The following is a 111,317-nucleotide window of genomic DNA, read 5'->3' as shown; positions in this document are numbered from 1 at the left end:
GGACCCGCGCGGCTGGGTGCCCGACGTCGAGCCCGCCGGCTCCGGTCCCGGGCCCGACCTCGACGGCCTCGACGAGCCGGAGGTGGCGGACGAGCCGGGCGGGTGGGGGAGGGAGGCCGAGCTCCCCGGCGGCATCGGCCGGCACCGCGCGCCGGGCAGTGCGGTCCGGCTCGACCCGGGACGGCGCGGGGTGTGGGCGCTGTGGGTGGCCGGGCTGCTCGCGGCGGCGCTGGTCGCGGTGGGCACCTGGTTCGACCGGCCCGAGGTGCAGCCGGCCCCTGCCGAGCCGGCCGGCACGGAGGAACCGGCCGGGGAGACCCCCGCCGCGTCGGCACCCGGGGCCCCGGGCACGCCGCCGGCCGCACCCGCGACGCCTTCCGTCGGTGTCGCGGCGGACAGCTCCGCCACCGCCGTCGTCGCCGTGGTCGGCCTCGTGGCCCGGCCGGGCCTCGTCGTCGTCTCGGAGGGCGCCCGCGTCGCCGACGCCGTGGCGGCCGCCGGTGGCCTGCTGCCGGAGGCCGACCCGGCCTCGATCAACCTCGCGGCGGTGGTCGCCGACGGCCAGCAGATCGCGGTCGGTGTGCCGGGCGCGGTCTCGGGCGGAGCCGCTGCACCCGGGGTCGCGCCGGCTGCCGGTCAGGTCGACCTGAACACGGCCACCGCCGCCGATCTGGACGCCCTGCCGGGCATCGGCCCCGTGCTGGCCCAGCGGATCGTCGACCACCGGGCGCAGCAGGGCCGGTTCACCAGCGTCGAGCAGCTCGACGACGTGCCCGGGATCGGGCCGGCCACGTACGCCGAGCTCGCCGAGCTGGTGACCGTGTGAGCGCACCGCGCGGGCGCTGGGCCTGGGTGGACCTCCGCCTGGCACCCGCGGCGGCGGCCGTGTGGACCACGACCCTCGTGTCCTCGCTGCCGTCGCCGGGCGCACTGGCCGCCTCCGCCCTGGTCGCGACGGCCGTGGCGGTGCCGGTCGCTCGCCATCGGCGCTCGGCGGCGGCCGTGGTGCTGCTCGGCGTGCTGGCCGCAGTGGCGGTCACGGCGGGCACCGCGGCGGTGCGGGCCGCGGCCCGGGAGTCCTCCCCGTTGGCCACGGTCGCCGAGGCGCGCCGGACGGTGCTGCTGGACCTCGAGGTGGACGGCGACCCGCGGCCCGTGGGCGGCGTGGGCCCGGCCCGGGTCGTCGTGGAGGCCACGGTCACCGGCCTGGACGACGGCACGGTGCGGACCCGGCTGGCCGATGACGTCGTCGTCTTCGCACCCGCCGAGGAGTGGACGGGGCTCCTGCCGGGCCAGCCGCTGCGCGTCCGGGGCACCGTCACCCCGGCCGATCCGGGGGACGGGCTGGCGGCCCGGGTGTCGGCGCGTGCGCCGCCGGTCCTCCTCGGCGATCCGCCGTGGAGCCAGCGGGTGGCCGGCGCGATCCGGGACGGGTTCTCCGAGGCGGCCGTGCGCGTGCTGGGGCCGCGGGCGGGCGGCCTGCTGCCCGGCCTCGTGGTCGGGGACACGCGGGCGATGGACCCCGTGCTCGAGGAGGACTTCCGGCGGGCCGGGCTCGCGCACCTCACCGCCGTCAGCGGGGCCAACGTCGCGATCGTCCTCACCGGCGTGCTCGTCCCGCTGCGGCGGCGGGCGGTCGACCGGCGCGTGCAGGCGCTGGTCGCCGCGGTCGCCCTGGTCGGGTTCGTGCTGCTCGCCCGGCCCAGTGCCAGCGTCGTGCGGGCCGCGGCGATGGGGGCGGTCACCCTGCTGGCGCTGGCCGGCGGCCGGTCGAGGGTGGCCGTGCCCGCGCTGGGGGCATCCGTCGGCGTGCTGCTGCTGGTCGACCCCCGGCTGGCGCAGGATGCCGGCTTCGCGCTGTCCGTGGCGGCCACCGCCGCCATCGTGCTGCTCGCGCCCGGCTGGTCGCGGCGCCTGCGGATACGCGGCTGGCCGCAGATCCTCGCCGACGCCGTGGCGGTCGCCGCGGCCGCCGGTGTCGCCACCGCGCCGCTGGTGGCCGGACTCTCGGGCCTGGTCAGTCCCGTCTCGCTGCCGGCGAACCTGCTGGCCGCGCCCGTCGTACCCGCCGCCACCGTGCTCGGGCTGGCCGCCGCGCTGGTCGGGACGGTCCTGCCGCCGCTCGGCGACGCCGGCGTGTGGCTGGCCGGCTGGCCGGTCCGCTGGCTGGTCGTCGTCGCCGAACGGGCGGCGGCGCTCCCGGACGGCGCGGCCGCCTGGCCGGCCGGCACGCGGGGCGCGGTGCTGCTGACCGTCCTCCTGCTCGCCCTCGGCTGGGTGCTGTGGCGGTACCCGCGGTCACGGGCCCTCGCGCTGGCCGCCCTCGTCGGCGTGGTCGTCCTGGGCTGGCCGATCCGCCAGGTGACCCGTGGGTGGCCGCCGGCCGACACGGTGGTGGTCGCCTGCGACGTCGGACAGGGCGACGCGCTCGTCGTGCCGACCGGGCCGGGGGAGGGGGTCCTCGTGGACGCCGGCCCGGACGTCGGCGCGGTCGACCGCTGCCTGGACCGCCTGGGCATCGACCGGCTGCCGCTGGTCCTCGTCACGCACCTGGACGCCGACCACGCCGGAGGGCTCGCGGGAGCGCTGTCCGGGCGGGACGTCGGGACCGTCGCCACCGGCACCCTCTCACCCGCCGACGACCGGTCCGGCCGGCTGGACACGCTCACGCGCAGAGCCGGTGCGGAACGGACGGTCCTGGTCCCCGGCGACCACCGGGCGGTCGGGGACGCCACCGTGGACGTCCTCGCACCGCCCCCGCGAGCGGCCACGAGGGCCGCCGAGGCCAACGACCTCTCGCTCGTCGTCCGGGTCACCCGCAACGGCGTCCGGGTCCTGCTGACCGGCGACCTCGGCGGCGAGGCGCAGGCGCGGATCGTCGCCCGCGGCGTCGACCTGCGCGCCGACGTGCTCAAGGTGCCGCACCACGGCAGCGCCGACGCCGACCGCGGGTTCCTGGCCGCCACCGGTGCCCGGGTGGCCCTGGTGTCGGTGGGCGCGGGCAACCCGTACGGCCACCCGACGGCGCGGGTCCTCGCCTGGCTCGGGCGGGAGGGGATGCGGGTGCACCGCACCGACCGCGAGGGCGACCTCGCCGTGGCCGGGGACGCGGAGGGGTGGGGTGTGGCCGGCCGGGGCGCCGGTCCCAGCGACGCCGCGGCAGCCCCTCGAGGTGGCGACCGGCCGGAGGCGGTCCTCGTGCTCGCGGCGCTGTTCCGAGGAGCCGGAGCCACCGGCGCGGGCCGGCGGTCCCGTCTCCGGCGCGTGGCACCATGCCGGTGTGGCAGCAGCACCTCCCGCACCGACCTCACGTCTGCGCGCCGTGGTCGGCGAGGAGGAGCTCCTGCGGGCCCGCGCCGTCTCCGCCGTCCGCGCCGCCGTCCTCGAGCGCCACCCCGATGCGGAGCTGCACGAGATGGCAGCCCTGGGCCTGCCGGTCGGCCAGCTCGCCGACGTCCTGGCGCCCTCGCTGTTCGGCGGGCACCGGCTGGTCGTGGTCACCGGCGTGCACGAGGCGGCGAGCGCGCTCGTCGACGCCCTCACCAGCTACGCGAAGGACCCGGATCCCGACCTCACGCTGGTGGTGGTGCACCACGGGGGCAAGCGCAACGAGGCCCTGGTCAAGGCGTTCGCCGCGGCCGGTGCGGCCGTCGACGACTGCCCGAAGGTCAGCTCGGTGGGGGACCGGATCGCCTTCGTGCGCAACGAGGTCCGGTCGGCCGGCGGGCGGATCGCCCCCGATGCGGCCAGCGCCCTGGTCGAGGCGATCGGGGCCGACCTGCGCCAGCTGTCGTCCGCGGCCGGGCAACTGGTGTCGGACTTCGGCGGCACCATCGACGCCGACGCCGTGGCCCGGTTCCACCGCGGGCAGGCCGAGGTCACCGGGTTCACCGTCGCGGAGCGGGTCCTGGTCGGGGACCGGCAGGGTTCGCTGGAGATGCTCCGCTGGGCGCTGCAGCGCGGCGTCGCGCACGTCCTCATCGCCGACGCCATCGCCGACGGGGTGCGCACCGCGGCGCGGGTCACGTCACTGCGCAGCACCAACCCCGGCGAGCTGGCCCGCACGCTGAAGCTGCCGCCGTGGAAGGTGAAGAAGGCGCAGAGCCAGGCGCGCGGCTGGAGCATCGAGGGGCTGCAGCAGGCGGTCGGTGTGGCCGCGGAGCTCAACGCCGACGTCAAGGGCGCCGCGGCCAGCGCCGACTACGCGCTGGAGCGGGCGGTGCGCCGCATCGTCGCCATCCGCGCCGCCACCGGTCGCGGCGTCCGCGGCTGACCGAGCGCTCCTGACACGGGGCGGCAGCACGCCCGACCGCGTCCCACACGGCTCGACGGCGCCCCACACCGCTCGACGGCGCCGCCGCACGGCGGCGCCTGGCGGCGCCCCCCACGGCTCGGCGGCGCCCCGCCGCTGGCGCCCCGCAACGCGAAGAGCCCCCGTCCCGTGCGGGAGGGGGGCTCTCTGCGGAGGAGAACGAGCGTCAGGCGCCGATCTTGGCGGCCTGCTTGGCCATGCCCGACTTGCGGTTGGCGGCCTGGTTCTTGTGGATGACGCCCTTGCTGGCGGCCTTGTCCAGCGCCTTGCTGGCCACCTGGAGAGCGGCGGTCGCAGCCGCGGCGTCCCCGGCGTCAGCGGCGGTACGGAAACGCCGGACGGCCGTCTTCAGGGCGGACTTGACGGCAACGTTGCGCTGACGCGCCTTCTCGTTGGTCTTGATCCGCTTCATCTGGGACTTGATGTTCGCCACGCGTGAGCCTCGGGTGTCTCTCGGGAGGGAGTACTTCTGACAGTGCGTCCGGACGGCAGGCGCCAGCGGACCGGCCTGTAAAGATACCAGCGTCGCCCGCCCGACCCCAACTCGCGGGTACACCGGCCCAGGTCTGGGCAATGGCTGGACGAGCCGCCCACCCGTGGGACGATGGGAGCACTGTGACGACTCCCGCCTACACCGACCCGGCCCGCATCCGGAACTTCTGCATCATCGCCCACATCGACCACGGCAAGTCGACGCTGGCCGACCGGATGCTCGAGGTCACCGGGATCATCGAGGCGCGGCAGATGCGTGCTCAGTACCTCGACCGCATGGACATCGAGCGCGAGCGCGGCATCACCATCAAGGCGCAGAACGTGCGCCTGCCGTGGACGCCGAAGACCGGCGAGCACGCCGGCACCGACTTCGTGCTCGACATGATCGACACGCCCGGCCACGTCGACTTCACCTACGAGGTCTCGCGGTCGCTGGCCGCGTGCGAGGGCGCCGTCCTCCTCGTCGACGCCGCGCAGGGCATCGAGGCGCAGACCCTGGCCAACCTCTACCTGGCCATGGAGAACGACCTCACGATCATCCCGGTGCTCAACAAGATCGACCTGCCGGCCGCCCAGCCGGAGAAGTACGCCGCCGAGATCGCGCACATCATCGGCTGCGAGCCCGAGGACGTCCTGCGGGTCAGCGGCAAGACCGGTGAGGGCGTGCCCGAGCTGCTCGACGCGATCGTCGCGCAGATCCCCGCGCCCGAGGGGGAGGCCGACGCCCCCGCCCGCGCGATGATCTTCGACTCGGTCTACGACATCTACCGCGGCGTCATCACCTACGTCCGGGTCGTCGACGGCCGGATCTCCGCCCGCGACCGGATCAAGATGATGTCGACCGGCGCGACCCACGAGCTGCTCGAGATCGGCGTGATCTCGCCAGAGCCCAAGCCGGTCGACAGCCTCGGCGTCGGCGAGGTCGGCTACTTCATCACCGGGGTGAAGGACGTCCGCCAGTCCCGCGTGGGCGACACCGTCACGCTCCAGCACAAGCCCGCCGCGGAGCCGATCGGCGGCTACAGCGACCCGAAGCCGATGGTCTACTCCGGCCTCTACCCGATCGACGGCAGCGAGTACCCGCTGCTGCGTGAGGCGCTGGACAAGCTGCTGCTCAACGACGCCGCGCTCACCTACGAGCCGGAGACCTCCGCGGCCCTCGGCTTCGGCTTCCGCGTCGGCTTCCTCGGCCTGCTGCACCTGGAGATCGTCCGGGAGCGGCTGGAGCGCGAGGCCGGCATCAGCCTCATCTCCACCGCGCCGAACGTCGTCTACCGGGTGGTCATGGAGGACCGGTCCGAGATCACCGTGACCAACCCCAGCGACTGGCCCGAGGGCAAGATCGACACGGTCTTCGAGCCGGTCGTCAGCGCCACGATCATCGCGCCCAGCGACTACACGGGCGCGATCATGGAGCTCTGCCAGAGCCGGCGGGGTCAGCTGGGCGGCATGGACTACCTGAGCGAGTCCCGGGTCGAGCTGCGCTACACGCTGCCGCTCGGTGAGATCATCTTCGACTTCTTCGACGCGCTGAAGTCGCGCACCCGCGGCTACGCGTCGCTGGACTACGCCGAGGCCGGCGAGCAGGAGTCCTCGCTGGTCAAGGTGGACATCCTGCTGCAGGGGGAGGCGGTCGACGCGTTCAGCGCGATCGTGCACAAGGACAAGGCCTACAGCTACGGCGTGATGATGGCCGGCAAGCTGCGCGAGCTCATCCCGCGCCAGCAGTTCGAGGTGCCCATCCAGGCCGCCGTCGGCTCCCGGGTGATCGCCCGGGAGACCGTGCGCGCCATCCGCAAGGACGTCCTCGCCAAGTGCTACGGCGGTGACATCACCCGCAAGCGGAAGCTGCTGGAGAAGCAGAAGGAGGGCAAGAAGCGGATGAAGATGGTGGGCCGCGTCGAGGTCCCCCAGGAGGCGTTCGTCGCCGCGCTGTCCACCAACGAGTCCACCGCATCCAAGAAGTGAGCGGGCGGCTCGACGCCGTCTGCGTGTCCGGCAGTGACCTGCTCCCGCTGCCCGACCGGCGGCCGAACCGCAGCGGGATCGACAAGCGGCCGGTCGCCGGCCGGGTCGCGGTCGGTGAGCTGGGCCTGGACGGCGACGTCCAGGTCAACCGCCGGTACCACGGCGGCGAGGGGCAGGCGGTCTACGCCTACGCCCAGGAGGACGCCGACTGGTGGTCCGCCGAGCTGGACCGCGAGCTGCCGGCGGGCCGGTTCGGCGAGAACCTGCGGACGACGGGCCTCGACCTCACCGGCGCCGTCCTCGGCGAACGCTGGCGGGTCGGGACGGCGCTGCTCGAGGTGACCGACTGCCGCATCCCGTGCGCCAACTTCGAGCGGTTCTGGGGCGTGCCGCGGCTGGTCGAGCGGTTCACCGCGTACGGCGCCAGCGGGGTCTACCTGCGGGTCCTGGAGACCGGGGACGTCGGCGCCGGGGACCACATCGACGTCGTCCACCGCCCCGACCACGGCGTCACCGTCGGGACGGTGTTCCGGGCCTACACCACCCAGAAACACCGGCTGCCCGAGATCGCCCCCGCCGTGCCGTACCTGCCGATGCGCACCCGCGCCAAGGTCGCCGCGAAGATCGCCAGAAGGACCGGCGCTCCCGTCTGATCGGCGATGCCGCGGACGCCGGTCAGGCGGCCCGTTCCGCGGTGAGCTCGCGGCGCAGGCCGGCGAGGTCGACCCCACGGTGGTGCAGCACCTGCACCGCCAGCCCCTCGCCCTCGCGGAGCAGGCCCAGCGCGATGTGGGTCTCGGTGATGCTCCTGGACTGCAGGGCCAGGGCCTCGCGCAGCGACAGCTCGAGCACCTTCTTGGCCCGCGGGCTGAACGGGATGTGCCCGGAGGGCACCCCGCGGCCCCGCCGGCGGCTGAGTGCACCCGGCCCGAAGGTGGCCTCGACCTTGCTGCGGACGGCGTCGAGGTCGATACCCAGCGCGGTGAGCGCCTCGGCGTCGAGGTCGTCGCCCCCGACCAGGGCGGTCACGGCGCCGGCGACGGTCGCGTGCGTGATCCCGTGGCGGGCCAAGACCTGCGCGGTCGGCGTCCCGGGGCGGGCGACCAGGGCGAGCAGCAGGTGCTCGGTGTCGATCGTGCCGTGCCCCAGCTCGCGCGCCTCGGACTGGGCGCGGACCACGACCTCCCGGGCGGTGGAGGTGAACCGTTCGAACATCGTCAGTCCTTCCGCCGGAGCGGCCCGCGGCCGCGCGCGTGCTTCTTGTGCACCGCCTGCCGGGTGACGCCGAGGAGCACGGCGATCTGCTCCCACGTCCACCCCTGGTCGCGGGCGTTGTCCACCTGGAGGGCCTCCAGGCGCTCCACCAGCACCCGCAGCGCCCGCACCGCCTTCAGCCCGACGGCGGGGTCCCGGCTGCTGGCGGCGGAGGCCACCTGCGTCGTGTCCGTCATGCCGTCAACTGTGGTTGACGCTCCGTCCGCGTGTCAACCGACTTTGACGAAACGGTGCGGGGTCAGGCGCCGCCGTGCACGTCGAAGTGGGTGACGGTGACCTCGCGGTCGACCAGGTACCGGTCGTCCTCGGTGTAGAAGACGGCGACCGAGACGTCCTCGCCGGCGAACGCGCGGACGGCGTCGTAGGAGGTCCAGAAGCTGAGCGTGACGACCTCGGTCCGGCCGTCGTCCAGGTCGCGCAGCAGCATGTGCGCGCCCTGGTTGCCCGGCGTCCGGCGGTAGTGGGCGATGCCGGTGGCCTCGATGTAGTCGGCGTAGGCGGCGCGGTCCTCGGTGCGGACCCAGCCCCGCCAGATGCGGGCGATCACGGCGCTCCCTCCGTCACGCGACGGCTGCCTCCTGGCCGCCGGTCAGCCGCAGCAGGCCGGCGTAGGTCACGGAGAACATCGTGTGGTGGTCGCCGCCGCCGGCCCAGAGCAACGGGTACGCCGCGAGGTCGACGTCCACCACGGTGCGCAGCGGCGCCGGGTGGCCGGTCGGGGCCACCCCGCCGACCTCCTGCCCGGTGGCCGCGGTGACGAACCCGCTGCTCGCCCGGCGCACCCGCGCCGCGCCCACCAGCGCCGCCAGCTTGCCGGTGTCCACGCGGTGCGCGCCGCTGGCCAGCACCAGCAGCGGGGCGCCGTCGGCGTCGAAGACCAGGCTGTTGGCGATGGCCCCCACCGCGCAGCCGAGCGCCTCCGCCGCAGCGGCCGCCGTCGGCACCGGGACGTCGAGGCGGCGCACCTCCGCCTCGACCCCCGCGGCCTGCAGTGCGGCGATCACGCGGTCGACGGGCGAGCTCACAGGGTGAAGACGATCTTCCCGGCGGTCCGGCCCTGCTCCATCCGCTCGAAGCCCTCGCGCGCCTCACCCAGCGGCAGCTCGACGTCGATGACCGGGCGGACGCCGGTCACCGCACACATCCGCACCAGCGACTCCAGCTCGTCACGGGTGCCCATCGTGGAGCCGATCACCGACAGCTGGGTGAAGAAGACCCGGTTCAGCTCGGCGCCGGGGTTGAAGCCGGTCGTCGCGCCGCAGGTGACGATGACGCCACCGGGGCGCAGCGACTTGACGCTGTGGCTCCAGGTCGCCTCGCCGACGCTCTCCATGACGCCGTCCACGCGCTCGGGCAGCCGCGCGCCGGTCTCGAACGCCTGCTCCGCGCCCAGGGCGAGCGCCGCCTGGCGCTTGTCCTCACTGCGGGCGGTGACCCACATGCGGTAGCCGGCCGCGCGCCCCAGCGCGACCAGGGCCGTGGCCACGCCGCCGCTGGCGCCCTGCACGAGCACCGTCGACCCCGGCCGCAGCCCGGACTTCACGAACAGCATCCGGTAGGCCGTCAGCCAGGCGGTGGGCAGGCACGCGGCCTCGGCGAAGGACAGCTCGGCCGGCTTGGGCACCAGGTTGCGCCGCGGGACGGCCACCCGCTCGGCCATCGTGCCCTGGTGCAGCTCGGAGAACAGCGAGCGCTTGGGGTCCAGCGTCTCGTCGCCGGTCCAGCCCGGGCTCGCGACGACGCCGTGCACGATGACCTCGTTGCCGTCCTCGTCGAGGCCGGCTGCGTCGGTGCCCAGGATCATCGGCATCCGCTCCTCGGGCAGGCCGACCCCGCGCAGGCTGAACAGGTCGTGGTGGTTCAGCGACGCCGCCTTCACCTGCACCGTCGTCCAGCCGTCGGGCGCCTCGGGTTCGGGGCGCTCACCGATCTCCAGCACGGAGAGCGGGTCCTTCGGGGCGGGCTTGGAGACGAAGGCAGCGAGCATGCCCGGACCGTAACGGAGGTCACCGACCGGCTGCGACGCGGTCGCCCGACCGCCGGTTCACCGGATGATCACACCGGTCCGCTTCCGCGCCTCGATCCGCTCCTCGCTCGCTGGCGCTGGCTGCGATGCTCCCGAGGCTGTCAGCGGACGATGACGACGTGCTCCCCGCGCGGCACGAACTCGCCGATCACCGGTGCGCCTGGGACCTCACCACCCAGCAGCAGCCCGCCGGAGGTCTGCGCGTCGGCCAGCAGCAGCGCCTCGTCCTCGGGAACCGCTGACAGGTCGGCGTGCGGGCGCACCCAGTCCAGGTTGCGGCGGGTGCCGCCGGAGACGTGCCCGTCGGCCAGCGCCTGACGGGCGCCGGCCAGGTAGGGGACCGCGGCGGCGTCGACGACCGCGGTCACCCCGCTGGCCCGCGCCATCTTGTAGAGGTGGCCGAGCAGGCCGAAGCCGGTGACGTCGGTGCCGGCCCGGATGCCGGCGGCGACCGCGGCGCGGCCGGCGTCCCGGTTAAGCGCCGTCATCGAGGCGACCGCCTCCTCCGACACCTCCCCGGTCGCCTTCATCCGGCTGTTGAGCACGCCCACGCCCAGCGGCTTGGTCAGCGACAGCGGGGTGCCGGCGACGGCCGCGGAGTTGGTGATGAGCCGGTCGACGTCGACCACGCCGGTCACCGCCATCCCGTACTTGGGCTCGGGGTCGTCGATGGAGTGCCCGCCACCGACGTGGCACCCGGCCTCCTGGGCGACCTCCAGGCCGCCGCGCAGCACCTCGGCGGCGAGCTCGGCCGGCAGCACGTCCCGCGGCCAGCCCAGCAGGTTGACCGCGACGACGGGGGTGCCGCCCATCGCGTAGACGTCGGAGAGCGCGTTGGCCGCCGCGATCCGGCCGAAGGTGTACGCGTCGTCGACGACGGGGGTGAAGAAGTCCGTGGTGAGCACGAGCCCCTGGCCGCCGGCGATGCGCACCACGGCGGCGTCGTCGCCGTCGTCCAGACCGACGACGAGCTCGGCGGCCGGGTCGCGGGGGCCGGCGGCGGTCAGCCCGGCGACGACCTGCTCGAGCTCGCCGGGCGGGATCTTGCAGGCGCAGCCGCCGCCGTGCGCGTACTGGGTGAGCCGGACGCGGGTCGAGGTCGTGGTCACGCCCCGAATCTAGGCCCGGCCGCCGGGCAGCACCCGCAGCCGGGGCGGCGCCGTCGGCGCGGGCGACCCGCCGAGCCGCCGGCCCGCCGGGTGCCCCTCGGCCGGAGGCCCGCCGAGGTCGGTCAGGTCGCGCCGCGGGGCGGCCTCCTCGGTGGCCCGGACCGCTTTGATGCGATCCTCCCGGAACCAGCGCAGCGCCTCCCGCTCCCGGCACCAGCCCACGAGGAACCAGTGCCGGCCGCTCCGGGCGAGCAGCTGGGCCTCCACCGCCCGCCGCGAGACGACACCATCCCGGTCGCGGTAGCGGAGCACGACGACCCGGCGGCGGGTCACCGCCTCCTCGACGGCCGACCGGACGACGGCGGCGCGGCGCGAGTCGGCGCTGACCCACCGCGCCGAGGCGGCCAGCCCAGCGCGTCGGCGCGGGTCGGGCTCGAGGACGTCGAGGACCTTCTGCAGCGCCGTCGCGCCCGCGGCGGCGTACGGGCCGTCGGGCCGGGCGGCGAGCGCGGTGACGACCGCCGCCGCCTCCTCCGGGGTGAGGGCGAGCGGCGGCAGCGTGGGTGAGCGGGGCTCGGTGCGCGTCACGCGACGGATGCTGGCAGGGACCTCCGACGGTTCCGGGTCCCGGCACGTAGGCTGCCCGGCGGAGGCGTCAGGGCGCCTGGTGGCCCCCGCGGCCTCTAAAGCCGACGTGGCCGAGCAGCTCGGTCAGGCGGGTTCGATTCCCGTCCGCCTCCGCCATCCACCCGTGCGCGGGTCGGCGCCTACGCTCCGCAGTCGATGAGCGCCGACCCGCGGCGGCAGGTGCCCCGCACCGACACGCTGCTCGCCGACCCCGACCTGGCTCCCGCCGTCGACCGCCTCGGCCGTGAGCTGGTGAAGTCCGTCGTCCAGCAGGTGCAGCAGCGGATCCGGGACGGCGCGGTCGCACCCGGGAACGCCGTGGCCGCCGTCCTGGCCCGCCTCCCCGCGACGGCGAGCAGCCTGCAGCCGGTGCTCAACGCCACCGGGGTGCTGGTGCACACCAACCTCGGCCGGTCCCCGCTGTCGCCGGCCGCCGTCGCGGCGATCGCCGCGGCCGCCGGCACCACCGACGTCGAGCTCGACCTCGGCACCGGGCGCCGCGGCCCCCGCGGCGAGGCGGCGATCGCCGCGCTGCTGGCCGCGGTCCCCGCGGCGGAGGCGGCGATCGTGGTCAACAACTGCGCCGCCGCCCTCGCACTGCTGGCCACCGCGCTCGGCGGGGAGCTGGTCATCGCGCGGGGCGAGCTGGTCGAGATCGGCGACGGGTTCCGCATCCCCGAGCTGCTGGTGGCCACCGGCACCCGGCTGCGCGAGGTGGGGACGACGAACCGGGTGACCCTCGACGACTACCGCGACGCCCTGCACGAGGAGACCGGCGCGGTGCTCAAGGTGCACCCGTCGAACTTCGTCGTCCGCGGGTTCACCCGGGCGGTGCCGGTCGCCGAGCTCGCCGCCGCGCTGTCGGGCAGCGGCGTCCCGCTGGTCGCCGACGTCGGCTCGGGGCTGCTGCGTCCGCACCCGGCGCTGCCCGACGAGCCGGACCTGCAGACCACCCTCGCCGACGGCGCCGACCTCGTGCTCGCCAGTGGCGACAAGCTGCTGGGCGGGCCGCAGGCCGGGCTGGTCCTCGGCCGGGCGCCCCTCGTCGAGCGGCTGCGCCGGCACCCGCTCTACCGCGCCCTGCGGGTCGACAAGACGACCCTGGCCGGGCTGGAGGCGACGCTGCGCGGCCCGCTGCCGCCGGTGCAGGAGATGCTCGCCGCGGACGTCGCCACGCTGCGCCGCCGGGCCGAGACCCTCGCCGGCCGGCTGGCCGCCGCCGGGCTGGACGCGCGGGCCGTGGACTCCGAGGCCCGCGTCGGCGGGGGCGGGGCGCCGGAGCACCCGCTGCCGAGCGCCGCGGTCTCCCTGCCCGCCGACCTGGCCGAGCCCCTGCGCGCCGGGACGCCTCCGGTGGTCGGCCACGTGGCCGGCGAGCGCACCCTGCTGGACCTGCGCAGCCTGCCGCCCGCGGCGGACGAGACCGTGGCCGGCGCGGTGCTGGCGGCCGCGCGGTGCGGCCGGTGACCGGCATGGACGTCATCGCCACCGCCGGCCACGTCGACCACGGCAAGTCGACACTGGTCCGCGCGCTCACCGGCATGGAGCCCGACCGGTGGGAGGAGGAGCGCCGCCGCGGGCTGACCATCGACCTCGGCTTCGCCTGGACGACGCTGCCCTCGGGCCGCCGCCTCGCGGTCGTCGACGTCCCCGGTCACGAGCGGTTCATCGGGAACATGCTGGCCGGCGTCGGGTCGGTGCCCGCGGCCCTCGTCGTGGTGGCCGCCGACGACGGCTGGTCGGCGCAGACCGCCGAGCACGTCGCCGTCCTGGACGCGCTCGGCGTCCGGCACGGGCTGCTCGCCGTCACCAAGGCCGACCTCGCCGACCCCGCGCCGGTGCTGGCCGACGTCCGGGAGCGGCTGGCCGGGACGTCGCTGAGCCGGGTACCCGGGGTGGCGGTCAGCGCCGCCACCGGCGCCGGCGTGCCCGAGGTCGCCGCCGCGCTGGAGGCCCTCCTCGCGGGCCTGCCCGCGCCGGACCGCAGCGCGCCCGTGCGGCTGTGGATCGACCGCGCGTTCCCGATCAAGGGCGCGGGCACCGTGGTCACCGGCACCCTGGCCGCCGGGACGATCGCGCCGGGGGACCGCCTGCAGCTGGGCGACCGGGAGGTCGGCATCCGGGGCGTGCAGTCCCTCGGGCAGCCCGTGGAGCGGGCCGAGGCCACCGCGCGGGTCGCGCTGAACCTGCGCGGCGTCGCGGTGGAGGAGCTGGCGCGGGGGGACGCGCTGCTCACCCCGGGCGCGTTCCGCTCCACCGTCGACGTGGACGTCACCCTCGACGCCGTTCCGGACGACCGGCTGCCGGCGGAGGCGGTCGTGCACGTGGGCTCCGCGGCCGTCGGCGCCCGCGTGCGCCCGCTGGAGGGGACGGCGGTGCGGCTGCGGCTGGCCACCCCGCTGCCGCTGCGGATCGGCGACCGGCTGCTCCTGCGCGACCCCGGGGCCCGCCGGGTGCTCGGCGCCGACGTCCGCGACGTCGACCCGCCGGAGCTGCGCCGCCGGGGTGCGGCCCGGCAGCGCGCCGCCGAGCTGGCCGCCCAGCCGTCGGGCGCGGCCGGTGCGGCCGCGGACCTCGCCCGCCGCCGCATCGTGCGCGCGGCCGACTTCACGGCGATGGGCTGGCCGGTGCCCGAGGGCGCCACCGCGGTCGGCCCGTGGCTGCTCGCGCCGGGCCTGGTCGACGAGCTCGCCGCCGCGCTGCCCGGGGTGGTCGGCCGCTACCGGCAGCTGCGTCCGCTGGAGGCCGGACCCCCGGTCGCCGTCGTCCGCCGGGCCCTGGAGCTGCCGGACGACGAGCTCGTGCCCGCGCTCGTGCGCCCGCCGCTGACCCTGCGCGAGGGCCGGGTCGCCGTCGCCACCGCCGGGCTGCCCCCGCGGGTGCAGCAGGCCGTCGACGCCGTCCGGACCCGGCTGGCCGCCGATCCCTTCGCCGCGCCGGAGGCCCCCGACCTCGCCGCCGCCGGGCTGGGACCGCGGGAGCTGGCCGCGGCCGTCCGGGACGGCCAGCTGGTCCGGATCGCCGACGGCGTCTACCTCGCGCCCGGCGTGGAGCGGGTGGCGCGGGAGCGGCTGGTGGGGGTGCCGGCGCCGTTCACCCTCAGCCAGGCCCGCTCGGCGTGGGGCACCACCCGCCGGGTCGCCGTCCCGCTCATGGAGTGGCTCGACGCCCGCGGGATCACCGAGCGGCTGCCGGACAACACCCGCCGGCTCCGGTAGGTCAGCCGCCGGCCTCGCGGAGGAAGCGCTCGCGCTCGTCGCTCGCATCGGGCGCAGGGTCCGGTGAGGAGTCGACGGTCTCGACGGTGTCCTCGAGCCGCACCGGCTCCGGCAGCCGCCGGTAGCGCTCCCGCTCGTCGGGGTCGGTCATGCGGGCAGGGTGCCCGCGCCCGGTGCCGCCGGGCAAGGGGGCGCGATGACGTGCTCCGAGCCCCGGGTCGACCCTCACCTCGGGGCAGCTCGTGCTCTGCCCACCGTCGTGGGCAGAGCACGAGCTCCCGTCAACCGGGAGCTCGCCCCCGCTCAGTCGGCGGCGGGCACCCAGCGGGCGGGCCGCTTCTCGCGGAAGGCGGCGATCCCCTCCTGGCCCTCCTCGCTCGCGAAGAACCGGGCGGAGAGCTCGAGCAGGTCGTCGAAGGAGCCGCGCAGTCCGCCGCTGCGCAGCAGCCGCTTGGTCTCGGCCAGGGCGGCCGGCGCCCCGGCGGCCAGCGCGGTGACCTGGGCGGCCACCGCGGCGTCCACCTCGTCGTCGGGCACCGCGAGGTCGACCAGCCCGCCGGCGGCCGCGGTCGCGGCGTCGAAGACCTCCCCGGTGAGCATCAGCCGGTGCGCCACGTGCGGCAGCACCCGCGGCAGGACGACGGCGGAGATGACCGCCGGCACGATGCCGAGGCGCACCTCGGAGAAGGCGAACGTGCCCGAGGACCCCGCGACGACCACGTCGCAGGCGGCCAGCAGACCGACGCCGCCGGCCCGCGCCGGTCCGCGCACCACCGCGACGACCGGCTTGGGGGAGTGCCAGAGCGTGGTGAGGATCTCCGGGAACTCCCGCACGCCCTGGTCCTCCGACGCCCCGCCGGCGGCCTCGGAGAGGTCCATGCCCGAGCAGAAGACGCGGCCGGTGTGGTCGAGCACCACCACTCGCACCGCGTCGTCGGCGAGTGCCCCGGCCAGCGCCGACCGCAGCTGGGCCCGCATCGCCCGCGACAGCGCGTTGCGGTTGGCGGGGGAGTCCAGCACGAGGGTGGCGACCCCGCGCGACACCGACACCTGCAGCACCCGGTCCGACGTCACGTGCCGCATCCTGCCGGGCGGTGGCGGCCGCGCGGCACACTGGGAGCAGATGAACACCGTCCTGCCCCTGCCGGCGTCGCCCCCCCGCTCCTGGCACCTGCCCGACAGCGCCCGCGAGGGCCTGGCCACCACGCCGTTCGGGCTCTACGTGCACGTGCCGTTCTGCGCGACCCGGTGCGGCTACTGCGACTTCAACACCTACACCGCCGACGAGCTGGGCCCCGGCGCCAGCCGCGCCGAGTACGCCGGCACCGCGATCGCCGAGCTGCGGCTGGCCGCCGCCACCCTGCGCTCCGACCTGCCGACGGTCTCCACGGTCTTCGTCGGTGGGGGCACGCCCACGCTGCTGGCCGCCGACGACCTCGCCGCCGTCCTGGCCGCCGTCCGGGAGCTCTTCCCGGTGGCCGACGACGTCGAGGTGACCACCGAGGCCAACCCGGAGACCGTGTCGCCGGAGAGCCTGGCCCGCCTGCGGGAGGCCGGCTTCACCCGCGTGAGCCTCGGCATGCAGTCCGCTGCCGAGCACGTGCTCGCCGTCCTCGACCGCCGGCACACCCCCGGCCGGGCCGTGGAGGCGGCGCGCGAGGCCCGGGCCGCCGGCTTCGAGCACGTCAACCTCGACCTCATCTACGGCACGCCGGGCGAGACCGACGCCGACTGGGCCGCCTCGCTCGACGCCGTCCTCGCGGCCCCGGTCGACCACGTCAGCGCCTACGCCCTCATCGTCGAGGAGGGCACCCGGCTGGCCCGCCGGATCAGCCGCGGCGAGCTGCCCATGCCCGACGACGACGTCTTGGCCGACCGCTACGAGCAGGCCGACGCCACCCTCCGCGGCGCCGGGTTCGACTGGTACGAGGTGTCCAACTGGGCCACCGGCGACGCCGCCCGGTGCCGGCACAACGAGCTGTACTGGGCCAACGCCAACTGGTGGGGCGTGGGCCCGGGCGCGCACAGCCACGTCGGCGGGTTGCGCTGGTGGAACGTCAAACATCCGGCCGCGTACGCCGGGCGGCTGCTGCAGGGCGACAGCCCGGCGCAGGACTCCGAGCTCCTGGACGACGACGACCGGGCGCTGGAGACGATCATGCTCGGCCTGCGGCTGCGGGAGGGGCTGACGCTCACCGCGCTGTCCGACGCCGGCCGGGACCGCGCCGCCGGCGCCGTCGCCCGGGGGCTGCTCGACGCGGCCGCGCACGCCGGTGGCCGCGCCGTCCTCACCGACTGCGGGCGGCTGCTCGCCGACGCCGTCGTCCGGGAGCTGACGGACTAGTTCCGCTTGGTCCCCCTCGCGGGCTATGGTGCCCGTTCCGGCAACGGCGCCGGATCGGTCCAGGGGGTGGTCAGCAGTGGTCACACGCACGTCCCCGCACGCCCTCGGACGCCTCCGATCCGCCGTCCCGCCGATGCAGCTCTCCGGCGGCATGCTGCTGGCCTTGGCGATGAACCGCCGCGCCCGCGGGTTGCGAGGTCTCGACGTCCTCCGCCGCAGCCAGGACAGGGCTCCGCCGCGCTCCTCCTGACTCCGTCCGTGGAGTCGCAACGGCCCGTCCTGACGCGCACCGCACCGGTGACCGCGTCTCCCCGTGTTGCCCGAGGAGTTCCCATGACCAGCACCGCCCCCGCCCCCGTGCCCGCCACCGGCGACCCGCGGTGGGAGCACTTCCGGGTGCGCCTGGAATCGCAGCGCGCCGAGTGCGTCAAGGAGCGCGAGCTCGCGCTGGCCGACACCGTGCAGTCGCTGCCCGACGACGTCGCGGTCTCCCGCGCCGCGAGCCTGCAGCGCACCATCGAGGACATCGACGCCGCCCTCGGTCGCATCGCGGCCGGCACCTACGGCCGGTGCGTGCACTGCGGCACCGCCATCCCCGAGGAGCGGCTGGAGCTGCGGCCCTTCGCCACCGGGTGCGTGGCCTGCTCGCAGCGCCGCTGACGCCGTCCGACCCGCTGTCCTGACGGGCGCGACCCCGGTCTGACATCTGTCAGGCCGGGGTCCCGACGTCCCGCACTACTGCCCGGACGCCGACCCCAGCAGCCTGGTCGGGTGCCTGGAGAGACCGCCCTCGACATCCGCGACCTGACCGTCCGCTACGGCGGCACGGCCGCCGTCTCCGGCCTGGACCTGCAGCTGCGCGCCGGGGAGACCGTCGCGTTGCTCGGGCCCAACGGCGCGGGGAAGTCCACCGTCGTCAACGCCGTCCTGGGGCTGGTGCCCTCGACCGGGACCGTCCGCGTGCTCGGCCGGCCGCCGGCCGCCGCGATCCGGGCCGGCTGCGTCGGCGCGATGCTGCAGCACGGCGGGCTGCCGGGCGAGACCCGCGTCGGCGAGGTGCTCGGACTGGTCCGCAACAGCTACCCGCGCCCCTGGCCGCTGGCCGACCTCGCGGTCACCGCGGGCATCGACGGACTGCTCGACCGGCCCGTCGAGGCGCTCTCCGGGGGGCAGCGCCAGCGGGTGCTGCTGGCCCTCGCGCTGGCCGGGCAGCCGCCGCTGCTGCTGCTCGACGAGCCCACCTCCGCCATGGACGTCGAGGGCCGCCGCGCCTTCTGGACGACGATGCGCGGGCTGGCAGACCGCGGCACCACCGTCGTCTTCGCCACCCACCACCTCGAGGAGGCCGACGCCGTCGCCGACCGCGTGGTCGTGGTCGCGGGCGGGCGGGTCGTCGCCGACGGCACCGCAGCGGAGGTCAAGGCCGGGATCACCGGCCGCACGATCACCTTCACCCCACCGGAGGGCGCCCGCCTCGACGGCCTGCCCGGCGTCACCGCCGCGACCCGGCAGGGCGACCGGGTCAGCCTCAGCACCGACGACGCCGAGGCCACCCTGCTGGCCCTGCTGGCCGGCGGCGGGCGGCTGCCGGACCTGGAGGTCCGCGGCGCGAGCCTCGAGGAGGCCGTCCTCTCCCTCACCGGCGCCCAGCCCGCCGCGACCCCGATCGGAGCCGACCGATGAGCACCCTGCTCGCCTTCCAGCTGCGCCGCGTCGGCCGCAACCGGCAGTTCCTCTTCTTCACCGTGCTGCTGCCGGCGCTGTTCACCGTCTTCTTCACGAAGATCTTCGGCGCCCAGGCCGGCAGCGGGGCGGAGTACCAGGCGTACGCCACCACGTCGATGGTCTCGATGATGGCCTACGGGGCCCTGGGCGCCGCGCTCGGCGCGACCATCCGGATCTCCTTCGACCGGGCGTCGGGGTGGCTGCGGCAGCTGCGGGTGACGCCCGTGCCGACGTCGTCGGTCGTCACCGTCGACGTGGTCGTCGGGATGCTGCTGACGCTGCCGAGCCTGCTCGTCGTCGCGCTGGTCGGTGGCCTGGTCAACGGCGTCGAGCTGGCCCCGCTGACCTGGGTCGGGCTGGTGGCCGTGCTCTGGCTGGGCTCCGGGGCGTTCGTCGCGCTGGGCCTGCTGGTCGGCCACGCCCTCGACGAGAAGGCCGCCGGCGGCGCGATCGGCATCCTCGGCGTGGTGCTGGCCGCGCTCGGCGGGCTGTGGGTGCCGGTGCAGGTGTTCCCCGAGTCCCTCCGCGCGCTGGCCTCCACGCTGCCCTCGTACTGGTACGCGCAGCTGGGCCGCGACGTCGTCGCCCTCGGTGCGCCGTCGCCGACCACGGTGCTGGCGGTGGCCGGGTTCACCGCCGGGTTCGCCGTCCTGGCCACGACGGTCGCACGGCGTCGTCCGCTGCACGCCGTCGCCGGCTGAGCGGGTTAGCGTCCACGGTCGTGGACCCCCGCACCCCGTGGCAGCGGATGGGCTGGGCGGTGCCCTGGCTGCTGTTCCAGGTGTTCCCGCTCGCCGACCTGTTCACCACCCACCACCCGGTCGGCGTCCGGGTGGTGGCGGTGGCGGGGCTGCTGGCGTTCACCGCCGCCTACCTCGTCGTGTTCAGCCGGACGTTCGGCCGCGGGGACCGCCCCTGGCCGTGGCGGGAGCTGCTCGTCGTCGCCGTCCTCGGGGTGGCCCTGGCGGTCTGGCTGGGGCCGTCCTGGGCGGGGCTGATGATCTACGTGTCGGCGGCCTCGGCCGCGGCGCTGCCCGAGCGGTTCGTGTGGCCGGCGATCGGCGGGGCGGCAGCGGTGTGCGCCTCGGTGCTCGCCGCCCACGACATGCTCGGCGAGCTGTTGATCCTGCCGGTGATCTGCGTGCTCACCGCCTTCGCGCTGCGGGGCACCCGGTACCTGGTCTCGGTCAACGCCGAGCTGGTCGAGGCCCGCGACGAGCTGGCGCGCTCGGCCGTCGCCGAGGAGCGGCTGCGCTTCGCCCGCGACCTGCACGACCTCCTCGGCCACAGCCTGTCGCTGATCGCGCTCAAGAGCGAGCTCGCCGGCCGGCTGGCCGAGCGGGACCCGGCGCGGGCGCGCGCGGAGATGGCCGACGTGGAGACCGCGGCCCGGCGGGCGCTGGCCGAGGTGCGGGAGGCGGTCAGCGGGTACCGCCAGGTCGGCCTGTCCCTCGCCCTCGCCGAGGCCCGGGCCGCGCTGTCGGCCGCGGGCATCACCCTGAGGACGCCGTCCGGGACGCCCCCGCTGCCCGGGCCTGTGGACGCCGTCCTCGGCTGGGTGGTCCGGGAGGCGACCACGAACGTGCTGCGGCACAGCGGCGCGCGCACGGTGACCGTCGGCGTCGCCGTCACCGACGGGGAGGTCGCGCTGACGGTCGCCGACGACGGTCGCGGTCCGGCCGGGGAGGCCGCCGGGAGCGGTGCCGGCCTGGCCGGCCTGGAGGAGCGGCTGGCGCAGCTCGGTGGCCGGCTGGAGGCCGGCCCCGTCCCCGCGGGCGGCTTCCGGCTGTGCGCGCGGGTGTCGGCCGCGGCGCGGGTGGGCGCGGCGTGATCCGGGTGCTCGTCGCCGAGGACCAGACGATGGTCCGCGGGGCGCTGCGGGCGCTGCTGGACCTGGAGGAGGACATCGAGGTCGTGGCCGAGGTCGGCCGCGGCGACCTGGTGGTCGACGCCGCCCGCGAGCACCGGCCGGACGTCGCGCTGCTCGACATCGAGATGCCCGGGTGCGACGGCATCGAGGCGGCCCGCGCGCTGGCGGACGCGGTGCCCGACTGCCGGGCCGTCGTCCTCACCACCTTCGGCCGACCCGGGTTCCTGCGCCGGGCCATGGAGGTCGGCGCCGCCGGGTTCCTCGTCAAGGACGCCCCCGTCGCCGAGCTGGCCCGCGCCATCCGGGCGGTGGTGGCGGGCGAGCGGGTCATCGACCGCGACCTCGCCGCGGCCGCGCTGGCGCTGGGCGCGACGCCGCTGTCGGGCCGGGAGGCCGACGTCCTGCGTGCGGCCGCCGACGGCGCGACGGTCGCCGACATCGCCCGCCGGCTGTTCCTCTCCGAGGGGACGGTCCGCAACTACCTGTCCTCGGCGATCGGCAAGACCGGCGCCCGCACCCGGGTGGAGGCCGCCCGGGTCGCGGAGGAGAAGGGCTGGCTGTAGAAGGACCCCGTCCTCCTCACCCCTCGCAGGCTCGGGGCGAGCCTCTGGACGGGGCCCGAGGGGAGCAGGAGAGGCCGTGTTACTCCCGGGGGCGCTCGGGGACCGGCGGCTGGACCTGGATCGCGGCGGTGGTGGGGCCGGCGACCTGTGACGGCATCAGCGCGTCGAGGTCGAGGACGCGCACGTGGATGACGTTGCGCTGCTGCAGCGCCGCCCGCAGCGCCCGGTGCAGGCCGTCCTCGAGGTAGAGCTCGCCCTGCCACTGGACGGCGTGCGGGAACAGGTCGCCGTAGAACGTGGAGTCGTCGGCCAGCAGCGTGTCCAGCGCCAGCTCGCTCTTGGTGGTCACGAGGGTGTCGAGCCGGATCTGCCGCGGCGGGATCATCGCCCAGTCCCGCGTCGACAGACCGTGGTCGGGATAGGGCCGGCCGTTCCGGACCGCTTTGAAGATCAGGGCACCGACCTCCGCTCTGCGCGTGCCGGCGCGGACGCCGGCCCGTCGAGCCTATCGACCCCCGCGTCGCGACCCGGCGGCCCCGTCCAGAAGCTCGCCGCGAGCTTGCGAGCGGTGAGGAGGACGGGGTCCTTGAAGTATGCTCGTCTGGCACTCTGTCCGCGCGAGTGCCAGCCGTCCGAGTGTCAGGTGCCGGCAGCGCCCGAGGTGCCTCCGCGAGGGTGTCGTACGACGCGTCGACCGGTACGGGGAGGTGTCACCGTGGCGCACGACGAACGCCGCCTGCAGGTGCTGCGGGCCATCGTCCAGGACTTCGTCTCGACCAACGACCCGGTGGGCAGCAAGGCGCTCGCCGAGCGGCACGACCTGGGCGTCTCGCCGGCCACCATCCGCAACGACATGGCCGTGCTCGAGGAGCAGGGCTACATCACCCAGCCGCACACCAGCGCCGGCCGGGTGCCCACCGACAAGGGCTACCGGCTGTTCGTCGACCGGCTGTCGGCGGTCAAGCCGCTGTCGATGGCCGAGCGCCGGGCGATCGAGCGCTTCCTCGACGGGGCCCTCGACCTGCACGACGTCCTCAATCGGACGGTGCGGCTGCTCGCGCAGCTGACCCACCAGGTCGCCGTCGTCCAGTACCCGACGCTGGCGCGCAGCGCGGTGCGCCACCTGGAGGTGGTGCAGGTGGCCAGCTCCCGGCTGCTGCTGGTGCTGATCACCGACACCGGCCGGGTCGAGCAGCGGCTGATCGAGTGCCCGGTCGACGTCGCCCACGACGACGTCGCCGAGCTGCGGGCGCTGCTGAACTCCGCCTTCAGCGGGGCGAAGCTGGCCGACGCCGGCGGCAAGGTGCCCGACCTGCTCGACACCGCGCCGCCGCACCTGCGCCCGCTGGTCGCGTCGGTCAGCGCGGCCCTGGTCGAGACGCTGGTCGAGCCGGGGGAGGACCGCCTGGTGATCGGCGGGACGGCGAACCTGGCACGCGCCGCGGTCGACTTCCCGGGCAGCCTGCGCCCGCTGCTGGAGGCCCTGGAAGAACAGGTGGTCGTCCTGCGGTTGATCAGTGAGGTGGACACCGGCGGCGCGGTGCTCGTGCGCATCGGCGAGGAGAACGCGCACGAGGCCCTCACCGGGGCGTCGGTGGTCTCCGTGGGCTACGGCTCGGCCGACCGCGCGCTCGGCGGCCTGGGCATCGTCGGCCCCACCCGGATGGACTACCCAACGAACATGGCCGCGGTTCGCGCCGTGGCCCGCTACGTCGGCCAGATCCTGGCCGAGAGCTGAGGCTGAGACTTCTCGATGGCAACCGACTACTACGGCGTCCTGGGGCTGACCCGCGGGGCCTCCGACAACGAGATCAAGAAGGCCTACCGCCGGCTGGCCCGTGACCTCCACCCCGACGTCAACCCCGACCCGGGGGCCAAGGAGCGTTTCCAGGAGGTCAGCCGCGCCTACCAGGCGCTGACCGACCCGGAGAAGCGCCGGATCGTCGACCTCGGCGGTGACCCCTTCGACAACGGCGCGGGCGCCGGTGCGGGCAACCCCTTCGGCGGGGCCGGCTTCGGTGGCCTCGGCGACATCATGGACGCCTTCTTCGGTGGCGGCGGGTCGTCGCGGGGCCCGCGCAGCCGGGTGCGCGCCGGGGGCGACGCCCTCATCCGGGTCGAGCTGGACCTCGACGAGACGGTGTTCGGCACCACCCGGGACATCACCGTCGACACCGCCGTCCTCTGTGACTCCTGCACCGGGGCCGGCACCGCGCCCGGCACCCACCCGACCACCTGCACCACCTGCTCGGGCCGCGGCGAGGTGCAGAGCGTGCAGCGCTCCTTCCTCGGCCAGGTCGTCTCCACCCGCACCTGCCCGACCTGCGCCGGCACCGGCCAGGTCATCCCCGAGCCGTGCCCCAAGTGCGGCGGCGACGGTCGGGTCCGCGCGCGGCGCACCATCCCGGTGAAGGTCCCGGCCGGCGTCGAGGACGGCATGCGGATCCGGCTCACCGGCCACGGCGAGGTCGGCCCCGGCGGCGGTCCGGCCGGCGACCTGTACGTGGAGATCGTCGAGCGCCCGCACGCGGTGTTCACCCGCGACGGGGAGGACCTGCACTGCCGGGTCACCCTGCCGATGACCGCCGCGGCCCTGGGCACCACCCTCACGCTGGAGACCCTCGACGGCGAGGAGGAGGTCGACATCCGGCCCGGCACGCAGTCCGGCAGCGTGCTCACCCTCCGCGCCAAGGGTGCCCCGCGGCTGCGGGCCACCGGGCGCGGCAACCTCATGGTGCACGTCGAGGTCGAGACGCCGACCCGCCTGGACGCCGAGCAGGAGAAGCTGCTGCGTGAGCTGGCGGCGCTGCGCGGGGAGGACCGGCCGGCGTCGTCGTCCGAGGGGCAGGGTGGGCTGTTCTCCAAACTGCGGGACGCGCTGAAGTGAGCGAGCTCGCGAGCTCACGAGTGGGCACAGCACGTCCCGGAACGAGATCGACGAGCGCCAGCGAGGAGGTCTCGTGACGGTCGCGACCGACGACCGCGTGCCCGAGCTCGACGGCAGCCCGCTGTTCCTGCTCGACGAGCTGCCCGACGCCGCGGAGGTGCTGGTCGACGGCGCCGAGGGCCGGCACGCCGTCGACGTCCTGCGGTTGACGCCGGGTGAGTCGGTGCGGGTCGGGGACGGCCGCGGCACCGTCGTCGACGGCGAGGTCACCGCCGCCGGGCCCGAGGGCCTGCGGGTGCGGGTGTCGGCGCGGCACGAGGTGCCCCCGCCGGCGCTGCAGTTGGTGCTCGTGCAGGCGCTGCCCAAGGGCGAGCGCGGGACGCTGGCCGTGGAGCTGGCCACCGAGCTCGGCGTCGACCGGATCGTCCCCTGGGCGGCCGCCCGCTGCGTGACCCGCTGGCGGGCGGACCGCGCGGCCAAGGGCGTGGCGAAGTGGCGGGCTGCGGCGCGGGCGGCGAGCAAGCAGTCCCGGCGTCCGCGGGTCCCCGAGGTCACCGACGTCATGACGACCCGGCAGGTGTGCGGCGCCCTGGCCGACGCCGACCTCTCGCTGGTGCTGCACGAGCAGGCCCGGCACCCGCTGTCGCGGGTCGACCTGCCCGCCGAGGGCACGATCGCGGTCATCGTCGGCCCGGAGGGCGGGCTCACCGACGGCGAGGTCGTCGCGCTCAGCGCCGCCGGCGCCCGGCCGGTGCGGCTCGGCCCCGAGGTGCTGCGCACCTCCACCGCGGGCGCGGCCACGCTCGCGGCGCTGTCGGTCCGCACCCGCTGGGCCTGAGCTCCGCGGGGCGCCTCCCGCACCATGTGGTCGCCCACCGCGCGCTACACCGTGGGGCAGGAGACCACGAGGTGTCCTCCGTGGCAGCCGACGGGACGGCGGTCAGCGCAGCGCGTGCCGGGCGCGGTCGCTCACCAGGTCGACCAGGAAGGTCAGGACGACGACCGCGGCGAGCACGGTGGTGACCGCGGCCCAGTCGAACGTGGCCACCTCCGAGGCCAGCAGCGCACCCAGCCCGCCGGCACCCAGCAGGCCGACCAGCACGGTGTCGCGGATGACGACCTCCCACCGGTACAGGGCATAGGCCAGCACCGGGCCCGCCGCGCCGGGCAGCACCCCGTACAGCCACGCCTCGACCGGCCGCGCACCGAGCGCCGCCAGGGCCGCCCGCGGCCGCGGGTCGAGCTCCTCGGTGGCCTCCGCGGCGAGCCGGCCCAGGACGCCGAGGGTGTAGACGCCCAGCGCCAGCGCACCCGGCAGCACCCCGGGGAGCAGCACGAACAGCAGCACCAGTGCCCAGACCGGCGGTGGCACGGCCCGCAGGAGCAGCAGCCCGATCCGGACGGCGGCGCCGGCGGCCCACCGCACCGGGGACGGCCGGCGGCGCGGGCGGGCCGCCACCCCCGCCAGCAGCACCGCCCCGAGCGTCGCGACGGCGATGGCGATCACCGACATCTGCACCGTGTCCACGGCGAGCGCCGCGACCGTCTGCAGCAGCGCGCTGTCGGTCGTCGGCGGCCAGGCCGCGCCGAGGACGTACGCCAGCTGCTCGCCGGTGCGCGCCGACACCAGCGTCGCCGGCGACACGGCCAGGTACCACCACGACCAGGTGACCAGCAGGAGCGTGCCGGCGACCGCGCCGGTCAGCAGCGGGTCCCGGTGCGGGCCGGGTGCCGGCGCGGCCAGCCGGCGCCGCACCGCCCGCCCGGCGACGTCGGCGGCCAGGCACAGCAGCGACAGGGCGTAGACGCAGGACCACACCTGCTCCCACCGCAGGGACGCGAACGACAGCGTCAGCTGGTAGCCCAGCCCACCCGCGCCCACCATGCCGAGGACGACGGCGGAGCGGACCGCGCACTCCAGCCGGTAGAAGGAGTACGAGAGCAGCCCGCCCGCGGCCGGCGGCAGCAGCCCGTACAGCGCGGCCGACGCCCGCCCGGCGCCCGCGGCCAGGAGGGTGGACCAGCCGCCGCGGGGCACCTCGTCGACCAGGTCGGCGAAGACCTTGGCGGTGACCGCGCCGTAGGGGATGCCGATCGCGAGGATGCCGACCCACGGGTCCAGACCCAGCACGTTGACGAGGAGCAGGCCCCACACCGCCTCGTGCAGGCCGCGGGGCACGGCGAGGACGCCGCGGGACAGCGCCCAGCCCAGCCGGCGCCGTCCCCAGGTGGTGCGGGAGACGAGCACCGCACCGGCCGCGCCGAGGACCAGCGCGAGCGCGGTGCCCAGCGCGGCGTAGGCGATGGTGATCAGCGCCGACGTGGCCAGGACGGCGAGGAACTCCGCGTCCAGGGCTGGGGAGAGGGCGGCCGCGGCGAACCGGCCGAACTGCGCCACGCCGCCGGGGTTGACCACCTCCCCGGTGAACAGCCCCGCGCCGGCCAGCGACCACAGCAGCACCGCGGCCGAGCCGAGCGCCCAGGCCCAGCGCCGGCGGTCCCGCCGCAACCGGGGGACGGCGGGCCGCACCGGACGGTCGAGCAGGGTCGTCATGCCGGCGCGCCGTACAGGCCGGCGAGGTCGGCGGGGCCGAGCGCCGCCGTGGGCCGGTCGAGGACCACCCGCCCGCCGGCCAGGCCCACCACCCGGTCGCAGTGCCGCAGCACCAGCCCCGGGTCGTGCAAGGAGGCGACCAGCGCGCCGCCGCGGGCCCGGGCCAGCTCGCCGAGGAGCGCCAGTGCCTGGTCGGCCAGCACCGGGTCGAGGGCGGACGCCGGCTCGTCGGCGAGGACGATGTCGGGCTGCTGCACGAGCAGCCGGGCGATCGCCACCCGCTGCCGCTGCCCGCCGGAGAGCCGGTCGGTGCGCTCGAAGAGGCGGTCGGCCAGGCCCACCCGCTCCAGCGCGGCCACGACGTCGGCGACGCCCTGCGGCCGCAGCAGCGACCACGCCGCCCGGGCCGCCGACCAGTGGCCCAGCCGCCCGGCGTTGACGTTGTGCACCACCCGCAGCGACCCGACCAGCTCCAGGTGCTGGTGCACGGTGCCGATCCGGGCACGCAGCCGCCGGCCGGAGGGCGCGGCGGGGTCGGCGTCCAGCACGCGGACCTCGCCGGCCGTCGGCGCCACCGACCCGTTGGCCAGCCCCAGCAGCGTCGACTTCCCCGCGCCGGAGGCGCCGACGAGGGCGACCCGCTCGCCGGGGCCGACCGTGAGGTCGACCCCGGCCAGCGCCGTCGTCCCGCCGTACCGCACCTCGACGCCGGAGAGCCGCAGGACGGCGGTCAGCTGACCAGCCCCAGGTCGCGGCCGATCTCCTCGATCTGGTCGTAGTTCGCGGCCTCGGTCGGGAGGAAGGAGCCCGCGCCGAACAGCTCCAGCACCTCGGCGTCGGCCGGGTCGGCGGCCGACAGACCGGTGAAGTAACCGGTCAGCCGGTCGCGGAGGTCGTCGGCGCCGAGCCGCTCGGCGACCCGCGGGCCGAGCAGCCAGTGGTAGTCGTGGTACGGCGCCGTCTCGGTGTACAGGACGACGGCCGGGTCGACGGCGCCCTCCTGCGACCGCGACGCCCAGACCTGCTCGTTGAGCACGCCGGCCTGGTAGCTGCCCGAGGCGACCAGCTCGAGGGTGGCGTCGTGCGAGCCGGAGAAGCCGGGCCCGCCCGGGAAGCCCTGCGGGTCGACGCCGGCCTCGCGCAGGAAGTACGCCGGCATGAGCCGCCCGGAGGTCGAGGTCTCGCTGCCGTAGGTGAACCGCAGCGGCGCCAGGGCGGGGAGGTCGTCCGACGGGGCCAGCCCGGTGCCGGCGTTGACGACGAACACCGAGGTGAAGCGCTCGTCGATGTCGCGCTGGGCGACCGGCTCGGCGCCGGGGGTCTGCAGCCGGGCCTGGACGCCGGTGAGCCCGCCGAACCAGACCAGGTCGAGGTCGCCGGTGCGGAAGAGGGAGACCGCCGCGCCGTAGTCGGTGACCGGGCGGTACTCCACGTCGAGGTCCAGCGCGGCCGACACGGAGTCGGCGACGGTGGCGTACAGGCGCTGGAGGACCTCGGGGTCCTGGTCGGGGATGGCGCCGATGCGCAGGGGGCCGGCCGGGTCCGTGGTGGACGCCGCGACCGGCGAGGAGCGGCCGCAGCCGGGGATCGCGGCGGCGAGGGCGACGCCGGCGCCGGCCAGCAGGGAGCGGCGGGAGAGCGGGGGGAGGACGGACTGGGACTCGAGGACACCCGACCGGGCGACGCGACGGGCGCCCACTACGTCCTCGAGCAGGGGTGGGGGACGGGCACGGGACACCTCCAGGTGGGGACGGGGACGCGGTCATCCTCACCCACCCGGCTGGTGCCCCGCCGCCTAAGGTCCGGGAGGTGGAATGCCTCTTCTGCCGCATGGTCACCGGCGAGGTCCCGGCCACGGTCGTGCACGAGACCGACCGGACGCTCGCCTTCCGTGACATCAACCCGCAGGCGCCGACGCACGTGCTCGTGATCCCCAAGGACCACCACCCGACCGCGGCGGCGCTGGCCGCGGCCGATCCCGGCCTGCTGGCCGCGGTCGTCGGGGCCGCGCACGCGGTGGCGGTGCAGGAGGGGCTGGCCACCGAGTACGACGTCGAGCCCGGCTACCGGGTGGTCACCAACACCGGCCCGGCGGCCGGGCAGACGGTGCACCACGTGCACCTGCACGTGCTGGGCGGCCGGCACATGAACTGGCCGCCCGGCTGACGAGCCGCCGGGCCGCGCCGTCCCCCTGAGTGGCCGCGCCGGTCCGGCGGCGACAGGGTGGCGCCATGACCGAGCCCGTGCGCATCGAGCGGGACGGCGACGTCGCGGTCGTCGTCCTGGACAACCCGCCGCTGAACCTCTTCGACGCCCCGGTCTTCGACGCGGTCGAGCGGGTCGCCGGCGAGCTGGCCACCCTCACCGGCCCGGGCGACCCCGGCCGGGCCCGCGCGGTGCTCGTCGAGGCCCGCGGCAAGGTCGTCTCCGGCGGCGTCGACGTGACCTTCTTCCGCGACATCGCCGAGGGGCCGGAGCCCACCGAGCGGGGCGCCGAGCTCTGGCGCCGCCTCCTGCGGGTGGCCCAGGCGTTCGAGGACCTCCCGGTGCCGACGGTGTTCGCCGCGCACGGGCTCACCCTCACCGCCGCCTTCGAGCTGGCGCTGGCCTGCGACGTGCTCCTCGCCGCGGAGCGCGCGTCGTTCGGGCTGGTCGAGATCGTCGTCGGGCTGACCCCGTCGATGGGCGGGCCGCAGCGGCTGGCCGAGCGCGCCGGGCCGGCCCGCGCCAAGGAGCTGGTCTTCACCGGCGAGCGCTACCCGGCCGCGGTGCTCGAACGGTGGGGCGTGGTCAACCGCGTGCTCCCCGACGACGGGTTCGCCGAGGCCGCCCGCGCGTACGCCCGGCTGGTCGCCTCGGGCCCGACGGTCGCGCACGCGGCCACCAAGACGCTGGTGGCCACCGCCGTCCGGCAGGGCGCGCGCGCCGCCGACGACCTGGTCCCCGAGGTCTCCGGGCCGCTGTTCGGTACCGAGGACCTGCGCGGTGCGGTGCGCTCCTTCCTCGCCGACGGACCGGGGAAGGCCACCTACTCGGGCCGGTGACCTGCGCCTCGGACGGCGGTTCGGGGGGTGCCGCGCGGGTAGACTCGACGCGTCCGCACCCCCTCCCGCAGGAAGGCAGGGTCGAGGGTTCTTGCCCGACTCCTCCCCGAACGTCCCCGTGCCCGGCGCCCTCACGTCCCGTGAGGCCTCGGCACAGGCCGCAGCGGCGGACGGCCATCTCGGTACGCCCGCCCAGTCCGCCACCGGCCTCGCGGGCGTCCCCGCGGCGGTGCGGACGACGATCACCGTCCCCGACTCCGTTCCCATGGTCGCCCTGCTGGGGTCCGCCGACGAGCTGCTCCGGCTGGTCGAGGACGAGGTCGACACCGACGTCCACGTGCGCGGCAACGAGATCGCCGTGACCGGCCAGCCGGCCGACAACGCCTTCGCCGTAGCCGTCTTCGACGAGCTGATCGCGCTGCTCGGCACCGGTCAGACGCTGCGGCCGGACTCGGTGCGCCGGGTCATCGGCATGCTGCGCGCCGGTGGCGCCGAGCGCCCGGCCGACGTGCTCAGCCTGGACATCATCAGCCGCCGCGGGCGCACGATCCGGCCCAAGACGCTGAACCAGAAGCGCTACGTGGACGCGATCGACGCGCACACCGTCGTCTTCGGCATCGGCCCGGCCGGCACCGGCAAGACCTACCTGGCCATGGCCAAGGCCGTGCAGGCGCTGCAGACCAAACAGGTCAACCGGATCATCCTCACCCGCCCCGCGGTCGAGGCCGGGGAGCGGCTGGGCTACCTGCCCGGCACCCTGTCGGAGAAGATCGACCCCTACCTGCGGCCGCTCTACGACGCGCTGCACGACATGGTCGACCCGGAGTCGATCCCGCGGCTGATGCAGTCGGGCACGATCGAGGTCGCCCCGCTGGCCTACATGCGCGGGCGCACGCTCAACGACGCGTTCGTCATCCTCGACGAGGCGCAGAACACCACCGCCGAGCAGATGAAGATGTTCCTCACCCGGCTCGGCTTCGGTTCCAAGATCGTCGTCACCGGCGACGTCACCCAGGTGGACCTGCCCGGCGGCGCGCAGAGCGGACTGAAGATCGTCCGCGAGATCCTCGACGGCATCGAGGACGTCCACTTCGCCAACCTCACCAGCTCCGACGTCGTCCGCCACCGCCTGGTCGGCGACATCGTCGACGCCTACGAGCGCTGGGACGCCGCCCACCAGCAGAGCCGCCCGGCCACCGGCCAGGCGCCGGTGCGCCCCACGCGGCCGCGCCGCCAGGGGAGCTGATCGCCGTGCCCGTCGAGGTCGCCAACGAGTCCGAGATCGCCGTCGACGAGTCCTCGCTCGCCGCGGTCTGCACCTACGTGCTCTCCGAGATGGGGGTCAACCCCATGGCCGAGCTGTCGGTGCTGTGCGTCGACCCGGACTACATGAGCACGCTGCACGAGCGCTGGATGGGGGAGAAGGGCCCGACCGACGTCCTCGCCTTCCCCATGGACGAGCTGGACACCGGCCGTCCCGACGAGCCCGAAGCGGGCCCGGCGCTGCTCGGCGACGTGGTGCTGTGCCCGTCGGTCGCCATCCGCCAGGCCCGCGCGGCCGGGCACACGATGGACGACGAGCTCCTCCTGCTCGCCACGCACGGCGTGCTGCACCTGCTCGGCTACGACCACATGGAGCCCGAGGAGGAGAAGGAGATGTTCGGCCTGCAGTCCTCCCTGCTCGAGGGCTGGCGTTCGGCCCCGCGGGCGCCGATGACCGGTGAGGCCGTCGACGGGGGGCCGGGCCCCCGATGAGCTCCGGCGAGATCACCCTCCTGGTGATCGCCGTCTGCCTCATCCCGCTCGCCGGCGTCTTCGGCGCGATGGACGCCGCCCTCCAGCGCGTGTCCCGCGCCCGCGTCGAGGAGATGCGGCGCGACGGGGTCAAGCGGGCGGCGGTCCTCGAGGACGTCGTCACCGAGCGGGCGCGGCACGTCTCCCTGCTCCTGCTGCTGCGGATCGCCTGCGAGATGGTCGCCGCCGTCGTGGGCACCGTCGTGCTGTACCGGATGTGGGGCGGCGGCTGGCAGACGGTGCTCACCGCGGCCGGCGTCATGACCGTCGTCAGCTACGTGCTGGTCGGTGTCGGCCCGCGCACGCTGGGACGCCAGCACGCGTACGGCTTCGCGCTGCGCACCGCCGGCGTCGTCCGGCTGCTCGGGCGGCTGCTGGGACCGGTCGCGACGCTGCTGATCCTCGTCGGCAACATGATCACGCCCGGCCGCGGCTACCGCGACGGGCCGTTCTCCTCCGAGGTCGAGCTGCGCGAGCTGGTCGACATGGCCGAGGAACGGGGCGTCGTCGAGTCCGGCGAGCGGAACATGATCCACTCGGTCTTCGAACTGGGCGACACGATCGCCCGCGAGGTCATGGTGCCGCGCACCGACGTCGTCTGGATCGAGCGCAGCAAGACCGTCCGCCAGGCCCTCGCGCTGGCCCTGCGCAGCGGGTTCAGCCGGCTGCCGGTCATCGGCGAGAACGTCGACGACGTGGTCGGCGTGGTCTACCTCAAGGACCTCGTCCGCCGGGCCCAGGGCGTGCACGACCCGAAGAACGGCCCGCGCGTCGAGGAGCTCATGCGCCCGCCGACGTTCGTGCCGGAGTCCAAGCCGGTCGACGAGCTGCTCCGGGACATGCAGGCCCAGCGCATCCACATCGCGATCGTGGTCGACGAGTACGGCGGCTTCGCCGGGCTGGTCACCATCGAGGACATCCTCGAGGAGATCGTCGGCGAGATCGCCGACGAGCACGACGCCGTGCAGCGGCCGCCGGTCGAGCACCTGGACGACGGCTCGGTCCGGATCACCGCCCGGCTGCCGGTCGGCGACCTCGCCGAGCTGTTCGACGTCGAGCTGCCCGAGGACGACGACGTCGAGACCGTCGGCGGGCTGCTCGCCCGGGAGCTGGGCCTGGTGCCGATCGAGGGGTCGGCCGCGGAGGTCGCCGGGCTGCGGCTGGTCGCCGAGAGCACCGGGGGCCGCCGGAACCGGATCGACACCCTGCTGGTCTGCCGCGCGACCGAGCCCGACACCGGGGACACCCCGGAGGCGGGGGCCACCCGGGCGGACGTGCCGGCGGCCGTGGAAAGCTGACCCGTCGTGACCGACCTGCAGCCCGAGGACGCCAAGCTCGTCACCCTCGCCCGCTCGGCCCGCGGCCGCACCGGCGCGCCCGAGGGAGCGGCCGTGCGTGACACCGACGGCCGCACCTACGTGGCCGCCTCGGTCGCGCTGCCGTCGCTGGCGCTGTCGGCGCTGCAGGCCGCCGTCGCCGCCGCGGTGTCCAGCGGGGTCGAGGGGCTCGAGGCCGCCGCGATCGTGTCCGGCGCCGACGCGGTCGAGGAGGCGGGGCTGGCCGCGGTGCGCGACCTCACGCCGTCCGCGCCGGTGTTCCTGGCCGGCCCCGACGGCGCCGTCCGCGCCACCGTCTGAGAAAGGACCCCGTCCTCCCCACCCTTCGCCGGCTCAGGGCGGGACCCGGGACGGGGCCGGGGGTCGCCGGACGAGCGGGTCCATCCGCACGGACACACCCGCCCCGGTCACCGCAGCGGCACCCCGAGGGCGTCGGCGAACGCCGCGGGGTCGCGGACCCACACGGTGAACGCCTTCTCGCCGTCGGTCGCCAGGTGCCGGACGGCGACCCGCGTCCGCCCGGGCCACCAGCCGCCCCGCGAGCGCGCCTTGGGCCAGCCCGCGGGCGGGGCGCCGCGGCGGACCTCCCGCACCAGGCTGCGGGGCACCACGTGCAGGGACGACGTCCGCCGCAGCCCGGCGATGTCGAAGGAGAGCCCGGAGTCCGAGACCGTCAGCCGGGCCGTGGACAGCACGACCACCGCGAGGCCCAGCAGCAGCGCCAGCGGCAGCTCGCCGAGCACCGCCGACGTCCCGCCGGTCCAGGCGAACAGGGCCAGCCAGGCGGCGACGAACAGCGCCGCGGTGACCAGCAGCCAGGGCCGGGGCGGGTCGTACTGCCAGTAGTGCAGCGGCGCCGGGGTGACCGTGGCCGACCGCCGGGGACCGCGGGCGGGGAAGAAGCCGTACGCCGCGACCTGGACCGCGTGCCGCTCCTGCTCCCGCAGCGCCCGCACCGCCAGGGTCTCGTCCTGCTCCCGCCGCCTCCGACCAGCCATGCCCCGATCCTCCCTGGCCGGTCCCGGCGGGTGTCCGGCGGAGGTGTGCGGGGGTGTCGGGCCCCGGTGGGAGACTGGACGGCGTGAGCGCACCGGACCAGCCGTACCGCAGCGGCTTCGCCTGTCTGGTGGGCCGCCCCAACGCCGGCAAGACCACGCTCACCAACGCGCTGGTCGGCGAGAAGGTCGGCATCGTCAGCAACCGCCCCCAGACCACCCGGCACGCGATCCGCGGCGTCGTCCACCGCCCGGGTGGGCAGCTGGTGCTGGTCGACACCCCCGGCCTGCACAAGCCCAAGAGCCTGCTCGGCCGCCGGCTCAACGACGTCGTCCGCGACACCCTGTCCGAGGTCGACGTCGTCGTGTTCTGCGTGCCGGCCGACCAGCCCGTCGGCACCGGCGACCGGTTCATCGCCCGCCAGCTGCGCGAGGTGAAGGCGCCGGTCGTCGTGGTGGTCACCAAGACCGACGCGGCGAGCAAGAAGCAGATCGCCGAGCAGCTCGTGGCCGCCAGCGCGCTGGTCGAGGCCGCCGAGGTCGTGCCGGTGAGCGCGGTGGCCGGCGACCAGGTCGAGCTGCTGGAGGACCTCCTCGTCGGGCTGCTGCCCGAGGGGCCGCCGCTGTACCCGGAGGAGCAGACCACCGACGAGGACGTCGAGCGGCAGGTCGCCGAGCTGGTGCGCGAGGCCGCGCTGGAGAAGGTGCGCCAGGAGGTGCCGCACTCCCTCGCCGTCACCGTGGAGGAGATGACCCGCCGTCCGGACCCCCGGCGGCCCGGCGGCGAGCTGGTCGAGGTGCACGCGCTGCTGCACTGCGAGCGCCCGAGCCAGAAGCCGATGCTGCTCGGCCGCGGCGGGGAGATCATCAAGGCGATCGGCACCGAGGCCCGCCAGGGCATGGAGACGCTGCTCGGCGCGCGGGTGCACCTGGACCTGCACGTCACGGTGCTGGGCGAGTGGCAGGACGACCCCAAGAAGCTCAACCGGCTCGGGTACTGACCGATGTCCACCACGCCGAAGGCGCTCTACCGCGACGAGGGCGTCGTCCTGCGCACCCAGAAGCTGGGTGAGGCCGACCGCATCGTCACGGTGCTCACCCGCCGGCACGGCAAGGTGCGCGCGGTGGCCAAGGGCGTGCGCCGCACCAAGAGCAAGTTCGGTGCCCGGCTGGAGCCGTTCACCCACGTGGACCTGCAGCTCTACACCGGCCGGAACCTCGACATCGTCAGCCAGGCCGAGACGATCCGGTCCTACGGTCAGCCGATCGCCCGGAACTACTCCGCCTACACCGCCGGCACCGCCGTGCTCGAGACCGCCGACCGGCTGACCGCGGAGGAGAAGGAGCCGTCGCTGCGGCTGTTCCTCCTCGTCATCGGCGCGCTCCGGTCGCTGGCCGAGCACACCCACCCCGCCGGGCTGGTGCTCGACGCCTTCCTGCTGCGGGCCATGTCGGTGGCCGGGTGGGAGCCGGCGCTGACCGGCTGCGCCCGCTGCGGCGAGGAGGGGCCGCACCGGCACTTCTCGGTGCCGGCCGGCGGCACGGTCTGCCCGCCCTGCCGCCCGGCCGGCTCGGCGATGCCCAACCCGGTCACCATCGAGCTGCTCGAGGCGCTGCTGACCGGCGACTGGGACGCCGCCGAGGCCAGCCAGGGCCCCACCCGGCGGGAGGGCAGCGGCCTGGTCGCCGCGCTGCTGCAGTGGCACCTGGAGCGGGGCCTGCGCTCCCTGCCGCTGGTGGACCGGTCCGAGTCGACGCCCCGGGAAGTGGGTCTGCTGCGTGAGGCGTGAGGTGAAGGCCCCGAACCCGCACCCCTCCGGGGCCCGGCCGCCGCAGATCCCGGCCGACAAGGTGCCCGGCCACGTCGCGATCGTCATGGACGGCAACGGCCGGTGGGCCAAACAGCGGGGCCTGCCCCGCACCGCCGGGCACGAGGCGGGGGAGTCCTCGCTGTTCGACTGCGTCGAGGGCGCGATCGAGCTCGGCATCACCGCGATCAGCGCCTACGCCTTCTCCACCGAGAACTGGCGGCGCAGCCCGGAGGAGGTCCGCTTCCTCATGGGCTTCAACCGCGACGTGATCCGCCGCCGCCGCGACGAGATGCACGAGCTCGGCGTGCGGGTGCGCTGGGCCGGGCGTCGTCCCCGGCTGTGGCGCAGCGTCATCAAGGAGCTCGAGATCGCCGAGGAGCTCACCCAGGACAACGACGTCCTGACGCTGACCATGTGCGTCAACTACGGTGGACGCGCGGAGATCGCCGACGCCGCCGCGGCGATCGCCCGGGAGGCCGCCGCCGGCCGGCTGGACCCGGACAAGGTCGACGAGAAGACCGTCGCCCGGTTCCTCGACGAGCCGGACATGACCGACGTCGACCTGTTCGTCCGCAGCTCGGGGGAGAACCGCACCAGCAACTTCCTGCTGTGGCAGTCGGCCTACGCGGAGTTCGTCTTCCTCGACACCCTGTGGCCGGACTTCGACCGGCGGCACCTGTGGGCGGCCTGCGAGGAGTACGCGTCGCGGCAGCGCCGCTTCGGCAGCGCCTGAGGCAGGCCGCGGTCCGGTCGCCGTCTGCGACCATCGGCGCTCCGGTCCGGACGAGGGGAGTCCTGGTGTTCGCGGTGACCCGGCTGCAGGTGTCGGAGGGGGACGGCGCCGCCCTGACCGCTGACGTCGGTGCCCTGCTGGCCGCCTTCGCCGCGCGCCCCGGCTTCCGCGACGGGGAGCTCGGCCGCTGCGCCGACGACCCGGCGCTGTGGGCCCTGGTCACCCGCTGGGACGGCGTCGGTGCCTACCGCCGCGCGCTCTCCGCCGCCGAGGTGAAGATCGCCGGCGCGCCGGTGTGGGTGCACGCGATCGACGAGCCCGGGGTCTACCTGCCGGGCGAGGACGCCGGCCGCGAGGCCTGAGGGCTCCGCGGATGCTCGCGCTCTGCCCACCCTGATGGGCAGAGCGCGAGCATCCCTGCAGCACTGCCGCGCGGGGCGGTGCAGGGCGGCAACTACCGTGGACGGGTCAACCCGCCGACCGCCAGCCGGATGGAGCCTCTCGCCGTGAGCGACAGCACCGCCAAGCACGACCCCGCCCGCCTCGACAAGGTGGTCAACCTCTGCAAGCGACGGGGCTTCGTGTTCCCGTCGGGCGAGATCTACGGCGGCACCCGCTCCGCCTGGGACTACGGGCCCCTGGGCGTCGAGCTCAAGGAGAACATCAAGAAGCAGTGGTGGCGCACCGTCGTCCAGAGCCGGGACGACATCGTCGGCCTGGACTCCTCGGTGATCCTGCCCCGCCAGACGTGGGTGGCCTCCGGTCACGTCGGCGTCTTCACCGACCCGCTGACCGAGTGCCAGAGCTGCCACAAGCGGTTCCGCGCCGACCACCTCGAGGAGGAGTTCGAGGTGCGCAAGGGGCGGCTGCCGGAGAACGGCCTGGCCGACATCTCCTGCCCGAACTGCGGCACGAAGGGCGCGTGGACCGAGCCGCGCGACTTCAACATGATGCTCAAGACCTACCTCGGCCCGGTGGAGGACGAGTCCGGCCTGCACTACCTGCGCCCGGAGACCGCCCAGGGCATCTTCGTGAACTTCGCCAACGTCATGGGCGCCGCGCGCAAGAAGCCGCCGTTCGGCATCGGGCAGATCGGCAAGTCCTTCCGCAACGAGATCACCCCGGGCAACTTCATCTTCCGCACCCGCGAGTTCGAGCAGATGGAGATGGAGTTCTTCGTCGAGCCCGGCACCGACGAGAAGTGGCACCAGTACTGGATCGACGAGCGCACCCGCTGGTACACCGACCTGGGCATCGCCCCGGAGAACCTGCGGCACTTCGAGCACCCCAAGGAGAAGCTCTCCCACTACTCGACGCGCACCGTCGACATCGAGTACCGCTTCGGTTTCCAGGGCTCGGAGTGGGGTGAGCTGGAGGGCATCGCCAACCGCACCGACTTCGACCTGAAGACGCACTCGGAGCACTCCGGCGCCGACCTCACCTACTTCGACCAGGGCACCAACACCCGCTGGACGCCGTACGTCATCGAGCCCGCGGCCGGTCTCACCCGCTCGCTCATGGCCTTCCTCATCGAGGCCTACACCGAGGACGAGGCGCCCAACGCCAAGGGCGGCGTCGACACCCGCACCGTCCTGCGGCTGGACCCGCGGCTGGCGCCGGTGAAGGCCGCCGTCCTGCCGCTGTCGCGCAACGCCGACCTCTCGCCCAAGGCCCGCGACCTCGCCGCGACGCTGCGGGCGAGCTGGAACGTCGACTTCGACGACGCCGGCGCGATCGGCCGCCGCTACCGCCGCCAGGACGAGATCGGGACGCCGTTCTGCCTCACCGTCGACTTCGACACCCTCGAGGACGACGCGGTGACCGTGCGCGAGCGGGACTCGATGAGCCAGGAGCGGATCGCCCTCGGCCAGGTGGAGAGCTACCTCAAGGCCAAGCTGCCGGTCTGCTGAGCGGTCCGACCGCCCTGAGTGGGTGCGCTGCCGCCCGGTTCCCGCCCTCGGAACCGGGCGGCAGCGCACCCGCTCGTGCCGGTGCCGCGCCGCGACCGGTGGCGTGGGACACCCCGGCCCGCCGCCTACCCTGGGAGACGTGACCAGCACGCTCGAGCCGGCGACGGCCACCGCGCCGCTGCGCCTGGGCGCGCTCACCGTCGACCCCGCGGTGGTGCTCGCGCCGATGGCCGGCATCACCAACCCGGCGTTCCGCACGCTGTGCCGCGAGTTCGGCGCCGGCCTCTACGTCTGCGAGATGATCACCACGCGGGCGCTGGTGGAGCGCAACGAGAAGACGCTGCAGATGGTGCGCGCCACCCCCGACGAGAAGGACGCGTTCTCCGTCCAGCTCTACGGCGTCGACCCCGCGACCGTGGGCCGCGCCGTCGAGATGCTCGTCGACGAGGGCGTGGCCGGCACCCGCCCGGCGCACGTCGACCTGAACTTCGGCTGCCCCGTGCCCAAGGTGACCCGCAAGGGCGGCGGGTCGGCGCTGCCGTGGCGGCGGGTGCTCTTCCGCGACATCGTCCGGGCCGCGGTCACCGCCGCCCGCGACGTGCCGGTCACCGTCAAGACCCGCATCGGCATCGACGCCGACCACGTCACCTACCTCGACGCCGGCCGCATCGCGCAGGACGAGGGCGCCGCGGCGATCACGCTGCACGGGCGCACCGCCGACCAGCTCTACAGCGGCACCGCCGACTGGGCGCCCATCGCCCGGCTGGTGGAGACCGTCGACATCCCGGTGCTGGGCAACGGCGACATCTGGGAGGCCGACGACGCCCTGCGCATGGTGGCCGAGACCGGCTGCGCGGGCGTCGTCATCGGGCGGGGCTGCCTGGGTCGCCCGTGGCTGTTCGGCGACCTCGCGGCGGCCTTCGCCGGGCGGGCGCAGCGGGCGCTGCCGACCCTGCGCGAGGTCGCCGCCGTGATGCACCGGCACGCCACCCTGCTGTCGGAGGAGCAGGGCGAGCTGCACGGCTGCACCGACTTCCGCAAGCACGTCGCCTGGTACCTCAAGGGCTTCTCCGTCGGGTCGGACGTCCGGCGCTCGCTGGCGATGGTCAGCTCCCTGGACGAGCTCGCCGAGCTGCTCGCCGGCATCCCCGAGCAGCCGTACCCGACCGCCGTCCTCGGCGGGCCGCGCGGGCGGACCAGCCCGCCGCGTCCGGTGGCGCTGCCCGAGGGCTGGCTGGCCGACCGTGACGACCCCCGGCCGCCGGCCGGGGCCGAGCTGATGGTGAGTGGCGGATGAGTGCCGCGAGAACGACGGTCGGGGCAGCGTCGCAGCGAGATGCCGCCCGGAGCCGACAGCGAGTGGGCATCGCAGCGAGCGCCGGCGAGCGAGGAGCGGAGCGAGCGCGGAGGCGACCCGCGGTGTCGAGCGAGGAGCGGATCGAGACCGGAGTCGAGCAATGAGCGGAGCCCAGGGTCCCTACCTGTACGACGACGGCCCCGAGGCGCTGCACACCGGCACCCCCCGCGGCGCGCGCGGGCTGATCCTGGCCGTCCTCGGCGGGACGGTGCTGGTCGCCGTCGCCATGGCGGTCGGCCTGCCGCTGGTGAAGGGCACCCCGGACGAGCAGGCGCGCGAGGTCACCGGCGTCTTCCTCGACGCGCTGGCCGACGGCGACACCGAGACCGCCCACCAGCTGCTGTGCGAGGAGGAGCGGGCCCGTGTGCCCGCCGCCGAGATGGCGGCCGAGTACGCCCCGGCCGGCGACGGCGAGATCACCGGCACCTCCGCGGCGGACGTCGACGGCGTGCCGGTGCAGCGGGTGGAGATCGGCTGGGCCGACGGCACCACCTCGACGTTCACCGTGGTCAGCCAGGACGGCCCGCGCGTGTGCGGGGTCGCCGCCGGCTGACGCCGGCGTCCTCCGGTCGGGTGCCGGCGGCACGGGAGGCTGGTGCCCGCCTCCCGGGTGGGCCAGGATCGCCCTCCTAGGTCCCGATAGGACGTATGAGACGTCTAGGTCTCGGGGCCGTGCTCGCAGCCAGCGCGGAGGTGCACGGTGGGCGGATCGGGGCAGACGACCTGGGTCTACGACTTCAGCGAGGGCAACAAGGACCAGAAGGACCTCTTGGGCGGCAAGGGCGCCAACCTCGCCGAGATGACCAACCTGGGGCTGCCGGTGCCGCCGGGGTTCACCATCACCACCGACGCCTGCCGCCACTACCTCGAGCACGGCGCTACCCCGTCGGAGCTGGCCGACCAGGTGACCGAGCACCTGACGGCGCTGGAGAAGGCGATGGGCAAGACCCTCGGCGACCCGTCGGACCCGCTGCTGGTGTCCGTGCGGTCCGGGGCCGCGGCGTCCATGCCCGGGATGATGGAGACCGTCCTCAACGTCGGCCTCAACGACGACTCGGTCCGCGGGCTGGCCGCCCAGTCCGGCAGCGAGCGCTTCGCCTGGGACTCCTACCGGCGGCTGATCCAGATGTTCGGCAAGACCGTGCTCGGCATCGACGGCGAGTTGTTCGAGCACGCCCTCGACGAGGCCAAGCGCGAGCAGGGCACCGACTCCGACCTCGACCTGGACGCCGCGCACCTGGAGGACGTCGTCGGCCGGTTCAAGGCGATCGTCGCCGAGCAGTGCGGCCGCGACTTCCCGATGGACCCGCGCGAGCAGATGGACCTCGCCATCACCGCCGTCTTCGACTCGTGGAACTCCGAGCGGGCGATCCTCTACCGCCGCCGCGAGCGCATCCCGAGCGACGCCGGCACCGCCGTCAACGTCTGCTCGATGGTGTTCGGCAACCTCGGCCCGGACTCCGGTACCGGGGTGGCGTTCACCCGCGACCCGTCCAGCGGCGCCCAGGGCGTGTACGGCGACTACCTGCAGAACGCGCAGGGGGAGGACGTCGTCGCCGGCATCCGCAACACCGTGCCGCTGCCCGAGCTCGAGCGGATCGACGAGGGCGCGTACCGGGAGCTCATGTCGATCATGAGCCGGCTCGAATCGCACTACCGCGACCTGTGCGACATCGAGTTCACCGTCGAGCGCAGCAAGCTCTGGATGCTGCAGACCCGCGTGGGCAAGCGGACGGCGGCCGCGGCGTTCGTCATCGCCACCCAGCTGGTCGACGAGGGCCTCATCGACATGGACGAGGCCGTCCGGCGGGTGACCGGCGACCAGCTGGCCCAGCTGATGTTCCCGCGGTTCGTCTCCGGCGGGGATGCCCAGCAGCTCACCCAGGGCATGAACGCCTCCCCGGGCGCCGCCGTCGGCAAGGCGGTCTTCTCGTCGGAGACCGCGGTCGAGTGGGCGGGGCGCGGCGAGAAGGTGGTGCTGGTCCGGCGGGAGACCAACCCCGACGACCTCGCCGGGATGATCGCCGCCGAGGGCGTGCTGACCAGCCGCGGCGGGAAGACGTCGCACGCCGCCGTCGTCGCCCGCGGCATGGGCAAGACGTGCGTCTGCGGCGCCGAGGAGCTGCAGGTGGACACCAAGGCGCGGCGGTTCACCGCGCCCGGCGGCGTCGAGGTCGGCGAGGGCGACGTCCTCTCCATCGACGGCTCGACCGGCCGGGTGTGGCTCGGCGAGGTGCCGGTCGAGCCGTCGTCGGTGGTCCGCTACTTCGAGGGCGAGATCGACCCGGAGTCCGCCGACGCCGACGACCTCGTGCGCAGCGTGCACCGGATCCTGACCCACGCCGACGCGCGGCGGCGGATGGACGTCCGGACCAACGCCGACACCCCGGAGGACTCCGCCCGGGCCCGGCGCTTCGGGGCGCACGGCACCGGCCTGTGCCGCACCGAGCACATGTTCCTCGGCGACCGCCGGCAGCTGGTCGAGAAGCTGATCCTCGCCGAGGACGACGAGGGCAAGCAGGAGGCGCTCGACGCCCTCGCACCGCTGCAGAAGCAGGACTTCCTGGAGATCTTCGAGGCGATGGACGGGCTGCCGGTGACCGTCCGGCTGCTGGACCCGCCGCTGCACGAGTTCCTGCCCGACCTCACCGACCTGTCGGTGCGGGTGGCCGTCGCCGAGGCCGAGGGGCACCCCGACGAGGCCAACCTGCGGCTGCTGACCGCCGTCCGCCGGCTGCACGAGCAGAACCCGATGCTCGGGCTGCGCGGCGTCCGGCTGGGGCTGGTCGTCCCCGGCCTGTTCGCCATGCAGGTGCGGGCGATCGCCGAGGCGGCCTGCGAGCGCCGGGCGGCCGGCGGCGACCCGCGGCCGGAGATCATGATCCCGCTGGTCGGGGCGGTGCAGGAGCTCGAGGCGATCCGTGAGGAGTCCGAGCAGGTGCTGGCCGCGGTGTTCGAGGAGTGCGGCCTGGAGCTCGACGTCCTCATCGGCACGATGATCGAGGTGCCGCGAGCCGCGCTGACCGCCGACGAGATCGCGCAGGCCGCGGAGTTCTTCTCCTTCGGCACCAACGACCTCACCCAGATGACGTGGGGCTTCTCCCGGGACGACGTCGAGGCGGCGTTCTTCCACGCCTACCTGGACAAGGGGATCTTCGGCGTCTCGCCGTTCGAGTCGCTGGACCGTCCCGGGGTCGGCCGGCTCGTGGAGGTCGGCGTCGAGGGCGGGCGCCGGGCCCGGCCGGACCTCAAGCTCGGCGTCTGCGGGGAGCACGGCGGCGACCCCGACTCGGTGCACTTCTTCCACCAGGTCGGGCTGGACTACGTCTCCTGCTCGCCGTTCCGCGTTCCGGTCGCCCGGCTGGAGGCCGGTCGCGCCGCGCTGGGAGCCGAGCGCGCCGGCTCCTGAGAGCGGGGTGGCGGGACGCACCGTCGTGGGCACCGCCGGAGCGACAGCAGCGCGTGGTACCCATGACTCGTGGCGGTGCGTGCGGGGAGCCTGGTGGGCCGGGCGGTCGGTGCCGCCGTCCTGGCGTTCTTCCTGCTCGTCGTGTCGACCGCGACCGCGATCTGGTGGACGGCGCGGCAGGACGCCCGCCCGGCGTCGGACGCGATCGTGGTGCTCGGGTCGGCGCAGTACAACGGCGTCCCGTCGTCGATCTTCGAGGCCCGGCTGGAGCACGCGCTGCGGCTGTACGAGGCCGGCGTCGCCCCGGTGATCGTGACCGTCGGCGGCAAGGCCGCCGGAGACCAGTTCACCGAGGCGGAGGCGGGTGCGGACTACCTGACCGACGCCGGCGTCCCGGCGGACGCGCTGCTCCCGGTAGAGGAGGGCGTGGACACGCTGGAGAGCATGCGCGCGGTCGGTGCGGCGTTCGACGAGCGCGGCTGGAGCTCCGCGGTGCTGGTGACCGACCCGTGGCACGCGATGCGGGCGGAGCGGATGGCCGAGGACGCCGGCATCACCGCCGACAGCTCGCCGACCCGGCAGGGCCCGGCGGTGCAGACGCGCACCACGCAGTTCCGCTACATCCTGCGCGAGACGGCGGCCTACCTGCTCTACCGCGCGACCGGCGAGAGCGTCGCCGGCGCGCCCGGGATCGGCTGAGGAGCACCCGTGCTGGAACTCGGGAAGGCCGGCTCGGCCGGCGTCGCGAAGGGCGTGCTGCCCGTGCTGCGCGACGGCGTCGTCGTCGCGACGCTGCGGGCCTCGAACTGGAAGGAGGCGGCCACGGCCGTCGTCGGCGACCGCGAGTGGGTGCTCGCGAAGCGCACGAGGGAGCTCACCGGCCGCTGGGCGGTCGATCCGGAGGACGCCACCCGCCTGCGGGCGCGGCAGACGTCGTTCTGGAAGGGCACCTGGGCGGCCGACCTGGAGGGCACGCCGCTCGTGGCCGAGGTGGTGTCCCGCTGGAAGGGCGGGTACCGCTACCTCTCCGCCGGGCGGGTGGTCGCCGAGACCGGGACGACGGGCGGCTGGTCACCGCGGCCGACGCTGACCGCCGAGGAGTCGCTGCCGCTGGACCACCAGGTCTTCCTGCTGTGGCTGGCGCTGGTGATGGCCCGCCGGGACCAGGCCGCCGCCACCGCGGCGATCGCCGGTGGTGCCGTGGCCGCGGGAGGCAGCTGATGGCCGGGCGGGGACGCATCCGGGCCGCGGACATCGCGCTGGTCCGCGAGCGCAGCAAGATCGACGACATCGTCGGTGAGCACCTGCAGCTCAAGCGCGCCGGGGGTGGCTCGCTCAAGGGCCTGTGCCCGTTCCACGACGAGAAGTCGCCGTCCTTCCACGTCACGCCCAGTCGCGGGCTCTACCACTGTTTCGGTTGCGGCGTGGGCGGCGACGTCATCCGCTTCGTGCAGGAGGTCGACCACCTCTCCTTCACCGAGGCGGTCGAGCTGCTGGCCGGGCGGGCCAACGTCGAGCTGCACTACGAGGACGACGGCGGCCGGCCCACCGGGGCGCCCTCCCGGGAGCAGGCCGGGCAGCGGGCCCGGCTGGTCGCGGCCAACACCGCGGCGGCGGCCTTCTACGCCGAGCAGCTGGGCTCGCCGGAGGCGGCGCCGGCCCGGCAGTTCCTCGCCGACCGCGGCTTCGACCGGCAGGTGGCGCTGGACTTCGGCTGCGGCTACGCCCCCGGCGGCTGGGACACCCTCACCCGCCACCTGCGCGGCAAGGGCTTCACCCAGCAGGAGCTGGTCACCGCGGGGCTGGCCAAGGAGTCCTCCCGCGGCACGCTCATCGACCGGTTCCACCGCCGGCTGGTCTGGCCGATCCGCGACATCACCGGCGACGTCATCGGCTTCGGCGCCCGCAAGCTGATGGACGACGACCAGGGCCCCAAGTACCTCAACACCCCGGAGACCCCGCTCTACAAGAAGAGCACCGTCCTCTACGGCGTCGACCGGGCCAAGCGCGACATCGCCCGCCGGCACCAGGCCGTGGTGGTCGAGGGCTACACCGACGTGATGGCCTGCCACCTCGCCGGCGTCACCACCGCCGTCGCCTCCTGCGGCACCGCGTTCGGGCCCGAGCACATCAGCGTGCTGCGCCGGTTGCTGATGGACCAGGACGAGTTCCGCGGCGAGGTCATCTACACCTTCGACGGCGACGCGGCCGGGCAGAACGCGGCGATGAAGACCTTCGCCGAGGACCAGCGTTTCGTCGGCCAGACCTTCGTCGCCGTCGAGCCCGACGGCCGGGACCCCTGCGAGCTGCGCCAGGCGCACGGGGACACCGCCGTCCGCGACCTGGTGGCCCGGCGGACGCCGCTGATCGCCTTCGTGCTGAAGACGACGCTGGCCGGCTACGACCTGGACACGGTCGAGGGCCGGGTCGCGGCGCTGGAGAAGACCGTCCCGCTGGTCGCGCAGATCAAGGACCACGCGCTGCGGCCGGCCTACGCCCGCCAGCTGGCCGGGATGATCGGCAACACCGACGAGGCCGAGGTGCTGGAGCGGGTGCGCCGGCTGACGGGGGAGGGGGCGGCACCGCAGCGCCCGCGGGGTCCCCGGACGCCGAAGCGGTCGCCGGACGACATCGCCGTCGCGGTGGAGCGGGAGGCGGTGAAGACGGCGCTGCAGGTGCCCGAGCTCGCCGGTCCGATGTTCGACGCGATCCCCGTCGAGGCCTACACCGACCCCGACTACGCCGCGGTGGCCGCGGCGGTCGCCGGCACCGGGGGAGCGGCGGCCACCCGCGTCACCGGCCCGGCCTGGCTGGACGAGGTGGCCGCGCACTGCACGAGCGAGAGCGCCCGGGCGCAGCTCACCGCGCTGGCCGTCGAGCCACTGCGCTCCGCGCACGAGGCGGACGCCGCGTACGTGAGCGCGGTGCTGGCCCGGCTGGAGGAGATGCACACGGTGCGGCAGGTCGCCGCGCTCAAGGGCCGGCTGCAGCGGATGAACCCGGTCGAGGCCGCCGACGAGTACATGAAGGCGTTCAGCCAGCTGATGGCGCTCGAGCAGCAGGCGATCTCGCTGCGGCAGCGGGCGATGGGCGGGCTGGCCCAGTGAGTGTGCTCGACAGGGTTCGGCGGCGGTTCACCCGGCCGCCGGAGCCGGTCCGCGCGGTGGTGCTCGCCTCGACCGATCCCGACGAGCGGGTGCTCGCGTGGGGTGCGCTCGTGCGCGACGAGGGCTGGCTGGTCGCGACGTCCCGCGGGCTGCGCCGGGTTCCGGCCGACCTGCCCCTGCCCGAGGCCGGCCGCGTCGGCGTCCTGCCGTGGCACGAGGTGGCGTCGGCCCGGTGGACGGCGACCGGTGACGGCGGCGGCCGGTTCGAGGTCACCGCACTGACCGAGGTGGAGCCCGGGGTGCAGGCGCGGCTGCCGGTGGAGCGGCACGCGCTGCGCGACGCGGGGGACCTGCCGGCCGTCGTCCGCCGGCGGGTGGACCAGACGGTGGTCGCCAGCCGGCGGGCGCCGCTGCCCGGCCGCGGGGAGGTCGTGCTGGTCGCGCGGCGGGTGCCCGGTCAGGTCGCCCGGGAGTGGACGGTCGTCTTCGACGACGACGCCGACCGCAGCGACCCGGTCGCGCGGGAGGCCGCCCGGCAGAAGCTCGCCGAGGCCGTGGCCGCCGACCAGGTGGGATGACTCAGCGCGGCGGGGGCACCGGCCCCGGCGCGGTGGAGCCCGTCGGTCGCCCGGGCCCGCTGTCGCGGCCCATGCGGGCCTTCACCGAGTTGACGACCGCGTCGGCGCGGGCCTGGGCCATGCCGGCCACGCCCTGCAGCTGCGGGTTGTCCTTGGCGTTCTCCCACGCCTTGCGGATCTGCTCGTAACGCTCCTTGCCCGCCTTCGCGCCGAGCACGTACCCGGCACCGAAGCCGGCGAGGAAGGACAGCTTCGCCACGGGGACCTCCTGCTGACTCGGAAGGGAGTGATCACCGTAACGGGGCGCCCGGGTGTGCGCGACGCGACAGCCCCCTGCGCGGGCCCCCGGACGGCGTCGGGTACTCTTGTCCAGGCGCGCGGGTCCGTCCCGCCGATCCCCCGTAGCTCAATTGGCAGAGCATGCGACTGTTAATCGCAGGGTTATTGGTTCGAGTCCAATCGGGGGAGCAACACCGCCGGCGAGCGGGCTGGTACGTGATCAGAGCCTGGCCCGACGACCGGCGAGCGACCGACGAACCATCGGCTGACTCAGCCCTGCGGGCCCGTTGCGGGTGGGGCGGCAAGGCGCGCCCGCGCCGTCAGGGCCCGGTCGCGCGCAGCACGCGCGGATGCCCGCTCGGCCGCCGCTCGCAGCAGCAACGCGTCACCGTGGGGTCCCAGCGTCGAGATGGCGGGTCATTCTCCGCGGACAGCGCCAGGCGGATAGTCGAGGAGCGTCTCCTCGATCCGGTTCCAGGCGTTGCGCAGGTCGGTCAGCACGGTCGGTTCCTTCGCGGCCAGGTTGGCCTCCTCGCGCCGGTCGGCGGTGAGGTCGAACAGTGCCTCCTCCCGCACGCTGCGGTCGACGTTGTGCGAGACCCAGTACTTCCACTTCCCGCGCCGCAGCGCGCCCTGGTCGACGACTCGCCAGAAGAGGTCCTCCGAGGGGGGCTGCCCTGAGCCCCAGAGGTACTGGCTCAGGTCGCGGCCGTCCATCGGGTAGCCGGGATCCGGGGCGACGCCCGCGGCCGAGAGGAGCGTGCGGGTCCAGTCCATGGTGATCACCGGGAGGTCGGAGACCTGCCCGCCGGACACCCCCGCCGGCCACCGCAGGATCGTCGGGATGCGGATGCCGCCCTCCAGGGCATCGATCTTCGCTCCGCGCAGCGGCCACGTGTAGGAGAACCGCTCTCCGCCGTTGTCGCTCTTGAACAGCACGATGGTGTTCCGGTCCTGACCGGTGTCCCGGAGTGCCCGGAGCACTTCTCCGATCGAGGTGTCCATGTCCTGGACCATCTCCACGTACTTGGCCACTGAGCCGCCGTCGTGGTGGAACAGGGCCGCCCTGTCGCCGGACGTCGCGCGGGCGGTGAGCTCGGCGCTGAGGGCCTGGTCCCCGGGGCCTTCCCAGGGCCAGTGCGGCGTCGTGTAGTTGAGGTTGAGCAGCCACGGCTTCTGGTGGCCCCGGTGGAGGTACTCCACGGTGCGTTCGGTGAGGATGTCGGTGTAGTACCGCAGGTCCTGGTAGGGCACCTCGTTCTCGTACAGGTCGTAGCTGCCCCCGCGGTTGACCTTGGAGAAGTAGTCCACGCCGCCGCTGAGGTTGCCCAGCCACTCCTCCCAGCCGGACCTCAGCGGGCTGAACCACGGCAGGTGGCCGCAGTGCCACTTGCCGAACATCGCCGTGGCGTATCCGGCGTTGCGCAGCAGCGAGGCGATGGTGGGGTGCTCGGGAGGGATGCCGCGCTGCGGATCGGTCGCATCCGGCCCGGCGATCGGTTCGCGCAACCCGGCATACAGGCGCCCCGGGTACCGCCCGGTGTACAGGCTGATCCGCGTGGGCGAGCACGTGGACGACCCCGCGTAGCCGTCGGTGAACCGGACGCCCTCCTTCGCCAGCCGGTCCAGGTTCGGCGTCGAGATGTGCGGTGCCCCGTAGCTGGACAGATCGGCCCAGCCCAGGTCGTCAGCGATGATGATGAGGATGTTGGGTCGCTCCCCGCCTTCCGGAGGGGCGGCGGGCGTGAACGGCCGTTCGTGCGCGGCGGCGGTGCCGGCTGAAGCCGCCACCGCGCCGACCGCCGTGGCACCGACCATGCCGACGAAGGCCCGGCGGGAGAGTCCGGCGGGCCGTGTATCGGGAGTCAAGGGTTCCTCGGGCATGCTTCTCCGCTCATGGGCGCCCCAACGGCGACACACGCCGCGACCGGGGGCGAGACCGTGGGATGACGGAGGTGCACCAATGCGTGTGATGCACACCACGGATGGACGGTGTTCGAAGCTAGCCAGGGGCCTTCGCAGGGTCAAGGCGACGAGGGGTGTGTAACCGTGTCGACGGCGCCTGAGAGCTGACCCCTGTCACCGGGGAGCGTCGTCGTCCGGCGCGCCTCATGGTCGGGCTCTGCAGAGGCGGGGCCATCGGTGTGGCGAGCCCGCAGATGATCTGGGCGGCGGCGCCGTCTTGAGCGGCGTCAGAGGCGGCGGCGACGTCGTCATGCACCGCCGCAGCCAGCGACCAGGAAGACCCGCATCGTGATCCCGTGCCCCGGTCCGGTGTCGATCCGGCATCGAGGCCATCTGCACGTGGGCTTCGAGGCCGATGGGTGACGGATCCGCCTTCGCCCGGTCATGGGTGCCGATCGGATCCAGGATCGCTTCGACGACCAACTCACCGCCGTTGAGTGCAGACGGCTGTCAACCGATACCGGTAGTCGCACGTTGTCCGAGCTCCACGTTCATCGCTGACTCACCGCTGCCAACGACCACGAGATCAACTCGCGGGGCTGTTGGTTCGAGTCCGATCGGGGGAGCTCCGCCGCGGGTCCGCGGCTCCCGGCGACGGGGCTCACGCCCGCGTCGCGTCGAGCAGTTGCAGCAGGTCGTGAGCCGCCAGCTCGATCTCCTTGTGGCCCCACTCCGCGGCCCGGTAGTGGCAGGCGATGATCCCCATCCGGTGCACGCGGCGGAAGTCGCCGTACACGAAGGCGTACCGCGCCTTGGTGCCGTCGGTGGCGCCCTCGGTGAGTGCGAGGTGCCAGGCGGAGTAGTCCGCCCACGAGTGCCGCGCGAGGAACGCGTTCTCGTCCTCGGCGGAGGGCTGGACGCGGCCCCACTCGCTGCGCAGGACGTACCGGCGCGCGGCGATGAGCTCCCGCGCGTGGGCGAGGCCGGCGTCGTTCACCAGGTACCTCGCCATGCGGGCCTCCTCCGCGGGAGCGGCGTGGGCGCCGATCCTCCTCCTCGATGACGTCGTGCGTCCCTGCGCGGTGCTCCTGCGTCGCGCACTGCGAGGGGACCGCGGAGGCCGCTAGGGTCGCCCCCGTGCAGGTGCCGGACGGGCTGGTCGCGGTGGTGAAGCGGGACTGCCCGACCTGCGTGCTGGTCGAACCGGTGCTGCGGCGGCTGGGCGCCGCGGTGTGGTGCCAGGACGACCCGGACTGGTTCGACCACGACGACACCGCCCTCGAGGTGTCCTACCGGCTGGACGTCGAGACCGTCCCCACCCTGTTGCGGGTCGAGAACGGCGTGGAGACCGCCCGGGTGGTGGGCTGGAGCCGCGAGCAGTGGGAGGCGCTGACCGGCGTCGCCGGGCTGGGCGCGGACCTGCCCGAGCACCGGCCGGGCTGCGGGTCCCTGTCGGTGGACCCGGCCCGGGTCGACGCGCTGGAGGCGCGCTACGGGAGCACCGGGCTGACCAGCCGCCGGGTGGAGCTGGCCGACCTCGAGGACGAGCACGAGGCGTTGTTCGACCGCGGGTGGACCGACGGGCTGCCGGTGGTGCCGCCGACTCCCGAGCGGGTGCTGCGGATGCTGCGCGGTACGGCCCGCGACCCCGGTGAGGTGGTGGCCGTCGTCCCGCCGGACCTCGTGGAGTGCACCGTCGAGAAGGTCGCGGTCAACGCGGTGATGGCCGGCTGCCTGCCCGAGTACCTGCCGGTGGTCCTCGCGGCGCTGGAGGCGGCGTGCGCCGAGGAGTTCGCGCTGCACGGCGTGCTCGCCACCACCTACTTCGCGGGGCCGGTGGTCGTCGTCAACGGGCCGGTCGCCGCCCGGATCGGGATGAACAGCGGGGTCAACGCCCTCGGGCAGGGCAACCGTGCGAACGCCACGATCGGCCGGGCGCTGCAACTCGTGGTGCGCAACGTCGGGGGCGGCCGTCCCGGGGAGGTCGACCGGGCGACCCTGGGCAACCCGGGCAAGTTCACCTTCTGCTTCGCCGAGCGCGAGCACGACAGCCCGTTCCTCCCGCTGGCGGCCGAGCGCGGGGTGCCCGGCGACGCCGTGACCGTCTTCGCCGGATCGGGTGTGCAGCCCGTGGTCGACCAGCTCAGCCGGGACCCCGAGTCGCTGGCCCGCTCGTTCGCCGCGTGCCTGCGCGTCAACGCGCACCCCAAGCTGGCGATGGGTTTCGACGCGATGCTCGTCGTCTCCCCGGAACACGGGCGGGTCTTCCGTGAAGCCGGGTGGGACCGGCCGCGGCTGCTGGCCGAGCTGGACGGCCTCCTGCGGCTGCCGGCCGGCGAGCTGGTGCGGGGCGCCGGCGGCATGGCCGAGGGCCTGTCGTCCGGGGTCGCCGCCGACGACCTGCCGAAGTTCCGGCCGGGCGGGCTGCTCGTCGTCTCCGCGGGGGGCGACGCCGGCCTGTTCAGTGCGATCGTCGGTGGTTGGGTGGCCGGTGAGACGGGGAGCGTCCCGGTGACACAGGAGGTACGGGCATGACGACGGTCCTCGATCCCACCGGTGAACGCCGGGCGCCGGTCCGGGCGCCGCTGCCGCGCCCGCCCTCGCTGCGGGGCCGCACGGTGGGGCTGCTCGACATCAGCAAGGCCCGCGGGGACGTCGTCCTGGATCGGCTCGAGCAGTTGCTCGTGGACCAGGGCGCGACGGTGCGCCGCTACCGCAAGCCGACGTTCGCGCGGGTCGCCCCGGTCGACCTGCGGCACCAGATCACCGAGCAGTGCGAGGTGGTCATCGAGGCGCTGGCCGACTAGGGCTCGTGCACGTCGTGCAGTGTGCACGACATCGCCGACCTCGAGCGCCGGGGCGTGGTCGGGGTCTTCCTCGCCAGCCGGGCGTTCGAGGAGGCCGCGCGGCTGCAGGGCGTGGCGCTCGGCTTCGCGGCGCCGTACGTGCTGGTCCCGCACCCGGTCCAGGACCGCACGGACGCCGAGCTGCGCCGGGCCGCCGAGGACGCCTTCCCCGCCGTGCTGGCCGCGGTCACCACCACGGCGTAGCGCCCGTACCGACGGTTCCGGTGCGACCACTGCGCGCTCGGGCTGCGGGGCGCCGCGGCTCCGTGGTGGGGCCACGGGTCCTGCTCCCGGTGCTGGTGCTGGCCGCCGCCGTGGCCCAGGGCTTCGGGCGCTTCGGCTACGCGCTCCTGCTGCCCGCCGTCACCGCCGACCTCGTGCACTCCTACGTCGTGGCCGGACTGCTCGGGACGCTCAACCTCACCGCGTACCTCGCGGGGACCCTCGTGGTCAGCCTCACCGCCGGCCGCATGGCGCCGGCGACCTCGGTGCGCACCGGCCTGCTGTGCACCACGGCCGGGCTGGTGGTCCTCTCCCTCGCGCCGTCGGTGCCGGTCCTGGTGGCGGGCATGGTCCTGGCCGGCTTCGGCGGGGCGATGATCTGGGTGCCGGCCCCGGGCATCGCCGGATCCGCCGTGCGCGGGTCCCGCCGGGGCCTGGCCATCGGGCTGACCGGCAGCGGGGTGGGTCTGGGGGTGCTGGCGTGCAGCATCCTCACCGCCCTGGTGCACGCCGTCGGCGGCGCCGGCTCGTGGCGGCCCGTGTGGGGGATCCAGGCGGTGCTGGCGGCGCTCGTCGCGGTCGCGGCGCTGCGGTGGCTGCGTCCGCCGGTCGCCCCGGTCTCCGGTCCGGTCCGCATCTCGGCGTTGCGAGCCGTCCCGGGCTGGATCGGCGCGACCCTCTCCTACGGCGGGTACGGCCTGGCGATCTCGGTCTACATGACCTTCCTGGTCGCCGCGTACGAGGACGACGCCGGCTTCGGCACCGGCCACGCCGCTGCGGTCTTCGCGCTGACCGGTGTGTGCATCGCGTTCGGCGGGGTGGTGCTCGGCCGCTGGTCGGACAGCGTGGGACGGCGGGCGGCCATGACGTGGGCCTACGTGGGGATGACCGCGGCGATCCTGCTGGTCCCGGTCGGCGGCGAACCCTGGGCCGTCCTCTCCGCGCTCGTGTTCGGCCTGGCGATGTCCGGGGCCCCGGCCGTGCTGGCCGCCCACCTGGCCGACCGGCTCGACCCCCGGCGCTTCGCCGCCGCCTTCGGCGCGGTCACCCTCGTCTTCGGGGCGGCGCAGCTGGCGGGTCCGCAGCTCGGCGGGTGGATCGCCGACCGGACGGGCAGCTTCACGGCGGCGTTCCTGGTCGCCGCCGCGGCCGCCTTCGCTGCCGCCTGCGCGTCCGCCACGCTGCCCCGCCGGGGCGCCGCGCCCCCGGGCGCAGACGTCGCCCCGGGCGCAGACGTCGCCCCGGGCGCGGGGGGGCCGTCGCCGTCCGGCCGGGACGGCCCTCCCTGACCGGCGGCCCCGGACGACCGGGCTACAGGGGCAGCAGGAGCTGGTCGAGCGGCAGCCGGTCCCGGGCGGCCGACTCCCGGCTGGCGAACGGCTCGCCGAGCTGCACCTCGTCGTCACGCCGGCCGACAGCCAGCACCACCAGGGGCACGACGCCGTCCGGCGTGGCCAGGAGTGCAGCGACCCGGTCCCGGTCGAAGCCGCCGAGCTGGTGCACGGCCAGACCCTCGTGCTGGGCCTGCACCGACAGGTGCGCCACCGCCTGCCCGGTGTCGTAGACGGCCCACGGGCGGACCGCGCCGTCGGGGCCGGCCGTCTCGGCCGCGGCCACGATGAGCGCCGAGGCGGCGTGCGCCCAGGCCTGGTTGCCCGGTGCGAGCGCCTCCAGCAGGGCGGCGTACTCGGTGCTGCCGCGCCGGGCGACGGCGAACCGCCACGGCTGGGTGTTCGACGCGCTCGGCGCCCAGCGGGCGGCCTCGAGCAGCGCGGTGAGCTGGTCGACCGTGAGGTCGTGGCGGGGGTCGAGCGCGCGGGGGCTCCACCGCTCGGCGAGCAGCGGGTGCAGCGGCGCGGCGGTCGTCGCGGCCTTCGAGACGGGCGAGCTCGTCGCCGTCGTGGCGTCCATTCCGTGGGTCACGCCCGTCCTGAAGGCACTTGACCGTTCAACCATTCCGCGCCCGTGCGGTGACGCCGGGCACGCGCCCGCGCGAGCGCACCGGTCACGAACGACTCGGCGCCTCCGCCGGGAGCACCCGCACGCTGACCACCCCGCCGACGGTCCGGGCGAGCTCCGAGAGGGCCCGCTCCTCGACCTCAGGGGACGGGTCGGGCGTCCCCCGGGTGCGCTGGATCGTGGCCACGCCGTCGGCCACCGCGACCGCCCACGCGTCCACCGACCCGGTGTAGCCCTCCACGAGGTGCAGGAGGTCGTGCCGGATCTCCGCGTCCGGACGGACCAGGGTCCGCAGCAGGTCGCGCCGGCTGACGATGCCCACGAGGCGGTCGCCGTCCAGCACGGGCACGCTGCGCAGCCGCTCGTCGACGAACAGCCGGGCGACGTCGGCGATGTCCGCCGTGCCCTGGACCGTCCGGACCTCGCCGGTCATCACCCCGTGCACCAGCAGCGCCGGGGCCGCCGGCGCGTCGCCGTCGCGGCGCAGGTGCAGCCGGGGGTCCTGGGGCAGCCGGTCCCGGAGGACGTCGGCCTCGGCGACGATGCCGACCAGCCGGTCGGCGTCGTCGACGACGGGCAGGGCCGCGAAGCCGCGCTCGGCCATGACCTCCGCCGCGTACTTGGCGGAGGTCTCCGGTCCCACGGTGACGACGGAGCGGGTCATGACGTCCCTGGCCTGCACGGCGCCACGCTAGGCAGGCGGGGCTGCCCACCCCAGGGTCGCCCGGCGCAGCCGCGGGGGACCTCGGTCCCTGACCGCCACCGACCGGCCGGACCGGAGGCGGTCAGGGGACCGGGGTGGCGCCGGGGCGCACGCCGCTCGGCGGCCGCTCCTGCAGCAGCGCGCGCAGCGTCGCGAGGTCCTGCTCCCAGCGCCGGCGGAGCACCCGGCGGAGCACGGGGGCGAGCGGCCGCAGGGCACCGCGCGGCCGCAGCTCCGCCCGGAACCGGAGGGAGGACCCGCCCGCGTCGGGCACGACCTCGCCCTCGAACCGGACGTCGAGGCGGGCCGAGGTGCTGGTCGAGGTCCACGCCCGGGGTGGGTCGAAGCCGAGCACCTCCACGGTGCTGTCGCCGACGCCCGAGCGGAACCGCAGCCGGTAGCGGGACCCCGGTCCGACGGGCCCGGCGGTGAGCTGCTGGACCGCGACGACCTGCGGGTTCCACGCCGGCTCGGAGCACGGGTCGCTGCAGAGGGCGAACACCTCGGCGGGATCGCGGTCGACGTCGACCGCGGCCTCCACGACCCTGCGGCCGGCGCGGACGAGGGGCGCCGGCAGCGACGGCACCCGGGCGCCGGTGCGGGCCCGCTGCGTCAGGTCGGTCAGCGCTCGGGCGGTGCCGTCGGCGAGCACGTCGAGGTCGCCGAGGGCGCCGTCGGCGTCGACGGACACGGCCAGTGCGCCGGCGTGGGACAGCGCGGCGACCGCGATCGGGACCCCCGGGACCAGCGGCGCGATCGGCACCGCCTCCACCAGGCGGGCCCCGGCCAGCCACAGCGGCTCCGGCGGGCCGGTGACGTCGGTGATCGACAGCCGGATGCTGCGGCTGCCGAAGCGGCGTCCCCAGCGGACGACCGGCCGGGCCACCGCGGCCGGCAACCGGATGTCGACGACGCTGCCGGCGGCCGCGCGCAGCCGGGTCTTGCCGGCGGTGGTGCTGCGGCGGACCAGCGCCAGCCGTCGCAGCGGGTCCGGTTCACCGACCGGGAGGTCGACGAGCAGCAGGCCCACCACCTGCCCACCGGGGGCGCCGGTGGCGGCCGGGACGCTGGCGCGCACGACGGAACCGGGCAACCGCTCGCCGCGGCCGGCGAGCAGGTCGCGCAGGCCGCCGGCGACAGCGGTCAGGAGCAGGTCGTTGAGGGTGACCCCCAGGGCGTGCCCGGTGCGCTGCAGGTCCTCCAGCCGGTGCTGGTGGACCGCCAGCCGCCGGTCCGGGCCCACCCGGCGCGGCAGGGAGGTGGCCGGCACCGGGACCCCCAGCTCGGTCACGACGTCGCGGAGCTGCCGCAGTCCCTGCCGGCCGAGGGCCCGGCCGCGGGCCCGGTCGCGGGGCCCCCGCAGCTGCGCGGCGACCTGCTGGAGCCGGTCGCGCACCAGCTCCCGGTGCGTCGGCAGCGGCGGCACCGCTGGTGAGGCGGGCGCGGCCGGGGTGGCGTCGGGTACCGGGTCGAGCAGCTGCCCGGCCAGTGCCATGCCGGCGCGCCCGTCGGCGAGGACGTGGGAGAGGACGACGAGGACGGCGAACCGGGCGCCGTCCAGACCGTCGACGACCTCGGCCCGCCACAGCGGCCGGTCCCGCTCCAGCGGGTGGAGCACGCGGTTGGCGGCCCAGGTCCCGAGGTGCGCGCCCGGGGGCAGTGTCGCCTGCACGACGTGGCGCAGCGGGTCGAACGACGGGTCGGCGGCCCAGACCGGCCGGCCCTCACCGGGCCGGGTCCACACCACCCGCTTGCGCAGGGCCGGGACGCGGTGCGCGCGGGCCGCCAGCGCCGCGCGGATGCCGGGGGTGTCGAGGGCGCCGTCGGGCCGCCGGAACGGGGCGGCGTCGAAGATGCCGAGCAGGGCGATCTGCATCGGGGCCCGCCGGTCGTCGGCCCAGACGTTCAGCAGCTCGTCGGCGCGCAGCCGGGGGAGTGCCACCGGCCCACCGTGCGGCCGCCCGTGGTGCGCGGAACAGGGTCCGACGCCCACGGGGGACGGGGCGCTGGGCCCGCGCGTGGGGGACCGGCGCACGGGGGTCGGCCGAGACCGACGACCCGACGGACGGGACCTCCGTCCCTGGCCCGCAGGCCGGCATCGGCGATGTGGTGGAGGACCCCGCGCCCCGCTGCACGGGGCCTGCGAACCGGAGGGAGGGGCCGGTGACCGACCCGGCCGGGCCGCTGACCGAGGGGGAGCTGGCGGCGCTCGACGCGTGGTGGCGCGCGGCGAACTACCTCTCCGTGGGCCAGATCTACCTCATGGACAACCCGCTGCTGCGGGAGCCGCTGCGGCCGGAACACGTCAAACCCCGGCTGCTCGGCCACTGGGGCACGACCCCCGGCCTCAACTTCGTGTACGCCCACCTCAACCGGGCCATCGCCGCCCGCGACCTGGACACGGTGTACGTGATGGGCCCGGGTCACGGCGGCCCCGGACCGGTCGCGGCGGCCTGGCTGGAGGGCACCTACAGCGAGGTCTACCCGGAGGTCTCCTTGGACGCGGCCGGGATGAAGCGGCTGTTCACCCAGTTCAGCTTCCCGGGCGGGATCCCCAGCCACGTCGCCCCGGAGACCCCGGGCTCGATCCACGAGGGCGGCGAGCTCGGCTACGCCCTGATGCACGCCCACGGCGCCGCGTTCGACAACCCCGACCTCCTCGTGGCCGCGGTCGTGGGGGACGGGGAGGCGGAGACCGGGCCGCTGGCCACCAGCTGGCACGGCAACAAGTTCCTCGACCCGGCCCGCGACGGCGCCGTCCTCCCGATCCTGCACCTCAACGGCTACAAGATCGCCAATCCCACCGTGCTGGCCCGCATCGAGCCCGAGGAGCTCGAGGCCTTGTTCCGCGGCTACGGCTACACGCCGCACCTCGTCGAGGGCTCCGACCCGGCGCGCATGCACCAGGGGTTCGCCGCCGCCCTCGACGAGTGCCTGGACCAGATCGCCGCCATCCAGCGGCGGGCGCGGGCGGACGGCGACCTGACGCGGCCGCGCTGGCCGATGATCGTGCTGCGCTCCCCGAAGGGCTGGACCGGTCCCGCCGACGTCGACGGCCACCGCGTCGAGGGCACCTGGCGCGCCCACCAGGTGCCCTTCGCCAACGCCCGCGACGACGACGGCCACCGGGAGGTCCTCGAGGCGTGGATGCGCAGCTACCGACCGGAGGAGCTGTTCGACGAGACCGGCGCCCCCGTCGCCGCCGTCCGGGACCTGCACCCGCACGGGCAGCGCCGGATGAGCGCCAACCCGCACGCCAACGGCGGCGCGCTCCTGCAGCCGCTGCGGATGCCCGACTTCCGCGACTGCGCCGTCCCGGTGCCCGAGCCGGGCACGGGCGCGGTGGAGGCCACCCGCGTGCTCGGCACGTTCCTGCGGGAGGTGGTGCGGCGGAACCCCACCACCTTCCGGGTGTTCGCCCCCGACGAGAACAACTCCAACCGGCTCGGCGCGGTGCTGGAGGTGACCGACCGGGCCTGGATGGCGCGGCGGGAGCCCGACGACGACCACCTCGCGCCCGGCGGGCGGGTCATGGAGGTGCTGTCGGAACACCTCTGCCAGGGCTGGCTGGAGGGCTACCTCCTCACCGGCCGGCACGGGTTCTTCTCCTGCTACGAGGCGTTCATCCACGTCGTCGACTCGATGGTCAACCAGCACGCCAAGTGGCTGAAGACCACCAACGGCATCCCGTGGCGGCGGCCGATCGCGTCGCTGAACTACCTGCTCACCTCGCACGTGTGGCGACAGGACCACAACGGCTTCTCCCACCAGGACCCCGGCTTCATCGACCACGTGGTCAACAAGAAGGCCGACGTCATCCGGGTGTACCTGCCGCCGGACGCCAACACCCTGCTCTCGGTCGCCGACCACTGCCTGCGGACCCGCCAGTACGTCAACGTGATCGTCGCGGGCAAGCAGCCGGCGCTGCAGTACCTGGACGTGGACGCCGCGATAGCGCACTGCACCAAGGGCCTCGGCATCTGGGAGTGGGCCAGCACCGACGCGGGATCCGAGCCGGACGTCGTCATGGCGTGCGCGGGCGACGTCCCGACGATGGAGACCCTCGCCGCCGTCGACATCCTCCGCGCGGCCTTCCCCGACCTGCGGATCCGCGTGGTCAACGTCGTCGACCTGATGCGGCTGCAGGACGACCGCGCCCACCCGCACGGGCTCTCCGACGCCGAGTTCGACTCCTACTTCACCACCGACAAGCCGGTGATCTTCGCCTACCACGGCTATCCGTGGCTGATCCACCGGCTGACCTACCGCCGCCGCAACCACGACAACGTCCACGTGCGCGGCTACGTCGAGGAGGGGACCACCACCACGCCGTTCGACATGTGCGTCCTCAACGGGCTGGACCGCTTCGACCTGGCCATCGACGTCATCGACCGGGTGCCGCGGCTGCGGACACGGGCGGCCCACCTGCGGGACCGGCTGCGCACCACGCTCATCCGGCACCGCCAGTACGTGCGGGCCCACGGCGAGGACCTGCCCGAGATCCGCGACTGGCAGTGGGGCTCCGTCGCGGGCCCCACCGTCGTCGGCCGCGACGAGCCGCTGCACGAGCCGGCGTCCTCGTGAGGGTCCTGGTCGTCAACGCCGGCTCCAGCAGCCTGAAGCTGTCCCTCCTGGCCGACGACGGCGGCGTCGCGGGGAGCCGGACGGTGCAGCCGTGGGCGGGCGCCGGGCACCTGCAGCCGCTCCGGGCGTTCCTCGCCGACCACGGGGACGTCGACGCCGTCGGCCACCGGGTGGTGCACGGCGGCCCCCGGCACGGCGGCCCGGCCCTCGTCGACGACCTGCTGACCAGCCACCTGTGGTCGGTCAGCCACCTGGCCCCGCTGCACAACCCGCGTGCCCTCGCCGGCATCGAGGCGACGACCGGCCTGCTGCCCGGTGTGCCGCAGGTCGCCTGCTTCGACACCACCTTCCACGCGTCGCTGCCCCCGGCCGCGCGGACCTATGCCGTGCCGCGGGAGTGGAACAGCCGATGGGGGCTGCGCCGGTACGGCTTCCACGGGCTGTCCCACGCCTGGGCGGTCCGCCGCGGCTCGGAGCTGGCCGGCCGGTCCGCCGAGGACCTGCGCATCGTCTCCTGCCACCTCGGGGCCGGGGCCTCGCTGGCCGCCGTGCGGGCCGGCCGGTCGGTCGACACGACCATGGGGTTCACCCCGCTGGCCGGTCTGGTCATGAACACCCGCCCCGGCACGCTCGACCCGGGACTGCTGCTGTGGCTCCTCCAGCACGGGGGCGTCCCCGTAGCGGAACTGGCCGACGTGCTGGAGCACCACGCCGGGCTCCGGGGGCTGTCGGGGACGTCGGGGGACCTGCGCGAGGTCCTCGCCGGACGCGCGGACGGCGATCCGGACTGCACCCTCGCCTTCGACGTGTACGTGCACCGGCTGTCCCGCGAGATCGCGGCGATGACCGCCGCCACCGGAGGGCTCGACCTGCTGGTCGTGACCGGGGGAGTGGGGGAGCACGCCCCACCGGTCCGCGCCGCGGTCGGGGCGGCCCTGGGCCACCTCGGGCTCGGCGTCGACGAGGAACGGAACCGCGCGACCACCGGCGACGGTGAGATCACCGCGCCGGGTGCGGCCGCACGGACCGTCGTCGTCACCGCGCGCGAGGACCTGGAGATCCGCCGTCAGGTCCTGGCGGTCCTGGAGGACGGGCGCACGGTGGTCGGTCCCGTGGGATGACGGCCCGGCGTGGTGGTCCCCGTCGTCGGCGTCCCGTCGGCTCGGCGAGGCGGCCCGGAGGCGTCGGGGACGTCGGCGGGACGACGCCCGCGCCCTGGCCCTCCGCGGGTCCGTCCGGGCCTCGTCGGCCAGTTGGCGGGCCGCGACGATCCAGGCCGGCTCGGCGGGGTGCTGCGGCTCCGGCTCCATCAGGCGATCCGCAGGTTGGTCGCGTCGGCGGCGTCGCGCAGCCGGCCGCGCAGCGCCCGGGTGACCAGTGCGCACAGGCCGCGGGCGAGCACCCCGGCGACGACCGCGGTGACGAGGACGAACCCGACCGGGGCGCTGGGCCGGAACCCGGAGTCGAGCAGGGCGTACCCCAGGCCGCCGACGAGGGTGCCCGCGACCAGCGGCGTGACGGTGGTGGCGGTCAGCCGGCGCAGCTGGACATGCTCGAGCACCGCCGGCTCCGCGCCCAGGGCGGCGACCGAGGCCAGCGACCGGGCGTTGGTCACCAGGTCGTCGGCGGCCGCGAGCGCCATCGCCGCGGTCGCCGCCAGCACCGCCAGCGCGGCCGCCGAGGCGGCCAGCAGCAGGCCGCTCGCGGCCAGCGGGTCGAAGGTGGCGGTGAGCCGGGCGAAGACGCCGGCCAGGGCGGCCGTGACGCCGAGGGCGACCCCGGAGGCGGTGACCGCTCCCGCCGCCCGGCCGGCGGGCCCCGCGAGGGCCCGCAGCCCACCGGCGGCGAGCACGTCGACCGGCCGCCGGCTGCGGACCAGCCGGCGGTGCCGCCACTCCACCCACGCCGAGCCGGCCAGCAGCACCGTGCCGAGCAGCGCGACCACGGCGGCGCAGACGACGACCACCTGGGCCTGTCGCCCCAGCCCGGTCGGCTGGACCGCCGCGAACAGCGCCGCGACGGCGAGGCCGACCGCGGCCAGCCGGACCGCCGTGCGGGGGCGACGGCGCGGCCGGCGCGCCGCCGCCCGCGCCCCGGCGGCCGCACCGACACCGGCGGCCAGGACGGCGACGAGCAGCCACGCCGCCAGGTCGGCCGCGCCCAGCGGCGGGAGCAGCCGCACCGGCCCTGCGGACGCGCCGAACACCAGCCACAGCACCAGGTACACGGGACCGGTCAGCGCGCCGCCGAGCAGCGCGGCGGCGCCGGCGTCCACCGCGGCGACCAGGCGCAGCTCACCCGGCGCGGCCCCGGCGACCGCCAGCGCCCGGTGGACGGCGGCCCGCCGGGCGCTGCCCGTGGTGACCGCCTGCCAGGTGAGCACCAGGGCGGGCAGGAGCAGGAGCACGAAGCCGGTGACCACACCCGGCCGCAGCCCCGCCTCGTGGACCAGCGGGGAGTACGTCGGGTCGATCGACGCGGTGCCGACGTCCTGCACGGCGACCGTGGGCACCCGCAGGACGGCCAGGGCGGCGATCAGCAACCCGCCGGCGACAGCGGTACCGGCCGCCACGAGGCGGGTCCGGGTGCTGCCCGCCGCGGAACCAGGGGCAGCGAGGAGCCAGGCGGTGGGGAGCCTCACGACAGCGTCACCTCGTGCGCCACGGCGCCGTCGAGCAGGCGCAGCTCCCGGTCGGCCCGGGCGGCGACCGCGTTGTCGTGGGTGACCAGGACGACCGCGCCGCCGGCGGCCGTCGTCGTGCCGATCAGCAGGTCCAGCAGCCCGCGGCCGGCGGCGACGTCCAGGCTCGCGGTGGGCTCGTCGGCCAGCACCAGTGCCGGGCCGGGGAGCAGTGCGCGGGCGATCGCCGCGCGCTGGGCCTGCCCACCGGAGAGCGCGTCGGGCAGGGTGCGCGGGTCCACGTCGAGGCCGACGCGTTCCAGCCAGCCGGCCGCGGCCGCCCGGGCCTGCCGCGGCTCGTGCCCCTCCAGCAGGAGCGGCAGGGCGACGTTGTCCAGCAGCGGCAGGTCGGGCACCAGCTGCCCGAACTGCAGCACCAGGCCGATCGACCGCCGGCGCAGCCGCGCGCGGCCCGCCTCGTCCAGGTCGGCCAGCTCGGTGTCGCCGACCGCCACCCGCCCGGTCTGCACCCGGAGCACGCCGGCGGCCAGCAGGAGCAGCGTCGACTTGCCCGAGCCGCTCGGGCCCGTGACCGCGAGGACCTCCCCTGCGGCCACCGTCAGCGACACGTCGCGCAGGGCCTGGGTCGTCCCGTAGGAGTGGCTGACGCCGGTCAGGTGCACCGCGGCGGCGGGTGTCGGGCTCATGGTGTCGTCCTCTCGAGGTCGGGGTCGGCCGGCCGGTCACCGGCGGGCGGGGGCAGGAGCTCGGTGGCCAGTTCCAGCCAGCGCAGGTCGGCGTCCAGATGGGCGATCAGGTGTTGACGGACCAGCCGCTCGGCGGGGCCGGTGCCGGCCGGGGTGCGCTGCAGCTCGCGGATCCGGCGCAGGTGCGCCGCTCGCTGGCGGGCCACGAGATCGCGCACGCCGAGACCGGTGTGCAGGGCCGCGACCGTCTTGCGGACGATCTCCTCGGTGCCGGAGCCGGTGGGTGCCGCGGGCTCGGCCAGCCACGCCCGCAGCCGCCGCTCGCCCTCCTCGGTCAGCGCGTAGACCGTCCGCTCGGGGCCGCCCTCCACCCGCGTCTCGACCACCTCGGCCAGGCCGTCGCGCTGCAGCCGGCCGAGGGTCGCGTACACCTGGCCGAACGGCAGCGGACGGCTGTCGGGGAACCAGGCGTCGTGCTCCTGCTTGAGGTCGTAGCCGTGGCGCGGTCCACCGGTCAGCAGCGCGAGGTGCAGCTCGGGAAGGGACACGGTGACTGTCTACACCACGAGTAGACACCGAGTGAATAGCTGTCGACGCGGAGGCCGCGCCGAGCAGCGAGGGGCGAGCGTCGCGTCAGCCGCCCCGGACGGGGATCAGCGGCGCGGGAGGCCGACCGGGATGCCCTCCCCGCGGTGCGCCGGCCCCGGCGAGTGCCGGTGCACGTCGGCGCGGTGCTGGACCGTCCGCCACTGGCCCACTGCCCACGCCCGGAGCAGCAGGCCGTCCTCGGACAGCGCGACCAGCGCCCCGCCGTCAGTGGTCATCAGCTCGGCCTCCACGGTCTCGTCCGCGCCGCCTGCGATCTGCACCGTCCACACCGGCATCCCGCACTCCTCGGGGAAGAGGCACCCCCTGTGGCGCCCGATGGGGAAATCAATCCGGGTCGGCGAGCACACGTCAACCAGACGTGGGCGCGTCATCGCCGTCCGTAATCGGAACGACGTAGGTCGGAACCCGCCGGGTGCTCCCGCGCCGTCCCGCCCGGGCGGCGGCGTGGCCCGCCGGACCCGCAGGCCGGGCTGGTTACCCTGGCCCGGACATGGGGATGGCCGCGCGACGCCGGATGAGCGTCCTCGTCGCGCTGCTGCTGGTCGCGATCACGGCCGGGCTGACCGTCCTGACCTGGGAGGTCACCGAGCACAGCGAGCAGCGGCTGCTGGACCGCCAGCTGGACCAGGTCGGCACGCTGCTGACCACCCAGGCGGCGGTGCTCCGGGTGCAACTGGCCGACATCGCCCAGGTCGCGGTCAACACCGAGGCCGACCCCGACGTCTTCGCCCGCTGGGCCGCCGGCGAGCTGACGCGGACGGGGCAGTCGCTGTCTCTGTGGCGGACCACGGACTCCACCGCCGAGCAGGTGGCCGTCCAGGGCGTCGAGCCGCTGCTGCCCGACGGCGGGCCCGACGTCCTGAGCGAGCTGGAGCCGACCGGGGACCTGGTCATCCTGGGCATCGTGTCCGGCTCCCCGGATCGGCTGGCCTACGCGCTGATGCCGGCGCAGGACAACACCGACCTGGTCATCTACGCCGAGTCGCCGCTGGCGCCCGACCGCCGGATGCAGGTGACCCCGGACTCGCCGGTCGAGGGCCTGGACCTCGCCCTGTACCTCGGGTCGGGGACGGAGCCGGAGCAGCTGCTGCAGTCCACGGCGCCCCTGCCCATCCGCGGGGACACCCAGACGACGTCGGTGCCGTTCGGCAGTGCGGAGGTCACGATCGTCGGTGCGTCGCCGACCCCGCTCACCGGGGCACTCGCCTCGGCGCTGCCGTGGATCGTCCTCGACGCCGGTCTGGCGCTGGCCGCCACCGGTGCGGCGACCCTCGAGTACGTGTCGCGGCGGCGCGCGGTCGCCGAGGGGCTGGCCGCGGAGAACGAGCGGCTGTACCGGGAGCAGCGGGGCATCGCCGGCACGCTGCAGAACGCCCTGCTGCCGACCGTGCCCGCCGTCGCGGGGGTGGAGGTGGCCGCGCGCTACGTCGCCGGCGTCGACGCCCTCGAGGTCGGCGGTGACTGGTTCGACGTCATCACCCGCGGTCCCGGCTGCGTGGTCTTCGTCGTCGGGGACGTCTCCGGCCGCGGCCTGCCCGCGGCCACGACGATGGCCGCGCTGCGGTTCGCGGTGCGCGCCTACCTCGCCGAGGGCCACGACATCGCCGCCGTCCTCACCCGCCTGCGCGGGCTGCTCGACGTCGACGTCGACCACCAGTTCGCCACCGTGCTGCTCGGCGAGCTCGACGCCCGGGCCGGCCGGGTGCGGCTGGTCTCGGCCGGACACTTCGCGCCGGTGCTCGTCAGCGGCGGCCGGGCGCGGCTGCTGGACTGCCCGCTGACCCCGCCGATCGGCGTCGGGACCGCCGCGGGGCCCGAGCCGTCGACGGTGACGGTGTCCGGGCCGGCGACGCTGCTGGCGTTCACCGACGGGCTCGTCGAACGCTCCGGCGAGGTCATCGACACCGGGCTGGAGCGGCTGGTCGCCGCCGCGGCCGAGGCCGACTCCCGGCCGCTGACCGGAACCGTGGACGATGTGCTGGCCACCCTCACCGCCGGGGGTGGGAAGGACGACACCGTTCTGCTGGGGATGCGATGGACGAGGTAGTGGCGACCCCGCGGGCGCGGCTCCGCGTCGCACCCGACCCCGGATCCGGTGGCCTGGTCGCGACCCTGGGCGGCGAGCTGGACGTGGCCGGCGTCGCCGACGTCGCCGCGCCGCTGGAGGAGCTGCTGGCCCGCGAGGTGCAGCCGCTGCTGGTCGACCTGGCCGACCTGCGGTTCCTCGACTCCTCCGGCGTGGCGGTGCTCATCCGGCTGGCCAACCGCTTCTCGCCCGTGCGGACCCGCGCGGCCGCGCCGCCGGTCCGCCGCGTCATCGAGGTGCTCGGCCTGGCCGACCGGCTCGGCCTGGACGGAGCCTGACATGACCAGCCGGACCTTCACGGCGTGGCCGGACTCGGTGCCGGCCGCCCGCGGCTACGTCACCGACCTGCTGGCCTCCGTCCCGCCCGCGCTGTGCCAGACCGCGGCGCTGCTGGTCTCCGAGCTGGCCACCAACGCCATCCGCCACGCCGGGGTGCGCCAGTTCGTCGTGGACGTGCGCTACCTGCCCGCCGAGGGCCGGTTGTGGATCGGCGTCACCGACGACGGCCCCGGGCAGCCGCTGCTGCGCAACCCGGCGGTCACCACCGAGCACGGTCGCGGGCTGCGGCTGGTCGCCACCCTCGCCGACCGCTGGGGCGCGCGCCGCCGCCGCGGCAGCGCGGACAAGACGGTCTGGTTCGAGCTCGCCGTCCCCGTCACGTAGCCGCCGGGAGCGGCGTCACCACGCCCGTGCGCGGGTGTCGGACTCCGCCCGGACCCGTTGCAGGCGCTGCTCGGTCCGGCGGACGGCGGCGCGGACGGCCGGCGCGCGCAGCGGGTGGGCGCGGCCGTTGGGACTGTCGGGACCGTGCCGGCGCAGCATGTCGGCGAGCCGGTCGTCGACCCGCATGGGCCGGCCGTCGGGGCCGGTGGTCTGGTCGGCGTAGGTCAGCGCGTCGGCCAGCGGGCCGCAGCCGTGGACGTCGGCGTCGAACTCCCGCATGAGCTCCCCCAGACCCCAGCTCTCGGCCACGAACCGCGCGCCGGAGTGGTGGGCCACCAGCCCCACGACGACCGCCGGCCAGTCGTGGTCGCGCAGGTACAGGGCGCCGTCCAGGGCGTGGAAGCCGGTGCGCCGGACACTCGGGGCGTAGCCGATGTCGTGGACCCAGGCGGCGGCGACCAGCAGGGGCCGGTCGGCCGGCGCGACCACCGCCGACACGGACCTCGCGCGACGCGCCACGGCCCGGGCGTGCTGCCAGCGCAGCCCCGAGAGGCACAGCAGGCGGGTGGCCAGCCAGCGGGCCTCGTCGACGATCAGCGGGTACGAGACGAGCTCGTCGGTCGCCCGGCGCGTCCTCTCCGCCGTCCCGGGACGGTCCTGTTGCGGTGGCACGCGCTTCTCTCCCCGGTCCGGCGGGTGTCGGACACCGAGGACACCCGGCCGCCGACGGCGGCGCCTCATCCGCGGCGGATGGTGGCTGGGCGTGTCACCGCTGGTGTGCGGCGTGGCGGTACTCCAGGAGGGCGTTGAGGTCGTTCTCCGCCCGCGTCCGGCGGTCGAGGCGCGCGGGGTCGTTCCCGCTCCCGCAGGCACGTCGCGCCGCTCGCAGCTCGGCCAGGGCACGGACGATGAGGCTGTCCAGGACGCCGAAGCGATCCGGACTGGGCGCGACCGTCGTCATGGCAGACCTCCCGCCGGTCGGTCCGGCTGCGCGCTCTCCGGTTCGAGCGCGACGTCCTGCGGCGTCCCCGGACGTCGCGAGCCTGGCCCCGACACCGGCTGCGGGGCATCGTCCGGCGCAGACGACCCCGCCCGGGGAGCCGGCACGCCGTGGTCCGCCCGCCGCCGCCGATCGCCCCGCGCCCGCCCACCGGCCGGCTCGGCGCCGGAGAGCCCTGCGAGCAGGACCCTGGCCCACCGCCGGTCGGGGTCCTGGACGACGAGGAGGGCGTGCACGAACAGCGTGAGGGGGATCGCCAGGATCGCGCCCATCGGCCCCAGGACCACCGTCCAGACGATGACCGACAGGAAGGTCAGCGTGACCGACAGGCCGACCGACTCGCCCACCACGACCGGCTGGATGACCGACTGCAGCACGAAGTTCGCCGCGGCGTAGACGACGACCACGAGGACCGCCAGCCGCGGCCCGCCGACCAGGAGGGCGAGCAACGTCGGCGGCGCCAGCCCGAGGAAGAACCCGATGTTGGGGACGTAGTTGGTCAGGAAGGACAGCAGTCCCCACAGCAGGGCCAGCGGGATGCCCATCAGGACCAGCGCGACCGTGTCGACGACGGCCACGGCGAAGCCGAACACGGTCGTCACGACCAGGTAGCGCCGGGTGTTGCGGGCGAAGCCGCCGAGGGCCGCCCGCAGCCGCCACGTGCCGGGCACCGCGGCCAGCCGCTCGGGCATCCCGGCGCTCTCGGCCGTCATGAACAGCACCGTGGCGAGCACCAGGACCAGGGCACCGACCGACCGGGTCACGCCGGCCAGCAGTCCGCCGACGGCGGAGACGACCGAGGAGAGGTCCAGCGAACCGAGCATCGACTCCGCCTGGTCCCGGCCGATGCCCGCCGCGGTCAGGGCGCTGCGCACGCCGTCCAGCAGCCCCTGCCACTCGTCGGAGTACTGCGGCAGCACGGTCGCGAGCTGGCCGACCGACACGACGAGGGCGGCGGTGAAGAGGAGGAGTCCGCCGTCCACCAGCAGGACGGCCAGCCCGACCGCGAGGCCCCGCCGCACGCCGCGGCGGACCAGCGCGCCCACGAGCGGGTGGACGGTGACGACCAGCACGAACGCCAGGAGGACGGGGGCGAGGAAGCCCGCGTAGGTGGAGACGCCCCAGAGCGCGACGGCCGCGCCGGCGGTGCCGAGGACCACGGTGAGCCACAGCGGCAGGGCGCGTCGGACCTCGGGCTCCGGCATGCCGCCCACGATGGCGATCGCGGTCGGCCGCAGCGTCCCCTCGGGAGGGTGATCGGGCCTCAGTCGTACAGGACGGAGGTCCGCAGCAGCACGTCCTGCACCGAGCGGTTGCTGCGGCTCACCAGCACCCAGAGCAACCCGACGGGGAAGAAGGCGCAGAGCACCGCGCGGACCGTGCACCGGCCCCAGCCCAGCCGCTCGCCCAGGTCGTCCCCGACGTGCAGGCCGAGCAGCCGGTCGCCGTAGGTGCTCCCGATCTCCGCCCAGGTCGCGGCGAAGTAGAGCGCCTGCACGCAGAGCCCGAGCAGCAGCAGCGTCGCGAGCGGCGGCGCGGGGAACGTGAAGGTGGTCGGGCCCAGCAGGAAGCGGCCGACAGCGACCGCCGCGTACCCGCCGGCCAGAAGCAGCACGACGACGAGCACGTCCACCACGTTCGCCAGCGAGCGCGTGACCAGGCCGGCCCGCGCGCCGGGCACCGCGGCCGGGGAGCGCGGGACGGCGGGTAGCGCGGCGTCGTGCCACGGGTACCCGCCGTCCGGGGGACGCCGCTCGTCGGCCCGGGTCACGGGAGGGGCTCCCGTCCCGCGGGGCCGGCGCCGTCGCCCGTCGCGCCGCGGCCGCCGTGCCGGCGCAGCAGCCGGTCGACGACCCGCTCCACCGCCCGGTCGGCGTCCGCGCCCTGGACGCGCACGGTGCGCGCCATCTCCGAGGTGACCGAGCCGCTCGAGGCGCGCAGGAGGCCGGGCAGGTCGATCACCTCGACGACGTACCGCGCCAGCCCGGCGAGGTCGAGCCGGGCGACGACGGCGTCGAGGTCGAGCCGGGCGGCGACGGCGTCGAGGTCCACGCGGTCGACCACGCGCGCCACGTCCACCCGGTCCACGACGGCGTCGAGGTCGACGCGGGCGACGGCGCGGTCGAGGTCCACCCGGTCCACGACGCGCTCAACATCGACGCGGTCCACGACGGCGTCGAGGTCGACGCGGGCGACGGCGCGGTCGAGGTCCACCCGGTCCACGACGGCGTCGAGGTCGACGCGGGCGACGGCGCGGTCGAGGTCCACCCGGTCCACGACGCGCTCGACGTCGACGCGGTCCACGACGGCGTCCAGGTCGACGCGGGCGACGGCGCGGTCGAGGTCCACGCGGTCCACGACGCGCTCGACGTCCACCCGGTCCACGACGCGCTCGACGTCGACGCGGTCCACGACGGCGTCGAGGTCCACCCGTGCCACCACGGCGTCCACGTCGACCATCGCCACCAGCCGGTCCAGGTCCACGAACTCCCGGACGAGCGCCGGGACGTCGAGGCGGGCGAGCACCCCGCGGGCCACGCGGGGGACCACGCGGTCGGCGATCCCGCCCAGAGCACGGAGGGTGGCCGAGGCCGGGTGGGCGACGACTCCCGGGAGACGATCCGCGGTCAGCGGCAGGCGGGCGACGAGGGCGGAGCGGCCCTGGACCGTCGTCTCCACGAGGTACCGGAGGAGCTCCGAGGCGACCGCGAGGACGGCGAGGGCGCCGTCGACCGCGTCGGCGGTCGCGCTGCCCTCCCCGGACGTGGAGGCCGGGGACGCGGAGGCCGGGGACCGACCGGAGGGGCCGGCCGGCCCGACCGGGCGGAGGCCCCGGACGGGCGGGTGCACCGGGGTCACGGCCACCGGGGACCGCCGTCCACTGTCAGCGTCATGCGCCCTCCCGTGCGTCGGAGCCGCCAGCATCGGGCAGAGGCGGGAGCCCTCCCTCATCCGGAACGGGTGAGCCGGTCGCCCGCCGCGGCGCGGCATCCTGCGACGGGTCCTGCGTCCCCGTCCCCCGGTTCCCGCAGCACGGCGGCCGGGAGGACCTTCGGCTCTGCGGCGCCGCCGGGGACCGGACGACGCTGGCCTGCGAACGACCCACGTCCGGGTCGGGTCGCCCGGAGGGAGCAGGCGACACCGGGGACGGTTCGGACCGCACGCTGGAGGACGCGTCATGGCGAGTCCGTCGCCGACCCACACCCACCCGCCGGGTGCGGCGGTGCCGGCTCCTGCGTCGTACACGGCCGGCCTGCTGGCCACCAAGCTGACCCCACCCGACCCGGCGCACGCCACCGTGCTCCGCCCCCGCCTGACCACCCTGCTGTCGCGCGCGGTCCAGCGCTCCCCGCTGACCCTGCTCAGCGGGCCCGCGGGCTCCGGGAAGACGGTCCTCGCGTCCACGTGGCTGCGGACCCAGACCGACGGCCGGCCGGTCGCCTGGCTCACGCTGGACGACTACGACGACGACCCTGCCTGCTTCTGGAACTACGTCGTCGGGGCGCTGGCCACCGCCGGGATCCCGTGCACCGACCTCCCGTCACTCGTGCCCGGGGAGCCGCCGCCGACCTGGTTCGTCCCGCGGCTCACCGCGCAGGTGGCCGCGCTGCCCCGGCCGGTCGTCCTCGTCGTCGACGACGCCGACCACGTCACAGACCGGTCGATCACCGGCGGTCTCGACCTGCTCCTGCGGAACGCGGGCCACCGGCTGCGGCTGCTGCTGTCTGCCCGCGCCGACCCGTTGCTGCCGCTGCACCAGTACCGGCTCGCCGGGACGATGGCGGAGATCCGGGGTGACGACCTGGCCTTCACGCCCGAGGAGACCCACGAGCTGCTGACCGCCATGGGTGCCCCGGTGTCGCCCGAGGCCGCCTCGGCGCTGTGCGTGGAGGCGCAGGGCTGGGCGGTCGGGCTGCGCCTGGCCGCCGCCTCCCTCAAGCAGGGCGCGCCGCCGGAGCGCCTGGTGACGTCCCTGGCCCACGACGACGGGAGCGTGGCCCAGTACCTGTTCGCGGAGGTCCTGCAGCGGCAGGCGTCCCGGGTCCGGACCTTCCTGCTGCGGGTCAGCGTGACCGCGGAGCTCTGGCCCGACCTCGTGGACCGGCTCTGCGGCCGTCCGGTCGGCCGGCGCGTGCTCGCGGGGCTGGCCCGCGCCAACGCGTTCGTGGAGGAGGCACCCGGCGCACCCGGTGGGTTCCGGATCCACCCGCTGTTCCGCGAGATGCTGCAGGCCCAGCTGGCCTACGACCACCCGGGCGAGGTCGCCGCGCTGCACCGCACCTGCGCGGCCTGGTACGCCGCGGCGGGCCGGGCGCCGGAGGCGGTGGGGCACGCCGTGGCCGCGGAGGACTGGGGCTTCACCACGCGGCTGCTCATCGACGACCTGCTGGTCATGCGCCTCCTCGCCCACGGGTCCGACCCCGCGTTGCGCGGGCTGCAGTCGCTGCCGACCGGGTTCCCCGGTCCGGAGGCCGCCGTCATCCGTGCCGCCGTCGCCCTGGCCCGAGGTGGCGCCCCCACCCCGGCCGACCTCGCCACCGTGGCGACCGCGCGTGAGGAGGGCGACCGCACCACGCTGCGCGTCTCGGCCGCGCTCACCAGCCTGACGGCGGACGCCGCAGCGGGCGCCGAGCCGGGCGCACTGCTCGCCGACGCCGACGCCGCCGCGGCGCTGGTGGCCGAGCTGCCCGACGACGACCGGCGCGAGCGGCGGGAGTGCGCCGCGGTGCTGAGCACGCGGCGTGCGCTCGCGGCCCTCGGCACGGACGCGCCCTCCGAGGAACTCACCTCCGGGCTGCGTGCCGCCGCGTCGGCGGCCCAGGCGGCGGCCTCACGCCGGCTGCGCGGCTGCACCGTCGCGCACCTGGCGCTCCTGGAGGCGCTGGAGGGCCGCCTGAGCCGGGCCGCGCACCTGGCCGCCGAGGCCGAGGCCCTGGCCGGGGAGGAGGGCCGGGACGAGGCCGACCGGGAGCCGGCCGCCGCGACCACGCTGGCCTGGGTCCACCTGCGCCGCTACGCCCTCGCCGAGGCGCGGGAGTGGCTGGGCCGGGCGCGCGCCCGACTTCGCGACCGCGCGCCCGCCGGCGGTGAGGCGGCGGTGGTCGCGGTGCTGCAGAGCCAGCTGTTCCGGCTCCGGCACGAGCACGACTCGGCGGAGCGGTGCCTGAGCCCGTACCTGCGCGGCCCCCGGCTGCCCCGGTGGGTCGCCGAGCAGGTCGTCAGCGAGGTGGTCCGGCTCGCCGTCGCGCGGGGTCACGTCGAGGAGGGGCTCGCCATCCTCCGGGACGGCGGCACCAGTGAGCCGTGGCGGCGTCGCCTGCAGGCGACGGTCGGCCTGCTGTCGGGGGACCCCGATCCCGCGACGCCGGCCGAGGCGCAGCGGGCGGGGCACCCGGCCGCCGCGGTGGAGGGCACCGTGATCCGGGCGTGCCAGCTGCTGGAGGGCGGCAGCGTGACGGCGGCGGCGGAGGAGCTCGCGGTGGCGCTGGAGCTCGCGCGGCCGGAGCTGCTGCGCTGGCCCTTCATCGACACCCCGCCCCAGGCGCGCCGCCTGCTGCGCACCCACCCCCGGCTGCAGGAGCCTGCCGCGTGGCTGAGCCCCTCGTCGACCGCTCAGCCGCACAGCGGCGAGGGTCGCGCCACCGCGACGGACGGGGCGGCGGAGGTGGTCCAGGACCTCAGCGACCGCGAGATGGAGGTCCTCCAGCACCTCGCGGAGATGCTGTCCACCGCCGAGATCGCGGCGACCATGTTCATCTCGGTGAACACGGTGCGCACGCACATCCGCAGCATCCTGCGCAAGCTGGCGGTCAGCCGGCGGAACCAGGCGGTCCGGCGGGCTCGGGAGCGCGGCCTGCTCTGACCGCTCCGGCGGCCTCATGCACGGCGGACGAGGCGAGGGACCGGCAGCCGCCCCACCCTCGCCGGTGACGACCACACGACCGGCGCGAGCCAGAGAGCCCGGCGGCGGGCCGGTCAGGGGCGGCGGACGGAGGAGCGGTGGCCATGCAGGCGGAGCCGAACCGGTACGAGCTACGAGTGGAGACGGTCGTGAGCCCCGCGGCCCTCGCGACGTTCGGGGTGCCGGTCGAGCCCACGCCGGTACCCCGGAACACGGTGTTCCGCTTCCGCGTCCCGGCCGACTGCGACCTCACCGAGGTGGTGCACCGCCTGACCGAGCGGGACGTGGACCTGCTCGAGATCCGCCGGTTCACCGAGCCGGGCCGCGACGGGCAGGGGCCGGCCCGCCGGCCCGAGGAGACCGGCGACGGCGTCGTCGTCCCCCTGCGGCCCCGAGCCGGCGTGCCCGCCGCTCGGGCCCCGAGGTGTGACCGGGGGCCGCGCCGCCGGACGGGACGGGGCTGACCCGGCTCCTCCCCGGGCGGGCGCCGCACCGGCAGCCGCGGCCGGTTCATGCGGTGCGGACGATGCCGGGCCGTGGCAGCGGTCGCAGGCTGCTGCCGCACACGACCCAGAACCCGACCGCCGGCCCCGGGTCGGAGGCGGACCAAGGAGGACAGGCAGATGACGGACACCTCGCGCGGCCGCTCGCCGGCCACTGACGAGCGCTACGAGCCGGGACCCACCGCCTGGGCGGGGTGGGTCGTCTTCGGCGGTGTCATGCTGATCATGGTGGGGACGTTCCAGGCGATCGAGGGGCTCATCGCCCTGTTCGACGACGGCTTCTACCTGGTCCGCCCGAACGGTCTCGTGGTCAACGTGGACTACAACACCTGGGGATGGGCTCACCTCATCCTCGGGATCGTGGCCGTCCTGGCCGGCGTGGGTCTGCTCGCCGGGAACATGGCCGCCCGGGTGGTCGGTGTCGGGATCGCGTTCCTGAGCGCCCTGGTGAACCTGGCGTTCATCTCCGCCTATCCCGTGTGGTCGGTCATCCTGATCACGCTGGACGTGATCGTGATCTACGCCATCATCGTCCACGGGCGCGAGCTCAAGAGCGAATACCGCTGAACCGCTGCTGGCGCGGGCGCCCGTCCCTCCGGGGGCGGGCGCCCGCTGTCGTCCGGGCGCCGGCTCCGGCCGTCGTCCCCGGATCGTCCGCGCCGGGTGACGTAGGGGGCCCGCGGCCCCGGCACCGTGGGGACGCCGAACACCGTTCCTCGTCCCCTGGGGGAGACATGACCGCAGACCTGGAGCAGACCCCCGACCTCGACCAGATGGGACCCGTCGACTACATCGTCGTGGCCTTCCCGACCGACCGGATGACCGGCGAGGCCTTCCCCCTGCTCGTCGAGCTCGTCGACCGGGGGATCATCCGCATCCTCGACCTGGTGTTCCTCCGCAAGGACCCCGACGGCACCGTCACGACGCTCACCCAGGTCGACCTGGAGCGGATGCAGGTCATCGAGGCCCTGCTGTTCGAGGGCGCGGCCTCGGGTCTCCTGGCGGCGGAGGACCTCGCCGAGGCCGCGGCGGCGCTGGACCCCGGGACCGCGGCGGGCATCCTCGTCTACGAGAACGTCTGGGCGACCCCGTTCGCCACCGCGCTGCGGCGCTCCGGCGGTCAGCTGGTCGCGTCCGGGCACATCCCGGTCCAGGCGCTCGTGGCCGCGCTCGACGCCCTGGAGGCCGACGAGCAGCGGCCGCCCGCGCCGCGGGAGCCGGCCGATCCGTCGCGTCAGCCGGCCGGCCCCGTGGGCTGACCGGGCGCGGGGGCCGCGCCCGGCGGCCGGGCTGACCGGGCGCGGTGTCCGCACCCCGCGGCCGGTTCACAGCAGCCGGGTGGCCCAGTCCGGTTCGACCGCCGCCCAGCCCCGCTCCCAGCGGCGGTCGCGCTGGACGTCCAGGGCGCAGCAGAGGACGACGTGCAGCGTCCACGTCCCCAGCGGCACCCCGATGAGGAACACGGCCCCCACCGCCATGGCCGAGGCCGGGATGCCGGCCGCGTCCAGGGGCGGCGAGGTGAGGTCGCCGTCGTCGTCCACCCACACCGGCACGGCGGTCCCGGCTGCGGTGCCCGGGCGGACCTGCACCTCGCCCTCGTGCGAGGCCCCGCCCGGGGCGGTCCAGACGGCCCGCGTCGGCACGGCCGTCGACACCGGGTCCGTGACGTCGGCGCCGTCCACGCGCCGGGCGTCCTCGAGCAGGACGGCGGAGGCGGGGTGCCGCTCCGCTGCCTGCACCGCGGCCAGCGACTCCAGGTGGTCGGTGGCGACGGTGGTCGCGGCCACCGCCAGCGGCGGAGCCACCACGAGCGAGGCGGCGACGACCAGCCGGCCGGCGACCTCCACCCGGTCCGAACCCCGTTTCAGCGGCCCTGAGCCCAGGGCGAACCGCCGCAGCGAGCGGTGCAGCCAGGTGTCCTCCGGCCCGGTCATCCCGCGGCCCTCCCCTCGAGCGGGACCGTCGTGGTCAGACCAGGGCGCGCCGCTTGAGCTGCTCGAACTCCTCCTGGCTGATCGCTCCCTGGTCGAGCAGTGCCTTCGCCCGGGCGATCTCGTCGACCCCGCGGTACCCCGGGGCGGCCACCGAGCGGATGTGGCCGTCGGCCTGCTGCTTGAGCACCGCCGCCTGCTGCGCGGCCCGGTCGTCCATGGACCGGCCCTGCGAGATCAGGTAGGTCAGCGATCCGATGAGCGGCAGGACGACGACGAAGACGACCCAGCCGGTCTTGCCCCAGCCGGAGACGTCCCGGCGGCGGAAGAGGTCGCCGAACACGGTGATCAGCAGCCAGAAGTAGACCATCAGGGCGAAGAACAGGACGAAGGTCCACAGCAGGTCGACGAGCGGGTAGTCGTCGGCGGCGATGACCATGGCCCACCTCCGGGACGGGTCGTGTCCCGCCAGCATGCGGACGCCGCGCACGGGGACCATCGCCCCGCCCGGATGACTCTCCGGCGCCCGGCGGTGGAGCCGGCCGGCTGGCGGCGGGGTCGTCACCGGGCCCGACGGGCAATCCGCGGGCGAGAGTGTCGCCTCGTCCGTGCAGGACGAGGCAGAGCGGCGGCCGGGCGGACGAGGCTCAGTCAGTCGGACCGGACCTCCCGCGTCCCCGGGGTCCCGGCTGCGGTGGTCGTCCGGCTCGGTGAGCTGCGTCCGCGACCGATCCCGTCCCGCGGAGCACGCGCCTCGAGCAAAGGAGCAGCGCATGGGACGCCAGGTGTACGAGCTGCGCGTGCGTGGACCGGTCCCCGCCGAACTCCTCGAGGAGATCGGCGCGGAGGACCTGGGCGAGGAGCCGCCCCTGACCATCCTGCGGACGGGTCCCACGGACCAGCCCGGTCTGCACGGGATGCTCCAGCGCCTGCGGAGCCTGGGCCTGGACCTCCTGGAGGTCCGCACGACCGGGCCGGAGCCCCACGTCGAACGCTCGTCGTGAACCGCACCCGGCCGCGTACCCATCGGCCGGCCACGCGCGTGGCCGGCCCTCGCGCGAGGGAGCGTGGTGCCCGATGTCCCCCCTCCTGGCGGTGCTCGGCGCCGTCGTCCTCGTGGGCGGAACGGTCCTCGTGGTGGCCGTGTGGGCTCGCGTCCGCTTCACCCGGGACCTGCCCTCCTTCCGGTGCCGTGTCGGACCGCCGACCTCACGGTCCCGGCGGTACAGCGCGCGCTGGGCGGTCCGGCGCACGCGCGCGGCCTGGGTCGACGACGTGCTGCTGCTCCGGTCCGGCGCGCTCCGGCTCTGGGTCACGCCGCTGCCCCTCGGGATCGCCCGGGACGTGACGGTGGAGGACCTGGGGCCCGGCGAGGTCCGCGGGCTGGGGCGGCAGCCGGTCGCCCTCCGGTTCACCTCCCACGACGGCTACGGGCTGGAGATCGCGGTGGCGCACCAGGACGCCGGCCGGCTGGTCGGGCCCTTCCTCACCGCGGCGCTGTCCGGCCTCCCGGACGCGCCCCGCGAGCGCGGCAGCTGAGCCCTGGGGGGTCATCCCACCGGGGTGATGAGCAGTGCGCGCCGCCTGGCCACGCTGCGGTCACGCGCCGACGAGGGAGGACCCATGCCGCTGCTCGACATCTTCTGGACGATGTTCCTCTTCTTCTGCTGGGTCCTGTGGTTCTGGTTGCTGTTCCGCGTCTACGCGGACCTCTTCTCGCGCCACGACATCGGGGGCGGGGCGAAGACCGGCTGGGTGCTGTTCACGATCCTGCTGCCGTTCCTCGGCGTCTTCGTGTACCTGATCTCCCAGGGCCGGTCGATGGCCGAGCGCTCCGAGCGCGCGATCGAGCGGCAGCGCGAGGCCACCGACGCCTACATCCGGTCGGTGGCGGCCGACGCGGTGCCGCGGCAGCGGGCGACGGCTCAGGACCTGCTGGACAGCGGTGCCGTGACCCGCGAGGAGTACGACCGCATGGTGCCGCAGCAGCCCCGCTGACCGGCCCGTCACGACAGCGGCACCCCGGCCGGGGTGCCGCTGTCGTGCGTCAGGTGGTGGGGACGGGGCGCGGTGCGCGGGGGAGCAGCAGCGCGGCGACCCACCCGATGACGGCGAAGGCCCCCACGACCACGATCGCGGTCAGGAACGGCGGGTTCCCGCCGGCCGCCGCCGCCACCAGGACCGAGCCGGCGATCGCGACACCCAGCGACGAGCCGAGGTTCGACACGCTCCGGGAGACGCCGGAGATGTCGCCCTGGACCTCCTCCGGCCACGCCGACTGCACGACGTTGACCGACGCGGTGAGCATGGCCCCGACGCCGAACCCCATGAGGAACAGACCGGGCCAGTAGGTCCACACGGCGGAGTCCACCCGGGCCAGGGCCAGCAGCAGCGCCAGGCCCCCGACGGTCAGCGTGAAGCCGGACCGGATCAGCAACCGCTGCGGGTGCCGGCTCGCCATCCGCTGCGCCATCGCGGAGGAGAGCAGGATGCCGACGGTGGCCGGCACCAGCATGAGCCCGGTCTGGATCGCCGAGTAGCCCCGCGCCTGCTGCAGGAACACCGAGATCACGAAGAACGAGCCCTGCATGACCAGCCACTGGACGGTCTGGGTGACCAGCCCGAGGTTCGACGTCCGGTTGCCGAAGAGCCGCACCGACACCAGCGGCGTGCGACCGCCGCGCTCGCGGGCCCGGGCGTACAGGAAGTACGCCGCCAGGACCACACCGCCCAGGGCCATGTACAGCCACACCCGGGCGCTGCCCCAGCCGTGGGAGTTGGTCTGCAGGACGCCGAAGACGAGGAAGAACAGCCCCGCCGCCGACAGCACCGCGCCGAGGAGGTCGAAGCGCGGCCGCTCGGCCGGGAGCGGCGGGTCGTCGATGCGGCGGGCCATCAGCGCGATCGCCGCGACGACGACCACCTGGAGCAGGAACGAGGCCCGCCAGCTGACGTAGCTGGTGATCAGGCCGCCGATCAGCGGGCCCGCGGCGGCGCCGAGCCCGGCGGCGCCGCTGACGACGCCGAACCACTTGGCGCGGGTCTTCAGGTCGTCGAAGACCACGGTGATGAGGATGTAGATCGGCGGGATCAGCAGCGCCGAGCCGACGCCCTCGAGCAGCGAGTAGCCGACGGTCAGCATGCCCAGGCCCTGGGACAGCGCGGCCAGCAGCGCGCCGGCCCCGTAGATGACCAGACCCAGGATGAAGCAGTTCTTGCGGCCGAAGATGTCGGTGAGCTTGCTCCCCGGGATCATCAGCGCCGCCATCGTCAGCGTGAACAGCGTGATGGTGGTCTGGATCCCCGCCACGTCGGTGTCCAGGTCGTCGGCGATCGTGGTGATCGCGACGTTCATGTTCGACGCGGCGTAGCTGGCGATGAACTGGGCGAGGGCGAGCGGGAGGACCACGGCCCCCGCCGTCGTCGTCGCCGCGCCGGCACCGGTCCTGGTCATGGTGGGTCCTCCGCGGGATCGGCGCCGGGCGGCGGTGTGCGGTCGTACTACGAGCTGCGCTGCTCGGGGACCTGGTCGGCCAGGGCGGCCGCACCGAGGACCCCGCGCAGGATCGCGCCGGCCGCCGCGGTCACCCGCGCGCTGCCGACGACGGGGGCGATGGCGACCAGGACGGCCTGGGCCTTCTCCGCGGTCAGTCCGGCCTCCGCGGCGGCGCCCAGGGTGATCGCGTAGGAGACCGGCGCGGCGTCCATGGCGACGAGGGCGGCGAGCCGTACGAGCAGGTAGGTCTCCGCGTCGAGCCCCGACCGCTCCGCCGCGTCGAGGTTCATCGCGAGCAGCGTCTCGAGGACCGGCGCGTCGCCCTGGGCGATGCGGCCGAGTGCGTCGTCGGGTGCGGTCTGGGTCATGGCTCCTCCTGGACGGGTGTGGATGGGCGTCCAGGGTCGATGCGACGGCGGACGCCCGTCCTCACCCGCTCAGGACGAGGCAGCGGGTCAGCGGGGTGGGTGCCCGTCGAGGGCCGCGTCGAGGGTGGTCGCGGCGTCGATGAGGGCCAGGTGCGTGAACGCCTGGGGGAAGTTGCCGATCTGCTCGCCGGTGAGCGCGATCTCCTCGGAGTACAGGCCCACGTGGTTGCCGTAGGTCAGCATCTTCTCGAAGGCGGTGCGGGCGTCGTCCAGCCGTCCCGCGCGGGTGAGCGCGTCGACGTAGGCGAACGTGCACAGCGAGAACGTGCCCTCCGAGCCGCGCAGCCCGTCGGGGGAGGCCTCGGGGTCGTAGCGGTAGACCAGGCTGTCGGTCACGAGCTCGCCGTCCATCGCCGCCAGGGTGGTGGTCCACATCGGGTCGCGGCCGTCGATGAACCCGACGGTGGGCATCCGCAGCAGCGCGGAGTCCAGGACGTCGGTGTCGTAGTGCTGGACGAAGGCCTGCCGCGAGAAGTGGAAGCCCCGCTCCATGACCTGCTGGTAGATCCGGTCCCGCTCGGTGGTCCAGCGCTCCAGCGGGGCGGGCCGGGCGTGCTGGGCCGCCATCCGGATGCCGCGGTCGAAGGCCACCCAGCTCATCACCCGCCCGTAGGTGAACGGCTGCCGGCCGCCGCGGGTCTCCCAGATGCCCTCCTCGTCCTGGTCCCAGTTGTCCGCCAGCCAGTCCAGCACCCGGGCGATCGCCGTCCAGCCCTGGTGGGGGAGCGGCAGGCCCGCCCGGAGGGCGGCGTACACGCTGTCCAGCGCCTCGCCGTAGATGTCCAGCTGCAGCTGCTCGGCCGCCCCGTTGCCGATGCGCACCGGGGCCGAACCGCGGTAGCCGCGCCAGTGGTCGAGCACGTCCTCCTTGAGGTCGGAGGAGCCGTCGATGCGGTACATGATGTTCAGCGGTCCGCTGTCGGAGCCGACCCGCTCGCGGATGCGGTCACCCATCCAGCGGCCGAAGTGCGCGGCTTCCTCGGTCATGCCGAGCTTGAGCAGCGCGTGCACCGAGAAGGAGGCGTCGCGCACCCAGGTGAAGCGGTAGTCCCAGTTCCGTTCCCCACCGACCTGCTCGGGCAGCGCCGCGGTGGGCGCGGCCACGAGGCCGCCGCTGGGCGCGTAGGTCATCAGCTTCAGCGTGATCGCCGACCGCTGGACGTCCTCCCGCCAGCGGCCCCGGTAGGTGGAGCGGGACACCCAGGCGCGCCAGAAGTCGACCGTCTGCTGGAACAGCGCCCGGACCTCGGCGGGCCGGACCTCCCGCGGCCGGCCGTCCCCGCCGTACTCCAGCACCACGCCGCGGGTCTGGCCCGCCTCCAGGGTGACCTCGGCGTGCAGGTCCGCGTCGCCGAGGCGGAGCTGGGCCAGCCGCTCGTCGTCGGGTTCGCGGACGACGTGCAGGGTGACCTGCTGCCCGTTGGCGGTGAGGACGGCGCCGTCGGCCGACACGTCCACCCGGTGCGCCTGCCGCCCGTAGTCGAAGCGCGGGGCGACGTCGATCGCGAAGGTCATCCGGCCGCGGACGCAGTCCAGGATCCGCACGATGCGGTGGGTGTCGGTGGCGACGGCGCCGGCCGGCGGCATGAAGTCCACGACCTGCCCCATCCCGGCCTCGGTGAAGAACCGGGTCACGAGGACGGCGGTGTCCGGCAGGTACATCTGCTTGGAGGTGTACTCGATGCCCGCCGGGCGGATCCGGAAGTGTCCGCCGCGCTCGTCGTCCAGCAGCGCGCCGAAGACGCTGGGGGAGTCGAACCGCGGGGCGCAGAACCAGTCGATCGACCCGTCGGTGGTGACCAGCGCGGCGGTCTGCAGGTCGCCGATGAGCCCGTGGTCGGCGATGGCGGTCTCGGGCACGGCGATCGGGGGCATGGCGGTCTCGGTCATGCCGGCGACCGTGCTGCGCGCGGGTCGCCGGGCGCCTCATCCCCCGGGGGTGATGAGTCGCGCCGTCCTCCGGAACCAGGCTGGGCCGCCGTCGTCGGGCACCCGCGCCCGCCGGCCCACGGGAGGGGAGAGGGCCATGCGCCGCTTCGCCGTCGGTCTGCTGGTCCTGGTCAGCGCCGTCGCCCTGGTCCTGGCCAGCACCTCGTTGTGGACCCGCCGGAACGTGGTCAACACGCAGGTCTTCGTCACCAACGTCGAGACGATGGTGGACCTGCCGCAGGTGGAGGCGCTCATCACCGAACGTGTCACGTCCACGGTGATGAGCAACCCGGAGGTGCAGCGGGCCGTCGACGACGCGCTCACCCTCCTCCCGCCCCGCCTGCAGAGCTTCCGGCCGACCGTGGAGGAGGGCGTCCGCTCGCTCGTGGCGACCGGCGTGCAGCGGCTGCTGACCAACGACCCCTTCCGGCCGCTGACCCAGGCCGCGCTCACCTCCGCGCACGACCAACTGGTCGCCGGGGAGGCGGTGCGCTTCACCCTCGGCCAGGCCAAGGACCGGGTCCCCGACTCCGCGAGGGACGGCATCGCCGGGCAGATCCTCGACCTGCTGCCGGACGACGTGGGGATCACCATCCTGACCCCGGCCGACGCCCCCCAGGTCTACACCGCGATCGACCTGCTGAGGTCGGTCTGGTGGTGGCTGGGGCTGCTGGCGCTGGGCACGCTCGCCGGCGCGCTGGGCACCTCCCGGCGCCGGCGCAGCACCCTGCGCGCGTGGGCGGTGACGACGACCGTGCTCACCCTGCTGGTGCTGCTGGCCCTCCGCATCGGCCGCGGGCTGCTGGTCACGCAGGCCCGGGAGGGCAACCGGGACGCGGTCGGGGCGGTCTACGACGTGCTCGCCGCCAGCCTGCGGTCCTGGACGCTGTGGTTGCTCGCCGCCGTGCTGCTGGTCCTCGTGCTGACCCTCGTCTGGGGCCGGCTCGGCATCGTGGCCGGCGCGCGGCGCGGCGTCGCGGCCGCGCGGGCGCAGGTGCGCCAGCGGCGGGAGGCGGCCCGGGCGGCCGCCGCGGCCGAGGGGGCGGAGCCGGCCGTGGCCGCCGCTGCCGCCGGCGAGCCCTGGACCCGCCGGGTGTCGGTCTGGGCCCGCGGCTTCGCCGACGGGCTGGACCTGCCGGAGCGGTCGGCCCGGCTCGGCGGGGTCGTGCAGGCGCACCTCGGGCCGGCGCGGTGGACCGGCATCACCATCGGCGCGCTGGTGCTGCTCTTCTGGCCCGCGCCCACGCTGTCCGTGCTGATCTGGATCGCCGCCCTGGTCGCGCTCTACCTCGGTGCCCTCGAGTGGCTCCAGAACCGGGCGCCGGCGCCGACTCCCGCGTCGGCTGCCGCGTCGTCTCCCGCGTCGGCGGAGCCCACCGGGACCGCCGTCCCTGCGGCGGCCGGGCCCGACGGCGCCGCCGGCGCGGTCCCGGCGACCGTGGCCGTCGTCCCGCCGCCGCGGCCGGGCGCCGTGCCGTCCGGCGGGGCCGTGCCGTCCGGCGGGGCCGTGCCCTCCGGCGGCGCGACGCACGCTGCGGCCGGCGGCACGCTGGTCGCGACCGCGGTCGAGGCGGCGGCACCGGCCGTGGGCGCTCCGGCCCCGGCCGTGCCGGAGCCGGAGCGGTTGGTGCCGGCGGCGCTCACCCCCGAGACGATGACCGCGCTCAGCGACCGCCTCGACCTGCTCGTGCGACTGGGCAGCGCCCGTGACGCCGGCGTCCTCACCGAGGAGGAGTTCCGGCGGGAGAAGGCCCGGCTGCTCGGCGTGTGACCCCGGTCAGCCCGCGGCCGGCGGCGTCGCCGGTGGCCCCCGGCGGCTCAGCTCGCGGCCGGCGGCGTCGCCGGTGGCCCGGCGGCTCAGCCCGCGTTCGGCGGCTCAGCCCGCGTCCACCGGCGACCCCGGGTCGCCGGTGGCCCGGCGGCGGCGGTCGACAGCGGCGAGGAACAGCTTGAGCACCAGCCCGATGAGGATCAGGTCGCCGACCATCTGCAGTGTGGTGAGGACCCGGGCCACCTCGCTGACGGGGGCGATGTCGCCGAACCCCACCGTGGCGAAGACGGTGACGACGAAGTAGAGGCCGTCGACGCGGCTGACGGGCTCGGTGAAGGCGTCCGGGTCGGTGTCCGAGAGCTGGACGAAGGTGGTGGCGAACAGCAGCAGGAACAGCGGGAGTGACAGCGCGATGCCCTCGACCGCCCGCAGCGCCGGGTGGGGCGAGCGCAGGATCGCCCGCACCTGCCACGCGACCAGCAGCCCCACGGCCACCACGCCGGCGGCCAGCCCGGCGACCGTCCCGGCGGTGAACTCACGGTCGAGGGGGAGCAGGAAGTAGACGACGAGCAGCCCGATGGTCGTGAGCAGCGTCCGCGCGACGCCCACCAGCAGCGGACGGCGCCCGGGCACCCCGGACGGCGACACCGTCGGCGCGGCGGCCCCTGTGCCCGGTCCCGGGAGCCGATGGGTGCGCGCGGGACCCTCCATCCGCCTGATGCTGAGGTCCCGGTGACCCCCGAGGATCACCCGCGCCGGGTGAGCGGGCCGCTGTGCGGTGTGCCGGTCGTCTGCGGCAACAGTTGCCGTGCCGATCCGCCAGCCGCCCCGCGCAGCCACCTCGCCAGAGCAGCCACGTCGCCCAGAGCTGCCACGTTGCCCAAGAGTCCTCAGGGCGACGCCCGACCTCGGGATCGACAGGTCGGCACGTCGACATGCGGACATGTCGGCGGATCGCCTGCCCTGTGGTCAGAACGGTGGCGGGTCGTGGTCCGGCGGTGGCGGTTGTGGTGGGGGCTCGTCCGACGGCGGTGCGAGTGCCGGTGCGCGCGGCGCATCCCGTCGTAGCCCGGGTGGTCGGGTGCTGCGGGTGATCCCCGACGGGGTGGTGACGTGCAGGGTGCCGTCGTCGTCCAGGACGAACCGCCAGCCGCGGGCGAAGGTCTTCAGCCGGTGGTGCGAGCGGCACAGGCAGCACAGGTTGGCGCAGTCGGTCGCCCCGCCGCCGGCGTGTGCGACCACGTGGTCCAGGTCGGCCAAACCCACCGGCTGGCCGCAGCCGGGGAACCGGCAGCCGCGGTCGCGGGTGGTCACGAACCCCCGCTGGGCGGCGGTCGGGGCGTAGGCCGGCGTGGCCGGCGGCCGGTCCAGCACCGGGCAGCCGCAGTTCCCGCCGGGGTGGGCGGGGCAGCCGCGGCGGGCCAGCCGGGCCAGCTGCGCGGCCGACGCGGTGGCCAGCAGCCGCCCGCCGGCGTCGGTGACCGCCACGCCCAGCGACCCGCCCGCCGGTGCCCGCAGGCCCAGGGCGTCCAGGCGGGCCAGCAGCTCGCGGACGTGGCCGGCGGTGATCGGCAGCCCGTCGACCGCGCCGGGTGTGGCCGTGCTGCCCTCCAGCGCGGCCAGGGCGGCGGTGATCACCACGCGCGCGGTGACGGCGGGCAGTCCGGAGTCGGCCGGGCGGCGCAGCAGGGCGGAGAAGACCTCCGCCCGCAGCTACTCGATCGGCCGCCGATCACCGTCGGCCCGGGCCGTCCGGGCCAGCTGGTCGACCAGGTCGTAGGCCTCGGCGGGCAGCTCGGCGGCCAGCGTGGACATGCCCTCCAGCGGCGAGGGAAAGACGCGCACGTCGGCCTGCCGCTGGGCGTCCTCGCGGCGGGCGTCCACCGCAGCCGCGTCACGCGCCAGCAGCAGCGCCAGCGCCCGCCGCCGCAGCCGCCCCAGCGACAGACCGGCGGCCTCGGGTAGCAGCTCGGCCTCGATCGACCGGGCCACCGCCGGGGCGGTGTGCTCCAGCACCTCGGCCAGCACCTTGGCGCGCGGCTCGTCCAGCGCCCCGGCGGCCAGCGCCGCCCACGTCGCCGGCAGATGCCCCCGGTACACCCACGCCCGCGCCGCCAGGTGCGCGGCGGTGCCCCGACCGCAGTTGAGCACCACCGCCAGCTCCGGGGTGAAGAACTCCGACACCCCCGGCAACTCCCCGTCCGCCGCCCATGACCCCGTCCGCGCCCCCGGCGTCCCCGGCGGCGGATCGAGGGTGGCGGGGGTGTCCTCGGCCAGGCCCAGCACCAGCTCCGCCTCGTACGCCGCGCACATCGCCCGCGCCCGCTGCACCCGCTGCAACTCCGCGGCCCGCTGCGACCGGGTCAACGCCGCCACCGGCAACCGCCCACCCAGCAGCGGCCGCTCACCCAGCCACGCGACCAGCCGGCCCTCCAACGGGGTCTGCCGCACAGCCGTCGAGATCACGAAACGAACATACGTTCGACCTAAGACAGTTCCGGGTGATGCCCGGCTCAGACCCGAGCAGGGCCTCCGCCGACATGTCCGCATGTCCGACGTGCCGACCCGCGGCCAGATCGCCGTCAGATGTCCCTGCGGGCCTGCACGCGGCCCTCGGCGGCGGCCTCGGCCAGCTGGCGGTGGTCGTCCTCGTTGACGTCGGCACAGGCCTCGGCGTAGTCCGCGAGCGCGGTGTCGAAGGCCGCCGACGAGCCGAGGTACCCGGCGATCGCGATCCGGTCGCCGGAGCGCGCGTGCGCCCGGGCCAGGCACCAGGCGCACAGCCCGCCGTAGATCTCCAGCCCCTGGGGTCGCAGGTCGTCGATCTCGATCGACCCCTTCCAGTCCCGCAGTTGCCGGACGTAGAAGTCCCGCTCGACCCCGTCGACACCGGCGGTCCGCTGCCAGCCGAGGAAGATGTCGCTGGCCTGCTGCATGAGGCGCTGGCCGGCCACCACGCGCTGACCCTGGTTGACGTACCGGCTGCGGCCCACGAACTCCGCGTGGACCGAGGGGCCGGCCTCCTTGATCTGCAGCAGCAGCGGGTCGTCCTCGTCGCGGCCGACCAGCAGGACGACCCAGCAGCGGGTGCCCACGCTGCCCACGCCGACGACCTTGCGGGCCATGTCGACGAAGGTGTAGCGCTCCAGCAGGGTGCGGCGGTCGGACTGCAGCGAGCCGCGGTACTGCCGGATCAGGGTCTGGAAGGTCTCGATCGGGTTGTCGCCCTCCGCTCCGGGGGCGATGTCGCGCAGCGGTACGAGCAGCGGGGCCTCGGCCTTGATCCGCAGCCCTCCGTCGACCGCCTCGGTCAGCTTGCCGAACGCCTGTAGGGTGTCCCGCGTCCGCGCCCGCTCGAGCGCCCGGTCCAGGCGCTTGCGCGCGGCTGGTCCCAGCAGGGGAGCGAGCTCGGTGCGCATCTCGTCGGCGTCGATCCGCGAGTACCAGACCTCGATGTCCCGGGCGCCCGCGAACTCCGCCATGGCCGTGCGGTAGCGCGCCGCGGCGGCGAGGGTGAGGCCCCTGCGCTGCTTGCGGGACAGGCCGTTGTGCCGGCCGGCGATCTCCAGGCTGGCGACCAGCCGCTTGACGTCGTGCTCGAACGGCCCCGGCAGGGTCTCGTCGAAGTCGTTCGCGTCGAACACCAGCCGCCGCTCCGGCGAGCCGTACAGGCCGAAGTTGGCCGCGTGCGCGTCGCCGCACATCTGCACCGTCAAGCCGGACCGGGGCGCGCCGGCGAGGTCGGCGGCCATGACCCGTGCGGCGCCGCGGTAGTAGGCGAAGGGAGACTCCAGCATCCGCCCGTAGCGGATGGGGCCGAGCTCGGCCAGCCGGTCGGCCGCCTGCTGCTCGAGCAGGGTCAGCGGGTCGCGGGTGCGGGTCGCGCGCGGGGACTCGGCGTGGGCGTCGAGGGGGGCGACGGCGCGCAGTGCCTTGCCCGCGGCCCGCCGCTCGCGCGGGGTGGGTCGCGCGGACGGGACGGCGTCGCGGAGGGGACGCGCGTCGCGGGACGCCGTGGTCGCGGTCAGCACGTCGCGCTCATCTCGTCGACGAGGCTCCGGGCGTCGGAGAGGAGGACCCCGACCGAGGAGGCGAGGGCGCCCAGGGTCTGCGCGGAGGCGTCGGCCTGCGCCGTGTCGAGGGCCGAGCGCACCGAGTCGGCGTCGGCCTGCACGCGGTCGACGTCGTCGGCGTACTCCGCCCCGGCGTCCGTACGGACCTGCGCCAGGGCGCTCTCCACCGAGTCGAACGCCGTGCTCACGCCGGCGGTGCCCTCCTGGACGACGTTGACGTCGCCCAGTGCGGCGACCGACGACCGCAGCTCGTCGGCGGCCTGGCACACCGCCGCGCTGGACGCCGCCGACGACGACGCCGCGGTCGTCGATGCGGCCTCCGACGGCGAGGACGAGTTCGAGCACGCGGTGAGCGCCGCCGCGACGACGGCGGCCCCGATCCCGGCTGCGCAGCTGAGCCTCATGACGCGACGGTGCCCGTCCGGCCGGGGGTGCTGCGTCATCCAGGGGGGATGAGGTCACGGTCCCCGCCGGGGGCGAGTCTCGGGCCCTGGACTGCGACCCGGGGGAGGATCGAGATGACCGCTGACGTCTCCAGTCCCTATGCGACCGCGCCCCCGGGACGCAGGGGGGCCCGGATCGCGGTCGGGCTGCTCGGCCTGGTGGTCGTGGCCGTGGGGATCGCCCTGCTGTTCAACCCCGTGGCGGCCGCGCGCAGCCTGGCGCTGCTGCTCGGCCTGGCCTTCGTCGTCGGCGGCCTGCTCGAGATCGCCGCCGGGTGGGACTCCGAGCGGCACCGGTGGGGGTCGGTCGTGCTCGGTGCCGTGCTGGTGGTCGGCGGGATCCTGGCCGCGGTCTGGCCGGGCATCACCCTGTGGTCGCTGGTGCTGATCACCGGGCTGTCCCTGATCGTCCACGGGGCCGGCCGGGCGGGCCTCGCCGTCGTCGGGCGGGACGAGATCCCGGGCTGGGGATGGCTGCTCGCGCTCGGCGTCGTCAACGTCGTCGTCGGCGTGCTGGCCATCGCCTGGCCGCAGGCGACCGTGCTCGTGCTGTGCGTCGTCTTCGGCGTGCAGGTCCTCTTCCTCGGCCTGGTGCTGATGGCCGCCGCGTTCTGGCGCCCGGCGACCGAGCCGGGCCTCTCGTCGACGAGCTGAGCAGTCGACGAGCTGAGCAGTCGTCGCGCCGGCCGGGCCGGCGCGCACCGACCGACCGTGCACCGACCAACACCGACCAACGCAGAGGAGTCGACATGCCAGGACTGCTGCGGGGCATGGCCCGCACCGCCGTCGTCGCCGGCACGGCCACCGCCGTGTCCAACCGCGTCTCCCGCCGCCAGGCCGGGCGGTGGGCCGAGCAGCAGGCCCGGTACGCGCCCGAGCCGCAGTACGCCGAGCCGGCGGCCCCGCCGCGCACGGACACCAACACCAAGCTGGCCCAGCTGCGCGAGCTGGCCCAGCTCCGGGACTCCGGCGTCCTCGACGACGCCGAGTTCGAGCTCCAGAAGAGCCAGATCCTCAACTCCTGACCCCGGACCGCCCGGTCCGGTCGCGCACACCAGAGGAGAAGTCGATGGCCACCATGACCGTCTGGAAGTTCCCGACCGCCCACGGCGCGGACAGGGCCGAGGCGACCCTCAGGGACCTGCAGCGCAGGGAACTGATCAAGATCCACGATGCCGCGGTCGTCAGCTACCCCGAGGGAGCGAGGAAGCCGAAGACGCGTCAGCTCACCAACCTCGCGGGCGCCGGGGCCCTCGGCGGCGCCTTCTGGGGCATGCTCTTCGGCCTCATCTTCTTCATCCCGCTGCTGGGCATGGCGATCGGTGCGGCGATGGGGGCCCTGACCGGCAGCATGGCCGACGTCGGCATCGACGACTCCTTCATCCGCCGGATGCGCGACGAGATCCAGCCGGGGACCTCCGCGCTGTTCGTCCTGTCGTCCGACGCCGTGGTGGACAAGGTCAAGGAGGCGTTCGCGGGCCAGCAGATGGTTCTGGTCGAGACCAACCTCAGCCATGACCAGGAGGAGAAGCTGCGCGACGTGTTCGCGGAGGAGCAGGTGACGCCCGCACCGCGGACGCCGGCACCCACGAGCTGAGCGCGACCACGGGCCGGGGCCCGGCTGCTGCGGCAGTCGGGCCCTGTGCGTGCACTGCCCGGTCCGACCGGCGGAGTCCCGCAGCTCCGCGTGGAGGGCCCGCGGGCGGCGTCGTCCTCCGCGGGTGAGGTGTGCGCCGAGCGGTCCTGGTTGCGTCGACGTCGCGTGGACCGGGCGGGTCGCTGGCCCGGTCGCCGAGGTCGAACGCGACCTCGTGCCGGCGGTCGACCCGTCGCTGTACCGGCCCTCGGGGGATGGACCGACACCGAGATCCTGTGCACCAGCTCGCGCTCCACTCCATCGACGTGACCCAGGCCCGGCAGCTGTACCCCGACCGGGAAGCGCTCGACCAGCTCGACACCACCACCCGCTTCGTCGTCTCCGAGCCGCTGCGTGAGCTCCGGGAGCGTGGCCCGAGGTGCCGGAGGCGGCGTGGGCGCTGGTGCGCGACGGTCATCAGGAGATCCGGTCCTTCTCGCCGGTCGCCGGACCCTGACCGGGGTCCCCGGGGACACCTGGGTGGCGAGGAAGACGCCGAGCCCCCGGGGTCGAGGGGCAGCTGTGCACGGGGCGGACGTCGCCGGGGGGCAGTTCCTCGCCCGCCGGCGGGGGGCCGCCCACGGCCGCCTGTTCGCGCGCCGGCTGCTCCAGGCCGAGCCGGGTCCGCACGCGCGTGGCCCAGCGCTCGGGGGAGCGGTCGAACTCGGCGGCCAGGATCGTCGTCGTGACGAAGATGAACGCGACGCACAGCAGCCACCCGATCAGCGCGAGCGTCACGCCGAAGAGCCCGTACCGCAGGCTGTAGGTGGACATCAGCCGGGGCATGTAGACCGTGGTGGCCAGGGCGTAGACGCCCGCACAGCCGGCCGTGAGCGCCCCGGTCGGCAGGAGCCGGCGCCAGGAGACCCGCCGGTCCAGCAGGAGCCACGGGATGGACGTCCAGAGCAGCACGCTCCCGAGGACGGAGATCGTCCCGCTCACCGCCCAGCCGGCCGGCAGCGCGCCGACCAGCGTGCGGACCAGGAAGAGCAGGCTGATCTCCACCAGCAGGACGGCGAGGGCGAGGGCAGCGTTGAGCGATCCCCTGACCCCGCGGCGCGGCGGGAGCCGCCAGGCGTCCTGGTACATCCGCTGCATCCGCCGGGTCAGCGAGACGCCGGAGAAGACGAGCAGCACCACGCTGAACACGCCGGTCGAGGCGGTGGAGGGGTGCGCGAAGAGCTCGCGCACCGCGTCGGCGGCCGAACCCTCGAGGTGGAACTTGCGGACGAGCAGATCGGAGACCAGGTCGCGGTGTTCCGTCGGCGCCAGCCCGGAGGCGAGGAGGACCAGGGGGATCAACGCGGTGAATGCCTGGGCGGCGATGGCGGTCGCGCGGTCGATCCCCTGGAGGGCCACGAAGGAGCGGACGGAGCGGCCTGGCACCGTCGTCTCCAGCCGGCGCCCGGCCGTCCGGAGGTCGTGGACTGTCCGCATCCCGGCTCCCTCGTCGACGCGCACCCGGCGACGGCGGCGACGGCCGTGCCGACCCCCCGGCCCCGCCGGAGCCGACGGTAGGAGGCCACCGGTACCGACCGGCGTCCCCCCGCGCGGATGACGTGCGCCCGCCGGAGCCCCGGTGCCCGGTCGCCCGGAGCGGACGAGGCGCGGTCGGCGCGCGGGCAGGACGCTCGGCGCCGGACACGAGCGAGGAGGCGGCCATGCGGCGGGGTCGACGGCCGGCGAGCGGCAGGCGCTGAGGGCGCGGGCGGGCGACCGTGGAGGTGGCCGTCCTCGTCGTCGCCGCGGCGGTCTTCCTGTGGGGCGTGGTGTCGGCGCGGCTCGAGCGGGCGGACCTGAGCGCCCCGATCGTGTTCGTGGTGGTCGGCGCCGGTCTGGCAGCGGCCGGCCTGGTCGACGCCAGCGCCGCCCCGGAGACCCTCACGCCCCTCGTCGAGCTCACCCTCGTCTGGGTCCTGTTCGCCGATGCGGCCCGGGTCCGGGTCCACGACCTGCGCTCCGACGCCGGGCGGTACGTGCGGCTGCTGGCGGTGGGGCTGCCGCTGACCGTGGTGGCCGGCTGGGCACTGGCGGCGTGGCTGTTCCCCGGCCTCGGGCTCTGGCTCGCCCTGCTGGTGGGCGCAGCCCTGGCACCCACCGATGCCGCTCTGGGCCTGCCGGTGGTCACCAACCCGGCGGTGCCGTCCCGGGTGCGGCGGCTGATCAACGTGGAGAGCGGGCTCAACGACGGGATCGCCACGCCCGTCGTCCTGTTCGCCCTGGCCGGCGCCATCTCGACGGGGTCACGGGTGGAGGCCCCCGGGCTGGCGCAGGCGCTGCTCGAGTTGGCGATCGGCGTGGCCACCGGGGTGGCCGTCGGCGCGGCCGGCGGGTGGTCGCTGCGCCGGGCGCGGGACCGAGGGTGGGTGGCGGAGGACTTCGCAGGGCCCGCCGTGCTCGCGCTGGCCCTCGCGGCGTACGCCGCGGCGCTGGTCGTGCACGGCAACGGGTTCGTCGCGGCGTTCTGCGGCGGGCTGGCCTTCGGCGCCACGGTGGGCAGGCGCGGCCCCACCGAGCTGGCCTTCACCGAGCAGACCGGCGGCCTGCTCTCGCTGCTGGTGTGGTCGGCGTTCGGCGCCATCGCGGTACCGATCCTGTTCGACCGGGTGACGTGGTCGCTGGCCCTGTACGCGGTGCTCAGCCTGACCGCCGTGCGGATGGTCCCGGTGACGCTGGCCCTGACCGGCTCCGGGCTGGACCGGGTCACCGTGTCCTTCATCGGCTGGTTCGGGCCACGGGGCCTGGCGTCCCTGGTCTTCGCCCTGCTCGCGCTGGAGGAGCTGGGCCCGGCCGCCGACGAGGCCGTGGCCGTCATCGCGGGCACCGTGCTCCTCAGCGTCCTCGCACACGGGTCCAGCGCCGCGCCGCTGGCCGCGCGCTACGGCCGGAGCGCGGCGGCCCGCGGTCCGGAACGCGGCGGCGCTGTCCCCGACCTGCCGGTGCGGGGACTGCCGCGCCGTCGTCGAGCGCACCGCGGGGGAGCCGGGCGGCACGCCGCGGAGGTGGCGCAGCCCGACCCGCGGCCGGCTCAGGAGTGAGGCGCTCGGATCCGGCGAGTCCGGCCGGTCAGTGCACGAGCGCCTTGAGCGCGATCAGCCCGGCCCCGACGAGCGCCACGAGCGCGCCCTTGACCAGCGCCCGGTGCGGCGCCGCGCCGGCGAAGCGGGCCGCCCAGTACCCGTAGAAGCCGATCAGGCCCAGGCCCGTCCACTTCGCGATGGTGAAGGCGGTGTCGACGGCGAACAGCCCGAGCGCGGACAGCAGGAAGAAGAGGGCGGGGAACGCGACGCCGAAGCCGACCGCCCCGGCGTCCTCGGCCATGTGCCCGAACTGCGCCCGCGTCACCGGCCGGCGGGTGCTCGTCTCGACGCCCACGATCTCGCTGTAGATCTCGGCCAGCCCCACCGCCAGGGCGGTGCCGAGCAGCCACACGGTCATGACCCCCGGCGCCGGCGGGTGCTTCTCCAGCGCCACGACGAGCGCCAGCCCGATGATCGAGCCGTAGACCACCCTGCCGACCTGCCGGGACCCGAGGTGCTGTTGGAGGCTCGCCCGCATGCCGCGCAGCCTCGCTCCGCCCCACCGGCGGCGCACCGTCCCTGGAGGAGGATGTCCGCGGCCTCCGGGTCAGCCGACGGCCCCGGGGACGACGGCGAACAGCCGCTCGCGCACGGTCTCGCGCACCTGCAGGGTCTCCTCGATCCGGACGAGCTGCTCCTCGGACGCGGGCAGCTCGAACACGGTGCTGAGGAAGCGCGGCAGGTCCGCGCGGTAGTCGTGCTGCCACGCGCCGAACGCCCCGGAGGTCTGCGCGTTCTTCATGTCCACGAGGCTCTGGAAGAAGGTCGTCACCGGCCGCCACCGCATGGCCGGGGGGATGCCGCGCGGGCTGCCCGCCGCGACGGCCTGCGGGGTCGGTCGCGCGGGGCCCAGCCAGTCCGGGGGGTACCAGAGCAGGTCCTGGCCGAACTTCGTCACGCCGTCGTTGTCGTGGCTGAGCAGGACGAAGCGCGGCGAGCAGCCACGCCGCGCGACGACGTCGACGAGTTGCGCGTGGTCGTTGACGACGGCGACGGCGTCGGGGTCGACGTCGAGGCGGTTGCCGCGGGTGACCTCGCGCATCCAGCCGCTCCCGTACGGCGTCCCGATCCACAGCGCCCGGTCGATCCCCATCGCGTCCAGACCGAGCGTCCCCCAGTGCAGGAACACGTCCTGGCTCGTGTGCGCGCCGAGGCTCTCTCCGAACACCACCACGCGCGGACGGCGACCCGGGCGCTCCCGCAGGCGCTGGAGGACCCGCAGCCACAGCAACCGGTTCTGCTCCCGGGCCCGGGGCACCATGCCGAGCGACAGCGGCGACGGCCGGCGGGAGTACTGCAGGGCCACGGTCGCGACGTCGCCCAGCGCGAGGTACTGCAGGGCGGCGACGGCGACGTAGTTGACGTAGCCGGTGCCGGTCGGCGAGACGAGGACCAGCAGCGACCGGTCGAACGCGCCGGTCCGCTCCAGCTCCGCCATCGCGAGGTCCACCCGGGCCCGCGGGGTGGGGGCGTTGTCCAGCCCGACGTACACCTGCACGGGGGCGGCGAGTGCGGGCGTGCCCATGACGGTCTCGATCGACAGGTCCGGCACGCCCTCGGGTCGGTCGGCGACCGGCCGCGGGCGCACCGAGGCGAGCGCGTGCAGCCGGCCGTCGCGGCCCATGCCCTCCCAGGAGACGAGGCTGCCGGGGCCACCGCTGACCGTCGGCGGCACCCACCGGTCGCCCTCGCCCACCTCGAACACCGGGACGTCGGCCGCCGTCGTCGCCTCGATCCGCCGCATCGCCCGGTGCCACAGCGTCGAGACGCCGAGCCCCAGCCCGGCGAGGGCGCCCGCGTGGCCCGCCAGCCGCCACAACTCGGGCGGCCCGGGCAGGACCGCGGCCAGCCGGCGGGCGGCGAGGTCGCTGACGACGTGCTCGGCGTACCCGGCCGCGGCGAGGGACCCGACGATGCCCGACGCGACGGCCAGGGAGGACAGCGCCGGCGGACCCTCCGACTCGTCGGTGCTCCCGGTCGGCCGGTCCGCACGGATCCGGTCCAGCACGTAGGCCAGGCCCAGGCCGACGGGGACCGCCAGCGGGACGGCGGCCAGGCGCCCGCCGAGCCGGAGGCGGTCGTCGAGTGCGTGCGCGCCGAGCTGGGCGCCGCCGAGCAGCGCGCCGCTGAGGCCGGTCGCACCGAGCCGCCAGGCGGTCTGCCGCACGGCGCCCCGGAGCGGGTCATCGGCGCGCGGTGGCAGGGCCCGCAGCACGGCGAGCCCGACGGGCACCGCCGCGCAGTCGACCGCGATGGTGCCGGCGCGCCGGGCGGCCGGGGACGGTGTCCCGCGGACCAGGGTCCGGGCGGTGGCCTCGAGCACGTCCTGCGCCCCGACCGACAGCAGGTACTGCAGTCCCGTGGCCAGCCCGGTCACCAGGCCCTGGTCCAGTGCGCTCCGGGGGGACAGCGACCGCGCGAACGTGCCGGGGGCGGTCGCCGCCGCGAGGAGCAGGGCGACGTCCGGCGGGGAGCCCGGCCCCGGCAGCCGCACCGCTGACCGTCGTCCCGTCCGCACGCCAGCTCGCATGCCCGGGATGGTGGTCCCGGGCCGCCGTCCGCGACTCATCCTCCTGGTGCGAGTTCCGGCGGCGGGTGGATCCGTAGCGTCGGCCCTCCCCGGAGGGAGTGCGGAATGACGACCGAGCCGGCGACGAGGCCCCTGTCCGGCGAGCCCGACGTCGCCCCGCCGGTCGACGTCCCTGACGGGGCCGCGGGGCGTCCGGCCCGCCGGTGGACGCGGTGGCTGCCGCGCTACACCTGGAGCGGGACGGTGGGGGCGGTCCTGTTCGGCTGCAGCTCGCTCACCCCGTCGCTGCTGCCCCGGGGCTGGCTGCTGCAGGGCGTGATCGGCGGGGTGACCGCGGCGATCGGCTACGGCCTCGGGGTCGCCGTGGCCTGGTCCGTCGCGGAGGTCACCGACCGGCGGGTGTCCGCCCGGCTCCGCCGCCGCGCGTGGCAGGTCCTGGCCGTGGTCGGGCCGGCGCTCGTCCTGATCGCCCTGGGGTTCGGCGCGTACTGGCAGCGGGAGATCCACCTGCTCATGGGCGTCGAGCCGCCCGAGGGGTACTCCTCGATCGGCATCGTCGTCGTCGCGGTGGCGGTGTTCGCGCTCTTCGTCGCGATCGCGCGCGGGGTGGGGTGGCTGGCCCGCCGGCTGGTCCGCGGGTTCGGCCGGCTCCTGCCGCGGCGGCTGGCCCGGCCGCTCGGCGTCGTCGTGGTCACCGCCCTGGTGGTCTTCCTGCTCAACGGGGTCCTCTTCCAGGGCCTGGTCGGGGCCGCGAACTCCGCGTTCGGCGTCAAGGACGACGGCACGGAGGCCGGCGCCGTCCGCCCGACCGTCCCCGAGCGGTCCGGCGGCCCGGGCTCCCTGGTGCCGTGGGAGGACCTCGGCCTGCAGGGCCGCAACTTCGCCGGTGCGGGCCCGACCCCCGAGGAGCTCACCGCCTTCTCCGGCCGGCCGTCGCTCCAGCCGGTCCGCGCCTACGCCGGGCTGGCGTCGGCTGACGACGTCGCCGACCGCGCGGCGCTCGCCGTCCGGGACCTCCAGCGGGCCGGCGGCTTCGACCGGTCCGTCCTCGCGGTGGTCACCACGACCGGCACCGGCTGGGTCGACCCCGCGGCCAGCGCCGCACTGGAGTACGAGTTCAACGGCGACACCGCGATGGTGGCCGTGCAGTACTCGTACCTGCCCAGCTGGCTGTCCTTCCTCGTCGACCAGGCCAAGGCCCGGGACGCCGGCCGCGCGCTGTTCGACGCGGTGTACGGCACCTGGTCGCAGCTGCCCCCGGACGACCGGCCGCTGCTGCTGGTCTTCGGGGAGAGCCTGGGCACCTTCGGCGGGGAGGCCGCCTTCAGCGGGCTGGCCGACATCGAGAACCGCACCGCCGGCGTGGTGTGGGCGGGGCCGCCGAACTTCAACGAGCTGTGGCGCGGGCTCGTGGCCGACCGGGACGCCGGCTCGCCGGAGTGGCTCCCGGTGTACGACGAGGGCCGGACCGCGCGGTTCGCCGACGAGGCGCCCGACCTCGGGGCGCCGCCGGCACCGTGGGAGGAGCCCCGGGTCGCCTACCTGCAGAACGCCTCCGACCCGATCGTGTGGTGGTCGCCGCGCCTGCTCCTGTCCCGCCCCGACTGGCTCGAGGGCGAGCGGGGGCCGGACGTGTCGCCCGACATGTTCTGGCTGCCCGTGGTGACCTTCTGGCAGGTGACGGCCGACCTGGCGTTCTCGACCGGCGTGCCGGACGGCCACGGGCACAAGTACGAGGCCGACTACGTGGACGCGTGGGCGGAGGTGGCACAGCCGCCGGGCTGGACCGACGCCGACACCCAGCGGCTGCGGCAGCTCGTCGGTGACGGCTGACGGGACCGGCGTGACGACGTCCGCCGCCCTCCGCCGCCGGTACCGGGTGGTCTCGGGTGCCGTCGTCCTGACCCTCGTCGCGGTCAACCTCGTCGACCACCTGCTGCACCCGCCGTGGTGGGTGCGCGGGCTGGAGGGGGCCGCCCTGCTCGCCTGCGCCCGTGCCGACGGGCTCACCTGGGCGCAGCTCGGGCTGGGCCGCGACCGCCTGCGGTCGGGCTGCCGGTGGGCGCTGGGGGCGGTCGCCGTGGTGGCCGGCGTCTACGTCGTCGGGGTGCTGCTCCCGGCGACCCGGCCGGCGTTCCAGGACGACCGCTACGACCTGCCGCTGCCGCAGGCGCTGGGCACCGCGCTGCTGGTCATCCCGCTCGGCACGGTGGTCCTCGAGGAGATCGCCTTCCGCTCGGTGCTGTGGGGGGCGCTGTCCCGCCACTGCCGGCCGTGGCAGGTGCTGGTCACCACCTCCGTGCTCTTCGGGCTGTGGCACGTGCTCCCCGCACTGCACGTCGGCGGGACCAACCGCGGCGTCTCGAATGCCGTCGGGGGCGCGGGCAGCCCCGCGGTCGTCGTGGGCGCTGTCGTCCTGACCACGGTCGGCGGCCTGGTCTTCGGCGAGCTGCGCCGGCGCAGCGGCAGCGTGGTGGCCGCCGCCGGGGCGCACTGGGCGACCAACGCGCTCGGCGTCCTGTTCGGCCTGCTCGCCCGGCGCCTGGACGCCCCCGGCGGCTGACCTGCGCATCCCGCCGGTCATCCGCCGCGGGTGAGGCGTCGCGGCACGCCGGCCCGGGACCGTGGGCGGACCCGGGCCGGGCCACGAGGAGGTGCAGCGTGACGGTCGTCGCCGCAGGAGTCGCTCCGGACGAGGACGGCCTGCTGCCGGTCCCGCCGGGGGCGTCGTTCCTGGACCTGCTGGCCGGCCGGGTCGCCCGCGAGTACGGCGCGGACCCCGAGGAGGTGCGGGACCTGGCCGCGGCGGCGCTCGCGACGTTCGCCGGCGCCCGCGTGCAGGCCTTCGTCCCGATCCTGGTGGAGAAGCGCGTGCGGGACGCGTTCCGCACCCGCGGGACGGCCCGCTGAGCAGGGGCCGGCCCACGTCGTGAGGTGGTGGCCATGACACCGGTCCCCCCGGGCGTCCGTGCGCTGACCGGCTACCGCCGGGCGTGGCTGGTCAAGGACCTCGTGGCCGGGATCGTCCTGACCACGCTCCTCGTGCCGCAGGGGATGGCCTACGCCCAGCTGGCGGGGCTGCCGTCGATCACCGGCCTGTACACGACGATCACCTGCCTGCTCGCCTACGCGCTGTTCGGCCCGTCCCGCATCCTGGTGCTCGGGCCCGACTCCTCGCTCGGCCCGATGATCGCCGCGACGGTGCTGCCGCTGGTGGTCGCGGGCGGGGACCCGGAACGGGCGGTCGCGCTGGCCTCGATGCTGGCGCTGATGACCGCGGCGGTCATGCTCGCGGCCGGCTTCGCGGGGCTGGGCTTCGTCGCCGACCTGCTCTCGAAGCCGACCATGATCGGCTACATGAACGGGCTGGCGCTGACCATCCTGGTCGGCCAGCTGCCCAAGCTGCTCGGGTTCTCGGTCGACGCCGACGGGCTGATCGCGGAGTTCGCCGCCTTCGTCCAGGGAGTGGCGCGGGGCGAGACCGTGCCGGCCGCCGCGGCGGTCGGGATCGGCGGCATCGCGGTGGTCCTCGCCCTGCGGCAGTGGGCGCCCCGGGTGCCGGGGGTGCTGGTCATGGTGGTCCTCGCCATCGCGGTCAGCGGCGCCTTCGACCTGGGGGAGCGCGGCGTGAGCCTGGTCGGCGTCCTGCCGGAGGGGTTCCCGCCCCTGACGTTTCCCGCGGTCGCCTGGTCCGACGTCGCACCGCTGCTCGCCGGGGCGTTCGCGATCGCGCTGGTCTCCCTCGCGGACACCATCTCCACGGCGTCGTCGTTCGCCGAGCGCACCGGCCAGGAGGTGCGCGGCAACCAGGAGATGATCGGCATCGGGGCGGCGAACCTCGCCGCGGGCCTGTTCCAGGGCTTCCCGGTCAGCACGAGCGCCTCGCGCACGGCGGTGGCCGAGCGGGCCGGCATGCGGTCGCAGCTCACCGGCGTCACCGGCGCCGCGCTCATCATCGTGATGATCGTGTTCCTGCCCGGCCTGTTCCGGGACCTGCCCCAGTCCGCGCTGGCGGCCGTGGTGATCACTGCGTCGCTGTCGCTGGCCGACCTGCCGGGCACCGCGCGCCTGTGGCACCAGCGCCGGGTGGAGTTCAGCCTGTCGATCGTCGCGTTCGCCGGGGTGGCGCTGCTCGGCGTCCTGCCCGGCATCGCGATCGCGGTCGGCCTGTCCATCCTCAACGTCTTCCGCCGGGCCTGGCGGCCGTACCAGACGGTCCTCGGGCTGGCCGACGGCGTGGCCGGGTACCACGACGTCCGCTCCTACCCGGACGCGCGCCGGCTCCCCGGGCTGGTGATCTACCGGTTCGACGCACCGCTGTTCTTCGCCAACGCCAAGACCTTCCGCGACGAGGTCACCGCGATCGCCCGCAGCGACCCCGCGCCCCGGTGGATCCTGGTCGCCGCCGAGCCGATCACCGACGTCGACACCACGGCCGCCGACGTGCTGGAGGACCTCGACCGGCTGCTCGACGGGCGCGGGCAGTCGCTGGTGTTCGCCGAGCTCAAGGACCCGGTCCGCCGCAAGATCGAGCGCTACGGGCTGACCCACGAGATCCAGCCGCAGCACTTCTTCCCCACGGTGGAGGCCGCGGTGGACGCGTTCCGCCGGGAGACCGGCGCCACCTGGCCGGTGCCCCGGCCCGCGCCGGCCTCGGAGACCCTCGAGCCGCCCGCCCCGGAGGCCCTCGAGCCACCGACGCGGCCGTCCCCGTCCTGAGGGCCGGAACCTCGGCGTCCTGAGGGCCCGGACCTCGGCCCGGGCGGTCTCAGGCCTCAGGCCCCACTCTCAGGCCTCCGGCCCCACGGAGGCCGGCCGGTCCGGAGCCGGGACGGGAGGCGCGGGCGACCGGCCCATCGCCAGGTTCCACAGCGCCGCCCACTGCAGGCGCCCCCGCGGCGGCCGGATGCCCGGCCGCTCCCGCGGGAGCCGGACCCGCAGCGCCCCGGGGCGGACGGTGCAGCGGACGGGGGTCGACAGCCGCACCGTCTCGCCGTCGATGCCCACCGGCACCTCGGGGACGTCGGCGGTCACCACGACCTCGGCGGCCTCGGTGCCCTGCACCCCGCGCTGGTGGGCGCCCTGCAGCAGCCCGACCGCCTGCCGGGCGGTGTCCACCCGGACCGCGATCACGCCGAGCACCCCGCGGTCGAGGCGGGACCGCCGGCCCATCCCGGCCAGGTCGGAGTCCTCGTAGGGGTTGTTGCTCACCAGCACCGCCTGCGGCCCGTCCACGACCAGCTCGCCGGCCACGGCCTGCAGGTGGGCCCCGCGCCGGTGGCTCAGCAGGTCGGGGAGCGCCTCCAGGGTGGTGCCGCGCTTGTCGTCGCGGTAGGCGGGGTTCTCGACGATCTCCGCGTACGCGCCGAAGGAGGCGTTGTTGACGAACGGCCGCCCGTTGACCTCACCGAGGTCGATCCGGGCCTCCACGCCGTCGCGCAGCGCGTCGAGGCAGCGGCTGGGGTCCTCGCGGTCCAGCCCGAGGTCGAGGGCGAAGTGGTTGCGCGTGCCGGCGCTGACGACCAGGAAGGGGACGTCGTGCTCGGCCGCGACCTGCGCCACCAGCGCCTGCGTGCCGTCGCCTCCGGCCACGCCGAGCAGGTCCGCGCCGCGGGCGAGGGCGTCCCGGGCCAGCTGCTGGACGTCGGTGCCGGGCCGGTCGAGCAGCGCCACCTCCGCGCCGAGCTCCTCGGCCTGCTCCCGCAGCCGGAACCGGCCGACCTTGCCGCCCCCGGAGCGCGGGTTCATCAGCACGAACGGCCGCTGGGGTGCCGGGACCTCGGTGATCGGCAGCGCCCACTCCGACCGGTCCGGGTGCAGCGCGGTGCGGGCGGCCGCCACGCCGGCGGCCTGCAGGACGGCGGCGACCACGGCCACCCACAGCAGGTCGGCGGCGGCGAAGACCACGACCAGCACCACCGGTGTGGCCACGGCCAGGGCGAGGGCCAGCCAGCGCACCGGCCCGCGGTGCAGCAGGAACCAGAACAGGGAGGCCACGACGAGGGCGGCGCCCGCCGCGGTCAGGAGCACCAGCCACAGGCCGCCGTCCCCGGCGAAGGCCAGGAGGAGGACGAACGCCGCCGCGACCAGGGCCAGGGACGCTCGCGCCCACCACCGCCGGGCATGCACCGAAGCCACCACGCACCTCCCGGGGCCGCCGTCCGGCGATGGTCCCGCTCCGGGGCGCACCGGCTGCTCACCCTCCCCGGACGGTTCCCGCTCCGTCTCCGTCCTCGGCCGCCGCGTCGCGGGCGGCCCGCCGCCACTCGCTCGGGCTGGTGCCGAAGCGCTCGTGGAACCACCGGGTGAACGCGCTCGGTGCCCGGAAGCCGAGTAGCTGGGAGACCTCGGTCAGTGAGTACCGGTCGGCGGGCAGGTAGCGCTCGACCAGCCGGGCCCGGGTGGCGTGCAGGACCGCGGAGAAGGTCTGCCCCTCGTCGGCCAGGGCGTGCTGCAGCGCCCTCGGGCGCAGCCCGAGGTGCCGGCTCACCTCGTCCATCGAGCAGCGTCCCAGCGGCAGCAGCAGCTGCACCGCCTCCGCCACCTGGACGGCGGCGGTCGGCTCCGCGGGCGCGACCACGGTGTGCAGGAACTGCTGGGCGTAGGGCCGCACGGACGGGTCGGACGTGACGACCGGGGCGCTCAGGTCGCGCGCGGGCAGCACGAGTCCCGTGACCGCCTGGTCGAACCGCACGTCCGGGCCGAACAGGGCGCGGTACGGCTCCGGGTCCTCGGGCGCGGGGTGGGCGAAGGTGGCCGCGAGGGGCTTCCAGTCCGCGCCGACCAGCATGCGGACGACGCCCAGGGCGGCGCCCATGACCAGGTCGAGCGCCTGCCCGACCGGTACCGGCTCGCCGAACTCGAGCCACACCGCCACCGTGGCCGCGCCGTCGACCTGGTCGAGGCGCAGGTGCAGCGCCTCGTTGTAGGCGCGCTCGTACCGGATCAGCAGGTCGATGGCGCTGCGCAGGTCCGGCTCGTCGCGGAGGACCACGCTGATCGGGCCGAGGGTGCCCAGCCGGCGGAGCCCGGCCAGGCGCAGGGCGAAGTCCGCGCGACCCGATCCCCGGGCGGAGAGCTCGAGGAGGCGGGCCACCGGGGCGGCGGGGACCCACCGGTCCGGGACGTCGAGGTCGGCGAGGTCCAGCCCCACCCGGGCCGTCAGGTCCGCCGGGTCCAGCCCCAGCGACCGGGCCAGGCCGGCGTACCCGGTGAGCGAGGCCGTCCGGACGCGTGGGCGCATGGCCGTTCCCCCTCCGCGATGCGCCAAAAGGTAAGGAGCCGGACCTGATGCGTAAAGCCCATGACGCCGCGCCTGGCTAGCGTGGACGCGGTCGGATGGCGGGCGACCGAGTCAGGTGTCCCACCGCCCCTCGGCCCGTGCACCCCCCCGGGAGGACCGATGCCGTCTCCCTCCGGTGCAGTCGGCCCGGACGTCCTGCGCCCCCGCGCGGCTTCCGACGGGGGAGCAGGCGCCGTGACGGGACCCCTGCCGGACGGGTCCCGGGTTCTCGGCGACCGCGACCTCGAACTGCTGCGGCACCTGGCGGCGGGCCGGTCGACGCGCGAGATCGCCGTGGGGATGTCGGTCACGAGGAACACCGTCCGCACCCGGATCCGCCGGGTCCGGCGCAAGCTCGCGGTCACCGCGCGTAGCGGGATGGTCGACGAGGCCCGCGAGCTCGGCGTCATCTGAGCGGTCGCGCGGCGCTGCTCGGCCGCCGGGTCGCGACGCCCGCGGTTCCTGCTCACACTGGGTGCAGCCCCGCCGGGCGGGCGACAGAGGGCCCCCGGGTCCGTGGCGCGTCCGCCTGGCGGGGTCCGGCACGGGGCGGGCCCTCCCGGGAGGGCTCAGCGGAGGCCGGCCGCGACCTTCTGCGCGGCCGCGGTCACGGCCCGCCCGACCCGCTCGGCGTCGGCGCCCTCGTCGACGAAGACCACCGCGAGCGCGGCGCGGGCACCGCCGTCGGGGCCGAGCACCGGCGCGGCGATCGACCGGATGCCGGGGATCACCTCGCCGTGGGAGCTGGCCCAGCCGACCCGGCGCGCCTCGGTCAGCGCGGCACGGTCCTCGGGGGACGGCGCGTCGGGCATGAGCAGCGCCAGCCCGGGCGCGCCCCGGCCGACGGGGTGGCGGGTGCCGGGGCGGTACACGATGTGCGCGGCGGTGTCCTGCGGCTCGACGCTGGTCACGGTGACCGCCTCGTCCCCGGTGCGGACCACCAGGAAGGCGGTCATGCCCAGCTCGGCGACCAGCTCGTTCAGCCGGGGCAGCGCGGCGGCCTGGAGGTCGGTCCGCACGCCGCGGGCCAGCCCGGCGACGCCCAGACCCAGCCAGTAGTGCCCGACGGCGTCCCGCTCGACGAGCTGGTGGTCCTCCAGCGTCCGGAGCAGCCGGTAGGTGATCGACCGGTGCAGGCCCAGCGCCTGGCCGATGTCGGCGATCGGCTGCGGGGTGCCCACGGCGGCGAGGTGCTCGAGGATCCGGATCCCGCGGTCCAACGTCTGCGACTGGGGCGTTCCCCCGCCGTCCTCTGCCGCCATCGCCGTCCTCCCGGAGTCGTCCGCTGGTCCAGCCTACGGTCGCCCTCAGGGGCCGCGGCGGAGGCGCAGGACCGGGGTGGACCGGCGTTCGGCCGGGCTGGTCCACTGCTCCGCCGGGTGCGACGGGCGGGGCTCCACCGATCGGCGGCGGCGTGCACGGTCCCGACAGGTGCATGGTCCCGACACAGGAGGAGCGTGGGCATGGCATTCGACTTCACGGGCAGGACGGCCCTCGTCACCGGCGCGGCATCGGGCATCGGCCGGGCCGTCGCGCTGCAGCTCGCCGCGGGCGGGGCGAGCATCGTCGCGAACGACCTCTCGCAGGAGGGCACGGACGGGCTCGTCGCGCAGATCGTCTCGGCGGGCGGCAGGGCGGTCGCAGCGGTCGGCGACGTCACCGACCCCGGGCAGGTGGAGTCCGCGGTCGCGCTCGCGGTCAGCGAGTTCGGTGGACTGCACCTCGCGGTCAACAACGCCGGGATCGGTGGGCCGAGGGGCGACGTCGCCGACATCGACGTCGACGGCTACCGCGCGCTCATGGCCGTCAACCTCGACTCGGTGTTCTTCGGGCTCAAGTACGAGATCCCGCCGATGCTCGAGGCCGGAGGCGGGGCGATCGTCAACGTGTCGTCGATCCTCGGGCTCGTCGGCACCCCGGCGTCGCTGCCGTACGTCGCCGCGAAGCACGGCGTGGCGGGCATGACGAAGGCGGCGGCCCTCGGCTACGCCGCTCGCGGCATCCGGGTCAACTCCGTGCACCCGGGCTACATCGAGACCCCGCTGCTGCGGCAGGTGCCCGCCGAGCTGTACGACGCCCTGGCGGGTCGGCACCCGATCGGCAGGCTGGGCACCGCGGAGGAGGTGGCGGAGGTGGTCACGTTCCTGCTGTCGGATGCGGCGGCGTTCGTCACGGGAGCGCAGTACACCGTCGACGGCGGCTACACGGCGCAGTAGCAGCCGGGTACGGCTGGGGACGACGCGGCGGCGCCCCGGCACCGGGAGGTGTCGGGGCGCCGCCGCCGGGTGCCCTCAGCCGTTGACCACCTGGGGGACCGCGACCGACTTGAGGCCCTCCACGCCGAACTCCAGCCCGTACCCGGACCGCTTGACCCCGCCGAAGGGGACCATCGGGTGCACACCGCCGTGGGAGTTGATCCAGACCGTGCCGGCCTCCAGCCGGGCCGCCACGGCGCGGGCTGCCTCCCGGTCGCCGCTCCACACCGAGGCGCCGAGGCCGACGTCGAGCCCGTTGGCCATGGCGACCGCCTCGTCGAGGTCCTCGAAGCGCACGATCGGCAGCGCGGGACCGAACTGCTCCTCGGCCACCAGCGGGTTGTCGTCGTCGACGTCGGCCACGATCGTCGCGGGGTAGAAGTGGCCGGGGGCCTCGGGGTCGGGGTCGCCGCCGAGCAGGACCTTGGCGCCGGCCTCGCGGGCGGCCTCGACCAGCCGCGCGACGACCTCGTACTGCGCGCGGTTCTGCAGCGGGCCCAGCACGTTCCGCTCGTCCAGTCCGCGGCCCATCGGCATCGCCCTCGCCACGTCGACCAGCGCCGCGCACACCTCGTCGTACACGTCGTCGTGCACGTACAGCCGCTTGAGGGCGGCGCAGGTCTGGCCGGTGTTGATGAACGCACCCCAGAACAGGTCCTCGGCGATGGCGCGCGGGTCGGCGTCGGGCAGCACGATGCCGGCGTCGTTGCCACCGAGCTCCAGGGTCAGCCGCTTCACCGTGTCGGCCGAGCTGCGGATGATGGCCTGCCCGGTGGCGGTGGAGCCGGTGAACATCAGCTTGTCCACGCCGGGGTGGGCCGACAGCCGGGCGCCCACCTCCCGCTCGCCGGCGACGACGCTCAGCACGTCGGCGGGGAGCACGCCGTTCAGGACCTCGACGAGGGCCAGCACGCTCAGCGGGGTGTACTCCGAGGGCTTGACCACCACGGTGTTGCCCATGCGCAGGGCCGGGGCGACCTGCCAGACCGTGATCATCATCGGCCAGTTCCACGGACCGATGGCGCCGACCACGCCGACCGGGCGGTAGCGCAGCACCGCGGAGGTCTCCCCGTCGTCGACCACGGTCCCGCCGGGCAGCTCGATGGCGGCGGTCGCGCGCAGCCAGGCGGCGCAGGCGCCGACCTCGAAACGCGCGTTGGGGCCGTTGAGCGGCTTGCCCTGCTCGCGGGAGAGCAGCTCGGCCAGCGGTTCGGCCGCCGCCTCGACCGCGTCCGCCGCGCGCAGCAGCAGCTCGACGCGGTCGGCGTCGGCGCGGGCCGCCCAGGCCGGCTGCGCCGCGCGGGCGGAGGCGACGGCGCGGTCGAGGTCGTCGGTGGAGCGCAGCGCCACCCGGCCCACGACCTCGCCGGTCGCCGGGTCGAGGACCGCGCGGCCGGCGGGGTCGGTGACGGCGGCCAGCAGGCTCTCGTACGGAGTCAATCCGATGTCCTTCGGTGTGGTGGGGGAGGGGGAGCTCACGGCGTCGGCTCGATCCGGCCGGACACCTCGCCGAAGGCGATGCGGGTGCCGTCGGGCCCGGGCGCGGTGGCGGTGATGGTGACCTCGTCGCCGTCCTCGAGGAACGTGCGGGTGGTGCCGTCGGCGAGGGTCAGCGGCTCCGTGCCGCCCCACGAGAGCTCGATGAACGAGCCGCGCTGGTCCCTGCCGGGGCCGGAGACGGTGCCCGAGGCGTAGAGGTCGCCGGTGCGCAGGGAGGCGCCGTTGACCGTCATGTGCGCGAGCTGCTGGGCCGGGGTCCAGTACAGCTGGCCGAACGGCGGGCAGCTGATGAGCTCGCCGTTGAGCCGGACCTCGAGGGTGAGGTCGAGCCCCCAGGGGTGCTCGGCGTCGTCGAGGTAGGGCAGCAGCGGCACGTCGCGGGCCGGGGCGGCCACCCGGGCCGCCTCCAGTGCGGCCAGCGGCACCACCCACGGCGACACCGAGGTGAGGAAGGACTTGCCGAGGAACGGGCCCAGCGGCACGTACTCCCACGCCTGCAGGTCGCGGGCCGACCAGTCGTTGACCAGGCAGACGCCGAACACGTGCTGGCCGAAGTCGGCCACCGGCACCGGCCGGCCCAGCTCGGACGGCGTCCCGACGACGAAGCCGACCTCGGCCTCGATGTCCAGCCGCTGCGACGGGCCGAAGGTGGGCGCGTCGTCGGCCGGCGCCTTGCGCTGCCCGCTGGGGCGGAGCACGGGGGTGCCCGAGACCTGCACGGTGCCCGAGCGCCCGTGGTAGCCGATCGGCAGGTGCTTCCAGTTGGGCGTCAGCGCCGCGGAGTCCGGGCGGAACATCCGGCCGAGGTTCTCCGCGTGGTGCTGGGAGCTGTAGAAGTCGACGTAGTCGGCGACCTCCACCGGCAGGTGCAGCGTCACCTCGGACCGCGGCACGAGATGCGGCTCGACCGCCTCCCGGTGCGCGGCGTCGGTGAACCAGTCGGTCAGCTGCTCCCGCAGCTGCGCCCAGGCCTGCGGCCCGCGGGCCATGAACGCGTTGAGCGAGCCGGTGGCGTGCACGTCGTCCCCGGTGGCGGCGGCCAGGTCGAGCACGTGCTCGCCGATGGCGACCCCCGTGCGCGGTGCGGTGCCGGCGGTGGAGAAGACGCCGTAGGGCAGGTTGGCCAGGCCGAAGCCGGTGCCGGGCGGGAGGTCCAGCCAGCTCCCTCTCGGGGTCCCCGCGGAGACGTGGAGCGCCGGCGGAGCGTCGTCGTGGGGGTTTCTCATGCCGACGGCCCCCGGCCCGACCAGCTCCAGGCGTACTTCCCGTCGTCCGAGGCGGTGCCGGCCTCGCCGAGGTCCAGCGGGCGGAAGGTGTCCACCATGACGGCGGTCTCGTCGAAGAACTCGACGCCGAGGGACTTCTCGACCGCGCCCGGCTGCGGGCCGTGGCTGTGGCCGCCCGGGTGCAGGGAGATCGAGCCCTTGCCGATGCCCGAGCCCTTGCGCGCCTCGTAGTCGCCGTCGACGTAGAACATGACCTCGTCGGAGTCGACGTTGGAGTGGTAGTAGGGCACCGGCACCGAGAGCGGGTGGTAGTCCACCTTGCGCGGCACGAAGTTGCAGATCACGAAGTTGGCGCCCTCGAACACCTGGTGCACCGGCGGCGGCTGGTGCACCCGGCCGGTGATCGGCTCGAAGTCGGCGATGTTGAACGCGTAGGGGTACAGGCAGCCGTCCCAGCCGACCACGTCGAACGGGTGCTCCGGGACGACGTGGATCGTGCCGGCCAGCCCGCCCGGGCCGTTGCCGCGGTGCTTGACGTAGACCTCGACGTCGGTGCCCTCACCGAGCAGCGGTTCGGCCGGGCCGCGCAGGTCGCGCTCGCAGTACGGGGCGTGCTCGAGGAACTGCCCGTACCGGGACAGGTAGCGCTTGGGCGGGCTGATGTGGCTGTTGGCCTCGACGGCGTAGGTGCGCAGCGGCTCGCTGCCGGTCGGGATCCAGCGGTGCGTCGTCGTCCGCGGGATGGCGAGGTAGTCGCCCTGCGCCACGTCGATGGCGCCGAACACCGTCTCCACGGTGGCGGATCCGCGCTCGACGTAGACGCACTCGTCGCCGGTCGCGTTGCGGTAGTACGGCGAGGGCAGCGACGACACCGCGTAGGAGATGCGGACGTCGGCGTTGCCCAGCACCAGCCGGCGGCCGGTCACCGGGTCGACGGCCTTGTGCTCCTCGCCGGGGAACAGGTCGTGCAGCCTCAGGTGCCGGGGCACCAGCGGCGCGTTCGGGGTGAGCGACTGGTCGGGCAGCTGCCACGGGCGGGCGTCGACGATCGCCGACGGGACGCCGCGGTGGTACAGCAACGACGAGTCCGAGGAGAAGCCCTCCTCACCGACCAGTTCCTCGTAGTACAGCCCGCCGTCGGGACGACGGTGCTGGGTGTGCCGCTTCGGCGGGATGCTGCCCACCTGCCGGTAGAACGCCATCGGGTGTGCCTCCTCTTCTCAGGCCGGGACGGGGGTCGGGACGGGGCGGGCGAGCAACCGGGCCACGGCGGGCGCGACGTCGGCGGTGCGGGTGAGGACGGCGGCCACGTGACCGTCCGGGCGCAGCACCCAGACCTCGTCGGGCCGGGCGCCGAGGGCCTCCCGGAGCACGGGGCCGGGATCGAGGTCGCGGATGCGGTGCACCGCCACCGGCAGTGGGAGGACCTCCTTGCCCCCCGCCACTCTCGAGCTCGCGGCGGGCCCCTGCGAGGAGGCCGGCGGCAGCGCCGGGACCTCCGCGTCGTCCCCCACGAGCGCGGTGACGCCCTCGCGGACGAGCTGGCGCAGCCGGACGACGTCCGGCCGGCCGGCCACGGTGACCGGGCAGTCGGGCACCAGGACGCCGGGCGCGGGGACGGGGACGTCGCCGCGGGCGGGGCGGCCCGGGAACGGCCGGCGCTCGTCGGGGGTGGTGAGCGGGGAGTCGACGTACCAGAACGGCTCGGCCAGCCGGCCGGAGTCGACCTGCGCCCGGGCGGCGGGGTCGGTGGCGGCCCGCTCCAGGACGTCGAGCCGGTGCCGGGCCTCGGCCTCGCTGCCGGGCACCAGGAACCGCATGGTCGCCCCGGTGACCTCGATGTTCTCCAGCGCCGCGGCGTGCCGCTCGGCGTGGTAGCTGTCCAGCAGCGACTCCGGCGCCCACCCGCGCAGGACGAAGGCGATCTTCCAGGCGGCGTTCTCGGCGTCGAGCACGCCGGAGTTCAGCCCGCGGGCGCCGAAGGGGGAGACCAGGTGCGCCGCGTCGCCGGCGACGAGCACCCGGCCGACCCGCATCCGGTCGACCACCCGGGAGTGGAAGCGGTAGACCGACTTCCACACGATCTCGTAGGGCCGATCGCCGATGACCTGGCGGATGCGCCGGTCCAGCCCGCCCGAGGCCTCCTCGGTGGCGAGGTCGAAGTCCGGCGGCACCTGCCAGTCGATGCGGAAGGTGGAGTCCGGGCAGGGGTGGATGAGCACCTGGCGGCCCGGGTTCCACACCGGGTCGAAGTAGAAGCGGCGCTCGGTCTCCCACCCGGGCAGGTCGGTGCGGATGTCGCAGATGAGGAAGTGGTCGTCGAACGTCTCGCCGTCGAAGGTGAGCCCGAGGGCCGACCGCACCTCGTCGCTGCGGGGGCCGGGGCAGGCCACCGCGTACGAGCCGCGCACCGACCGGCCGTCCGCGCAGGTCAGCGTGACGCCCGCGTCGTCCTGCCGGATGCCGGTGACCCGGTGCCCCCAGCGCACGTCGATGAGGGGCTCGGCGGCGATGCGCTCGTCGAGCAGCCGCTCGGTCTCGCACTGGGAGATGTTCACGAACGGCGGGAACGGGGAGCGCCCGCGGTCGGCGAACCGGAAGCTGAACAGCTCGGTGTCGTGGTGGAAGGTGCGCGCCGTCGTCCAGGTGACGCCGCGGCGGGCCACCTCGGCGCCGACGCCGACGGCGTCCCACACGTCGAGGACGTCGCGCTGCTGGCAGATCGCCTTGCTGCCGATGGCGTCGCGCTCGGCACGGCCGTCGAGGACGACGACCCGCAGGCCCCAGCGGGCCAGCAGCAGCGCGGTGGTCTGGCCGACCGGGCCGGCGCCCACGACCAGCACGGGGAGGTCGGGGGTCATCGGGGATCCTCACCCTGCAGCTCGTCCCAGACCTGGCGGTCGCGCTCGGCGGTCCAGATCACGGGGCGCTCGATGCCGGAGAACTCGTCCCACAGCCGCTGGACGTCGAACGGCAGGCAGTGCTCGAAGATCGGCCACGTGCCGTACTGGGGGGCCAGCGCCTCGTGGGTGGCGGCGAAGGCGTCCTTGAGGGTGCCGCCGGAGCGGTGCGCCTCGCCGACGGTGCGCTGCATGGTGAGCAGGAAGTCGCGGGTCTGCTCGATGGCGGCGTCCACCTGGTCGCGGCCGCGGGCGATGGCGCCCCGGCCGCCGACCAGCTGCCGCGCACCGAGGGCCTTGACGCGGTCGAGGGTCCCGGCGGCCCAGTCGAAGTGGAACGCGTCGCCGGTGTAGAGCGCCGCCTGGGACTCCACCAGGTCGCCGGCGAAGACGATCTCCTGCTTGGGCAGCCAGGCGACGATGTCGCCCTCGGTGTGCCCGCGGCCGAGGAACTCCAGGACCAGCTCGCCCCGGTCGCCGCCGAGCTCGATGGTCAGCTTGTCGCGGAAGGTCATGGTCGGCCAGGTGAGGCCGGGGATGGACTCGGGCTCCTCGAACAGCCGCGGCATCCGGCCGTACTCGCTCTCCCAGTCCTGCTGGCCGCGCTCCTCGATGAGGTGCCTGGTCTGCTCGGAGCTGACGATCACCTCGGCGTCGAACGCGCTGGCACCCAGCACGCGGACGGCGTGGTAGTGGCTGAGCACCAGGTAGCGCACCGGCTTGTCGGTGTGCTCGCGCAGCTTGGCCAGCCAGCGGCGGGCGGCGACCGGGGTGGCCAGCGCCTCGAAGCAGACGAGGAAGTCCTCGCCCTCGATGGCACCGAGGTTCGGGTCGCCCTCCGCGGTCAGCGCGTACACGCCGTCGGCGAGCACCTCGAGGGTCTGTTCCTTCACGCCCAGGTCGGCGGAGGAGGCGAAGGGCTTCGCGGCCATGGGTCGGTCTCCCGGGGGGTGTGTGTTCGATAAACGAATGCAACGTTCTCTTACCGACTCGAACGGTACGCGGCTGTGGTCGCCGACACAACCCCCGCGGCCGTTCTCCCGGATGCGATCGGCGCCTGGAGACGACGGCGCCCGGGGGGGGGGGGGGGGGGGGGGGGGGGGGCGGGGGGGGGGGGGGGGGGGGTGGGGGGGGGGGGGGGGGGGGGGGGGGGGGGGGGGGGGGGGGGGGGGGGGGGGGGGGGGGGGGGGGGGGGGGGGGGGGG

110 protein-coding genes, 2 tRNA genes and 3 pseudogenes (1 of these 115 running past the window's edge) are annotated in these 111,317 nt (G+C 75.4%); 63 read left to right on the top strand and 52 right to left on the bottom strand.

Features of this window, described 5'->3' with window-relative positions:
* On the top strand, positions 1-826 hold the 3' portion of the coding sequence (locus ACI78Q_RS07120; RefSeq protein WP_456922623.1) for a ComEA family DNA-binding protein. 77 nt of this gene lie to the left of the window's left edge; the window shows 826 of its 903 coding nt (coding positions 78-903); the start codon falls outside the window, past its left edge; its stop codon occupies positions 824-826.
* A pseudogene (locus tag ACI78Q_RS07115) lies at positions 823-2,277 on the top strand (ComEC/Rec2 family competence protein); the annotation flags it as partial. The gene ACI78Q_RS07120 and the pseudogene ACI78Q_RS07115, both read left to right, overlap by 4 nt.
* A gap of 21 nt (positions 2,278-2,298) precedes the next feature.
* Here the strand turns inward: ACI78Q_RS07115 and ACI78Q_RS07110 are convergent.
* Entirely contained in the window at positions 2,299-2,565 is a 267-nt protein-coding gene (locus ACI78Q_RS07110) for a hypothetical protein (RefSeq protein ID WP_456922622.1), read from the bottom strand.
* Between ACI78Q_RS07110 and ACI78Q_RS07105 the strand changes: the two are divergent.
* Together ACI78Q_RS07105 and holA are read left to right on the top strand one after the other, a co-directional pair.
* Positions 2,464-2,889, top strand: a pseudogene (locus ACI78Q_RS07105) (ComEC/Rec2 family competence protein); the annotation flags it as partial. The gene ACI78Q_RS07110 and the pseudogene ACI78Q_RS07105 sit on opposite strands and share 102 nt — an antisense overlap.
* A gap of 391 nt (positions 2,890-3,280) precedes the next feature.
* Positions 3,281-4,273, top strand: coding sequence for a DNA polymerase III subunit delta (holA, locus tag ACI78Q_RS07100; RefSeq protein WP_456922621.1), 993 nt, complete (start codon positions 3,281-3,283; stop codon positions 4,271-4,273).
* Between the two features lie 205 nt (positions 4,274-4,478).
* On the opposite strand, the gene rpsT is transcribed toward holA, so the two are convergent.
* Positions 4,479-4,745 (bottom strand): 30S ribosomal protein S20, encoded by a 267-nt coding sequence (gene rpsT, locus ACI78Q_RS07095; RefSeq protein ID WP_456922620.1) that lies wholly within the window; start codon positions 4,743-4,745, stop codon positions 4,479-4,481.
* A 182-nt stretch (positions 4,746-4,927) separates the two neighbouring features.
* Between rpsT and lepA the strand changes: the two genes are divergently transcribed.
* Together lepA and ACI78Q_RS07085 are read left to right on the top strand one after the other, a co-directional pair.
* Positions 4,928-6,772, top strand: a complete 1,845-nt coding sequence (gene lepA / locus ACI78Q_RS07090) for a translation elongation factor 4 (RefSeq protein WP_456922619.1) — start codon at positions 4,928-4,930, stop codon at positions 6,770-6,772.
* The gene (locus ACI78Q_RS07085) at positions 6,769-7,425 is read left to right on the top strand and encodes an MOSC domain-containing protein (RefSeq protein ID WP_456922618.1); all 657 of its coding nucleotides are present in this window, start codon (positions 6,769-6,771) and stop codon (positions 7,423-7,425) included. The genes lepA and ACI78Q_RS07085 overlap by 4 nt, the downstream gene beginning before the upstream one ends.
* 22 nt (positions 7,426-7,447) lie before the next feature.
* Here the strand turns inward: ACI78Q_RS07085 and ACI78Q_RS07080 are convergent, their stop codons facing one another.
* The 7 genes from ACI78Q_RS07080 to ACI78Q_RS07050 form a co-directional block, all read right to left on the bottom strand.
* Positions 7,448-7,987: a Clp protease N-terminal domain-containing protein gene (locus ACI78Q_RS07080; RefSeq protein ID WP_456922617.1), complete on the bottom strand. Its 540-nt coding sequence runs from the start codon at positions 7,985-7,987 to the stop codon at positions 7,448-7,450.
* Between the two features lie 2 nt (positions 7,988-7,989).
* Entirely contained in the window at positions 7,990-8,223 is a 234-nt protein-coding gene (locus ACI78Q_RS07075) for an RNA polymerase subunit sigma-70 (protein ID WP_456922616.1), read from the bottom strand.
* 62 nt (positions 8,224-8,285) lie between these two features.
* Positions 8,286-8,594 (bottom strand): hypothetical protein, encoded by a 309-nt coding sequence (locus ACI78Q_RS07070; RefSeq protein WP_456922615.1) that lies wholly within the window; start codon positions 8,592-8,594, stop codon positions 8,286-8,288.
* Between the two features lie 13 nt (positions 8,595-8,607).
* Positions 8,608-9,072 carry a YbaK/EbsC family protein gene (locus tag ACI78Q_RS07065; protein ID WP_456922614.1) on the bottom strand — a complete coding sequence of 155 codons (465 nt, stop codon included), beginning with the start codon at positions 9,070-9,072 and terminating at the stop codon, positions 8,608-8,610.
* The gene (locus tag ACI78Q_RS07060) at positions 9,069-10,034 is read right to left on the bottom strand and encodes a zinc-binding dehydrogenase (protein ID WP_456922613.1); all 966 of its coding nucleotides are present in this window, start codon (positions 10,032-10,034) and stop codon (positions 9,069-9,071) included. Before ACI78Q_RS07060 ends, ACI78Q_RS07065 begins: the two co-directional genes overlap by 4 nt.
* Before the next feature lie 140 nt (positions 10,035-10,174).
* Complete coding sequence (gene selD / locus ACI78Q_RS07055; protein WP_456922612.1) at positions 10,175-11,182, bottom strand: selenide, water dikinase SelD; 1,008 nt, start codon at positions 11,180-11,182, stop codon at positions 10,175-10,177.
* A gap of 9 nt (positions 11,183-11,191) precedes the next feature.
* Positions 11,192-11,770: a helix-turn-helix transcriptional regulator gene (locus ACI78Q_RS07050; RefSeq protein WP_456922611.1), complete on the bottom strand. Its 579-nt coding sequence runs from the start codon at positions 11,768-11,770 to the stop codon at positions 11,192-11,194.
* 60 nt (positions 11,771-11,830) lie between these two features.
* Here ACI78Q_RS07050 and ACI78Q_RS07045 point away from each other — a divergent pair.
* The 3 genes from ACI78Q_RS07045 (at position 11,831) to selB (ending at position 15,027) form a co-directional block, all read left to right on the top strand.
* Positions 11,831-11,926, top strand: a tRNA-OTHER gene (locus ACI78Q_RS07045).
* Positions 11,927-11,965: 39 nt separating this feature from the next.
* On the top strand, positions 11,966-13,276 hold the full coding sequence (gene selA / locus ACI78Q_RS07040) for an L-seryl-tRNA(Sec) selenium transferase (protein WP_456922610.1): 1,311 nt from the start codon (positions 11,966-11,968) through the stop codon (positions 13,274-13,276).
* 5 nt (positions 13,277-13,281) lie between these two features.
* On the top strand, positions 13,282-15,027 hold the full coding sequence (selB, locus tag ACI78Q_RS07035) for a selenocysteine-specific translation elongation factor (protein ID WP_456922706.1): 1,746 nt from the start codon (positions 13,282-13,284) through the stop codon (positions 15,025-15,027).
* A 1-nt stretch (position 15,028) separates the two neighbouring features.
* On the opposite strand, the gene ACI78Q_RS07030 is transcribed toward selB, so the two are convergent.
* Both ACI78Q_RS07030 and ACI78Q_RS07025 read right to left on the bottom strand, forming a co-directional pair.
* Positions 15,029-15,178, bottom strand: coding sequence for a hypothetical protein (locus ACI78Q_RS07030; RefSeq protein WP_456922608.1), 150 nt, complete (start codon positions 15,176-15,178; stop codon positions 15,029-15,031).
* Between the two features lie 152 nt (positions 15,179-15,330).
* On the bottom strand, positions 15,331-16,110 hold the full coding sequence (locus ACI78Q_RS07025; protein ID WP_456922607.1) for an enoyl-CoA hydratase-related protein: 780 nt from the start codon (positions 16,108-16,110) through the stop codon (positions 15,331-15,333).
* A 40-nt stretch (positions 16,111-16,150) separates the two neighbouring features.
* Between ACI78Q_RS07025 and hemW the strand changes: the two genes are divergently transcribed.
* From hemW to ACI78Q_RS06995, 6 genes are all read left to right on the top strand, one after another.
* Entirely contained in the window at positions 16,151-17,371 is a 1,221-nt protein-coding gene (gene hemW, locus ACI78Q_RS07020; protein WP_456922606.1) for a radical SAM family heme chaperone HemW, read from the top strand.
* A gap of 333 nt (positions 17,372-17,704) precedes the next feature.
* Entirely contained in the window at positions 17,705-18,031 is a 327-nt protein-coding gene (locus ACI78Q_RS07015; RefSeq protein WP_456922605.1) for a TraR/DksA family transcriptional regulator, read from the top strand.
* A 111-nt stretch (positions 18,032-18,142) separates the two neighbouring features.
* Entirely contained in the window at positions 18,143-19,054 is a 912-nt protein-coding gene (locus tag ACI78Q_RS07010) for an ATP-binding cassette domain-containing protein (protein WP_456922604.1), read from the top strand.
* Entirely contained in the window at positions 19,051-19,797 is a 747-nt protein-coding gene (locus ACI78Q_RS07005) for an ABC transporter permease (RefSeq protein WP_456922603.1), read from the top strand. The genes ACI78Q_RS07010 and ACI78Q_RS07005 overlap by 4 nt, the downstream gene beginning before the upstream one ends.
* A 20-nt stretch (positions 19,798-19,817) precedes the next feature.
* Entirely contained in the window at positions 19,818-20,927 is a 1,110-nt protein-coding gene (locus ACI78Q_RS07000; protein ID WP_456922602.1) for a sensor histidine kinase, read from the top strand.
* Positions 20,924-21,529: a response regulator gene (locus ACI78Q_RS06995; protein ID WP_456922601.1), complete on the top strand. Its 606-nt coding sequence runs from the start codon at positions 20,924-20,926 to the stop codon at positions 21,527-21,529. Before ACI78Q_RS07000 ends, ACI78Q_RS06995 begins: the two co-directional genes overlap by 4 nt.
* A 79-nt stretch (positions 21,530-21,608) precedes the next feature.
* Here the strand turns inward: ACI78Q_RS06995 and ACI78Q_RS06990 are convergent, their stop codons facing one another.
* A complete protein-coding gene (locus ACI78Q_RS06990) occupies positions 21,609-21,980 on the bottom strand; it encodes a type II toxin-antitoxin system VapB family antitoxin (protein WP_456922705.1) in 372 nt (123 codons plus the stop codon).
* A 264-nt stretch (positions 21,981-22,244) separates the two neighbouring features.
* Here ACI78Q_RS06990 and hrcA point away from each other — a divergent pair, with 264 nt between their 5' ends.
* The 3 genes from hrcA to ACI78Q_RS06975 all read left to right on the top strand — a co-directional run bounded on the left by hrcA (position 22,245) and on the right by ACI78Q_RS06975 (position 25,254).
* Entirely contained in the window at positions 22,245-23,267 is a 1,023-nt protein-coding gene (gene hrcA, locus ACI78Q_RS06985) for a heat-inducible transcriptional repressor HrcA (protein WP_456922600.1), read from the top strand.
* 15 nt (positions 23,268-23,282) lie between these two features.
* Positions 23,283-24,416, top strand: a complete 1,134-nt coding sequence (dnaJ, locus tag ACI78Q_RS06980) for a molecular chaperone DnaJ (RefSeq protein WP_456922599.1) — start codon at positions 23,283-23,285, stop codon at positions 24,414-24,416.
* Between the two features lie 73 nt (positions 24,417-24,489).
* Positions 24,490-25,254 (top strand): 16S rRNA (uracil(1498)-N(3))-methyltransferase, encoded by a 765-nt coding sequence (locus ACI78Q_RS06975; protein ID WP_456922598.1) that lies wholly within the window; start codon positions 24,490-24,492, stop codon positions 25,252-25,254.
* A gap of 102 nt (positions 25,255-25,356) precedes the next feature.
* Here the strand turns inward: ACI78Q_RS06975 and ACI78Q_RS06970 are convergent, their stop codons facing one another.
* Genes ACI78Q_RS06970 through ACI78Q_RS06960 form a run of 3 tightly spaced genes read right to left on the bottom strand, consistent with a single transcriptional unit; the run spans position 25,357 to position 28,669 of the window.
* Entirely contained in the window at positions 25,357-26,970 is a 1,614-nt protein-coding gene (locus tag ACI78Q_RS06970; RefSeq protein ID WP_456922597.1) for a PhnE/PtxC family ABC transporter permease, read from the bottom strand.
* The gene (locus ACI78Q_RS06965; protein WP_456922596.1) at positions 26,967-27,671 is read right to left on the bottom strand and encodes a phosphonate ABC transporter ATP-binding protein; all 705 of its coding nucleotides are present in this window, start codon (positions 27,669-27,671) and stop codon (positions 26,967-26,969) included. The genes ACI78Q_RS06970 and ACI78Q_RS06965 overlap by 4 nt, the downstream gene beginning before the upstream one ends.
* A gap of 29 nt (positions 27,672-27,700) precedes the next feature.
* Positions 27,701-28,669, bottom strand: coding sequence for a putative selenate ABC transporter substrate-binding protein (locus ACI78Q_RS06960; protein WP_456922595.1), 969 nt, complete (start codon positions 28,667-28,669; stop codon positions 27,701-27,703).
* Positions 28,670-28,779: 110 nt separating this feature from the next.
* On the opposite strand from ACI78Q_RS06960, the gene ACI78Q_RS06955 reads away from it, so the two are divergent.
* The 6 genes from ACI78Q_RS06955 to ACI78Q_RS06930 all read left to right on the top strand — a co-directional run bounded on the left by ACI78Q_RS06955 (position 28,780) and on the right by ACI78Q_RS06930 (position 33,445).
* Positions 28,780-29,136, top strand: coding sequence for an HIT domain-containing protein (locus ACI78Q_RS06955; protein WP_456922594.1), 357 nt, complete (start codon positions 28,780-28,782; stop codon positions 29,134-29,136).
* 65 nt (positions 29,137-29,201) lie between these two features.
* Positions 29,202-30,014, top strand: a complete 813-nt coding sequence (locus ACI78Q_RS06950; protein WP_456922593.1) for an enoyl-CoA hydratase/isomerase family protein — start codon at positions 29,202-29,204, stop codon at positions 30,012-30,014.
* Positions 30,015-30,105: 91 nt separating this feature from the next.
* Positions 30,106-31,260 (top strand): PhoH family protein, encoded by a 1,155-nt coding sequence (locus ACI78Q_RS06945; protein WP_456922592.1) that lies wholly within the window; start codon positions 30,106-30,108, stop codon positions 31,258-31,260.
* A gap of 5 nt (positions 31,261-31,265) precedes the next feature.
* The gene (gene ybeY / locus ACI78Q_RS06940) at positions 31,266-31,769 is read left to right on the top strand and encodes an rRNA maturation RNase YbeY (RefSeq protein ID WP_456922591.1); all 504 of its coding nucleotides are present in this window, start codon (positions 31,266-31,268) and stop codon (positions 31,767-31,769) included.
* Complete coding sequence (locus ACI78Q_RS06935) at positions 31,766-33,106, top strand: hemolysin family protein (RefSeq protein WP_456922590.1); 1,341 nt, start codon at positions 31,766-31,768, stop codon at positions 33,104-33,106. Before ybeY ends, ACI78Q_RS06935 begins: the two co-directional genes overlap by 4 nt.
* 6 nt (positions 33,107-33,112) lie before the next feature.
* On the top strand, positions 33,113-33,445 hold the full coding sequence (locus ACI78Q_RS06930; RefSeq protein ID WP_456922589.1) for a cytidine deaminase: 333 nt from the start codon (positions 33,113-33,115) through the stop codon (positions 33,443-33,445).
* Between the two features lie 107 nt (positions 33,446-33,552).
* Here ACI78Q_RS06930 and ACI78Q_RS06925 read toward each other — a convergent pair whose 3' ends face one another.
* Positions 33,553-34,143 carry a hypothetical protein gene (locus ACI78Q_RS06925; RefSeq protein ID WP_456922588.1) on the bottom strand — a complete coding sequence of 197 codons (591 nt, stop codon included), beginning with the start codon at positions 34,141-34,143 and terminating at the stop codon, positions 33,553-33,555.
* 83 nt (positions 34,144-34,226) lie between these two features.
* Here ACI78Q_RS06925 and era point away from each other — a divergent pair, with 83 nt between their 5' ends.
* The 12 genes from era to ACI78Q_RS06865 all read left to right on the top strand — a co-directional run bounded on the left by era (position 34,227) and on the right by ACI78Q_RS06865 (position 47,045).
* Positions 34,227-35,141, top strand: a complete 915-nt coding sequence (era, locus tag ACI78Q_RS06920) for a GTPase Era (protein WP_456922587.1) — start codon at positions 34,227-34,229, stop codon at positions 35,139-35,141.
* 3 nt (positions 35,142-35,144) lie between these two features.
* Positions 35,145-35,930: a DNA repair protein RecO gene (recO, locus tag ACI78Q_RS06915; protein WP_456922586.1), complete on the top strand. Its 786-nt coding sequence runs from the start codon at positions 35,145-35,147 to the stop codon at positions 35,928-35,930.
* On the top strand, positions 35,920-36,684 hold the full coding sequence (locus tag ACI78Q_RS06910; RefSeq protein WP_456922585.1) for an isoprenyl transferase: 765 nt from the start codon (positions 35,920-35,922) through the stop codon (positions 36,682-36,684). Before recO ends, ACI78Q_RS06910 begins: the two co-directional genes overlap by 11 nt.
* 65 nt (positions 36,685-36,749) lie before the next feature.
* Positions 36,750-37,046 (top strand): antibiotic biosynthesis monooxygenase family protein, encoded by a 297-nt coding sequence (locus tag ACI78Q_RS06905; protein WP_456922584.1) that lies wholly within the window; start codon positions 36,750-36,752, stop codon positions 37,044-37,046.
* 144 nt (positions 37,047-37,190) lie between these two features.
* Positions 37,191-38,594 carry a glycine--tRNA ligase gene (locus tag ACI78Q_RS06900; RefSeq protein ID WP_456922583.1) on the top strand — a complete coding sequence of 468 codons (1,404 nt, stop codon included), beginning with the start codon at positions 37,191-37,193 and terminating at the stop codon, positions 38,592-38,594.
* 139 nt (positions 38,595-38,733) lie between these two features.
* On the top strand, positions 38,734-39,891 hold the full coding sequence (dusB, locus tag ACI78Q_RS06895; RefSeq protein ID WP_456922582.1) for a tRNA dihydrouridine synthase DusB: 1,158 nt from the start codon (positions 38,734-38,736) through the stop codon (positions 39,889-39,891).
* A 160-nt stretch (positions 39,892-40,051) separates the two neighbouring features.
* On the top strand, positions 40,052-40,504 hold the full coding sequence (locus ACI78Q_RS06890; protein WP_456922581.1) for a hypothetical protein: 453 nt from the start codon (positions 40,052-40,054) through the stop codon (positions 40,502-40,504).
* Between the two features lie 147 nt (positions 40,505-40,651).
* Positions 40,652-43,360 (top strand): pyruvate, phosphate dikinase, encoded by a 2,709-nt coding sequence (gene ppdK, locus ACI78Q_RS06885; RefSeq protein ID WP_456922580.1) that lies wholly within the window; start codon positions 40,652-40,654, stop codon positions 43,358-43,360.
* 69 nt (positions 43,361-43,429) lie between these two features.
* The gene (locus ACI78Q_RS06880) at positions 43,430-44,059 is read left to right on the top strand and encodes a YdcF family protein (RefSeq protein ID WP_456922579.1); all 630 of its coding nucleotides are present in this window, start codon (positions 43,430-43,432) and stop codon (positions 44,057-44,059) included.
* A 9-nt stretch (positions 44,060-44,068) separates the two neighbouring features.
* Positions 44,069-44,581 carry a hypothetical protein gene (locus ACI78Q_RS06875; protein ID WP_456922578.1) on the top strand — a complete coding sequence of 171 codons (513 nt, stop codon included), beginning with the start codon at positions 44,069-44,071 and terminating at the stop codon, positions 44,579-44,581.
* Complete coding sequence (gene dnaG / locus ACI78Q_RS06870; RefSeq protein WP_456922577.1) at positions 44,581-46,467, top strand: DNA primase; 1,887 nt, start codon at positions 44,581-44,583, stop codon at positions 46,465-46,467. The genes ACI78Q_RS06875 and dnaG overlap by 1 nt, the downstream gene beginning before the upstream one ends.
* A complete protein-coding gene (locus ACI78Q_RS06865; protein WP_456922576.1) occupies positions 46,464-47,045 on the top strand; it encodes a hypothetical protein in 582 nt (193 codons plus the stop codon). Before dnaG ends, ACI78Q_RS06865 begins: the two co-directional genes overlap by 4 nt.
* Before the next feature lies 1 nt (position 47,046).
* On the opposite strand, the gene ACI78Q_RS06860 is transcribed toward ACI78Q_RS06865, so the two are convergent.
* Entirely contained in the window at positions 47,047-47,304 is a 258-nt protein-coding gene (locus ACI78Q_RS06860) for a hypothetical protein (protein ID WP_456922575.1), read from the bottom strand.
* Between the two features lie 136 nt (positions 47,305-47,440).
* Between ACI78Q_RS06860 and ACI78Q_RS06855 the strand changes: the two genes are divergently transcribed.
* Positions 47,441-47,513 (top strand) — tRNA-Asn (locus ACI78Q_RS06855).
* A gap of 228 nt (positions 47,514-47,741) precedes the next feature.
* On the opposite strand, the gene ACI78Q_RS06850 is transcribed toward ACI78Q_RS06855, so the two are convergent.
* Entirely contained in the window at positions 47,742-49,193 is a 1,452-nt protein-coding gene (locus ACI78Q_RS06850; protein ID WP_456922574.1) for a sulfatase family protein, read from the bottom strand.
* A 697-nt stretch (positions 49,194-49,890) separates the two neighbouring features.
* Positions 49,891-50,241 carry a hypothetical protein gene (locus ACI78Q_RS06845; protein ID WP_456922573.1) on the bottom strand — a complete coding sequence of 117 codons (351 nt, stop codon included), beginning with the start codon at positions 50,239-50,241 and terminating at the stop codon, positions 49,891-49,893.
* Between the two features lie 125 nt (positions 50,242-50,366).
* On the opposite strand from ACI78Q_RS06845, the gene ACI78Q_RS06840 reads away from it, so the two are divergent.
* From ACI78Q_RS06840 to ACI78Q_RS06830, 3 genes and pseudogenes are all read left to right on the top strand, one after another.
* Positions 50,367-51,764, top strand: coding sequence for a thioredoxin family protein (locus ACI78Q_RS06840; RefSeq protein WP_456922572.1), 1,398 nt, complete (start codon positions 50,367-50,369; stop codon positions 51,762-51,764).
* Positions 51,761-52,279 (top strand): annotated as a pseudogene (locus ACI78Q_RS06835) (UGSC family (seleno)protein). The gene ACI78Q_RS06840 and the pseudogene ACI78Q_RS06835 overlap by 4 nt, the downstream one beginning before the upstream one ends.
* Before the next feature lie 65 nt (positions 52,280-52,344).
* Entirely contained in the window at positions 52,345-53,586 is a 1,242-nt protein-coding gene (locus ACI78Q_RS06830) for a YbfB/YjiJ family MFS transporter (protein WP_456922571.1), read from the top strand.
* Positions 53,587-53,608: 22 nt separating this feature from the next.
* Here ACI78Q_RS06830 and ACI78Q_RS06825 read toward each other — a convergent pair whose 3' ends face one another.
* From ACI78Q_RS06825 to ACI78Q_RS06815, 3 genes are all read right to left on the bottom strand, one after another.
* Positions 53,609-54,220: a nitroreductase family protein gene (locus tag ACI78Q_RS06825; RefSeq protein WP_456922570.1), complete on the bottom strand. Its 612-nt coding sequence runs from the start codon at positions 54,218-54,220 to the stop codon at positions 53,609-53,611.
* Positions 54,221-54,302: 82 nt separating this feature from the next.
* Complete coding sequence (locus ACI78Q_RS06820) at positions 54,303-54,938, bottom strand: CBS domain-containing protein (RefSeq protein WP_456922569.1); 636 nt, start codon at positions 54,936-54,938, stop codon at positions 54,303-54,305.
* A 103-nt stretch (positions 54,939-55,041) separates the two neighbouring features.
* Positions 55,042-56,901, bottom strand: coding sequence for a wax ester/triacylglycerol synthase domain-containing protein (locus tag ACI78Q_RS06815; protein ID WP_456922568.1), 1,860 nt, complete (start codon positions 56,899-56,901; stop codon positions 55,042-55,044).
* Between the two features lie 221 nt (positions 56,902-57,122).
* Between ACI78Q_RS06815 and ACI78Q_RS06810 the strand changes: the two genes are divergently transcribed.
* On the top strand, positions 57,123-59,543 hold the full coding sequence (locus ACI78Q_RS06810) for a phosphoketolase family protein (protein WP_456922567.1): 2,421 nt from the start codon (positions 57,123-57,125) through the stop codon (positions 59,541-59,543).
* Entirely contained in the window at positions 59,540-60,664 is a 1,125-nt protein-coding gene (locus tag ACI78Q_RS06805; RefSeq protein ID WP_456922566.1) for an acetate/propionate family kinase, read from the top strand. Before ACI78Q_RS06810 ends, ACI78Q_RS06805 begins: the two co-directional genes overlap by 4 nt.
* Before the next feature lie 188 nt (positions 60,665-60,852).
* On the opposite strand, the gene ACI78Q_RS06800 is transcribed toward ACI78Q_RS06805, so the two are convergent.
* The 4 genes from ACI78Q_RS06800 to ACI78Q_RS06785 all read right to left on the bottom strand — a co-directional run bounded on the left by ACI78Q_RS06800 (position 60,853) and on the right by ACI78Q_RS06785 (position 63,754).
* Entirely contained in the window at positions 60,853-62,184 is a 1,332-nt protein-coding gene (locus ACI78Q_RS06800; RefSeq protein ID WP_456922565.1) for a hypothetical protein, read from the bottom strand.
* On the bottom strand, positions 62,181-62,870 hold the full coding sequence (locus ACI78Q_RS06795) for an ABC transporter ATP-binding protein (RefSeq protein WP_456922564.1): 690 nt from the start codon (positions 62,868-62,870) through the stop codon (positions 62,181-62,183). The genes ACI78Q_RS06800 and ACI78Q_RS06795 overlap by 4 nt, the downstream gene beginning before the upstream one ends.
* Entirely contained in the window at positions 62,867-63,418 is a 552-nt protein-coding gene (locus ACI78Q_RS06790; protein WP_456922563.1) for a PadR family transcriptional regulator, read from the bottom strand. Before ACI78Q_RS06790 ends, ACI78Q_RS06795 begins: the two co-directional genes overlap by 4 nt.
* Before the next feature lie 105 nt (positions 63,419-63,523).
* Complete coding sequence (locus tag ACI78Q_RS06785) at positions 63,524-63,754, bottom strand: hypothetical protein (protein ID WP_456922562.1); 231 nt, start codon at positions 63,752-63,754, stop codon at positions 63,524-63,526.
* A 215-nt stretch (positions 63,755-63,969) separates the two neighbouring features.
* Between ACI78Q_RS06785 and ACI78Q_RS06780 the strand changes: the two genes are divergently transcribed.
* From ACI78Q_RS06780 to ACI78Q_RS06770, 3 genes are read left to right on the top strand one after another with little or no spacing between them, the layout of a single operon-like run.
* Positions 63,970-65,526 (top strand): PP2C family protein-serine/threonine phosphatase, encoded by a 1,557-nt coding sequence (locus tag ACI78Q_RS06780; RefSeq protein ID WP_456922561.1) that lies wholly within the window; start codon positions 63,970-63,972, stop codon positions 65,524-65,526.
* Positions 65,514-65,843: an STAS domain-containing protein gene (locus tag ACI78Q_RS06775; protein ID WP_456922560.1), complete on the top strand. Its 330-nt coding sequence runs from the start codon at positions 65,514-65,516 to the stop codon at positions 65,841-65,843. The genes ACI78Q_RS06780 and ACI78Q_RS06775 overlap by 13 nt, the downstream gene beginning before the upstream one ends.
* 1 nt (position 65,844) lies before the next feature.
* Entirely contained in the window at positions 65,845-66,228 is a 384-nt protein-coding gene (locus ACI78Q_RS06770; protein WP_456922559.1) for an ATP-binding protein, read from the top strand.
* A 15-nt stretch (positions 66,229-66,243) separates the two neighbouring features.
* Here ACI78Q_RS06770 and ACI78Q_RS06765 read toward each other — a convergent pair whose 3' ends face one another.
* The 5 genes from ACI78Q_RS06765 to ACI78Q_RS06745 all read right to left on the bottom strand — a co-directional run bounded on the left by ACI78Q_RS06765 (position 66,244) and on the right by ACI78Q_RS06745 (position 70,093).
* Entirely contained in the window at positions 66,244-66,900 is a 657-nt protein-coding gene (locus ACI78Q_RS06765; RefSeq protein ID WP_456922558.1) for an HD domain-containing protein, read from the bottom strand.
* A gap of 94 nt (positions 66,901-66,994) precedes the next feature.
* Positions 66,995-67,189, bottom strand: a complete 195-nt coding sequence (locus ACI78Q_RS06760; RefSeq protein WP_456922557.1) for a hypothetical protein — start codon at positions 67,187-67,189, stop codon at positions 66,995-66,997.
* Positions 67,186-68,433 carry an AI-2E family transporter gene (locus ACI78Q_RS06755; protein WP_456922556.1) on the bottom strand — a complete coding sequence of 416 codons (1,248 nt, stop codon included), beginning with the start codon at positions 68,431-68,433 and terminating at the stop codon, positions 67,186-67,188. The genes ACI78Q_RS06760 and ACI78Q_RS06755 overlap by 4 nt, the downstream gene beginning before the upstream one ends.
* A 59-nt stretch (positions 68,434-68,492) precedes the next feature.
* Positions 68,493-68,999, bottom strand: a complete 507-nt coding sequence (locus ACI78Q_RS06750) for an RDD family protein (RefSeq protein WP_456922555.1) — start codon at positions 68,997-68,999, stop codon at positions 68,493-68,495.
* Positions 68,996-70,093, bottom strand: coding sequence for a hypothetical protein (locus ACI78Q_RS06745; protein ID WP_456922554.1), 1,098 nt, complete (start codon positions 70,091-70,093; stop codon positions 68,996-68,998). The genes ACI78Q_RS06750 and ACI78Q_RS06745 overlap by 4 nt, the downstream gene beginning before the upstream one ends.
* Before the next feature lie 313 nt (positions 70,094-70,406).
* Between ACI78Q_RS06745 and ACI78Q_RS06740 the strand changes: the two genes are divergently transcribed.
* The 4 genes from ACI78Q_RS06740 (at position 70,407) to ACI78Q_RS06725 (ending at position 74,892) form a co-directional block, all read left to right on the top strand.
* Complete coding sequence (locus tag ACI78Q_RS06740) at positions 70,407-73,091, top strand: LuxR C-terminal-related transcriptional regulator (protein ID WP_456922553.1); 2,685 nt, start codon at positions 70,407-70,409, stop codon at positions 73,089-73,091.
* Positions 73,092-73,234: 143 nt separating this feature from the next.
* Positions 73,235-73,594 carry a hypothetical protein gene (locus ACI78Q_RS06735; RefSeq protein WP_456922552.1) on the top strand — a complete coding sequence of 120 codons (360 nt, stop codon included), beginning with the start codon at positions 73,235-73,237 and terminating at the stop codon, positions 73,592-73,594.
* A gap of 159 nt (positions 73,595-73,753) precedes the next feature.
* On the top strand, positions 73,754-74,200 hold the full coding sequence (locus ACI78Q_RS06730; RefSeq protein WP_456922551.1) for a DUF7144 family membrane protein: 447 nt from the start codon (positions 73,754-73,756) through the stop codon (positions 74,198-74,200).
* Positions 74,201-74,367: 167 nt separating this feature from the next.
* Positions 74,368-74,892, top strand: coding sequence for a DUF6325 family protein (locus ACI78Q_RS06725; RefSeq protein WP_456922550.1), 525 nt, complete (start codon positions 74,368-74,370; stop codon positions 74,890-74,892).
* Between the two features lie 66 nt (positions 74,893-74,958).
* Here the strand turns inward: ACI78Q_RS06725 and ACI78Q_RS06720 are convergent, their stop codons facing one another.
* Together ACI78Q_RS06720 and ACI78Q_RS06715 are read right to left on the bottom strand one after the other, a co-directional pair.
* Positions 74,959-75,567 (bottom strand): Rv1733c family protein, encoded by a 609-nt coding sequence (locus tag ACI78Q_RS06720; RefSeq protein WP_456922549.1) that lies wholly within the window; start codon positions 75,565-75,567, stop codon positions 74,959-74,961.
* A gap of 34 nt (positions 75,568-75,601) precedes the next feature.
* Entirely contained in the window at positions 75,602-76,003 is a 402-nt protein-coding gene (locus tag ACI78Q_RS06715; RefSeq protein ID WP_456922548.1) for an SHOCT domain-containing protein, read from the bottom strand.
* A 334-nt stretch (positions 76,004-76,337) separates the two neighbouring features.
* Here ACI78Q_RS06715 and ACI78Q_RS06710 point away from each other — a divergent pair, with 334 nt between their 5' ends.
* The 3 genes from ACI78Q_RS06710 (at position 76,338) to ACI78Q_RS06700 (ending at position 77,562) form a co-directional block, all read left to right on the top strand.
* On the top strand, positions 76,338-76,568 hold the full coding sequence (locus ACI78Q_RS06710; protein WP_456922547.1) for a hypothetical protein: 231 nt from the start codon (positions 76,338-76,340) through the stop codon (positions 76,566-76,568).
* Positions 76,569-76,641: 73 nt separating this feature from the next.
* Complete coding sequence (locus ACI78Q_RS06705) at positions 76,642-77,103, top strand: hypothetical protein (protein ID WP_456922546.1); 462 nt, start codon at positions 76,642-76,644, stop codon at positions 77,101-77,103.
* A gap of 84 nt (positions 77,104-77,187) precedes the next feature.
* Positions 77,188-77,562: a PLD nuclease N-terminal domain-containing protein gene (locus ACI78Q_RS06700; protein WP_456922545.1), complete on the top strand. Its 375-nt coding sequence runs from the start codon at positions 77,188-77,190 to the stop codon at positions 77,560-77,562.
* 49 nt (positions 77,563-77,611) lie between these two features.
* On the opposite strand, the gene ACI78Q_RS06695 is transcribed toward ACI78Q_RS06700, so the two are convergent.
* From ACI78Q_RS06695 to ACI78Q_RS06685, 3 genes are all read right to left on the bottom strand, one after another.
* On the bottom strand, positions 77,612-79,018 hold the full coding sequence (locus ACI78Q_RS06695; RefSeq protein ID WP_456922544.1) for an MFS transporter: 1,407 nt from the start codon (positions 79,016-79,018) through the stop codon (positions 77,612-77,614).
* Between the two features lie 47 nt (positions 79,019-79,065).
* Positions 79,066-79,428, bottom strand: a complete 363-nt coding sequence (locus ACI78Q_RS06690; protein WP_456922543.1) for a carboxymuconolactone decarboxylase family protein — start codon at positions 79,426-79,428, stop codon at positions 79,066-79,068.
* A gap of 87 nt (positions 79,429-79,515) precedes the next feature.
* On the bottom strand, positions 79,516-81,378 hold the full coding sequence (locus tag ACI78Q_RS06685) for a glycoside hydrolase family 15 protein (RefSeq protein ID WP_456922542.1): 1,863 nt from the start codon (positions 81,376-81,378) through the stop codon (positions 79,516-79,518).
* 136 nt (positions 81,379-81,514) lie between these two features.
* Here ACI78Q_RS06685 and ACI78Q_RS06680 point away from each other — a divergent pair, with 136 nt between their 5' ends.
* Positions 81,515-83,188 (top strand): SHOCT domain-containing protein, encoded by a 1,674-nt coding sequence (locus tag ACI78Q_RS06680; RefSeq protein WP_456922541.1) that lies wholly within the window; start codon positions 81,515-81,517, stop codon positions 83,186-83,188.
* Between the two features lie 105 nt (positions 83,189-83,293).
* Here ACI78Q_RS06680 and ACI78Q_RS06675 read toward each other — a convergent pair whose 3' ends face one another.
* The 5 genes from ACI78Q_RS06675 to ACI78Q_RS06655 form a co-directional block, all read right to left on the bottom strand.
* Positions 83,294-83,821: a potassium channel family protein gene (locus ACI78Q_RS06675; RefSeq protein ID WP_456922540.1), complete on the bottom strand. Its 528-nt coding sequence runs from the start codon at positions 83,819-83,821 to the stop codon at positions 83,294-83,296.
* A gap of 336 nt (positions 83,822-84,157) precedes the next feature.
* Positions 84,158-84,826 carry an HNH endonuclease signature motif containing protein gene (locus ACI78Q_RS06670; RefSeq protein ID WP_456922539.1) on the bottom strand — a complete coding sequence of 223 codons (669 nt, stop codon included), beginning with the start codon at positions 84,824-84,826 and terminating at the stop codon, positions 84,158-84,160.
* A gap of 75 nt (positions 84,827-84,901) precedes the next feature.
* Entirely contained in the window at positions 84,902-85,654 is a 753-nt protein-coding gene (locus ACI78Q_RS06665; RefSeq protein WP_456922538.1) for a DUF222 domain-containing protein, read from the bottom strand.
* Positions 85,655-85,770: 116 nt separating this feature from the next.
* On the bottom strand, positions 85,771-87,219 hold the full coding sequence (locus ACI78Q_RS06660; RefSeq protein WP_456922537.1) for a DUF2252 domain-containing protein: 1,449 nt from the start codon (positions 87,217-87,219) through the stop codon (positions 85,771-85,773).
* Positions 87,213-87,665: a hypothetical protein gene (locus tag ACI78Q_RS06655; protein WP_456922536.1), complete on the bottom strand. Its 453-nt coding sequence runs from the start codon at positions 87,663-87,665 to the stop codon at positions 87,213-87,215. The genes ACI78Q_RS06660 and ACI78Q_RS06655 overlap by 7 nt, the downstream gene beginning before the upstream one ends.
* A 114-nt stretch (positions 87,666-87,779) precedes the next feature.
* Here ACI78Q_RS06655 and ACI78Q_RS06650 point away from each other — a divergent pair, with 114 nt between their 5' ends.
* The 3 genes from ACI78Q_RS06650 to ACI78Q_RS06640 all read left to right on the top strand — a co-directional run bounded on the left by ACI78Q_RS06650 (position 87,780) and on the right by ACI78Q_RS06640 (position 89,301).
* Complete coding sequence (locus tag ACI78Q_RS06650; RefSeq protein WP_456922535.1) at positions 87,780-88,358, top strand: HdeD family acid-resistance protein; 579 nt, start codon at positions 87,780-87,782, stop codon at positions 88,356-88,358.
* A gap of 95 nt (positions 88,359-88,453) precedes the next feature.
* Positions 88,454-88,729, top strand: a complete 276-nt coding sequence (locus ACI78Q_RS06645) for an SHOCT domain-containing protein (RefSeq protein WP_456922534.1) — start codon at positions 88,454-88,456, stop codon at positions 88,727-88,729.
* Between the two features lie 44 nt (positions 88,730-88,773).
* A complete protein-coding gene (locus ACI78Q_RS06640; protein ID WP_456922533.1) occupies positions 88,774-89,301 on the top strand; it encodes a DUF1269 domain-containing protein in 528 nt (175 codons plus the stop codon).
* A gap of 456 nt (positions 89,302-89,757) precedes the next feature.
* Here the strand turns inward: ACI78Q_RS06640 and ACI78Q_RS06635 are convergent, their stop codons facing one another.
* Positions 89,758-90,777, bottom strand: coding sequence for a YhjD/YihY/BrkB family envelope integrity protein (locus tag ACI78Q_RS06635; protein ID WP_456922532.1), 1,020 nt, complete (start codon positions 90,775-90,777; stop codon positions 89,758-89,760).
* 281 nt (positions 90,778-91,058) lie between these two features.
* On the opposite strand from ACI78Q_RS06635, the gene ACI78Q_RS06630 reads away from it, so the two are divergent.
* Complete coding sequence (locus ACI78Q_RS06630; RefSeq protein WP_456922531.1) at positions 91,059-92,378, top strand: cation:proton antiporter; 1,320 nt, start codon at positions 91,059-91,061, stop codon at positions 92,376-92,378.
* Positions 92,379-92,406: 28 nt separating this feature from the next.
* Here ACI78Q_RS06630 and ACI78Q_RS06625 read toward each other — a convergent pair whose 3' ends face one another.
* Together ACI78Q_RS06625 and ACI78Q_RS06620 are read right to left on the bottom strand one after the other, a co-directional pair.
* On the bottom strand, positions 92,407-92,898 hold the full coding sequence (locus tag ACI78Q_RS06625) for a hypothetical protein (RefSeq protein WP_456922530.1): 492 nt from the start codon (positions 92,896-92,898) through the stop codon (positions 92,407-92,409).
* Positions 92,899-92,967: 69 nt separating this feature from the next.
* Positions 92,968-94,950, bottom strand: a complete 1,983-nt coding sequence (locus tag ACI78Q_RS06620; RefSeq protein WP_456922529.1) for an alpha/beta-hydrolase family protein — start codon at positions 94,948-94,950, stop codon at positions 92,968-92,970.
* Positions 94,951-95,055: 105 nt separating this feature from the next.
* Between ACI78Q_RS06620 and ACI78Q_RS06615 the strand changes: the two genes are divergently transcribed.
* From ACI78Q_RS06615 to ACI78Q_RS06600, 4 genes are all read left to right on the top strand, one after another.
* A complete protein-coding gene (locus ACI78Q_RS06615; protein ID WP_456922528.1) occupies positions 95,056-96,783 on the top strand; it encodes an alpha/beta hydrolase in 1,728 nt (575 codons plus the stop codon).
* 10 nt (positions 96,784-96,793) lie between these two features.
* On the top strand, positions 96,794-97,513 hold the full coding sequence (locus ACI78Q_RS06610) for a CPBP family intramembrane glutamic endopeptidase (protein WP_456922527.1): 720 nt from the start codon (positions 96,794-96,796) through the stop codon (positions 97,511-97,513).
* Between the two features lie 98 nt (positions 97,514-97,611).
* The gene (locus ACI78Q_RS06605) at positions 97,612-97,860 is read left to right on the top strand and encodes a three-helix bundle dimerization domain-containing protein (RefSeq protein ID WP_456922526.1); all 249 of its coding nucleotides are present in this window, start codon (positions 97,612-97,614) and stop codon (positions 97,858-97,860) included.
* A 33-nt stretch (positions 97,861-97,893) separates the two neighbouring features.
* On the top strand, positions 97,894-99,669 hold the full coding sequence (locus tag ACI78Q_RS06600; RefSeq protein ID WP_456922525.1) for a SulP family inorganic anion transporter: 1,776 nt from the start codon (positions 97,894-97,896) through the stop codon (positions 99,667-99,669).
* Between the two features lie 69 nt (positions 99,670-99,738).
* On the opposite strand, the gene ACI78Q_RS06595 is transcribed toward ACI78Q_RS06600, so the two are convergent.
* Both ACI78Q_RS06595 and ACI78Q_RS06590 read right to left on the bottom strand, forming a co-directional pair.
* Complete coding sequence (locus ACI78Q_RS06595; RefSeq protein ID WP_456922524.1) at positions 99,739-101,088, bottom strand: diacylglycerol/lipid kinase family protein; 1,350 nt, start codon at positions 101,086-101,088, stop codon at positions 99,739-99,741.
* 58 nt (positions 101,089-101,146) lie between these two features.
* On the bottom strand, positions 101,147-102,193 hold the full coding sequence (locus tag ACI78Q_RS06590) for an AraC family transcriptional regulator (RefSeq protein ID WP_456922523.1): 1,047 nt from the start codon (positions 102,191-102,193) through the stop codon (positions 101,147-101,149).
* Between the two features lie 234 nt (positions 102,194-102,427).
* Here ACI78Q_RS06590 and ACI78Q_RS06585 point away from each other — a divergent pair, with 234 nt between their 5' ends.
* On the top strand, positions 102,428-102,646 hold the full coding sequence (locus tag ACI78Q_RS06585) for a LuxR C-terminal-related transcriptional regulator (RefSeq protein ID WP_456922522.1): 219 nt from the start codon (positions 102,428-102,430) through the stop codon (positions 102,644-102,646).
* Between the two features lie 155 nt (positions 102,647-102,801).
* On the opposite strand, the gene ACI78Q_RS06580 is transcribed toward ACI78Q_RS06585, so the two are convergent.
* A complete protein-coding gene (locus ACI78Q_RS06580; protein WP_456922521.1) occupies positions 102,802-103,494 on the bottom strand; it encodes an IclR family transcriptional regulator in 693 nt (230 codons plus the stop codon).
* A gap of 201 nt (positions 103,495-103,695) precedes the next feature.
* On the opposite strand from ACI78Q_RS06580, the gene ACI78Q_RS06575 reads away from it, so the two are divergent.
* Complete coding sequence (locus ACI78Q_RS06575) at positions 103,696-104,448, top strand: SDR family NAD(P)-dependent oxidoreductase (RefSeq protein WP_456922520.1); 753 nt, start codon at positions 103,696-103,698, stop codon at positions 104,446-104,448.
* Positions 104,449-104,523: 75 nt separating this feature from the next.
* On the opposite strand, the gene ACI78Q_RS06570 is transcribed toward ACI78Q_RS06575, so the two are convergent.
* Genes ACI78Q_RS06570 through ACI78Q_RS06550 form a run of 5 tightly spaced genes read right to left on the bottom strand, consistent with a single transcriptional unit; the run spans position 104,524 to position 111,045 of the window.
* Positions 104,524-105,927, bottom strand: a complete 1,404-nt coding sequence (locus tag ACI78Q_RS06570; protein ID WP_456922519.1) for an aldehyde dehydrogenase family protein — start codon at positions 105,925-105,927, stop codon at positions 104,524-104,526.
* Between the two features lie 35 nt (positions 105,928-105,962).
* Positions 105,963-107,213, bottom strand: coding sequence for a fumarylacetoacetase (gene fahA, locus ACI78Q_RS06565; RefSeq protein ID WP_456922518.1), 1,251 nt, complete (start codon positions 107,211-107,213; stop codon positions 105,963-105,965).
* Positions 107,210-108,415, bottom strand: coding sequence for a cupin domain-containing protein (locus tag ACI78Q_RS06560; protein WP_456922517.1), 1,206 nt, complete (start codon positions 108,413-108,415; stop codon positions 107,210-107,212). Before ACI78Q_RS06560 ends, fahA begins: the two co-directional genes overlap by 4 nt.
* An 18-nt stretch (positions 108,416-108,433) precedes the next feature.
* Positions 108,434-110,074: an FAD-dependent monooxygenase gene (locus ACI78Q_RS06555; protein ID WP_456922516.1), complete on the bottom strand. Its 1,641-nt coding sequence runs from the start codon at positions 110,072-110,074 to the stop codon at positions 108,434-108,436.
* Complete coding sequence (locus ACI78Q_RS06550; protein ID WP_456922515.1) at positions 110,071-111,045, bottom strand: MBL fold metallo-hydrolase; 975 nt, start codon at positions 111,043-111,045, stop codon at positions 110,071-110,073. Before ACI78Q_RS06550 ends, ACI78Q_RS06555 begins: the two co-directional genes overlap by 4 nt.
* Between the last annotated feature and the right edge of the window lie 272 nt (positions 111,046-111,317).

The organism is Geodermatophilus sp. SYSU D00705, from assembly GCF_054050135.1.
Note: the sequence above shows the minus strand (reverse complement) of the source record. Positions and strands in the feature narration are given on the sequence as shown.

Coding starts and splice junctions, on each gene's coding strand:
- ACI78Q_RS07080 (WP_456922617.1), bottom strand. CDS start 7,987: ATGTTCGAACGGTTCACCTCCACCGCCCGGGAGGTCGTGGTCCGCGCC.
- ACI78Q_RS07075 (WP_456922616.1), bottom strand. CDS start 8,223: ATGACGGACACGACGCAGGTGGCCTCCGCCGCCAGCAGCCGGGACCCC.
- ACI78Q_RS07060 (WP_456922613.1), bottom strand. CDS start 10,034: ATGCTCGCTGCCTTCGTCTCCAAGCCCGCCCCGAAGGACCCGCTCTCC.
- selA (WP_456922610.1), top strand. CDS start 11,966: ATGAGCGCCGACCCGCGGCGGCAGGTGCCCCGCACCGACACGCTGCTC.
- selB (WP_456922706.1), top strand. CDS start 13,282: ATGGACGTCATCGCCACCGCCGGCCACGTCGACCACGGCAAGTCGACA.
- ACI78Q_RS07030 (WP_456922608.1), bottom strand. CDS start 15,178: ATGACCGACCCCGACGAGCGGGAGCGCTACCGGCGGCTGCCGGAGCCG.
- ACI78Q_RS07025 (WP_456922607.1), bottom strand. CDS start 16,110: ATGCGGCACGTGACGTCGGACCGGGTGCTGCAGGTGTCGGTGTCGCGC.
- hemW (WP_456922606.1), top strand. CDS start 16,151: ATGAACACCGTCCTGCCCCTGCCGGCGTCGCCCCCCCGCTCCTGGCAC.
- ACI78Q_RS07015 (WP_456922605.1), top strand. CDS start 17,705: ATGACCAGCACCGCCCCCGCCCCCGTGCCCGCCACCGGCGACCCGCGG.
- ACI78Q_RS07005 (WP_456922603.1), top strand. CDS start 19,051: ATGAGCACCCTGCTCGCCTTCCAGCTGCGCCGCGTCGGCCGCAACCGG.
- dnaJ (WP_456922599.1), top strand. CDS start 23,283: ATGGCAACCGACTACTACGGCGTCCTGGGGCTGACCCGCGGGGCCTCC.
- ACI78Q_RS06970 (WP_456922597.1), bottom strand. CDS start 26,970: ATGACGACCCTGCTCGACCGTCCGGTGCGGCCCGCCGTCCCCCGGTTG.
- ACI78Q_RS06950 (WP_456922593.1), top strand. CDS start 29,202: ATGACCGAGCCCGTGCGCATCGAGCGGGACGGCGACGTCGCGGTCGTC.
- ACI78Q_RS06935 (WP_456922590.1), top strand. CDS start 31,766: ATGAGCTCCGGCGAGATCACCCTCCTGGTGATCGCCGTCTGCCTCATC.
- ACI78Q_RS06925 (WP_456922588.1), bottom strand. CDS start 34,143: ATGGCTGGTCGGAGGCGGCGGGAGCAGGACGAGACCCTGGCGGTGCGG.
- recO (WP_456922586.1), top strand. CDS start 35,145: ATGTCCACCACGCCGAAGGCGCTCTACCGCGACGAGGGCGTCGTCCTG.
- ACI78Q_RS06890 (WP_456922581.1), top strand. CDS start 40,052: ATGAGCGGAGCCCAGGGTCCCTACCTGTACGACGACGGCCCCGAGGCG.
- dnaG (WP_456922577.1), top strand. CDS start 44,581: ATGGCCGGGCGGGGACGCATCCGGGCCGCGGACATCGCGCTGGTCCGC.
- ACI78Q_RS06845 (WP_456922573.1), bottom strand. CDS start 50,241: ATGGCGAGGTACCTGGTGAACGACGCCGGCCTCGCCCACGCGCGGGAG.
- ACI78Q_RS06795 (WP_456922564.1), bottom strand. CDS start 62,870: ATGAGCCCGACACCCGCCGCCGCGGTGCACCTGACCGGCGTCAGCCAC.
- ACI78Q_RS06785 (WP_456922562.1), bottom strand. CDS start 63,754: ATGCCGGTGTGGACGGTGCAGATCGCAGGCGGCGCGGACGAGACCGTG.
- ACI78Q_RS06780 (WP_456922561.1), top strand. CDS start 63,970: ATGGGGATGGCCGCGCGACGCCGGATGAGCGTCCTCGTCGCGCTGCTG.
- ACI78Q_RS06775 (WP_456922560.1), top strand. CDS start 65,514: ATGGACGAGGTAGTGGCGACCCCGCGGGCGCGGCTCCGCGTCGCACCC.
- ACI78Q_RS06770 (WP_456922559.1), top strand. CDS start 65,845: ATGACCAGCCGGACCTTCACGGCGTGGCCGGACTCGGTGCCGGCCGCC.
- ACI78Q_RS06760 (WP_456922557.1), bottom strand. CDS start 67,189: ATGACGACGGTCGCGCCCAGTCCGGATCGCTTCGGCGTCCTGGACAGC.
- ACI78Q_RS06755 (WP_456922556.1), bottom strand. CDS start 68,433: ATGCCGGAGCCCGAGGTCCGACGCGCCCTGCCGCTGTGGCTCACCGTG.
- ACI78Q_RS06740 (WP_456922553.1), top strand. CDS start 70,407: ATGGCGAGTCCGTCGCCGACCCACACCCACCCGCCGGGTGCGGCGGTG.
- ACI78Q_RS06735 (WP_456922552.1), top strand. CDS start 73,235: ATGCAGGCGGAGCCGAACCGGTACGAGCTACGAGTGGAGACGGTCGTG.
- ACI78Q_RS06730 (WP_456922551.1), top strand. CDS start 73,754: ATGACGGACACCTCGCGCGGCCGCTCGCCGGCCACTGACGAGCGCTAC.
- ACI78Q_RS06725 (WP_456922550.1), top strand. CDS start 74,368: ATGACCGCAGACCTGGAGCAGACCCCCGACCTCGACCAGATGGGACCC.
- ACI78Q_RS06720 (WP_456922549.1), bottom strand. CDS start 75,567: ATGACCGGGCCGGAGGACACCTGGCTGCACCGCTCGCTGCGGCGGTTC.
- ACI78Q_RS06715 (WP_456922548.1), bottom strand. CDS start 76,003: ATGGTCATCGCCGCCGACGACTACCCGCTCGTCGACCTGCTGTGGACC.
- ACI78Q_RS06710 (WP_456922547.1), top strand. CDS start 76,338: ATGGGACGCCAGGTGTACGAGCTGCGCGTGCGTGGACCGGTCCCCGCC.
- ACI78Q_RS06705 (WP_456922546.1), top strand. CDS start 76,642: ATGTCCCCCCTCCTGGCGGTGCTCGGCGCCGTCGTCCTCGTGGGCGGA.
- ACI78Q_RS06700 (WP_456922545.1), top strand. CDS start 77,188: ATGCCGCTGCTCGACATCTTCTGGACGATGTTCCTCTTCTTCTGCTGG.
- ACI78Q_RS06695 (WP_456922544.1), bottom strand. CDS start 79,018: ATGACCAGGACCGGTGCCGGCGCGGCGACGACGACGGCGGGGGCCGTG.
- ACI78Q_RS06690 (WP_456922543.1), bottom strand. CDS start 79,428: ATGACCCAGACCGCACCCGACGACGCACTCGGCCGCATCGCCCAGGGC.
- ACI78Q_RS06685 (WP_456922542.1), bottom strand. CDS start 81,378: ATGACCGAGACCGCCATGCCCCCGATCGCCGTGCCCGAGACCGCCATC.
- ACI78Q_RS06680 (WP_456922541.1), top strand. CDS start 81,515: ATGCGCCGCTTCGCCGTCGGTCTGCTGGTCCTGGTCAGCGCCGTCGCC.
- ACI78Q_RS06655 (WP_456922536.1), bottom strand. CDS start 87,665: ATGAGGCTCAGCTGCGCAGCCGGGATCGGGGCCGCCGTCGTCGCGGCG.
- ACI78Q_RS06650 (WP_456922535.1), top strand. CDS start 87,780: ATGACCGCTGACGTCTCCAGTCCCTATGCGACCGCGCCCCCGGGACGC.
- ACI78Q_RS06645 (WP_456922534.1), top strand. CDS start 88,454: ATGCCAGGACTGCTGCGGGGCATGGCCCGCACCGCCGTCGTCGCCGGC.
- ACI78Q_RS06640 (WP_456922533.1), top strand. CDS start 88,774: ATGGCCACCATGACCGTCTGGAAGTTCCCGACCGCCCACGGCGCGGAC.
- ACI78Q_RS06635 (WP_456922532.1), bottom strand. CDS start 90,777: ATGCGGACAGTCCACGACCTCCGGACGGCCGGGCGCCGGCTGGAGACG.
- ACI78Q_RS06625 (WP_456922530.1), bottom strand. CDS start 92,898: ATGCGGGCGAGCCTCCAACAGCACCTCGGGTCCCGGCAGGTCGGCAGG.
- ACI78Q_RS06620 (WP_456922529.1), bottom strand. CDS start 94,950: ATGCGAGCTGGCGTGCGGACGGGACGACGGTCAGCGGTGCGGCTGCCG.
- ACI78Q_RS06615 (WP_456922528.1), top strand. CDS start 95,056: ATGACGACCGAGCCGGCGACGAGGCCCCTGTCCGGCGAGCCCGACGTC.
- ACI78Q_RS06600 (WP_456922525.1), top strand. CDS start 97,894: ATGACACCGGTCCCCCCGGGCGTCCGTGCGCTGACCGGCTACCGCCGG.
- ACI78Q_RS06590 (WP_456922523.1), bottom strand. CDS start 102,193: ATGCGCCCACGCGTCCGGACGGCCTCGCTCACCGGGTACGCCGGCCTG.
- ACI78Q_RS06580 (WP_456922521.1), bottom strand. CDS start 103,494: ATGGCGGCAGAGGACGGCGGGGGAACGCCCCAGTCGCAGACGTTGGAC.
- ACI78Q_RS06575 (WP_456922520.1), top strand. CDS start 103,696: ATGGCATTCGACTTCACGGGCAGGACGGCCCTCGTCACCGGCGCGGCA.
- fahA (WP_456922518.1), bottom strand. CDS start 107,213: ATGAGAAACCCCCACGACGACGCTCCGCCGGCGCTCCACGTCTCCGCG.
- ACI78Q_RS06560 (WP_456922517.1), bottom strand. CDS start 108,415: ATGGCGTTCTACCGGCAGGTGGGCAGCATCCCGCCGAAGCGGCACACC.
- ACI78Q_RS06555 (WP_456922516.1), bottom strand. CDS start 110,074: ATGACCCCCGACCTCCCCGTGCTGGTCGTGGGCGCCGGCCCGGTCGGC.
- ACI78Q_RS06550 (WP_456922515.1), bottom strand. CDS start 111,045: ATGGCCGCGAAGCCCTTCGCCTCCTCCGCCGACCTGGGCGTGAAGGAA.